This window comes from Xenorhabdus griffiniae, from assembly GCF_001028135.1.
In the GTDB taxonomy this organism is placed as follows: Bacteria; Pseudomonadota; Gammaproteobacteria; order Enterobacterales; family Enterobacteriaceae; genus Xenorhabdus; species Xenorhabdus bakwenae.
Map to the genome: position 1 here is coordinate 1 of NZ_LDNM01000053.1, position 93,302 is coordinate 93,302.

At 45.1% G+C, this 93,302-nt stretch carries 74 protein-coding genes, 2 tRNA genes, 1 pseudogene and 1 riboswitch; of the genes and pseudogenes, 28 read left to right on the forward strand and 49 right to left on the reverse strand.

Features of this window, described 5'->3' with window-relative positions; translation table 11 throughout:
- Nucleotides 1-537 precede the first annotated feature (537 nt).
- Both dusC and rhlE read right to left on the reverse strand, forming a co-directional pair.
- On the reverse strand, nucleotides 538-1,521 hold the full coding sequence (gene dusC, locus AAY47_RS12100; protein ID WP_047770222.1) for a tRNA dihydrouridine(16) synthase DusC: 984 nt from the start codon (nucleotides 1,519-1,521) through the stop codon (nucleotides 538-540).
- 3 nt (nucleotides 1,522-1,524) lie between these two features.
- Nucleotides 1,525-2,937 carry an ATP-dependent RNA helicase RhlE gene (gene rhlE, locus AAY47_RS12105; RefSeq protein ID WP_047770224.1) on the reverse strand — a complete coding sequence of 471 codons (1,413 nt, stop codon included), beginning with the start codon at nucleotides 2,935-2,937 and terminating at the stop codon, nucleotides 1,525-1,527.
- A 370-nt stretch (nucleotides 2,938-3,307) separates the two neighbouring features.
- On the opposite strand from rhlE, the gene cecR reads away from it, so the two are divergent.
- From cecR to AAY47_RS12140, 7 genes are all read left to right on the forward strand, one after another.
- Nucleotides 3,308-4,009: a transcriptional regulator CecR gene (cecR, locus tag AAY47_RS12110; RefSeq protein ID WP_047770226.1), complete on the forward strand. Its 702-nt coding sequence runs from the start codon at nucleotides 3,308-3,310 to the stop codon at nucleotides 4,007-4,009.
- Nucleotides 4,010-4,081: 72 nt separating this feature from the next.
- Entirely contained in the window at nucleotides 4,082-5,089 is a 1,008-nt protein-coding gene (gene hlyD / locus AAY47_RS12115; RefSeq protein WP_047770228.1) for a secretion protein HlyD, read from the forward strand.
- A gap of 9 nt (nucleotides 5,090-5,098) precedes the next feature.
- Nucleotides 5,099-6,835 carry an ATP-binding cassette domain-containing protein gene (locus tag AAY47_RS12120; RefSeq protein WP_047770230.1) on the forward strand — a complete coding sequence of 579 codons (1,737 nt, stop codon included), beginning with the start codon at nucleotides 5,099-5,101 and terminating at the stop codon, nucleotides 6,833-6,835.
- Complete coding sequence (locus AAY47_RS12125) at nucleotides 6,832-7,992, forward strand: ABC transporter permease (RefSeq protein ID WP_047770232.1); 1,161 nt, start codon at nucleotides 6,832-6,834, stop codon at nucleotides 7,990-7,992. The genes AAY47_RS12120 and AAY47_RS12125 overlap by 4 nt, the downstream gene beginning before the upstream one ends.
- 12 nt (nucleotides 7,993-8,004) lie before the next feature.
- Complete coding sequence (locus AAY47_RS12130; RefSeq protein ID WP_047770233.1) at nucleotides 8,005-9,111, forward strand: ABC transporter permease; 1,107 nt, start codon at nucleotides 8,005-8,007, stop codon at nucleotides 9,109-9,111.
- Between the two features lie 330 nt (nucleotides 9,112-9,441).
- Nucleotides 9,442-9,921 carry a 2OG-Fe(II) oxygenase gene (locus tag AAY47_RS12135; RefSeq protein WP_152669806.1) on the forward strand — a complete coding sequence of 160 codons (480 nt, stop codon included), beginning with the start codon at nucleotides 9,442-9,444 and terminating at the stop codon, nucleotides 9,919-9,921.
- A gap of 1 nt (nucleotide 9,922) precedes the next feature.
- Nucleotides 9,923-10,561: a LysE family translocator gene (locus AAY47_RS12140; protein WP_047770235.1), complete on the forward strand. Its 639-nt coding sequence runs from the start codon at nucleotides 9,923-9,925 to the stop codon at nucleotides 10,559-10,561.
- A 119-nt stretch (nucleotides 10,562-10,680) separates the two neighbouring features.
- On the opposite strand, the gene AAY47_RS12145 is transcribed toward AAY47_RS12140, so the two are convergent.
- From AAY47_RS12145 to moaA, 5 genes are all read right to left on the reverse strand, one after another.
- Nucleotides 10,681-11,391, reverse strand: a complete 711-nt coding sequence (locus AAY47_RS12145; protein WP_047770237.1) for a Bax inhibitor-1 family protein — start codon at nucleotides 11,389-11,391, stop codon at nucleotides 10,681-10,683.
- A 172-nt stretch (nucleotides 11,392-11,563) separates the two neighbouring features.
- Entirely contained in the window at nucleotides 11,564-12,031 is a 468-nt protein-coding gene (gene moaE / locus AAY47_RS12150) for a molybdopterin synthase catalytic subunit MoaE (protein ID WP_047770239.1), read from the reverse strand.
- Between the two features lies 1 nt (nucleotide 12,032).
- Nucleotides 12,033-12,278: a molybdopterin synthase sulfur carrier subunit gene (gene moaD, locus AAY47_RS12155; protein WP_047770240.1), complete on the reverse strand. Its 246-nt coding sequence runs from the start codon at nucleotides 12,276-12,278 to the stop codon at nucleotides 12,033-12,035.
- Nucleotides 12,275-12,754 (reverse strand): cyclic pyranopterin monophosphate synthase MoaC, encoded by a 480-nt coding sequence (moaC, locus tag AAY47_RS12160; protein ID WP_047770241.1) that lies wholly within the window; start codon nucleotides 12,752-12,754, stop codon nucleotides 12,275-12,277. Before moaC ends, moaD begins: the two co-directional genes overlap by 4 nt.
- Nucleotides 12,755-12,802: 48 nt before the next feature.
- Nucleotides 12,803-13,786, reverse strand: a complete 984-nt coding sequence (gene moaA, locus AAY47_RS12165; RefSeq protein WP_200897782.1) for a GTP 3',8-cyclase MoaA — start codon at nucleotides 13,784-13,786, stop codon at nucleotides 12,803-12,805.
- A riboswitch (molybdenum cofactor riboswitch) is annotated at nucleotides 13,773-13,929 on the reverse strand. Its footprint overlaps the gene before it by 14 nt.
- Nucleotides 13,930-14,153: 224 nt before the next feature.
- Between moaA and yvcK the strand changes: the two genes are divergently transcribed.
- Complete coding sequence (gene yvcK / locus AAY47_RS12170; RefSeq protein WP_047770243.1) at nucleotides 14,154-15,062, forward strand: uridine diphosphate-N-acetylglucosamine-binding protein YvcK; 909 nt, start codon at nucleotides 14,154-14,156, stop codon at nucleotides 15,060-15,062.
- A 113-nt stretch (nucleotides 15,063-15,175) separates the two neighbouring features.
- Here yvcK and uvrB read toward each other — a convergent pair whose 3' ends face one another.
- The 5 genes from uvrB to bioB all read right to left on the reverse strand — a co-directional run bounded on the left by uvrB (nucleotide 15,176) and on the right by bioB (nucleotide 21,424).
- Nucleotides 15,176-17,203, reverse strand: a complete 2,028-nt coding sequence (uvrB, locus tag AAY47_RS12175; RefSeq protein WP_047770244.1) for an excinuclease ABC subunit UvrB — start codon at nucleotides 17,201-17,203, stop codon at nucleotides 15,176-15,178.
- 599 nt (nucleotides 17,204-17,802) lie between these two features.
- Complete coding sequence (gene bioD, locus AAY47_RS12180) at nucleotides 17,803-18,486, reverse strand: dethiobiotin synthase (protein WP_047770246.1); 684 nt, start codon at nucleotides 18,484-18,486, stop codon at nucleotides 17,803-17,805.
- Complete coding sequence (gene bioC, locus AAY47_RS12185; protein WP_047770248.1) at nucleotides 18,476-19,249, reverse strand: malonyl-ACP O-methyltransferase BioC; 774 nt, start codon at nucleotides 19,247-19,249, stop codon at nucleotides 18,476-18,478. Before bioC ends, bioD begins: the two co-directional genes overlap by 11 nt.
- Nucleotides 19,233-20,384, reverse strand: coding sequence for an 8-amino-7-oxononanoate synthase (gene bioF, locus AAY47_RS12190; RefSeq protein ID WP_047770351.1), 1,152 nt, complete (start codon nucleotides 20,382-20,384; stop codon nucleotides 19,233-19,235). The genes bioC and bioF overlap by 17 nt, the downstream gene beginning before the upstream one ends.
- Nucleotides 20,384-21,424 (reverse strand): biotin synthase BioB, encoded by a 1,041-nt coding sequence (bioB, locus tag AAY47_RS12195; protein ID WP_047770250.1) that lies wholly within the window; start codon nucleotides 21,422-21,424, stop codon nucleotides 20,384-20,386. Before bioB ends, bioF begins: the two co-directional genes overlap by 1 nt.
- A 95-nt stretch (nucleotides 21,425-21,519) precedes the next feature.
- On the opposite strand from bioB, the gene bioA reads away from it, so the two are divergent.
- Both bioA and AAY47_RS12205 read left to right on the forward strand, forming a co-directional pair.
- Complete coding sequence (gene bioA / locus AAY47_RS12200) at nucleotides 21,520-22,788, forward strand: adenosylmethionine--8-amino-7-oxononanoate transaminase (RefSeq protein ID WP_047770252.1); 1,269 nt, start codon at nucleotides 21,520-21,522, stop codon at nucleotides 22,786-22,788.
- Between the two features lie 205 nt (nucleotides 22,789-22,993).
- Nucleotides 22,994-23,575, forward strand: coding sequence for a hypothetical protein (locus tag AAY47_RS12205; protein WP_047770254.1), 582 nt, complete (start codon nucleotides 22,994-22,996; stop codon nucleotides 23,573-23,575).
- 191 nt (nucleotides 23,576-23,766) lie between these two features.
- Here the strand turns inward: AAY47_RS12205 and pgl are convergent, their stop codons facing one another.
- On the reverse strand, nucleotides 23,767-24,753 hold the full coding sequence (gene pgl / locus AAY47_RS12210; protein ID WP_047770256.1) for a 6-phosphogluconolactonase: 987 nt from the start codon (nucleotides 24,751-24,753) through the stop codon (nucleotides 23,767-23,769).
- Nucleotides 24,754-24,903: 150 nt separating this feature from the next.
- Between pgl and AAY47_RS12215 the strand changes: the two genes are divergently transcribed.
- A complete protein-coding gene (locus AAY47_RS12215; protein ID WP_047770258.1) occupies nucleotides 24,904-25,719 on the forward strand; it encodes a pyridoxal phosphatase in 816 nt (271 codons plus the stop codon).
- Nucleotides 25,720-25,779: 60 nt separating this feature from the next.
- Here AAY47_RS12215 and modC read toward each other — a convergent pair whose 3' ends face one another.
- From modC to AAY47_RS20660, 4 genes are all read right to left on the reverse strand, one after another.
- A complete protein-coding gene (gene modC / locus AAY47_RS12220) occupies nucleotides 25,780-26,844 on the reverse strand; it encodes a molybdenum ABC transporter ATP-binding protein ModC (protein ID WP_047770259.1) in 1,065 nt (354 codons plus the stop codon).
- Nucleotides 26,838-27,530 carry a molybdate ABC transporter permease subunit gene (gene modB, locus AAY47_RS12225; RefSeq protein WP_047770261.1) on the reverse strand — a complete coding sequence of 231 codons (693 nt, stop codon included), beginning with the start codon at nucleotides 27,528-27,530 and terminating at the stop codon, nucleotides 26,838-26,840. Before modB ends, modC begins: the two co-directional genes overlap by 7 nt.
- A 17-nt stretch (nucleotides 27,531-27,547) precedes the next feature.
- Entirely contained in the window at nucleotides 27,548-28,318 is a 771-nt protein-coding gene (gene modA, locus AAY47_RS12230; protein ID WP_047770263.1) for a molybdate ABC transporter substrate-binding protein, read from the reverse strand.
- 220 nt (nucleotides 28,319-28,538) lie between these two features.
- The gene (locus AAY47_RS20660) at nucleotides 28,539-28,673 is read right to left on the reverse strand and encodes an AcrZ family multidrug efflux pump-associated protein (protein ID WP_047770265.1); all 135 of its coding nucleotides are present in this window, start codon (nucleotides 28,671-28,673) and stop codon (nucleotides 28,539-28,541) included.
- 279 nt (nucleotides 28,674-28,952) lie between these two features.
- Here AAY47_RS20660 and AAY47_RS23310 point away from each other — a divergent pair.
- From AAY47_RS23310 to gpmA, 5 genes and pseudogenes are all read left to right on the forward strand, one after another.
- Nucleotides 28,953-29,111 (forward strand): annotated as a pseudogene (locus AAY47_RS23310) (molybdenum-dependent transcriptional regulator); the annotation flags it as partial.
- Nucleotides 29,112-29,169: 58 nt separating this feature from the next.
- On the forward strand, nucleotides 29,170-29,337 hold the full coding sequence (locus AAY47_RS23315; RefSeq protein ID WP_419177443.1) for a TOBE domain-containing protein: 168 nt from the start codon (nucleotides 29,170-29,172) through the stop codon (nucleotides 29,335-29,337).
- Nucleotides 29,338-29,455: 118 nt separating this feature from the next.
- A complete protein-coding gene (gene modF / locus AAY47_RS12245) occupies nucleotides 29,456-30,940 on the forward strand; it encodes a molybdate ABC transporter ATP-binding protein ModF (protein ID WP_047770267.1) in 1,485 nt (494 codons plus the stop codon).
- Nucleotides 30,941-31,151: 211 nt separating this feature from the next.
- The gene (locus AAY47_RS12250) at nucleotides 31,152-31,991 is read left to right on the forward strand and encodes a CPBP family intramembrane glutamic endopeptidase (RefSeq protein WP_047770268.1); all 840 of its coding nucleotides are present in this window, start codon (nucleotides 31,152-31,154) and stop codon (nucleotides 31,989-31,991) included.
- A 229-nt stretch (nucleotides 31,992-32,220) separates the two neighbouring features.
- Nucleotides 32,221-32,973, forward strand: coding sequence for a 2,3-diphosphoglycerate-dependent phosphoglycerate mutase (gene gpmA / locus AAY47_RS12255; protein WP_047770273.1), 753 nt, complete (start codon nucleotides 32,221-32,223; stop codon nucleotides 32,971-32,973).
- A 74-nt stretch (nucleotides 32,974-33,047) separates the two neighbouring features.
- Here gpmA and aroG read toward each other — a convergent pair whose 3' ends face one another.
- The 23 genes from aroG to sdhC form a co-directional block, all read right to left on the reverse strand.
- A complete protein-coding gene (gene aroG / locus AAY47_RS12260; protein WP_047770275.1) occupies nucleotides 33,048-34,100 on the reverse strand; it encodes a 3-deoxy-7-phosphoheptulonate synthase AroG in 1,053 nt (350 codons plus the stop codon).
- 248 nt (nucleotides 34,101-34,348) lie between these two features.
- Nucleotides 34,349-35,068 (reverse strand): nicotinamide riboside transporter PnuC, encoded by a 720-nt coding sequence (gene pnuC / locus AAY47_RS12265; RefSeq protein WP_047770277.1) that lies wholly within the window; start codon nucleotides 35,066-35,068, stop codon nucleotides 34,349-34,351.
- Nucleotides 35,069-35,355: 287 nt separating this feature from the next.
- Nucleotides 35,356-35,431, reverse strand: a tRNA-Lys gene (locus AAY47_RS12270).
- 31 nt (nucleotides 35,432-35,462) lie between these two features.
- A tRNA-Lys gene (locus AAY47_RS12275) sits at nucleotides 35,463-35,538 on the reverse strand.
- 156 nt (nucleotides 35,539-35,694) lie between these two features.
- Nucleotides 35,695-36,471, reverse strand: coding sequence for a cell division protein CpoB (gene cpoB / locus AAY47_RS12280; protein ID WP_047770279.1), 777 nt, complete (start codon nucleotides 36,469-36,471; stop codon nucleotides 35,695-35,697).
- A gap of 9 nt (nucleotides 36,472-36,480) precedes the next feature.
- A complete protein-coding gene (gene pal / locus AAY47_RS12285; RefSeq protein ID WP_047770281.1) occupies nucleotides 36,481-36,981 on the reverse strand; it encodes a peptidoglycan-associated lipoprotein Pal in 501 nt (166 codons plus the stop codon).
- Between the two features lie 42 nt (nucleotides 36,982-37,023).
- Nucleotides 37,024-38,310 carry a Tol-Pal system beta propeller repeat protein TolB gene (gene tolB, locus AAY47_RS12290; protein WP_369813299.1) on the reverse strand — a complete coding sequence of 429 codons (1,287 nt, stop codon included), beginning with the start codon at nucleotides 38,308-38,310 and terminating at the stop codon, nucleotides 37,024-37,026.
- Between the two features lie 189 nt (nucleotides 38,311-38,499).
- Nucleotides 38,500-39,525 carry a cell envelope integrity protein TolA gene (tolA, locus tag AAY47_RS12295; protein WP_047770286.1) on the reverse strand — a complete coding sequence of 342 codons (1,026 nt, stop codon included), beginning with the start codon at nucleotides 39,523-39,525 and terminating at the stop codon, nucleotides 38,500-38,502.
- A gap of 35 nt (nucleotides 39,526-39,560) precedes the next feature.
- Nucleotides 39,561-39,992, reverse strand: coding sequence for a colicin uptake protein TolR (gene tolR, locus AAY47_RS12300; protein ID WP_047770288.1), 432 nt, complete (start codon nucleotides 39,990-39,992; stop codon nucleotides 39,561-39,563).
- Nucleotides 39,993-40,016: 24 nt separating this feature from the next.
- Nucleotides 40,017-40,706: a Tol-Pal system protein TolQ gene (gene tolQ, locus AAY47_RS12305; protein ID WP_047770290.1), complete on the reverse strand. Its 690-nt coding sequence runs from the start codon at nucleotides 40,704-40,706 to the stop codon at nucleotides 40,017-40,019.
- The gene (gene ybgC, locus AAY47_RS12310; RefSeq protein ID WP_047770292.1) at nucleotides 40,703-41,107 is read right to left on the reverse strand and encodes a tol-pal system-associated acyl-CoA thioesterase; all 405 of its coding nucleotides are present in this window, start codon (nucleotides 41,105-41,107) and stop codon (nucleotides 40,703-40,705) included. Before ybgC ends, tolQ begins: the two co-directional genes overlap by 4 nt.
- A 114-nt stretch (nucleotides 41,108-41,221) precedes the next feature.
- Nucleotides 41,222-41,509, reverse strand: coding sequence for a cyd operon protein YbgE (gene ybgE, locus AAY47_RS12315; RefSeq protein WP_047770294.1), 288 nt, complete (start codon nucleotides 41,507-41,509; stop codon nucleotides 41,222-41,224).
- Nucleotides 41,509-41,625: a cytochrome bd-I oxidase subunit CydX gene (cydX, locus tag AAY47_RS20665; protein WP_072059785.1), complete on the reverse strand. Its 117-nt coding sequence runs from the start codon at nucleotides 41,623-41,625 to the stop codon at nucleotides 41,509-41,511. The genes ybgE and cydX overlap by 1 nt, the downstream gene beginning before the upstream one ends.
- A gap of 11 nt (nucleotides 41,626-41,636) precedes the next feature.
- The gene (gene cydB / locus AAY47_RS12320) at nucleotides 41,637-42,776 is read right to left on the reverse strand and encodes a cytochrome d ubiquinol oxidase subunit II (protein WP_047770296.1); all 1,140 of its coding nucleotides are present in this window, start codon (nucleotides 42,774-42,776) and stop codon (nucleotides 41,637-41,639) included.
- 14 nt (nucleotides 42,777-42,790) lie between these two features.
- A complete protein-coding gene (gene cydA / locus AAY47_RS12325) occupies nucleotides 42,791-44,362 on the reverse strand; it encodes a cytochrome ubiquinol oxidase subunit I (protein WP_047770298.1) in 1,572 nt (523 codons plus the stop codon).
- 643 nt (nucleotides 44,363-45,005) lie between these two features.
- Nucleotides 45,006-45,875: a succinate--CoA ligase subunit alpha gene (sucD, locus tag AAY47_RS12330; protein ID WP_047770300.1), complete on the reverse strand. Its 870-nt coding sequence runs from the start codon at nucleotides 45,873-45,875 to the stop codon at nucleotides 45,006-45,008.
- Nucleotides 45,875-47,041, reverse strand: coding sequence for an ADP-forming succinate--CoA ligase subunit beta (gene sucC, locus AAY47_RS12335; RefSeq protein WP_047770301.1), 1,167 nt, complete (start codon nucleotides 47,039-47,041; stop codon nucleotides 45,875-45,877). The genes sucD and sucC overlap by 1 nt, the downstream gene beginning before the upstream one ends.
- A 159-nt stretch (nucleotides 47,042-47,200) precedes the next feature.
- Nucleotides 47,201-48,412 carry a 2-oxoglutarate dehydrogenase complex dihydrolipoyllysine-residue succinyltransferase gene (gene odhB, locus AAY47_RS12340; RefSeq protein ID WP_047770302.1) on the reverse strand — a complete coding sequence of 404 codons (1,212 nt, stop codon included), beginning with the start codon at nucleotides 48,410-48,412 and terminating at the stop codon, nucleotides 47,201-47,203.
- A gap of 14 nt (nucleotides 48,413-48,426) precedes the next feature.
- Nucleotides 48,427-51,234 (reverse strand): 2-oxoglutarate dehydrogenase E1 component, encoded by a 2,808-nt coding sequence (gene sucA, locus AAY47_RS12345; protein ID WP_047770303.1) that lies wholly within the window; start codon nucleotides 51,232-51,234, stop codon nucleotides 48,427-48,429.
- 335 nt (nucleotides 51,235-51,569) lie between these two features.
- Nucleotides 51,570-52,286, reverse strand: a complete 717-nt coding sequence (locus AAY47_RS12350; RefSeq protein ID WP_047770304.1) for a succinate dehydrogenase iron-sulfur subunit — start codon at nucleotides 52,284-52,286, stop codon at nucleotides 51,570-51,572.
- A gap of 37 nt (nucleotides 52,287-52,323) precedes the next feature.
- Nucleotides 52,324-54,090 carry a succinate dehydrogenase flavoprotein subunit gene (sdhA, locus tag AAY47_RS12355; RefSeq protein ID WP_047770306.1) on the reverse strand — a complete coding sequence of 589 codons (1,767 nt, stop codon included), beginning with the start codon at nucleotides 54,088-54,090 and terminating at the stop codon, nucleotides 52,324-52,326.
- Nucleotides 54,091-54,438, reverse strand: coding sequence for a succinate dehydrogenase membrane anchor subunit (gene sdhD / locus AAY47_RS12360; RefSeq protein ID WP_047770308.1), 348 nt, complete (start codon nucleotides 54,436-54,438; stop codon nucleotides 54,091-54,093).
- Nucleotides 54,432-54,821 carry a succinate dehydrogenase cytochrome b556 subunit gene (gene sdhC / locus AAY47_RS12365; RefSeq protein ID WP_047770311.1) on the reverse strand — a complete coding sequence of 130 codons (390 nt, stop codon included), beginning with the start codon at nucleotides 54,819-54,821 and terminating at the stop codon, nucleotides 54,432-54,434. The genes sdhD and sdhC overlap by 7 nt, the downstream gene beginning before the upstream one ends.
- Before the next feature lie 621 nt (nucleotides 54,822-55,442).
- Between sdhC and AAY47_RS12370 the strand changes: the two genes are divergently transcribed.
- Entirely contained in the window at nucleotides 55,443-56,729 is a 1,287-nt protein-coding gene (locus AAY47_RS12370; RefSeq protein WP_047770313.1) for a citrate synthase, read from the forward strand.
- Nucleotides 56,730-56,836: 107 nt separating this feature from the next.
- Here AAY47_RS12370 and AAY47_RS12375 read toward each other — a convergent pair whose 3' ends face one another.
- Nucleotides 56,837-57,610 (reverse strand): AraC family transcriptional regulator, encoded by a 774-nt coding sequence (locus AAY47_RS12375; RefSeq protein ID WP_047770315.1) that lies wholly within the window; start codon nucleotides 57,608-57,610, stop codon nucleotides 56,837-56,839.
- A gap of 119 nt (nucleotides 57,611-57,729) precedes the next feature.
- On the opposite strand from AAY47_RS12375, the gene AAY47_RS12380 reads away from it, so the two are divergent.
- A complete protein-coding gene (locus tag AAY47_RS12380) occupies nucleotides 57,730-58,878 on the forward strand; it encodes a multidrug effflux MFS transporter (protein ID WP_047770316.1) in 1,149 nt (382 codons plus the stop codon).
- A 131-nt stretch (nucleotides 58,879-59,009) separates the two neighbouring features.
- On the opposite strand, the gene AAY47_RS12385 is transcribed toward AAY47_RS12380, so the two are convergent.
- Together AAY47_RS12385 and AAY47_RS12390 are read right to left on the reverse strand one after the other, a co-directional pair.
- Nucleotides 59,010-59,753: a type 2 GTP cyclohydrolase I gene (locus tag AAY47_RS12385; RefSeq protein WP_047770318.1), complete on the reverse strand. Its 744-nt coding sequence runs from the start codon at nucleotides 59,751-59,753 to the stop codon at nucleotides 59,010-59,012.
- A 182-nt stretch (nucleotides 59,754-59,935) separates the two neighbouring features.
- Nucleotides 59,936-60,154 carry a YbfA family protein gene (locus tag AAY47_RS12390; protein ID WP_047770320.1) on the reverse strand — a complete coding sequence of 73 codons (219 nt, stop codon included), beginning with the start codon at nucleotides 60,152-60,154 and terminating at the stop codon, nucleotides 59,936-59,938.
- A gap of 340 nt (nucleotides 60,155-60,494) precedes the next feature.
- On the opposite strand from AAY47_RS12390, the gene kdpF reads away from it, so the two are divergent.
- The 5 genes from kdpF to kdpD are packed head-to-tail and all read left to right on the forward strand — an operon-like array spanning nucleotide 60,495 to nucleotide 67,728.
- Entirely contained in the window at nucleotides 60,495-60,584 is a 90-nt protein-coding gene (gene kdpF, locus AAY47_RS20670) for a K(+)-transporting ATPase subunit F (RefSeq protein ID WP_072059786.1), read from the forward strand.
- On the forward strand, nucleotides 60,585-62,282 hold the full coding sequence (gene kdpA, locus AAY47_RS12395; protein ID WP_047770322.1) for a potassium-transporting ATPase subunit KdpA: 1,698 nt from the start codon (nucleotides 60,585-60,587) through the stop codon (nucleotides 62,280-62,282).
- A 22-nt stretch (nucleotides 62,283-62,304) separates the two neighbouring features.
- Complete coding sequence (gene kdpB / locus AAY47_RS12400; protein ID WP_047770324.1) at nucleotides 62,305-64,371, forward strand: potassium-transporting ATPase subunit KdpB; 2,067 nt, start codon at nucleotides 62,305-62,307, stop codon at nucleotides 64,369-64,371.
- A 56-nt stretch (nucleotides 64,372-64,427) separates the two neighbouring features.
- On the forward strand, nucleotides 64,428-65,027 hold the full coding sequence (gene kdpC, locus AAY47_RS12405) for a potassium-transporting ATPase subunit KdpC (RefSeq protein WP_047770326.1): 600 nt from the start codon (nucleotides 64,428-64,430) through the stop codon (nucleotides 65,025-65,027).
- Entirely contained in the window at nucleotides 65,014-67,728 is a 2,715-nt protein-coding gene (gene kdpD, locus AAY47_RS12410) for a two-component system sensor histidine kinase KdpD (protein ID WP_047770328.1), read from the forward strand. The genes kdpC and kdpD overlap by 14 nt, the downstream gene beginning before the upstream one ends.
- 87 nt (nucleotides 67,729-67,815) lie before the next feature.
- Here kdpD and pulA read toward each other — a convergent pair whose 3' ends face one another.
- Nucleotides 67,816-70,617, reverse strand: a complete 2,802-nt coding sequence (gene pulA, locus AAY47_RS12415) for a pullulanase-type alpha-1,6-glucosidase (RefSeq protein WP_047770330.1) — start codon at nucleotides 70,615-70,617, stop codon at nucleotides 67,816-67,818.
- A gap of 452 nt (nucleotides 70,618-71,069) precedes the next feature.
- Here pulA and AAY47_RS12420 point away from each other — a divergent pair, with 452 nt between their 5' ends.
- Entirely contained in the window at nucleotides 71,070-71,498 is a 429-nt protein-coding gene (locus AAY47_RS12420) for an EamA family transporter (RefSeq protein WP_047770332.1), read from the forward strand.
- Nucleotides 71,499-71,570: 72 nt separating this feature from the next.
- On the opposite strand, the gene pgm is transcribed toward AAY47_RS12420, so the two are convergent.
- Nucleotides 71,571-73,211 carry a phosphoglucomutase (alpha-D-glucose-1,6-bisphosphate-dependent) gene (gene pgm, locus AAY47_RS12425; RefSeq protein WP_047770334.1) on the reverse strand — a complete coding sequence of 547 codons (1,641 nt, stop codon included), beginning with the start codon at nucleotides 73,209-73,211 and terminating at the stop codon, nucleotides 71,571-71,573.
- Nucleotides 73,212-73,304: 93 nt separating this feature from the next.
- Nucleotides 73,305-73,838, reverse strand: a complete 534-nt coding sequence (gene seqA / locus AAY47_RS12430) for a replication initiation negative regulator SeqA (RefSeq protein WP_047770336.1) — start codon at nucleotides 73,836-73,838, stop codon at nucleotides 73,305-73,307.
- Between the two features lie 259 nt (nucleotides 73,839-74,097).
- Here seqA and ybfF point away from each other — a divergent pair, with 259 nt between their 5' ends.
- From ybfF to AAY47_RS12450, 4 genes are all read left to right on the forward strand, one after another.
- The gene (gene ybfF / locus AAY47_RS12435) at nucleotides 74,098-74,877 is read left to right on the forward strand and encodes an esterase (RefSeq protein ID WP_047770338.1); all 780 of its coding nucleotides are present in this window, start codon (nucleotides 74,098-74,100) and stop codon (nucleotides 74,875-74,877) included.
- Nucleotides 74,878-75,167: 290 nt separating this feature from the next.
- On the forward strand, nucleotides 75,168-75,902 hold the full coding sequence (locus AAY47_RS12440) for a class I SAM-dependent DNA methyltransferase (RefSeq protein WP_047770340.1): 735 nt from the start codon (nucleotides 75,168-75,170) through the stop codon (nucleotides 75,900-75,902).
- A gap of 517 nt (nucleotides 75,903-76,419) precedes the next feature.
- Entirely contained in the window at nucleotides 76,420-77,451 is a 1,032-nt protein-coding gene (locus AAY47_RS12445; protein WP_047770342.1) for a methyltransferase, read from the forward strand.
- Between the two features lie 69 nt (nucleotides 77,452-77,520).
- Nucleotides 77,521-79,059 (forward strand): FAD/NAD(P)-binding protein, encoded by a 1,539-nt coding sequence (locus AAY47_RS12450; protein ID WP_072059787.1) that lies wholly within the window; start codon nucleotides 77,521-77,523, stop codon nucleotides 79,057-79,059.
- Nucleotides 79,060-79,162: 103 nt separating this feature from the next.
- Here AAY47_RS12450 and rtxA read toward each other — a convergent pair whose 3' ends face one another.
- The 3 genes from rtxA to AAY47_RS12465 are packed head-to-tail and all read right to left on the reverse strand — an operon-like array spanning nucleotide 79,163 to nucleotide 93,100.
- Nucleotides 79,163-92,215 carry an MARTX multifunctional-autoprocessing repeats-in-toxin holotoxin RtxA gene (gene rtxA, locus AAY47_RS22740; protein ID WP_047770344.1) on the reverse strand — a complete coding sequence of 4,351 codons (13,053 nt, stop codon included), beginning with the start codon at nucleotides 92,213-92,215 and terminating at the stop codon, nucleotides 79,163-79,165.
- Between the two features lie 26 nt (nucleotides 92,216-92,241).
- Nucleotides 92,242-92,703 (reverse strand): RTX toxin-activating lysine-acyltransferase RtxC, encoded by a 462-nt coding sequence (rtxC, locus tag AAY47_RS12460; protein WP_047770346.1) that lies wholly within the window; start codon nucleotides 92,701-92,703, stop codon nucleotides 92,242-92,244.
- A 31-nt stretch (nucleotides 92,704-92,734) separates the two neighbouring features.
- Nucleotides 92,735-93,100 carry a hypothetical protein gene (locus tag AAY47_RS12465; protein ID WP_047770348.1) on the reverse strand — a complete coding sequence of 122 codons (366 nt, stop codon included), beginning with the start codon at nucleotides 93,098-93,100 and terminating at the stop codon, nucleotides 92,735-92,737.
- Nucleotides 93,101-93,302: the final 202 nt, after the last annotated feature.

Genomic DNA, 93,302 nt, shown 5'->3' on the forward strand with positions numbered 1-93,302 from the left:
CAGATGAACCTCCCTTTCCCCACTAGATAATTCAAGATTAAATGTGGGTAAGCTCATAATTTTTTTTAAAAAAACATTGTGTTGTTGTGTGCTCATTATAATTCCTCTTTGAGAAATAATAATAAAAAATTCATTATCCTTTTAAGGAACTCTTGATTTTTTACATTATGATATTAAAAATAATGGCGACATTTCATTGTTGAAATTCGACATATATAATATTACATCCAACACTAAAATATTTCCAGAATAAATCACAAAAATAACATTACATCAATTAAGTTACTTAAATAGCCAAATGGAAATTTAAATAAAAATGGCAACAAATTATTATTTAATAATATATTTTCCCATAAAATTATTTAATTATAAAAATTCATTAATACACTCGATAAACTTCAAGTTGCCATCCGCAAGACGACGTGAGTCCTTATATTTCCCCTCTGCGCGGGGAAATATAACACGCATATTGAAGTTGGCTTGGTATATATACCATTATGCGATATAGCGATGTGCCACTGGGGAAAATAATTACCGTTAAGAAAGTTGAGGCTCTAAATTGACAGGATATCGCATTAAATCTTTATCTGTGGCGAAAGCGATAGTATTGGCGATCTCAGTAGATGTTTTTAATGCCCTGATTTGCATAAATAATTCATCCGCTTCATGGTACTCTTTGCGCAAATACCCTAACCATTGCTTGATACGGGCAACGTGATAAAGCCCCGTATCACCCTGCTTTTCCAGATAAGTATATTTTTGCAGTAGCTTGAGTACGTCACTCCACGGCATCTTCGGCTCGTTATATTTAATGACACGGCTCAAGTTTGGCACATGCAGGGCACCACGGCCTACCATCACGGCATCACATCCTGTCATCTTGATACACGCCTGAGCGCTTTGCCAGTCCCAAATCTCACCGTTGGCAATGACAGGAATAGCAAGGCGACGCCGAATCTCGCCTATCGCTTTCCAGTTGATGCGTTCTGATTTATAGCCATCTTCCTTCGTTCGTCCATGCACAACCAGTTCGGTTACACCCGCTTGTTGGACGGCATCCGCAATCTCAAACTGACGTGACGCAGAATCCCATCCCAACCGTGCTTTTACCGTTACCGGCAAATGTGCAGGCACGGCTTCACGCATGGCTTTAGCTCCCTGATAAATCAGTTCAGGATCTTTTAATAAGCTAGCACCGCCACCACTGCCATTTACCGCCTTCGACGGGCAGCCACAGTTTAAATCGATACCCCATGATCCTAACTCAACCGCCCTGAATGCGTTTTCTGCCAACCATTCTGGATATTGCCCAAGAAGCTGGATCCTGACTAGTGTGCCCGATGGTGTCCGGCTCTGATGATGCAGTTCAGGGCACAACCGGTAAAAAGACTTTACCGGTAGTAAGCTGTCAACCACACGCAGGAATTCAGTCATGCACAGGTCATAATCATTGATTTCACTCAACAATTCTCTAACCAAAGGATCCAGAACACCTTCCATCGGAGCCAGCAAAACGCGCATGGGTTATTTCCCCGAAGTTACGGCACGTGGTGTTTTGGTTGTGATTCGCTGACGACGCTGACCGCGAGGCTGTTCACTACGTGAATGGCCATCACGAGAGCCACTGCCCCAAGGACTATTTCCATGAGAGCCGTTACCATGAGAACCATGACTACTTCCATGAGAATTGCTACGAGAATCATTACCACGAGAACTGCTACTACGTGAACTGTTGTTACCACGAGAACTGTTACCACGATCATTGCGCCCATTTTGGATTGGTTCAGCCTTGATGGAAGGATCTGGCTCATAACCCGAAATAGCAATGCGTGGAATCTCTCGCTTCAACAGGCGCTCAATATCTTTCAGGAGCTTGTGTTCATCAACACACACCAGCGATATTGCCTGCCCGGTAGCATCTGCACGCCCGGTACGGCCAATTCGATGGACATAATCTTCGGCAACATTTGGCAACTCATAGTTGACGACATGTGGCAATTGGTCAATATCCAATCCACGGGCAGCAATATCCGTTGCGACCAACGCGCGGATTTCCCCGGTCTTAAAATCAGATAGCGCACGGGTTCTTGCTCCCTGACTTTTGTTACCGTGGATCGCGGCAGCCGTCACACCATCTTTATTCAATTGTTCCGCCAGCCGGTTTGCACCATGTTTGGTACGCGTAAATACCAACACCTGCTGCCAGTTCTGGCTGCCAATCATGTAAGCGAGCAATTCACCCTTGCGCTTTTTGTCTACGAAATGGATGGATTGTTCAATCTGTTCAGAGGCCGAATTACGCCGTGCAACTTCTACACTTACCGGCTCTTTCAGCAACTTATTGGCAAGGCTCTTAATTTCATCAGAGAATGTTGCAGAAAAGAGCAGGTTCTGGCGTTTTGCTGGCAGTTTATTCAACACACGACGAATATCGTGAATGAAGCCCATGTCCAACATGCGATCAGCTTCATCTAAAACCAGCATTTCAACGTGGGAAAGATCCACTGCATTTTGATGCTCCAAATCCAGCAAACGCCCAGGTGTTGCAACCAGAATATCCACACCACCGCGCAGTTTCATCATTTGTGGATTAATGCTGACACCACCAAACACAACAAATGAACGTAATTTAAGATATTTACTGTAATTACGTACATTCTCCCCCACCTGAGCCGTCAACTCTCGGGTAGGCGTTAAAATCAGCGCTCTGACCGGACGGCGACCTTTCGCCTGCACCGGAGCTTCACTTAAGAGTTGCAGGATAGGCAAAGTAAATCCTGCGGTTTTTCCCGTTCCTGTCTGGGCACTGGCCAGAAGATCTTTGCCGGATAACACAACAGGGATAGCCTGCTGCTGAATGGGGGTAGGTTCCACGTAGCCTTGTTCTTCAACGGCACGCAAAATGTCAGCCTTCAAGCCGAGTGACTCAAAATTCATAAATAAGAAATACTCCAGACTTCACCATACCTGATATCAATTCAGGGGCAGTTTTATGGGAAGAAAATAGACGCGATAAAACGCAAGGAAATGACACAAACTGCAATGCACCACAATAATTAGGACGGGATTATAACAGATATGTCTTTCCACGCAGACCTAAAGAGACCAATAAATCAAACTAAAATTGACTGAACCCCGTTAACCAAGGAAAGTTAGCAAAAATTGGAAGATTATTTTTTATCGGTGTCTATTAAAAAGACAATTTGTATCAACTTTACATCGATTTACTTTAGCTTTAAAGTTAATCATACGATTGATATATTCTTCGGTACTCCCGAAAACTCTTTGTCACAGGAAATATTTTGACATGGCAGCAAAGAAGGTCCAGACATTACGTGGTGAACAAGCTAAACAACAACTTCTGACAGCAGCAATAGAAATTTTTGGCAAATCAGGTCTGGATGGTGCGACTACCCGCAACATTGCCCAACACGCACAGCAAAATATCGCAGCTATCGCATACTATTTCGGTTCCAAAGAGGGGTTATACCTCGCCGTCGTGCAACATATTGCCGATAAGCTAAAATCAGAGTTTTCCCCTCTTATTGAAGCCATTGATCATTTTTTTGCTAAGACAACGAAACCCTACCAAAAAGACCAAATATTGGCATTTATTCATCAGGGAATGGTGAGCTATAACCGCCTGATTTTCGAGAAAAGCAGTATCAATATCAGCCGGATCATGTCCCATGAACAATTGACGCCAACAGAGGCTTACAGTGTCATGCATGAACAGGGATTGGCCCCAATTTATTCTCGCTTGAATAAACTGATCGCCAATTATATCGGTGCCGATGAACGCCAGATTTCAACCCAGATCCATACCCATGCCTTATTGGGTGAGATCCTCTCTTTCCGTCTGGCCAGGGAAGCCTTATTGCGCCAAACCGGGTGGGACAATATTGGCACCAAAGAATACGAATTAATCAATCAGGTTTTATCTCAGCACATCAATTTATTGCTTGATGGGTTAAGAAAAAATCAAGAATACATACCCCATAGTTCTTAAGCAATGGCGTAACACACGAAGCCACCACTTGAAAGATAGCGGGTATAAATTGAACAAGGCATAAGGGATGGTATGAACAGTAAAAAGTTTGCTCTTGCCCTATTGGCACTTATTGTTGTTATCAGTGCTATTGTCGGTATCTACTATTATCAGGAACAAAATAGCAGGGAGTTAACCCTGTATGGCAATGTTGATGTCAGGACGGTTAACCTCAGTTTTCGGGTTGCAGGTAAATTGGCTGATCTACAGGCGGATGAAGGTGATGCCATAACCGTGGGCCAAATGATTGGTCGCCTTGATGATGCCCCCTTTATTAATGCCTTGAATCAAGCCAAAGCGGCTCGTGATGTTGCTTTGGCAAATCTTGCCAAAGCTGAAGCGGGTTATCGCAGCGAAGAAATCGCCCAGGTACGGGCAGAAGTCAAGCAAAAAGAGTCTGCATTCCGTTTTGCCGATAGTTTCTTAAAACGCCAGCAAGGCTTGTGGCAAAGCAAAACCCTCTCAGCCAATGATCTGGAAAATGCCAGAACCGGACGCAATCAGGCACTGGCAGCTTATCAGGCAGCAAAAGATAAATTGCGTCAATTCGAAACAGGCTATCGCACAGAAGAAATTGCAGCAGCAAAAGCCCAACTGATTCAGGCAGAAGCGGCTGTAGCACAAGCTGAACTCAATCTAAAAGATACTCAACTCACTTCTCCCTCGGCAGGAATGATCCTGACCAGAGCCATTGAACCAGGCACCATGCTGGCGGCGGGCAACACGGTTTTTACCCTGTCATTGACTAATCCCGTTTGGATCAGGGCATATATTGATGAACCCAACCTCAATCAGGCTATCGCCGGGCGCGAAGTCCTGATTTATACCGATGGCCGGAAAAACCAGCCCTATCATGGCAAAATCGGTTTTGTTTCCCCAACCGCCGAGTTTACCCCCAAAAATGTCGAAACACCTGATTTAAGAACGGACTTAGTTTATCGCCTGCGCATTATTGTCCTTGATCCCGATGAGGGACTGAAACAAGGTATGCCTGTTACCTTACGTTTTGTCGATTCAAATTTAACTGAAACAAATAAGTAAGGCGATAACATGACCAGTTCAGCCTATACGATAAAACTGAACGGTGTGGAGAAAACTTTTCCCGGCCTGGGCGTTCCTGCTGTCTCGCACCTACAAGTAGAAATTCAGGGCGGATCAGTGACGGGTCTTGTCGGGCCAGATGGGGCTGGAAAAACCACGCTGATAAGAATGTTGGCCGGATTATTGACGCCTGATAGCGGCAATATTGAAATCATGGGGCTTGATCCCATCAAGGACAGTGTTCAAGTCCGTTCTGAACTCGGTTACATGCCGCAGAAATTTGGCTTATATGAAGATTTAACTGTAATGGAGAATCTCACTTTATATGCCGATCTGCGTGGTGTACTTGGCAAAGTGCGCACAACAACCTTTCAGAAATTACTCACCTTCACGGACTTAACCCGTTTTACCGGACGGTTAGCAGGGAAATTGTCCGGTGGCATGAAACAAAAACTGGGGCTGGCTTGTACCTTATTGGGCAGCCCGAAGGTTTTGCTGCTGGATGAGCCTGGTGTGGGCGTTGATCCCATCGCTCGCCGTGAGTTATGGCAAATGGTTCATGAACTCGCTTCCGACGGCATGTTGATCTTATGGAGCACCTCTTATCTGGATGAAGCCGAGTTATGTCGTGATGTTTTGCTGATGAACCGAGGTGAGCTGCTCTATCGCGGCCAGCCACAAGACTTAACCCGCAAGATTGCGGGTCGATCTTTTTTGCTTGATGTCAAACAAGATGCACGGCGTAAAATGTTGCAGCATGCCCTCACCTTGCCGCAAGTGACTGATGGAGTGATTCAGGGAAAATATGTTCGCTTGATCTTAAAAGAAGAAGCGGATAAAAATGCTTTACTCCAACAAATAGGGGGACATGAAGCCCATCTCTTCGAGGCCGAACCCCGTTTCGAAGATGCATTTATCGATTTATTGGGTGGTGGCCCGTCCCATCGTTCCGAATTAGCGGAAATAATGCCGCAAATTCCGCCAGACCCAACCGAAACCGTGATAGAGGCCCGTAACCTGACTAAAAAATTTGGCGATTTTGCGGCGACTGACCAGGTCGATTTTCAGGTGAAACGCGGGGAAATATTTGGTTTATTGGGACCCAATGGTGCCGGAAAATCGACTACCTTCAAAATGATGTGTGGTTTGATGATCCCCTCTTCAGGCAAAGCATTAGTTCTGGATATGGATTTAAAAACCGGCTCAGGCAAGGCTCGTGAGCGCCTTGGCTATATGGCGCAAAAATTCTCACTTTATGGCAACCTGACGGTTGAGCAAAATCTCAAGTTTTTCTCTGGTGTTTACGGCCTGAAAGGGCGCCATCAACAAGAAAAGATGTCCGGCATGATCCATGCTTTCAATCTTGAGCCAATCCTGCATCAAAAGACGGATAGCCTGCCGCTCGGATTTAAGCAACGGCTGGCCCTTTCCTGCGCATTGATGCACGAACCTGATATTCTGTTTTTGGATGAACCGACTTCAGGTGTTGACCCACTGACCCGCCGCGAATTTTGGCTACATATCAACGGCATGGTAGACAAAGGGGTAACCGTGATGGTGACCACTCACTTTATGGAAGAAGCAGAATATTGTGATCGTATCGGGCTGGTATTTCGAGGCAAATTGATCGCAGCCGGAACGCCCGATGAACTGAAACAACGGGTTGCCACGGATACGCTCCCTAACCCTTCTATGGAGGATGCTTTTATCTATCTCGTATTGAACTACGATAAGGAGCCGCAATGAGTCATCCTGAACATACCACACCCCGCAAGGCGGTCAGTTTCTCAGGGCGCCGATTGAAAGCGCTCTGTATCAAGGAGACTAAGCAGATTATCCGTGACCCTAGCAGTGCGTTGATTGCCGTAGTTATCCCTCTGATGTTACTCTTTATTTTTGGTTACGGCATTAACCTGGATTCCAGCAAACTTCGCCTCGGTATTCTCATGGAGCAACAGAGTGAAGACGCCAGAGAATTAGTGCATGTATTTACGGGATCGCCCTATATTGATGCCACCATCAGCGACAACCGCCCACTCTTAATCAAAAAAATGCAGGAAAACCAAATCCGCGGCATTATCGTCATCCCGGTCAACTTTGATACCCAGCTTGCCCGCACTGGCAGCCACGCTCCGATTCAGGTGATTACTGATGGCAGTGAACCCAATACCGCTAATTTTGTGCAGGGCTATACCAAAGGCATCTGGCAAACCTGGTTACAACAACGAGGACAAAATCGTGGGGTTTCAACGACCCCCTTGATAGATACACAAATCCGCTATTGGTTTAATCCCGCCGCCATTAGCCGGCATTTCCTTATTCCCGGGGCTGTTTCAATTATTATGACCGTTGTAGGCGCAATTCTTACTTCGCTCGTAGTTGCCCGTGAATGGGAGCGCGGAACCATGGAAGCCCTGCTTTCAACTCAGGTTACCCGCACCGAATTGCTGCTCGCCAAATTGTTGCCTTATCAAATGCTGGGTTCTTTTGTCATGGTACTCTGCATGCTATTTACGGTGTTTGTTCTGGGGGTTCCCTATCGCGGCTCACTCTGGATACTGGCATTAGTCTCCAGCCTGTATCTCGCTACCGCTTTGGGTATGGGATTACTGATTTCCACCCTGACACGTAATCAGTTCAATGCGGCGATGATTTCTCTCAATGTGGCTTTTTTGCCTGCCATTATGTTGTCTGGTTTCGTTTTCGAGATAGACAGTATGCCTGCGCTTATTCAGGCTTCGACTTATGTCATACCGGCACGTTACTTCGTCAGCAGCCTGCAAACGCTCTTTCTGGCTGGGAACATTGGCACTGTGTTGATGACAAACCTGCTCCTGTTGATTGCCAGTTCCATCGTCTTTATCGGCCTGACCGCGTGGAAAACGCGCCGGCATCTGGATTAAAAAGGAAAGAGCATGTTTTATCGTCTGTATACACTCATCATGAAAGAGTTGCAGTCTCTTCTGAGGGAGCCACAAACACGGAACATTTTGATTTTGACCGTGATTATACAAATGATCCTGTTTCCGTGGGCAGCAACGCTGGAAGTCAAAAATGCCACGATTGCCATTTATAATGAGGATAAAGGACAGGCATCGATTGAATTAACCCAACGGCTGGCAAAATCGAAAGCATTTCCTGATGTTCTTTTGCTAACCAGCTCACAACAGATCCGCCCGACGCTGGATAACCGCAAGGCACTATTGTTGGTGCGCTTTCCACAACATTTCAGTGCTGATCTCGCCAATCATAAACCGACATCAATTCAGGTTTTGTTGGATGGGCGTAATTCAAACAGCGCTCAAATTGCAGCCAACTATATCCAACAAATTGTGATGAATTACCAGAAACAACTGTTGGGAAATACCGCTAATTTTAATAACAGCGAGCTTATTGTGCGTAACTGGTATAACGCCAATTTGGATTATAAGTGGTTCGTCGTGCCATCGCTGGTTGCCATGATTACCACGATTGGTGTTCTCATTGTCACCGCGTTGTCAGTCGCCCGTGAGCGGGAACAAGGCACGCTGGATCAGTTGCTGGTTTCCCCACTGGCAACCTGGCAAATTTTCCTTGGCAAAGCAATTCCGGCATTGGTTGTGGCGACGATGCAAGCAAGCATTGTTTTGCTGATTGGCACGCTATTCTATCAAATTCCTTTCGCGGGTTCATTGCTGCTATTTTATGGCTGTATGCTGATTTATGGGTTGTCCCTGGTGGGTTTCGGTTTGCTGATTTCGGCTGTCTGTTCCACCCAGCAACAAGCGTTTATTGGTGTCTTTGTATTTATGATGCCCGCTATTTTGCTTTCCGGTTATATTTCTCCGGTCGAGAATATGCCCGTTTGGTTACAAAACATCACCTGGATTAACCCAATCCGCCATTTTACTGATATCACCAAGCAAATTTATTTGAAAGGGGCTGATTTATTCGTTATCTGGCCTAATTTATGGCCTTTATTGGTGATTACTGTAACAACTGGGGGGATCGCTTATCGGCTGTTTCGCAGTAAGATTGCCTGATAAATTTAAAGCTGTGAAAAACCACCTGATTGAATTGTCTGTCATTAAGCGTGGGATAATTTTCTCTTCTGCTTTTTAATGAAAATTAAAATAGTGTTTATTATATCCCTGCCAGTTATTACTTTACTTTTTTTTCTAATGAGTGTTAATTGTTTTTATAAAATCATAAGAAAACTGGCTTCTATACTCGATAAACTTCAAGTTGCAATCCGCAATACGATGCAAGGCCTTATATTTCCCCGCAACGCGGGGACATATAACACGCATCTTGAAGTTGGGTTGGTATATATTTTAGATAGTTCAAATTGTAATAATACCTGAGAATAAAATATGACGAAACGTAATTATTTGTCGAGTCAAACACTGACCGATAATGTTGAAGTAATTGGTTGTATTCCTCGTGATAATGAACGTTATTCCACTTGGTTGAAGTCTACAATATTTCATCCTCAAGGAAGGCATGACATTTTTGCTAAGGATGCTCCTGATAGCTTTAGGGCTAAGAGTCTTAAGGCGCAATTTGCAGCTAATGCTTATCTTTCTATGCCCAGTGAAGGTGGCGCTTTACAAATCTGGAAAGATGGACTCTCTCCAGAAGAATTTGATGCGATGCGTGGTGATAGTTATGGGATTGAGCCTTCTTGGCCTGGTGAACCAGCACGCGAGATACAACCAGTCGCAGGGGATCTTTTAATCTTTAATTCTCGTCGCATGCACTCTGTGACTGCGGGTATCGATGATCTGCGTTTGAGCCTGTCTTGTTTTATAGGCCATCGTGGAACAGAAAATTCATTGTCATTCTGGAGTTGATATGCTGTCTAACTATTGGGGAGAATTTCTGGGACTGGCAGTGATTCATTTCTTGGCCGTCGTTGCTCCAGGCCCAGATTTTGCGGTAACTATACGGCAGAGTGTAAGATTCGGACGTTGGGCAGGAATATGTACGGCAGTAGGTATTGGCGCGGGGATATCAATACATGTCATCTATACACTGGTGGGAATTAGTGCGTTAATGCATGCCACTCCGTGGTTGATGGAAATGGCAAAACTCGTTGGTGCAATTTATATCATGTGGCTTGGTATCAAATTTATCAGGAGTAAGCCTGCTAATTTGGATACCTTAGAGAGTGAAGAAAGTATTTTGGTCCCACAGAGCAGATGGAAAGCATTTCTGATGGGGTTTATGACAAATGCCCTTAATCCTAAAGCGACATTGTTCTTTTTGGCAGTTTTCACAACCGTGGTAAGCAGTAATACACCCACTCTGATACAAGTCTTCTATGGTGTTTGGATGTGTGTCGTCAATGCCGTATGGTTTATATTGGTTAGTATCATTTTCTCAAATGTATTGATTCGTAATAAATTCATACAGAAAGGCTATTGGTTTGAGCGAGTCATGGGAGTCGTGCTGATTGGGTTCGCTATCCGGTTGTTATTTATGTCTGTATGATTTTCCCAAGACCGATCACTACAAATTCATTTTCATTGTTTGATTTGATGTGAAATGATCATAAAAAAACCCTGACAACGCAGGGTTTTTTATCAGAAAATCATTTAATCGATCAGTGATTAGCGGCGATCACCCAAAATACGCAACAGCATTAAGAACAGGTTAATGAAGTCCAGATACAGAGTCAGTGCGCCCGTGATCGAATATCTGCGCAGGTTTTCTTTATCGTTAACATCCAGATGTTCACCCATTTCTTTCAGTTTTTGAGTATCGTATGCCGTCAAACCAGCAAAAATCACAACACCGATATAGGTGATTACCCACATCAATGCCGAGTTTTTCAGCCAGATGTTTAACAAAGAAGCCAGAACGATACCGATTAGCCCCATAAACAGGAAGCTACCCAGACCACTCAGACTACATTTGGTGGTATAACCATAAACGCTCAATGCACCGAACATACCCGCTGAAACGACAAATGTGCTGGCAATGGAGCTACTGGTATAAACCACAAAGATACTGGAAAGTGTCAAGCCCGTTAGCATGGAGTACAGCATAAACAGCCCTGTCGCCAATGCGCCACTCATTTTATGCACCAAACCAGACAGCACAAAGACTAATGCAAGCTGTGCGATGATTAAGCCATAAAAAACAATGGAGCTACTGAAAATGGCGAATAAAATTTCAGGGGTATTTGCCACATACCATGCAACAAATGCGGTTAACAGCAAGCCACAAGTCATCCAACCGTAGACTTGTGCCATATATGTTTGTATACCAGAACCAGTTTTCTGGACAATCGAATCATTAGAACGTTGATATCGATCCATGATGATTACCTTTTCATGACAGTGTTGAGAGATTAAGAATGTTTAAAAATAAACAATCTATTCAAAAGTTATACATTAGCATAGAACATTAATAAAACCATCCGCCAATTAATGGCAATTTCAGTGACATATTATTTAGTTGTCTAGTTTTCGAGATAGTCTGCAGAACGATCTACCAAACGCTGTTTTTCCAGCGACTTACCGCATCCTGGTCACTTTGTCTTGCCTCTACCCAGCGCTCGCCCTCTACAAGCGATTCTTTTTTCCAGAATGGGGCTTTAGTCTTTAGATAATCCATAATGAATTCAGCCGCCATAAAAGCCATATTGCGGTGAGAGCTGGTGACACCAACAAATACAATCTCATCCCCTGGGGATAATTCACCAATGCGATGAATAATGCTGACGCGTTGCAAAGTCCAACGTTGGCGGGCTTCGTCAACAATTTTTTGCAACATCTTTTCTGTCATACCAGCATAATGCTCTAATGTCAGCGCCTTAACACTATCTCCCAAATTATGGTTGCGAACTTTTCCGGTAAAAGTCACCACTGCGCCATCTTCATCACATTGTGAAAGCCATTGATATTCTTCCCCAACACTGAATGTCTCTTGTTGGACACTGATCCGCGTATTTTCCATTTTACCCCCCGGTAACCGGCGGGAAAAAAGCCACTTCATCACCATCCTTCAAAGCATGTTCAGCATGGACAAAAGATTGATTGACGGCAGACAACACCTTGCCTGCTTCCAGTGCCAGTGCCCATCGTTCTCCCTTTTCAGTCAGTGCATGACGAAGATGTGTTACAGTTGGATAATCATTAGGCAGTTCAAGTGAATCCGTTCCCACCAGCTCGCGGACTTGAGCAAAAAAAAGTACTTTTATCATACCTCCACCTTAAAATTTCCTGATTTGCCACCCCTTTTTTCTAACAAACGCACAGGCCCGATGGCCATATCTTTTTGTACCGCTTTGCACATGTCATAAATGGTCAAAGCAGCCACGGATACCGCTGTCAAAGCCTCCATTTCTACACCTGTTTTCCCCGTCAAACGGCAGCAGGATTCAATTCTGACCCGGTTGTGCTCTGTTTGTGCTTCCAGTTGAACTTCCACTTTACTCAGCAGCAGCGGATGGCAAAGCGGGATCAATTCCCACGTCCGTTTTGCCGCCTGAATACCGGCAATACGGGCGGTCGCAAACACATCCCCTTTGTGGTGATCACCCGCAATAATCATGGCTAAGGTTTCAGCCTGCATTTCAACAAAGGCTTCTGCCCGTGCTTCACGTACTGTTTCTGATTTGGCAGAAATATCCACCATATGAGCTTCACCCGACGTATTGAGATGGGTTAATTGAGACATTTAACGCTCCTGAAAAACGGCTTTCGAAAAATAAATCTGGCAGCCAAACTAACCGCCAATAAAAGAAAGATTCGGGGTGATCCCGCTATCCCCTTGATGTAAAAAGTGAGTTTCACGCTTATGACGTAATCCCCCTTGAATACGGAGTTTAAGAGCATCCAGTGATGCATCATCAGACAATAAATCACGTAATGGAATGCCCTGTTCACCAAACAAGCACAAGTGAAGATTGCCAATTGCAGATACTCTCAGGCGATTGCAGCTTTGGCAAAAATCTTTTTCATACGGCATGATGAGTCCAATTTCTCCCTGATAATCGGGATGACGAAAAACCTGAGCCGGCCCATCACTACGCGCACGTTGCTGTTGCTGCCACCCTTGTTGTAACAGTTGGAGGCGGATCACGTCTCCTGAAAGATGATGACGATGAAAAATGTCCCTGCCTTCTCCCGTATCCATCAGTTCAATAAAACGCAGCTGGATAGGACGATGTTTAATCCAATCAAGAAAGGCAGGCAGGTTGCTATCATTCACATTCTTCATCAGCACGACATTAACTTTCACTGTGTTGAACCCCGCCTCAAAAGCCGCGTCAATGCCACTCATGATCTGGAAAAACTTATCTTGCCCGGTAATGGCGTAAAATTGGCGGGGATCTAAACTATCAATACTCACGTTAATCGCTATCAGGCCAGCCGATTTCCATTGTGAGATATCCCTCTCCATACGGTAACCGTTAGTTGTGACTGCAATTTTTTTGATTTGTGGATTTTCATGAACCGCTGCAATAATGTCGCAGAAATCACGGCGCATGGTGGGTTCTCCCCCTGTCAGGCGGATTTTTTCTGTGCCGAGTTCAGCAAACGCCCGGCTAATGCGACGAATTTCTGGCAGGGAAAGGAATGATTTAGGGCCGTGAGGCCGATATCCATCAGGCAAACAATAGGTGCAACGGAAGTTACACACATCAGTAATAGACAATCTCAAATAATAGAACTTGCGCGAGAATGCATCTACAAGTTGTTCCACAATAACACCTTCCAGGTATGGGAGATGCCGGCATTTCTACCTGACATCCTGGTGATTCAGGAGTCACGGCCAGAGCATCATATCAATGTGATATCCATTTGATAGAACAGAGACTTAGACACAGAGGCCAGGAGTTAATATCAATTAAATTTTATATGAACCTAAAATAAAAAGCTAATTTCTGATTCGACATATATCTTATTATACAACGAGTTAACTAACCGCAATAACATCAGCTCCCTACGGTATTTCCAGTCTGTCATTCGCAATGATTGCATAAAATCACATCAATGTCTGAAAGCATTATATTTTGTGATAAATTACATGCGATTTATTAAAGCCCCTACGTTTAGCCAGTAACAGGAATCCTATGCGAAATCGCACATTAGCTGATTTGGATCGCGTTGTCGCCCTCGGCGGCGGTCATGGACTTGGACGCGTTATGTCTTCCCTTTCTTCCCTCGGAGCACGCCTGACAGGCATTGTCACGACAACGGACAATGGGGGGTCAACTGGCAGAATACGACGTTCGGAAGGCGGGATTGCGTGGGGAGATATGCGCAATTGCCTCAATCAGTTAATCACGGAACCGACTATTGCTTCTGCCATGTTTGAATATCGGTTCAGTGGCAATGGCGAATTATCCGGGCACAATTTAGGCAACCTGATGTTGAAAGCACTGGATCATTTAAGTGTCCGTCCTCTTGAGGCGATTAACCTGCTCCGCAATCTACTGAAAGTCAATGCACAGTTGATTCCGATGTCAGAGCAGTCGGTTGATTTAATGGCTGTCGATGATCAAGGCAATACTGTGTATGGTGAAGTAAATATCGATCAGCTCAATTGTGTACCACGAGAGTTATTGCTTTACCCTCACGTTAATGCCACTAAAGAAGCACTGGATGCCATTGAGCAGGCCGATTTGATTCTGATTGGCCCGGGCAGTTTTTTCACCAGCCTGATGCCATTGTTGCTATTGGAAGATTTGACACAATCCTTGCGGCGCAGTAATGCAAACCTGATTTATATCGGTAACTTAGGAAAAGAACTCAGCCATGCAGCTGCCAGTCTATCGTTAAAAGATAAACTGGCTATCATGGAAAATAAGATAGGCCGCAAAATGATCAGTGCGCTTATTGTCGGCCCGCGTACCGATATCAGCCCTTTCAGTGGCCGCATTGTGACACAACAGGTTTTGGAAGCACAGGATATCCCTTACCGCCACGACCGTGAACTATTGCGTCAGGCAATTGAGCATACCCTGCAAAAATTGGGGTAGTTATTTCTGGTTAAGTTTAAGTATCTATAAAATGGAGAGTGCGACATTCACTCTCCATCTAAAATTAATTCCGTATATCACCAGCCCATAGCGATTCCTTGCAAAAACAATTTTCAGGAATTGGTAATAAATTGCGCCCGCAATGCCTGAACCTGGTCACGAATATTGGCGGCTTGTTCAAATTCGAGATCCCGTGCATGTTGGTACATTTTCTCTTCCAGTTCACCGATTTTTCTTTCCAGTTCTTTCGCTGACAGGTTGCGGTAATCCTCTGAACCCAAGGTAACTTTACTTTTTCCTTTGGCCTTCCCTTTGCCATTAACCGGTTGACCAATTTTCAGGATGTCACCAATTTTTTTCTTTAAACCTTGCGGTACAATGCCATGTTCCTGGTTAAATGCCTGCTGTTTGGCCCGACGGCGTTCTGTTTCTCCAATCGCTCTTGCCATCGAATCTGTAATTTTGTCACCATATAAAATGGCCTTACCATGCAAGTTACGTGCTGCACGGCCGATGGTCTGGATCAGGGAGCGTTCTGAACGAAGGAAACCTTCTTTATCTGCATCCAAAATCGCCACCAGAGAAACTTCCGGCATATCCAAGCCTTCACGCAATAAGTTAATGCCGACCAAAACATCAAATTCACCGAGACGAAGATCACGGATAATTTCCACTCGCTCTACGGTATCAATGTCGGAATGGAGATAACGCACTCGCTCGCCATGTTCTTCCAAATACTCAGTTAAGTCCTCCGCCATCCGTTTGGTTAAAGTTGTGACCAGCACACGCTCATTTTTTACTGCACGGATACGGATTTCAGACAACAGATCATCCACTTGAGTTGCCACAGGACGGACTTCAACTTCTGGGTCAATCAGCCCCGTCGGACGCACAACTTGTTCAACAACTTCATGACCGGATTTTTCCAATTCATATTTACCGGGAGTAGCTGAAACGTAAATAGTCTGCGGTGCCAAGGCCTCGAATTCCTCAAACCGCAATGGACGGTTATCCAGCGCTGACGGCAAACGGAAGCCATATTCCACCAAGGTTTCCTTGCGGGAGCGATCCCCTCGGTACATCCCGCCAATCTGTGGGATAGTCACGTGGGATTCATCCACCACCAACAACCCCTCTGCCGGCAGGTAGTCAAACAGCGTTGGCGGGGGTTCACCGGCAGAACGTCCAGACAGATAACGGGAGTAGTTTTCAATACCAGAGCAGTAGCCCAGTTCATTCATCATTTCGAGATCGAATTGGGTTCGCTGGGTGACACGCTGTTCTTCCAATAACTTGTCTGACGCCAACAGGAGCTTGCGCCGTTGTTCCAACTCAATCTTGATCTCCTCCATCGCCTGGAGGATACGTTCACGCGGTGTAACATAGTGGGTCTTGGGATAGATGGTATAACGCGGCACATGGTATTCTACCTGTCCCGTCAGCGGATCAAACAGGGAAAGGCGTTCGACTTCATCATCAAACAATTCTACACGCAAAGCGCACTCATCCGATTCGGCGGGGAAAATATCAATGACTTCACCACGTACCCGAAATGTTCCGCGCTGAAATGCCTGATCATTGCGGGTATATTGCAGTTCCGCTAAACGACGCAAGATGCCACGCTGGTCAATTAACATACCCTCAGTTAAATGAAGCATCATTTTCAAATAACTATCAGGATCACCTAAACCGTAAATCGCGGAGACAGAAGCTACCACTACGACATCACGGCGTTCCAGCAAGGCTTTCGTTGCCGACAGGCGCATCTGCTCGATATGTTCATTCACTGAAGCGTCTTTTTCGATAAAGGTATCAGAACTGGGTACATAGGCTTCTGGTTGGTAATAATCATAATAGGAAACAAAATACTCCACGGCATTCTCAGGGAAAAATGCTTTCATTTCGCCATAAAGCTGTGCCGCCAATGTCTTATTCGGGGCGAGGATCATCGTGGGGCGATTTAAGTTTGCGATAACGTTAGCAATCGTAAAAGTTTTACCCGATCCCGTTACCCCCAGAAGCGTCTGGTGAGCCAGCCCATCTTCCAACCCTTCCTGTAATTGTCTGATGGCCGATGGCTGATCGCCTCCCGGCTTAAAATCAGAATATAACTTGAATACCTTGCTCGTTTCTTTGCTCATTTTCCCCACGCCATCCATACATCGACAAAATTCTTTTTATCATACTGGATAAAAAACCAGCTTCAAGTAGTTGGCAAAATAATGTTATTGCCCGGATGTTATTAATCTTATGGTATTAACCTTTATTTAACATCAAGGATGACTATTTTTATCCCCAGCTAATAATCTGGCTTGTTTCTATTTTTGTATTAACAACTGAAATGATAAAGCACTGAATAGCAAAGGGATGGAAAAAGGAATTGATTTTATTTAACGCATTGATTTTAATTATAAAAAAATCCAAGTAGAGAATAACAGCAAATCTGTCGCAAGCCGCGTATTGCCTTGCACGAGGATACTTTTCTAAAACTAATACACAAGGTTATCCACAGGAATAGTGGATAACTCAGCAAAACCTATTAAGTATGGGCAGTTGCAGAGTTATCCCCACTGATAAATTTTTTCAATAGTGGAATATTTTTATGCTGCTTTGAGATTGATTCACGCTATTTGTTGATCAAAAATGGCTCAATCGTTGTTGCAGTAAAACATCTTCTACGCAAGAACAGCGATTAAAGAACCGCAGTCAGCAGTAATTCTAGCTAACCCACAGTAAACAATTAGTTAACCAAATAATCAATAGTCATATATTTTCCTATGTGATTTTTATCACATGATTCACTCAGATGAGGAATAATCCCCAGTAAAGGTGCAGGGATCATGCGCTCCAGTGTCGCCAGATAAGCAGCCTGGCGTTTGCCGGCTGGCTCAATTTCATTGGCAACCCAGCCTACCAGTTTTAGCCCCGCATACTGAATAGCCTTTGCGGTTAATACCGCATGGTTGATACAACCCAATTTAACCCCGACGGTTAAAATTACCGGCAAATTCTCCTGAATCACCCAATCAGCAAAAGTCGTATCTTCCGATAAGGGCGTGTACCATCCTCCTGCACCCTCAATCAAAATCCAGTCAGATTTTTTTGCCAGTGCTGCCAAGCCCTTTGATAAAACAGAAAAATCGATTGGCTGATTAAGTGCCGCACTGACAATGTGCGGCGATGTCGGTTCTACAAATACCAGCGGATTCACTTCCTGATAAGTGAGTGGCACCGTGCTATTACGCTGCAAGGCCCGTGCATCACCATTACGTATTCCTTCAGTCGTCACTTCACTGCCAGATGCCACAGGTTTATAACCGGCAGTTAAATATCCCTTTTTATTAGCCGCTTGCAGCAAAGCACAACTCACCACCGTTTTACCTACTGCGGTATCGGTTCCTGTCAGAAAATATTTATTTGTCACAATAAATGACTCCAAAAGCAATCTGATAGCTTAATGGGTACTCCCCATTGTGCCGTGGATAGGCTTCTGCAAGGGTATTGAGACGTTTTCTCGTCATTAATCCCTGCCGGCGGCCGTGATGAAGATGTGTTGCACCGATCCCTTTTAGCGAATTCAGTAAGGGCAACAATTGTGGATAGCGTTGGTCATATTGCCGGTGAATCATTTTATGTCGATAGGGCTGGCAGGCCCGGGTCATTGTTTGCAGTGGCAGAAAGTGATTAATATGCCGATAATCATCCACCCGCGCCCACGCGGTTGCCAACTCATTCAGCGAACCCTGTGCCAGCGTGGAAAAGACGATAAGACCACCAGGACGGGTAACACGATAGAATTCGCGCAATGCACAGGGCAAATCATTACACCATTGTACCGCCAGATTACTGAAACAGAGGTCAACACTGTTATCCGCTAATCCCAAATGTTCGATATCCCCTTGCAAATAATAATCAGCAACTTGCTGCCCTTTTGCATGTCCCAACATACCGGAAGCCAGATCCAGTGCGATAACTTGTTTCCCCAGCTGTTTCCAGCGAGCACTAAAGAAACCGGTTCCGCACCCCGCATCCAATATCCGCATACCGATATCTTCCGCTTGTGCCAACTCCATCAAATACTCACCGGTTTGCTGTTGCAATTTAGCCACCGTGTCATATTTGGCAGCCGCACGGCCAAAAGCACCGGCAATCGCTTGCTTGTCAGCAGATTTAACAACCAGATCCATGCAGTGCCTCCAGTAATGCCTCAATGTCGTGCCGGGTATGGCTTGCGGTCAATGTAATACGCAATCGTGCACTGTCAGAGGGAACCGTGGGGGGAAGTATCGCTTTAACCCACACTTTTTTTTGCTTAAGCCCATGAGACAGTGCGGTACAACACGCATTATCACCAACAATTAACGGCTGGATGGCCGTTTCTGAATTCATCAAAGCAAAAGGCAGATGCTGTGCTTCGCGGCGAAAGTAACGGATGTTGTCTCGCAACCGCTGACGCAATTCATCCCCAGCCTTAACTTGCCGTACTGCTTCGGAAAGTGCCACTGCCTGTGCAGGGGGCATTGAGGTACTGTAAATCAGATGCCTTGCATATTGGAGCAGGTATTCTGCGGTTTGCTCATCACATAAAATTGCGGCACCACTCAATCCGAATGCTTTACCAAAGGTGACAATCAGAATCTCCGGTTTAACTTTTTGCAGCCAGCAACTGCCGCGCCCTTCATCACCGTGAATGCCGATGCCGTGAGCATCATCCACCATCAGCCAACTTGCCGTAGATTTCGCTTGCTGCGCTATAGCGTCAAGTGGGGCACAATCGCCATCCATGCTAAAAACACCTTCCGTTATCACCAGCGTTTTACCGGGACATGCTTTTGCCAAATGTTGCTGCAAAGATCCGATATCATTGTGCAGAAAACGTCGAAGTTGTGCGGGAGAGTGCATTGCTGCTTCGAGCAACGATGCATGGCTCAGGCGATCGGCAATAATGCGATCTTCCCTTGCCATCAACGCCGCGATCACGCCTTGATTAGCGGTATAGCCGGAAATGAAAAGCAAAGCACGAGAGTATCCCAACCACTCAGCCAATTGTTGTTCCAGAGTATGATGCGCGACAGTGTAACCGGTAACATGCCCTGAACCTCCACTGCCGACGCCATACTGTTGGGCACCTTGTTGCCAGGCCGCAATAATCTGCGGATGTTGGCTCAACCCAAGGTAGTCGTTACTGGAAAAATTAAGATAGTGGCCATCCGAAGTGGCTAATAACCGCCCATCAGAACCGTGATGGACTTGCCTGTTCCGCCATAGCGGGGTGCCCCGACGTTCGGCCAAACGTCGGGAGAAAAAGTCTGACCAGCTCATCATATTGCCGCATTATAGAATTGTTCGTTATCCACATTATGAATAATGGCTTCCGTCAAATTCTGCTGTTGTTGATTGTCACCAAATATCGTTTTTGTCTGTTGAGGATTGATGCCCAAACGGCGGAACAGTTGCAGATCTTTATCTTCATCCGGGTTTGGGGTCGTCAGCAATTTACAGCCATAGAAAATGGAGTTAGCTCCTGCCATAAAACACATGGCCTGGGTTTGTTCATTCATCTGTTCACGCCCTGCGGATAAGCGAACATGAGATTTTGGCATCATGATCCGCGCCACCGCAATAGTACGAATAAAGTCAAAAGGATCGACATCTTCATTATCTGCCAGTGGCGTTCCTTGTACTTTTACCAGCATATTGATAGGAACACTTTCCGGCGGCTTCGGTAAATTAGCCAATTGCACCAATAATGCTGCCCGATCACGAATTTGCTCGCCCAAACCAACGATACCGCCGGAACAAACTTTAATCCCCGCATTTCGGACATGACCCAAAGTCTCCAATCTGTCCTGATAACGGCGGGTGGTGATGATATTGCCGTAAAATTCTGGCGAGGTGTCTAAGTTATGGTTGTAATAATCCAGACCCGCCTCTGCCAGACGCTGTGCCTGAGAGGGGTTCAGCATGCCTAGCGTCATGCAGGTTTCCATCCCTAGCTCTTTGACTTCCCTGACCATTTTCTCCAAATACGGCATATCACGTTCATGCGGGTTTTTCCAGGCAGCCCCCATACAGAAACGGGTTGAACCGGCATTTTTCGCTTTGCGGGCTGATTCAATGACTTTTCCCACTTCTATCAACCGCTCTTTTTCCAGACCCGTTTTATAACGGGAACTTTGTGGGCAGTATTTACAGTCTTCTGGGCAAGCCCCCGTCTTTATCGAAAGCAGGGTACTGACCTGTACTTGTTGTGGATCAAAATGTTCACGGTGTATCTGTTGTGCCTGAAATAATAATTCAAAAAAAGGCTTATCAAACAGCTCTTGTGCTTGTTTAACTGTCCATTGTTGACGTTCGCTCACAATAACATCTCCGATGTAAAAAACGTTGTCAGTTTAAATAATGGCGCTATCATGTCAACCAAAATGAAACAAGAAAGGTTTACATCAAAGTGATTATGACCCCCTCCGATCTTGAATTTGATCAGCGCCATATTTGGCATCCGTATACCTCAATGACACATCCACTTCCCACTTATCCTGTCGTCTCCGCGACAGGTGTGGAGCTGGTTTTATCAGACGGTCGTACATTGATTGATGGTATGTCTTCATGGTGGGCCGCTATCCACGGTTATCACCATCCTGTTCTCAATGAGGCGGCAAAATTACAGATCGATAAGATGTCCCATGTTATGTTTGGCGGCATAACCCATCCTCCTGCGGTTGCACTGTGCAGACAATTGGTGGCGATGACACCGGATACTTTGGAGTGTGTTTTTCTGGCGGATTCAGGATCTGTCGCCGTCGAAGTCGCCCTGAAAATGGCATTGCAATATTGGCAGGCCAAAGGGAAAAAACGCCATCGTTTCCTGACTCTGCGTCAGGGTTATCATGGTGATACTTTTGGCGCCATGTCAGTTTGCGATCCAGACAACTCCATGCATAATCTGTACAAAGGCTATCTCCCCAATCATCTGTTTGCCGATGCTCCGCAATGCCAGTTTGGTGATGAATGGCAGTCGGAAGATATTGATTCTTTCAAACGATTATTACTGCAATATCATGATGAAATTGCTGCCGTGATTTTAGAACCTATTGTTCAGGGGGCTGGTGGGATGCGGATTTACCATCCTGAATACCTACGCCAGGTTCGTCAGCTTTGTGATGAATATCAGCTTTTATTAATTGCCGATGAAATTGCTACCGGATTCGGGCGAACCGGCAAGTTATTCGCCTGTGAACACGCACAGATCGAACCCGATATATTGTGCTTAGGCAAGGCATTGACGGGGGGATATATGACATTATCTGCAACCCTGACTACCCGTCATGTTGCTGAAACAATCAGCCAAAGTGAAGCGGGCTGTTTTATGCATGGCCCTACGTTTATGGGCAATCCTCTGGCTTGTGCCGTCGCCAGTGCCAGCCTGAAATTGCTTGCTGATAGCCCGTGGCAACAGCGTATTCAATCCATTGAAACTCAATTAAAAACGGAATTATTTCCCCTCAAATCACACCGATTAGTCAAAGATGTTCGGGTGTTAGGCGCGATAGGTGTGGTTGAAATGGAACAGCCCGTCAATGTCGCTTCATTGCAACGCCATTTTGTCCAACATGGGGTGTGGATCAGGCCATTTGGCCGGTTAATTTACCTGATGCCGCCTTATATTATTCAACCAGAACAACTGTCAAAACTGACAAATGCAATTACAGGTGCAATAAATTAAAGAAGAATATACTCGATAAGCTTCAAGTTGCAATCCGCAAAACAACGCGGGGAAATATAACACGCATCTTGAAGCAGGATTGATATAAACGACAATCACTGACAAATATTAATGACCAAAACAGAGGCTATTGCGTCACTTAAAAAGAAATTATTTGGTATATTCATGACGTAATCACACTCATTTAAACAAAGAGGAAAATATCATGAATAGAGAAAACTTGATCACATCTTCCAATGAAGAAATGCAAGATGTATTTGAACTGTCCAGAAATAAATATGAACAAGAAATTTTACATTACGAAACTCTGGCAAAAGAAAAGCCTGAATTAGCCCATTTGTTTGCAGAAAATGTCAAACCAGATTCATTAACCAGTCCTGCCCTGCAACAAACAGAATTTGTCAGTGGGTATTTTAACATTAACACCTATTATCAATATGGTAGCTATCCTTTTATCCAGCTATCATCTAACTCTGCCATCATTGGACATCAACCCAATACAGGGAAAAAAACCAATTTTAATGGCTATATTCAGGGAGGGTATAATACACCTCTGTTGAATTTTAATAATATTCATCTTGGCGGTGTCGTAAAATACCCTTATTCCATTATCAACGCCCCATTAAATATTCAACTTTATATTTACCCAAGGAATATTATATTACGTCTTTTAAAAGGAAATGTTTATTTGGGGGATTTATATTCCGTCCAACAAAATCACATATTAATCACATATCCTATTGTTTTATCTGGTGTCGGATCTTTTAATTTGATCCAACATCAATAAGTTATATACTCGATAAACTTCAAGTTGCAATCCGCCTGACAATGCGAGGCCTTATATTTCCACGCTGTGCGGGGAAATATAACACGCATCTTGAAGTTGGATTGGTATATTCCGTTATTAACTTAGCGTCAATTTTTTAGCACAAGGAATAGCTTCCAGTCACAGAGTCATGTGACTGGACGTTGAATAACTCACAATGCTAATACGGTCACCCACATCGGGCCTTTGCCAACCGGATAACGCGCCAGTTGCGTTAATTCCCCCGAATATTTATCAATACGTGATACGGAAATCTGATCTGATTTCTGGCCTGCTGCAATCAGGAAATGACCACTGTGATCGATGGCAAAACCACGAGGCTGAGTTTCTGTCGGATAATGTCCGGCTAATGTCAGGTGATAGCCATCTTCTGACACGCGGAAATGGCTGATCAGGCTCTCTGAACGTTCACTGGTATAAAGGTGCCGGCCATCCGGTGTAATGTGAATATCTGCCGACCAACGAACATTGGAAAAATCAGTCGGCAGCGAATCAACTGATTGCACGATACGATATTTTTCCCATTTACGCAGAACATCGACCGTTGAATCCAACTCATTAATGCCGTAGATAGCTTGTTTTTTCGGATGGAATGCCATATGGCGTGGCCCCGCACCCGCTGCTGTTGTCACTTCATCTGTCCGGCTCTCAGTCAGATAACCCTGCCCATCCAGATTGAAAATACGGATATGATCTTCTTTCAGGCATGGAACCAGCAATTGACGGTTTTCCCGATCAATATTGGCAGAATGCGGCGTTTGCAGCCCTTCGACAATTTGGTTTGGTGCTTTAACAGTTCCATTTTCATCAATAGGGTGGACGCTTAAGTTATTAAAGCTATAGGAAGCAGAAAATAAAAAACGCCCTGCTCTGTCAGTGGATATATGGGTCGGGCTACCCGGCAATGGTGCAATGGCCTGCTGTTCAAGACATCCATCTTCCCCAATTGCATAAGTGACAATACTAAATTGCGGACGAATTCCTGCATATAAGTGTTTACCGTCAGGGTTGACAGCCATTGGCTGTACTTCACCCGGCACAGTGACGGTCTGGAGAAGTGCAAGTTCCCCTGCCGCATTCAGCGACCATACGTGAATTTGTCGGCTACTTGGGCTAGCTGTATAAACCACTTGTTTCATGTTCTCTCCTTAATACTTCATTGCCATTTTATTGATCTGTAAAGACTCTTAAAAAATTATTAACTGCTACACTGCCCATATGACGGTTTAACTCTGTTCAACTGACGTATAATATTTCGTTTATATCATAGACAATTCAGAGGCCAACTCATGTCGTATAACGTTATCGCGCTGGATCTCGATGGAACACTGCTCGATCCACAAAAACGTATCCTGCCAGAATCACTGGCAGCCTTAAATGAAGCCCGCCAGTCAGGTATCAACGTTTTGATTGTCACTGGACGTCATCATGTCGCCATCCATCCTTTCTATCAGGCATTGCAACTCGATACGCCTGCTATCTGCTGCAATGGGACTTATTCCTATGATTATCATGCTAAGAAAGTATTGGACTCTAATCCGCTCTCCGTTCAAGAAGCCTCTCAAGCACTTTCCTATCTGCAAGACACGGAGATTCAGCATCTGATGTATGTTGATGATGCCATTTTATATCAATTTCCTCACACTGTAGTCCGAACTCTTGCATGGTCGGATTCTCTGCCTGAACACCAACGTCCGAATGTCCAGCAAACAGAGAGTTTTCACGATGCAATCCACAATGTGAATGCGATTTGGAAGTTTGCTACCAGCTCATCCAATTTAGTAAAACTGCGTGAGATTAGTGAACAAATTGAGGAAAATGTTGGCCTTGAGTGTGAATGGTCATGGTTTGATCAGGTAGATATCGCCAAGAAAGGCAATAGCAAAGGCATACGGTTACAGCAATGGGTGGAATCGCAAGGCATGAGCATGAACGATGTGATTGCTTTTGGTGATAATTATAATGATCTCAGTATGCTGGAGAACGTTGGTTTGGGTGTCGCTATGGGTAATGCCGTCGATGCCGTTAAAGAACGGGCAGATATTGTTACACGGGATAATACTCAACCCGGCATTGCGGAAGTTCTGAGAAAATACGTACTGTAATTCAATTCAACGGGAGCAAATCAGTCCACTGCTCTGCTCCCTATATAATGTCCTACCTCTTTATAGGTGACGATGTAACGAAACACTTTTTATCTGTGCATATAGCCATTGCCCTACCCGCAAATTAAGCTCTTCCCGCGCCCACGGCGTAATTCTTGCCCACAGGCTATGTTCACTCAGTGCTAATTTGACATCAACCTGACCATTATCTTCGGAAAGCTCAATAATTTTGACTTGCAAGGTGTTACGGATGCTGCTGGCTTTTGGTGGCGCCAAGACCAACGAAACATCAGATGCATCAATGCGGATACGCAGATCAGTTCCCGGAGAAACATTAACTTGTGGCAACCAAAGAAGTTTGTCAGCCACCGCGACGGCCGTCATTTGATAACGTTGATGATGTTCCATCACAGAAACTTTTAGTATGCTACCCAAACTCTCTTTTTGCAGCCACGGACGCAGTGCACTGCTCGACCAGACCTCTTCCAGAGTGCCTGTCGCCCTGATTTTTCCGTTGTCCATGACAATAATATTCTCTGCCAAACGTAAAATTTCGTCCAAACTGTGGCTAACATAGAGGATCGGGATTTTGACGTCTTCGGACAACTTTTCAAGATAAGGTAATAACTCGCGTTTACGTGGTAAATCTAATGATGCCAGCGGTTCATCCATAAGCAGGATTTCAGGGGCAGTCAATAATGCACGGCCAATTGCTATTCTCTGTCTTTCTCCACCAGATAATGTGCTGGGGAAACGTGATAGCAAATGTTCAATGCCCAACAGGTCAATGATGCTGTCAAACTGGGGTTTCATCTCTGGTGCCATGCCATATTGTAAGTTTCCCTTCACGCGATAATGCGGGAAAAGGCGCGCATCCTGAAAAACATAACCAATTCGGCGCTTCTCTGGTGGCACAAAGATATTTTGTTCTGTATCCACTAAGGTCACGCCGTTTAAAACAAGGCGGCCTTTTTGTGGACGGCTCAATCCCGCAATCACATTGATCAGTGAGGTTTTTCCTGCCCCCGAAAGACCAAATAGGGCAGTAATGTTTTCTGTTGGCAAAGTGGTATCCACCTGCATGTGCAGCGCCCCAAAACGCTGCTCAAAATCCAGTTCTAACATGCGGTCCCCAAACGTTTTCTGCCCCAACGTGTCAGCCATTCAGAAAGCATCAATGAAACCAAAGCCAGCACAATAGCAATGACGCACAAACGGGCGGCGGCGGTTTCAGCGCCTGGCGTTTCTATCAAGGTATACATAGCAAGGGGAATGGTTCGGGTTTCCCCCGGAATATTGGAAACAAAGGTAATGGTGGCACCAAACTCGCCTAGCGAACGGGCGAACGCCAATACTACGCCAACAATGATGCCGGGCAATGACAACGGCAGGGTAATGGTGAAAAAGACTTTAAGCGAACCTGCGCCCAAAGTACGGGCAGCCTGTTCCAGACGCCGATCAATGCTCTCCAATGACAACCGAATGGCCCTGACCATCAGCGGAAAAGCCACCACAGCCGAAGCTAATGCCGCACCGGTCCAATTAAACGCAAAACTGACACCCAACCAGTCATAAAGAAATTCACCAATAATTCCACGCCGCCCCATGCTGATAAGTAACAGATATCCCACCACCACTGGCGGTAATACCAGTGGCAGATGAATAATACTGTCAAGCAGGGATTTACCAACAAACTGGCAACGAGCCAGCATCCATGCCATTAAGATCCCAAATGGCAAACTGAATAGCACAGCAATCACTGAGATTTTTAAGCTCAGTAAAATTGCCTGCCATTCATATTCACTTAACATCTCCAAAAGATCCGTTCCTACAGTGGACTAAAGCCGTAACGTTTAAAAACAACAGCGGCTTCAGGGGTTTTAAGATAATCATAAAAATCTCGAATGGTCTGTTTTTCATGACCTTTGACTATTGCCATCGGATATTCCACCGGTTTATGGCTTTCAGGTGGGAAAACACCCACAATTTTCACCTTATTGCTGGCAACGGCATCAGAACCATAAACAATGCCCAGCGGGGCTTCGCCGCGTTCGACCAACGCCATACCACTACGTACATTGTTAGTACGCGCCATCAATGGATTAACCGTATCCCATGCATTTAAATATTGCAGCGATTCTTTGGCATAAATACCAACGGGTACATGATCAGGATCGCCAACCGCTAATCGCCCTCCCGCCAGCAAAGACTGCCATTTTGTTTCCCGGTTGATCTCAACTTGATTCAAATGACTCTCTTTAGGCGCAATCAGGACGAGCTGGTTACCCAACAAGGTATGACGGGTATTCTCAGCAATGGATTGTCTGTCAGTAGCATAATTCATCCACTGCTGATCGGCAGAAAGAAACATATCCGCCGTAGCTCCCTGCGCTATCTGGCGAGCCAGTGTTGATGATGAAGCATAAGAGGCAACAATATCGCCCCGTTGCTCTTTTTTATACTGTGCTGCAATCTCATCCAATGCATTGGTTAATGAAGCTGCTGCAAAAACCGTCACCTTATCAGCTGCCCAGACATTTCCAGCAAGCGCAAAAGAAACGACTGCCCCTGTCAGCAACGGATAAACTTTATTTTTCATTTTATACTCACCTAAGATCATCAATATGGTGCGTTGCATATAACAAGATATAACGTTAAATGAAAACGCTATTCTGAGATTAATCGGCAAGTTGTGAGCCAGTTTTAGCTTTTATGTTGATCTCAATGCAAAAGTTACAGATGAACAGTTGCATATAAAGAAAAGGCAGGAATTGATGATTACCCGGGTAACCGGGTAATAGAAATTACAAAGCTCAAGACTAACGACTGGTATTTTCCGTTTTGGAGATACAATTGAACAATTCTCCAAGCCCGTAAATCAACGCCAAAATAGCCGCCATCATCACGGGGACCATGATCAGCGCAAATCCCATACTTTTAAGCAATTCAAACATGCTAACCTCATATCCTGAGTGACTAACAAATTAACTGTGTCATATCTGAATCTGACATAACACAAACGTTAATTGGGTTATTCTATACCAATCCAACTTCAAGATGCGTGTTATATTTCCCTGCACAGCGGGGAAATATAAGGACTCGCGTCGTCTTGCGGATTGTAACTTGAAGTTTATCGAGTATAGACAATAAAACAGTAACAGTAACCGACGAAACGTGCGATTCTTAAGGTTCTGTTGTAAACACGCTCAAATAGTTACCCTAAATAAATCACTATGCAAGCCCAAATATTGTTAACACTAAAATTGCAACAACGCCTGTTCGCTGATCCCCGACGAATTGCGTTACTTAAGCAAATTAAAATCGCGGGTTCTATCAGCCAAGGCGCAAAACAGGCAGGGATCAGCGATAAAAGCGCCGTGGATAACCTTAACTAAAGATCATCTCTCTTCTGCTTCATTCGATAATACCCTCTCCGGCCAGATAAGCCATATTGAAACAGGAACAGAATACAGTGAAATTATTCTGACACTTGATGGCGGTGAATCCCTTTGCGCTACGCTACCTAATCAGGAAGTGGCACGTTTGCCGCTCCAGCCCTATGATGCTGTTATTGCACTTTTCGATGCTGATAAAGTGATTATTGCCACCTTATGCTAAATCAATTGCAAATGTGATTAACCCTCAATGAATAACAAACAGCTACACATTGACATTGAACATTATTCCGCTTATTTCTGGTGATCCTTTAATTAATGTTGCTTAAAAAGGAAGAAGAATGTCTGAATTGCAAATAACGCAAGGTCGTTTCCGTTTAAGTGACACTCGTACCCTACGGCTACCGTCACTGAAAATGATTTCTGGGGAAAGTTGGGCTTTTGTTGGCGCAAATGGCAGTGGAAAATCTTCATTGGCGCGTGCACTGTCGGGTGAATTAATCCAACTGGCAGGTGACCGTCATTGTTCGTTTCGCACACCAATACGTCTGTCTTTCGAACAATTACAAAAACTGATTGATAAAGAGTGGCAACGCAACAATACCGATTTGCTCAGTATAGGCGAAGAGGATACGGGACGCACTGCCGCAGACATCATTCAACTTCACCATAAAGACAATGAATTGTGTCTTGAATTAAGCGAATATTTTGGTATCAAGGATCTGCTCTCACGACGATTTAAATACCTTTCAACCGGGGAAGTTCGTAAAGTTTTGCTATGTCAGGCATTAATGGTAAACCCGGACCTGCTTATCCTTGATGAACCTTTTGATGGCTTAGACAGTTATGCTCGAGATCAACTTGCCCAATTATTAAATTCTCTGGCTGCGAAAGGCATTACTTTAGTTTTAATCTTAACCCGATTCCATGAAATTCCTGATTTTGTCGAACAAGTCGGTGTACTGGCGGATTGTCACCTGACGCTGGCCGGAAAGAAAGAACGCATTTTGGCAGAATCTCTCGTGGCACAGTTAGCACACAGTGAAGGGCTGAAAAATATTCGTCTTCCCGACAGCGATGAATACCGCACGGATGGACAACTTCCCGCTGATCAACCGTTAGTGTCAATGCGTGATGTTATAGTCCAATACAATGATAAACCCATTTTGCACGGCTTAAGCTGGCAAGTGAACCCTAATGAACACTGGCAAATCATCGGTGAAAATGGCGCCGGAAAATCGACACTTCTTAACCTGATTACGGGCGATCACCCGCAAGGTTACAGCAATGAGTTAATATTATTTGGCCGACAACGGGGAAGTGGTGAAACAATTTGGGACATCAAACGCCATATTGGTTATGTCAGTAACAGTATTCATCTGGAGTATCGTGTCAGTACCAGCGTTCGCAATGTTATTCTATCGGGTTTCTTCGATTCAATAGGACTTTATCAGGCCGTTTCAGACCGACAGCAACAGTTAGCCGATGAATGGCTGGATTTATTGGGGTTATCGGGAGCAACAGCAACCAGCCCGTTTCATAGTCTGTCATGGGGGCAACAGCGGCTGGTTTTGATTGCCCGCGCGCTGGTGAAGCATCCTGCTTTATTGATCCTGGATGAACCTTTGCAAGGGCTTGACCCTCTAAACCGCCAGTTAGTCCAGCGCTTCATTGATATCATGATTACTCATGGTGATACGCAGCTTCTGTTTGTCTCTCATCATCAAGAAGATGCGCCACAGTGCATTACCCATCGCCTGCGATTTATTCCTGACGGTGATATTTATCGGTATGAAACTGAAAATATTTCCTTAGGATCGCTGTAATCTTCATTCTTCGCTCAACATATTACTGTGATCCCTCTCTTGATGGAGAGGGGTTCCTATTACCGTTCGATTTAATCACTCTTTAATAAAATCAAGTCATATTTTTTTGATATTTTTTATGATTATTTTTGAATTTTTTAACTATTACTATAAAATCACCGTCCATTTTTAGACTATTTCATTGGTTTTTTTAAAGATAATAGGGAATTATATGGCTTGGGCATTACTTGCCATTGCATTGGCTCTTTTAGAAAGTCGCCAGAAAATTGCTTTTTTCGTCGCGCTCTTCGCAATCATTGCTGGGATCAGCACTAACGTGCTTACCTATCCTGCTATCATCACGCTGACAGTGATGGCTCTTTTAGGTATGGCATATATTTATTGCCAAAAAAACAGCAAAAAACATTTTGTCCCCAAAATAGTCATAGAGCTGTTGTTGCTCATCGGTGGTATTTTATTGTTTGTGCATTACATTCCAGGATTCCATAATCTCAAGTATCTGGATAAAGTGCAGGCAGGCCCGTTCAGCGCACCTTTTTCAATGTACTTCAACTTTGACAAGGCGCTGCTGCCATTTATTCTAATATGCTGTATGCCGACTTTGTTCATCCGAAAACCGTTGGTTGATGCACCTGCTCACGGATGGGCATTATTGATCGCCGCTATTCCAGCGTTATTATGGCTTGCAACCGTATCAGGCGGATTATCTGTTGAACTTCATTTACCGAATTGGTTCCCTGCCTTTGTGATTGCTAATCTTTTCTTTGTCTCTTTGGCTGAAGAAGCGCTGTTTCGTGGCTATATTCAGCAGAAGCTCAGTCAATGGATGAATCCTTACTTAGCCCTTGTCATGACCTCCCTGCTGTTTGGTGCTGCCCATTTTGCTGGTGGCGGTTTGCTGATGATTTTTGCTACGCTGGCAGGGTTAATTTATGGCCTGACCTGGCTGTGGAGTGGGCGTTTATGGGTGGCTGTTGCTTTCCATTTTTCACTCAATTTGATGCATCTGCTATTTTTTACCTACCCAATAAAATCCGTAATCATGCATTAAACTGAATTCCATTTGATCTGAATTGCCTCCCTCTATTCGGGGACAGTTCAGATCATAAACTGCCTGCTATCTCCTTCCTTCCAGATATATAATCGCCGTAATTATCATCAAACATGATTTTAAACAGGAGATACGAGACTATTGTTTGCCGTTTTAGCCTGTCGCGCCCTATAATGCCCGCAGCGATCTTTTCATTTTGTATTAAAAAGTACTGATAGGAGTTTAAGCTATGGCTGTAACTAAACTGGTTCTTGTAAGGCACGGAGAAAGCGAGTGGAACAAAGAGAACCGTTTTACTGGCTGGACTGACGTTGAATTGTCCGACAAAGGCCGCTCGGAAGCACAACAAGCAGGTCTTCTATTGAAAGAAGAAGGTTTCACTTTTGATGTCGCCTACACTTCTGTTCTAAAACGTGCTATTCACACTTTGTGGAACATTCTGGATCAGGTTGATCAGCAATGGCTGCCAGTTGAAAAAAGCTGGAAACTGAATGAACGTCACTACGGCGCATTACAAGGTCTGGATAAAGCAGAAACCGCCGCCAAATACGGCGATGATCAAGTTAAATTGTGGCGTCGTGGCTTCGCTATTACACCTCCTGATTTGACCAAAGATGATGAACGTTACCCAGGCCATGATCCTCGTTACGCCAGCCTGAACCCCGAAGAGCTGCCTGTTACTGAAAGCCTTGCTACTACGATTGAACGTGTTATTCCTTATTGGGAAGAAGTTATCAAGCCACGCGTAGAAAAAGGCGAAAAAGTCATTATCGCCGCTCACGGTAACTCCCTGCGTGCATTGGTGAAGTATCTGGATAATATGAGTGAAGAAGAAATTCTTGAACTGAATATTCCAACTGCTGTACCACTGGTTTATGAGTTTGATGAGAACATGAAGCCTATCAAACACTACTATCTGGGCAACGCTGATGAAATCGCCGCAAAAGCGGCGGCAGTTGCAAATCAGGGTAAAGCGAAGTAATCCTCAAAGGTTACATAAAAAGAATGTTAAAAGCCGGACTGATGTCCGGCTTTTTATGCCATTTTTGCGATAAATTAGCTTCTGCGACGCTGAACGGCCTGAGACAACTGACGCAGTAACATTTCGGTATCTTCCCAACCAATACAGCCGTCGGTCACACTTTGACCATAAACTAAAGGTTTACCATTCTCTAAGCTTTGGCTTCCTTCAACCAAGTGACTTTCAACCATAACACCCATGATCTCATTCTCACCCCCCGCAATCTGACCGCAGACATCAACACCGACATCCATTTGTCTTTTGAACTGCTTCGCGCTATTTGCATGACTGAAATCAATCATCACGCGGGGAGGCAAACCCGCTTTTTTCAGCCCTTCTTTAACGGCACTGACATGTTCGGCACTGTAATTAGGCTCTTTGCCACCACGCAGAATAATATGGCAATCTTGGTTGCCTATTGTATTCACAATTGCGGAGTGACCCCATTTCGTGACAGACAAGAAACAGTGCGATGAACTCGCTGAATTAATCGCATCGATAGCGACTTTAATTGTTCCATCTGTGCCATTTTTGAAACCAACTGGACAGGATAACCCCGATGCCAATTCGCGATGAATTTGAGACTCCGTTGTACGTGCCCCTATCGCGCCCCAGCTCATGAGATCGGCTAAATACTGAGGAGTAATCATATCCAGGAATTCACCTGCCGCAGGTAGTCCCATATTATTAATATCGAGCAATAATTTACGGGCAGTACGTAATCCGCCATTGATATTAAAACTGCAATCCATGCCTGGATCGTTAATCAACCCTTTCCAGCCGATAGTTGTACGGGGCTTTTCAAAGTAAACCCGCATGATAATTTCCAAATCGGCTTTCAATTTCTCACGTAATTTACTCAAACGCTCTGCATATTCTAATGCCGCTTGTGGATCATGAATTGAACATGGACCAATCACTACCAATAGACGATCATCTTCACCCATTAAAATATTATGAATAGATTCACGTGCATTACGAACAGTAATAGCACTTTCTTCTGTCGCCGGAAATTTTTCGAGTAATGCAACTGGTGGCAATAATTCCGTTATTTTTCTTATTTTTATATCGTCATTCTGGTAATTCATTATCCTTTCACCTAATACGTTTACAGTTATTTAAAATAATTTTGTGATCTCAATCTAACTGTTAGGCGTTGTTCTGTAAATAATCTTTGTGAGTAAAAATAGAATACTTTTTTATGGAAAATGCTATTGAAAGTAAAAGTGATGTTAATTCAAATAAATAGATAAATAAGAAGAGAATGTTTTGTAGAAAAATATCAAATAACAGGCCATAGAACATTCATTATCTATGGCCGATGATCGCGTTTAATTTACACTTTCTTTTGAATGTTATCCGCTTGTTTCGCTGCCTTGTTCCACAGATGAGCGCCATTCAATGCAATACCTGTCAAAATAATATATTGCAGCGACATCGCCAAAACGCCTTGATAGTAATAAATCACGACACTGATAACATCAATGATGACCCAAATCAGCCAATTCTCTACATGCTTACGCGTCATCAGTATCATTGCCACAATGGATAATACTGTCATCACTGAATCCCAGAATGGGAAAGCATCAGGCTGTAAATCAGGCATGATGATATTAAAGCCCATTCCCTGTAGGGCGAGCACTACCACTTTTGCCATATAACCAAATATTTGATCGATATTAACTGTCATGATTAATATGGCAAAGATGGAAACCGCAGCAAAAACAGCCATCTGTTTAGGGTTGAGCCACCGAATTTTAAGCTCTATTTGTTTTTGCTCATTGACTCGGCTCCATGCATACCAACCATAGATATTAGCCGCGAAGAAAAAGATTTGCAGAATGAGGCTAGCGTAGAGTTGAATTTGAAAGAAGATGACAGCGAATAGTGAGACATTAATTAATCCAAACAGGTAATTAATGATTTTTTCCTGACTAGCGAGCCAAATACATAACAGCCCTGCTATCGTACCAATTGCTTCAATATATGAAAGGTTATAGCCACCCGTTCCTAGAGGTATATGCACTAATATGTTATCAATGTTGAAAAAATCCATACTTTCTTATCCTTACCATAAATAATGTTTAGTATATCAATACAACAAACATGAAATTACGAGATAACCAGGCTATTTTGCGCTTTGTTGTTTTACATACTAAACAAGATAGCGAATTTAAGAAAAAAAGTCTTTAATTATTTTAACGATTTAAAAACCATAAGGAAAAAATGTGAAGTCAGTAATCAACTTATTAAGTTATCTGCTGCGATCAATTGATTAAAAGTCAATTGTTCTGCCGACTGAGCTAACAATTTATCTAAGGTGTGTTGAGATAATCATTTAGATGGTGGGTCGTGCAGGATTCGAACCTGCGACCAATTGATTAAAAGTCAACTGCTCTACCGACTGAGCTAACGACCCATCTAAGGAGTACTTGAGGTGAGAGTTTAGATGGTGGGTCGTGCAGGATTCGAACCTGCGACCAATTGATTAAAAGTCAACTGCTCTACCGACTGAGCTAACGACCCATCTAAATCTGCTTGGCAGTTATCCTTGCCAACGGCGGCATATATTACTGATTTATCAGCATGACGCAACGTTTATTTTAGAAAACTTGTTTAAATGCTTATTTAGCAGTCAATTATCCCCCAAAAGACCAATATCTGACCTTTCGGGGATAATTATTACATTCCGGAAAGCTTTTTCTCGGCCATTTTGGCTGCATTAGTACCAGGATATTGCTTAACCACCTGCTGATAAACCGCTTTCGCTTTATCCTTTTGCCCTTTTTCCTGCATGATTAAACCCACTTTATACAGGGAATCGCTGCCTTTTGGTGACTTGGGATAGTCTTTCACGACAGTGGCAAAATAGTAAGCGGCATCGTCTTTCTTGCCTTTATTGTAATTCAACTGCCCTAACCAATAATTGGCATTCGGCAAATACTTAGACTTAGGATAGGATTTGGCAAAATTTTGAAATGCTACAATCGCTTTATCATATTCTTTGGTGTTGATAGCCAAAGAAACGGCGGCATCGTAATCACTTTTTTCACTTCCTGTACTCGTCGACGCAGCAGATTGTTTATTCCCAGCAGATGCCGAAGACGCAGCATTACGATTTTCTGGCGCTGAACTCTCTGCACTGGATGGATCCGTGATTTTATCCAATTGCAGATAAAGATCTTTTTGCCGCTCAACGATCTGATTTAATTGATACTGGTTTTCCTGAATTTGACCACGGAGTGTATCAATATCACGTTGAGAATCAGAAAGCTGTTGCTGTAGCTGGGTTAATAATTGACTATGAGCGTCAGAAATACGCTCTAATTGGGAGAGGCGCTCATCTGTGGAACCTGAGCCGACATTACTGATTGGCGCTCGGGCGGTAGCGGCCCAAGGAGCCGCTACGCCAACCAATAACGACAGACCCAACATATAACGTCTGAAGTTACTGTTCATGCATTACTCTTAGTATACGATCACAGCGCGACGATTTTTCGCATATGCTGCTTCGTCATGGCCAAGTACAGCTGGTTTTTCTTTACCGTAAGAAACGATAGCAAGCTGATCAGCGGAAACACCTTTGCCTTGCAGATACATTTTCACTGCGTTCGCACGACGCTCACCCAAAGCAATATTGTACTCTGGAGTACCACGCTCGTCCGCGTGACCTTCGATAGTCACTTTAACAGATGGGTTAGTACGCAGGAAGGCCGCGTGTGCATCCAACATTTGAGCAAATTCGCTGTTGATGTCGTACTTATCGAAACCGAAGTATACGATGTTGTTGTTTTGCAGCTCTTGCATCTGCTGACGTGCTAATTCTTCCGCAGACAGAGTCTTAGAAGAATTATCAACAGTGCTTACACCAGACTGATCATTATTGCCAGTTTTGTTAGAACTGCACGCTGCTACGGCCATGATTGGTAAAGCTAACATCAGCCCTTTTAGCACTTTGTTCAGTTGCATCTCTTTGATCCTTTTATAGTTTGCTATACATATTATTATGCATCACAGATACGGCGACCAGGCAGGGGATTTTACCTGTCCATCGGTAGCCGGAAGACGCGCTTTGAAACGCCCATCAGTCGAAACTAGCTGCAATACAGTTCCCCACCCTTGAGTGGAGCTATAAATCACCATAGTGCCATTAGGTGCGATGCTCGGCGTTTCATCCAGAAACGTATCCGTCAAGACTTGGACAGATCCCGTTGCCAGATCCTGTTTGGCGATATGCTGACTGCCACTCGCTGAGCTAACCATCACAATAAAACTACCGTCAGGGCTAACATCTGCATCTTGGTTTTGTGGTCCTTCCCAAGTTAGGCGTTGTGGAGCACCGCCATTAATATCGATTTTATACAATTGTGGACGTCCACCCTGATCTGAGGTATAGACCAGCGTCTGGCTATCCGGCATCCAGCTTGGTTCAGTATTATTACTGCGGCCATCAGTGATCTGACGGATTTGACCAGACGCTAAATCCATCACATAAAGATTCAAACTACCGGTTTTAGATAATGCAAAGGCAAGCTTAGTCCCATCTGGAGAAAATGCGGGTGCTCCGTTATGACGCGGAAATGAAGCTACCTGACGTACTGCACCTGTTGCCAGGGTTTGAATAATCAGTGAGGAACGACCACCTTCAAATGTCACATAGGCAAGTTTGGCAGCATCTGGCGACCAGGCAGGTGACATCAATGGGTCCGGTGAGCTATGTACGGTAAATTGATTATAACCGTCATAATCAGAAACACGCAGCTCATTTCGATACTTACCCGCACTGTTATTTTTAACGACATAAGCTATACGGGTAGTAAATGCACCTCTAATACCTGTCAGTTTTTCAAATACCTGATTACTGGCTGTGTGTGCCGAGAAACGTAACCATTTCTTTTCAACTGTGAATTGTTCTTGTGACAATACCGTTCCTGGTGCACCAGCAACGTCAACAAGCTGATAAGAAACCAGAAATTTACCATCAGCACTGGGTTGAATATGTCCAACAACAACTGAATCGATCCCTAACGCAGCCCATGCGGCAGGCGTTACCTCTGATGCAGTCGTCGGTTGTTGCGGCATACGAGCAGAATCAATCGGATTAAATTTTCCACTGTTTCTCAAATCCGCAGCAATAATTGAACCAATATTTTCAGGTGATTCACCTGCCCCAGTCCATTTAAATGGGACAACCCCAATAGAACGGGCAGAATCAACACCCTGTGTAATTTCAATGCGAACCTCTGCATGAGCAAGTGCGGCCCACATTACCAGAAAGCCCAATATGACTTTAAACATCTGTTTAAAAGTTTGCTTCATCATCTCTCCCTTATCGCGATCTTTTATCTGCCGCAATAATCCGCCGGATTCTAACAAACGCCAACAAACAAAACTAGATACCTAAATAAAATCTAATAATTTTGTTTGTACATATAAATTATTCGAAAGTTTGCTTAGAGCATAACGATTATCTACCAAACATTTAACTTACTGCGGTTTAAATTCTAGTGTGAAACTCTTAAAATATTCATAAACCTCTCTGCTTGGTGGAGGTGGCATTTTTTTTGCCAAATTTGCGGCAGTAATTGCGGCTCGGCATAATGCCGGATCACCCGCCCCCGCTTTGATATCAATCAGTAATCCATCTGACGCCAGTTTTATGTTTAAATCACAAGTACGGCCGATATACAGGCTTGGATCACGAAAATTCTGCTGGATTGCAGCCTGAATCTGTCCCTTGTAATTGTTGATATCAGAATCCGAAGGACCGCTTTTCTTACCGCCACCTTTTCCTGCCGCAGTCGCTCCCCCCTGCTTAGGGGTATTAGACGTTAATCCACCTAACAGATCATTAACCGTTTGAGCTTGCTTTACGGCTTCTGCCTTGGCTTTTGCTTTAGCCTCTGCTTCTGCTTTAGCCACTGCTTCTGCCTTCGCCTTAGCTTCGGCTTCCGTTTTAGCTTTTGCCTCAGCCGCCGCTTTACGTTTTGCCGCCTCTTCCGCTTCTTTCTTCGCCTGAGCTTCCGCTTTCTGGCGGGCTTCCGCTTGCTCTTTTAGAATTCGTTCTTTTTCTGCCAGTGCTTTTGCCGCCGCTTCTTCTGCCTGCTTTTGGTCTTCGCGCGCTTTAGCGGCAGCAATCTCAGACTGTTTTTTCTGCGCTTCAGCTTCCTGCAATGCTTTAATTCGCTCTTCTTCAGCCGCTTTCAAGCGTTCCTGTTCTTCCGCCTGCTTTGCCCGCAATTCAGCCGCCTGTTGCTCAGCTTTTTTCTTCCGCTGTTGTTCAGCTAGCTGTGCATTGGCCTGTTGCTGTTGCTGCTGATTATATTGCTGAACGACCGCATTCGGATCAACCATAACAGCATCAATGACAGTACCGCTTTGTCCACCGCCTCCCATTTCTGTTTTTTGCACCCGAGAACCCCAAATCAGAAATCCGATCAGGATAATGTGCAATATTACCGAAATGATAATGGCCCGATTCAGCCTATTATTTTGCTCGCTTGTCTTTCCCACGCTCGACATCCAGAAACTTTAAGTAACAACCGCTGTCAGGCGCCGATAGGCTGGGTCATTAAGCCCACCGATTTTACACCTGCCTGACGAAGCATATTCAACGCCTTGATAATTTCATCATAAGGAACTTCCTTAGAACCACCAATCAGGAAAATTGTTTTCGGATTGGCTTTCATCACGGTTTGCGCTTCTGCAACGATTTGCTGTTCAGGTAACAATTCCAAACGCTCCTGATTAACAATCATGTTGTACTGCCCTACCCCAGAAACTTCCACAATGACCGGCGGATTATCAGTGCTGGAAACGGTCTTTGAATCCACCGAATCAGGTAAATCAACTTCCACACTTTGCGTGATAATCGGTGCTGTTGCCATGAAAATAAGCAGTAATACCAGCAACACGTCCAGCAAGGGGACGATATTGATCTCGGATTTTAGCTCACGTCTGCGACTACGAGTGTGCGCCATTCGCTGATTTCCCCTTACGATTTATTACGACTTATTAGTATTGGAAGCAAAAGCCTGACGATGCAGGATAGCCAGGAATTCTTCCATAAAGTTATCGTAAACTTGTTCTAGTTTGTTAACCCGCTGGTTCAGGCGGTTATAGGCCATCACCGCAGGAATGGCCGCAAACAGGCCGATAGCTGTTGCAATCAAAGCTTCAGCAATCCCCGGCGCAACCATTTGCAGGGTTGCCTGTTTAACCGCTCCCAACGCAATAAAGGCATGCATGATCCCCCAAACCGTACCAAACAACCCAATATAAGGGCTGATAGAACCTACCGTACCCAGAAATGGAATATGATTTTCCAATACTTCCAATTCACGATTTAGTGAAATCCGCATGGCACGGGAGGTTCCTGTGATAACAGCTTCCGGAACAGGGTTATTTGCCTGATGTAAACGAGCAAATTCTTTAAACCCGGAATGGAATATCTGCTCAGTGCCACTTAACGAATCACGGCGTGACTGACTTTCTTTGTAAAGGCGAGATAATTCAATACCAGACCAAAATTTATCTTCAAATGCTTCTGCCTCACGGCTTGCGGCATTCAGGATTTTTGTTCGTTGAATAATGATTGCCCAAGAGACGATAGAAAAGCCAATCAGAATCAGCATGATCAGCTGCACTAAGAAACCTGCCTTAAGAAATAAATCAAGGATGTTCATGTCAGTCACTGCTTAAACTCCGCGACAATAGACTTTGGAAGCGCAATCGGCTTCATTTGAGATGAATTCACGTAGACAACAAGGCATTCTGCACTGCTGACAACTACGCCATTACAATCAACAATTCGTTGAATAAATGTCAGAGAAGCACCACGGATATTCGTAACTTCGCTTTCAACAAACAGTTGGTCATCCAGTTTTGCTGGTTTCCGGTAGTCAATCGTCATACGACTAACAACAAAGCCAACTTGTTCATCTAGCATAGTCTGTTGCTGGAAACCTTTTTCCCGCAACATCTCTGTACGCGCTCTTTCGTAAAAACCCAAATACCGAGCGTGATAAACCACACCACTAGCATCTGTGTCTTCGTAGTAAACACGGATAGGCCAACGGAATAACATATTACTCATATAATCCTAATTAGGCGAATTGACGCTGTCACTATACTTAAGACAATAGCGCTTTGGAATGACCTGTCAGTAAAAAAAATTTATAGGCCGATGGCCTATAAAATTACAATTAGTTTACTTAAAGAAATGATATAAGCCAAAAAGAAGAATGAAAAATGCAGGTAACGGATGAAAAAATAATCGCCAAATAATACGGTTAGGATAAAAACCAACACCAAAAGTAACGCCAGAACAAACTGTCCAGATCAATAAAATACCTTGCCATATTTGTAGTGAACTGGTATTGGCGGCAAAACGTACAGGGTTCCAAAACACGCATGCAGCAAGTGTTAAGGCGATAATGAGGATAAGAGCCCTCACCAGGCTCTTATCCATAAGTTGGTAGCATTTATCAGCCAACATTATTTTTTGTCACTCTCAGAAGCGTTCTGTGATTCGCTATGCTCAAGTGCCAAAGCAGCAATGATAGCAAAGCTACAAGCTAAGAGCGTTCCGAGAATCCAAGCAAAATACCACATGCCTATGCTCCTTAGTACAGTGAGTGTTTGTTGTTATCAATGTAGTTCTTATCCAAACGCCCGAAGGTTTTGTAATAACACCAAATGGTGTAAGACAGAACAATAGGAACGAAGATAAGTGCAACAACGAACATAATTTGCAACGTCCACTGACTGGATGTCGCATCCCACATAGTCAGGCTGACATTCGGGTCAATGCTTGACGGCATCACGAACGGGAACATAGCAATCCCTGAAGTCAGGATAATGCAAGCCACTGTCAGTGATGAAAACAAGAATGCCCAGGCACCTTTATTCATCCAGGTAGCCAGCATAGTCAGCAAAGGAAGAAGCACACCCAGCACAGGTATTGCCCACAGAATCGGATAGTGATTGAAGTTGATCAGCCATGCACCAGCCTGCTGGATAACTTCTTTATGTAACGGATTCGATGCGCCATTCACATCCAGCCCACCCGTGACAACATAACCATCAATGCCATAAATCAGCCATATCCCAGCCAACAGGAATGCAATTGCCGTTATCGCTGCACAAACATGGGTTGCGGTACGGGAACGCAGATGCAGCTCGCCTGTTGTACGCATTTGCAGATACGTTGCGCCTTGCGTCACAATCATCATCAGGCTAATCACCCCAGCCAGCAAGCCGTAGGGATTCAGCAATCCAAAGAATGAACCTTCATAGGAGACACGCAGGTAAGAATCAACCGCCAGCGGTACGCCTTGCAGCAAGTTACCAAATGCCACCCCGATAACCAATGCAGGTACGAAGCTACCAATAGTCAGCCCCCAATCCCACATATTACGCCATTTTCTGTTTTCCAGTTTCGAACGGTAATCAAAGCCAACCGGACGGAAAAACAGGGCTGCCAAGACCAGAATCATTGCCACATAGAAACCAGAGAAAGCGGCGGCATATACCATCGGCCATGCGGCAAACAGGGCACCACCCGCAGTAATTAACCAAACCTGGTTACCATCCCAATGTGGGGCAACTGAGTTAATCATGATACGGCGTTCAGTATCATTTTTACCAATGATCCGCAGCAGGACACCTACTCCCATATCGAAACCATCAGTCACTGTGAAACCGATCAGTAACACACCAATCAGCAGCCACCATATAAATCGTAATACATCATAATCAAGCATAAGTGGACTCCTGCTTACTCAATATTATTCGCTGAAGACGCGGTTTTTTGTTCAAAATGGTAACGACCGGTCTTAAGGCTGCTTGGGCCAAGACGGGCAAATTTGAACATCAAGAACATCTCTGCGATCAAGAACAAAGTGTACAGACCACAAATCAGCACCATTGAGAAAATCAGATCGCCGACACTGCGTGTTGACGCCGCGACAGCCGTTGGCAACACTTCACCAATCGCCCACGGCTGACGGCCATATTCTGCGACAAACCAACCGGCCTCAACGGCAATCCAGGGCAATGGAATGCTGAACAGTGCAGCACGCAGCAGCCACTTATGTTGACCGATACGGTTACGGAGAACGCTCAGGAACGACAGACCGATAACCAGCAGCATAATAAAGCCCGCAGCAACCATAATACGGAATGCAAAGTAGAGCGGTGCTACGCGTGGGATAGAGTCTTTCGCCGCGGCTTTAATTTGCACTTCTGTTGCATCAGTTACGTTTTGGGTATAACGCTTTACGAGCATGCCATAGCCGAGATCTTTCTTACTTTCATTGAATGCACTGCGAACACTTGGATCAACATTACCTGCACGCAGTTCTTCCAGTAATTGATAGGCCTTAATACCGTTACGGATACGCTGCTCATGCTGGCTCATCAAATCACGCAGACCAACGACCGGTGTATCTGTAGAGCGGGTAGCAATCAGACCTAAAACGTAAGGAATTTGGATGGAATATTTATTTTCCATTTTGTCCTGATCAGGAAGGCCAATCAACGTGAATGAAGCCGGGGGTGGCTGGGTTTCCCACTCTGCTTCAATAGCTGCCAATTTGGTTTTCTGCACGTCCCCCATTTCATATCCAGATTCATCACCCAGAACAATGACGGACAGTACCGCAGCCATACCAAAACTTGCTGCAATAGCAAAAGAACGTTTGGCAAACCCTAAGTCGTGCCCTTTGAGCAGATAGTAAGAACTGATACCCAGTACAAAAACGGCACCTGTGACATAACCGGCTGCAACAGTGTGAACAAATTTCACCTGAGCAACTGGGTTAAGTACCAGTTCGCTGAAGCTCACCATTTCCATGCGCATGGTTTCGAAGTTAAAGTCAGACGCAATCGGGTTTTGCATCCAACCATTCGCAATCAGGATCCACAATGCAGAGAAGTTAGAACCTAATGCAACCAGCCAGGTAACCGCCAAGTGTTGTTTCTTACTCAATCGATCCCACCCGAAGAAAAACAGACCAACGAATGTGGATTCGAGGAAGAATGCCATCAGACCTTCGATGGCCAGAGGCGCACCGAAAATATCACCAACATAATGTGAGAAATATGACCAGTTGGTTCCGAACTGGAACTCCATGGTCAAGCCCGTTGCGACACCCAAGGCAAAGTTAATACCAAATAACTTACCCCAGAATTTTGTCATATCTTTATAGATTTGTTTGCCAGAAAGGACATATACCGTTTCCATGATCGCAAGCAAAAACGCCATACCAAGCGTTAATGGGACGAACAGAAAATGGTACATAGCAGTTAAGGCAAACTGTAATCGTGACAGTTCGACAATATCAAACATCTTGACTCCTTGCTCCTAGCAGGAAGACACCGACTTGCGGCAACCCGACTTCGTAAAACGAAAGTCTCGTAACTACCAGCAATAAATGCCTCAAACACAACAATGAATTATTACAAAATCAAAAAATCAATAGATACCACAATAATATTACGCCTATATTCACATACAATAAATATCTTTTACGTGACTCAGCTTAGAATTCTGAATATAGATCAACAATATCATACATTCTCAGATTAATACCTATATATACTAGATCAATTTAATCAAGTTTAGCGAATACAATCCAGAGTAATAAATTGATTTTAGTCAATTTTTTTCTTATTTTGTTAATCTTTACAGCTATTATTTCATTATGGTTTACTTGATGTTAATAAGTTGTTATTTGCAATGACTGTAATTTATTTTTTGCTGTAAAATGCATTAGAAAATTAACTTTTCCTTTTCATTCTTTAAAGAATATATTTTTTCGATATTTCCAATTTAATTAATAAAATAAATAGATTTTACTAAAATCCAGTTCAATTAAATTGAAAAACAACTGATCTTATAAATGAACTAACCCATTGTTAATATTATAAATAAAATAAAAGGCTACCCTAAAGTAGCCTTTTTCTATAAAAAAGAGTTTATTTTATGCTGCTTATGCCAATAACGCTTTTACAGCATCGCCAATGTCTGCCAGGCTACGCACCGTCTTCACGCCTGCAGCTTCCAGAGCAGCAAATTTCTCGTCTGCTGTCCCTTTACCCCCTGCGATAATCGCTCCGGCATGGCCCATCCGCTTACCTTTCGGTGCAGTTACACCCGCAATATAAGCAACAACCGGTTTAGTCACATGTTCTTTGATATAAGCCGCAGCTTCTTCTTCGGCTGTACCACCAATTTCACCAATCATGACAATCGCTTCTGTCTGTGGATCTTGCTGGAACAGTTGCAGAATATCAATGAAGTTCGAACCCGGGATCGGGTCACCACCGATACCAACACAGGTAGATTGCCCTAAACCAGCATCTGTGGTCTGTTTAACCGCTTCATAAGTCAGTGTGCCTGAACGGGAAACAATGCCCACTTTACCTGACTTATGAATATGACCAGGCATAATGCCAATCTTACACTCATCAGGTGTAATGACACCCGGACAGTTAGGACCAATCATACGAACACCGGCTTGATCCAGTTTTTCCTTAACGGTCAACATATCGAGTGTTGGGATGCCTTCTGTAATAGTGATGATCAGTTCAATCCCCGCATCAATCGCTTCCAAAATGGAGTCTTTACAGAATGGGGCCGGAACGTAAATTACAGAAGCGGTTGCCCCCGTGGCTTCAACGGCTTCACGTACGGTGTTGAATACAGGTAATCCTAAATGCTCAGTGCCACCTTTACCCGGTGTTACGCCACCCACCATTTGAGTACCGTAGGCTATCGCCTGTTCGGAGTGAAAAGTACCCTGGCTACCAGTAAAACCCTGACAAATCACTTTGGTGTTTTTATCGATTAAAATAGACATTATTTATTCTCCGCTGCTGCGACTGCCTGTTTAGCTGCGTCTGTCAAACTGGTCGCTGCAATGATGTTCAAACCACTATCCGCCAGTTTTTTAGCACCCAGTTCAGCATTGTTTCCTTCCAGACGAACGACTACTGGTACGTTAACACCCACTTCTTCCACCGCACCAATAATGCCGTCAGCGATCAAATCACAGCGGACGATACCACCAAAGATATTAACTAAAACAGCCTTAACATTTTCATCTGACAAGATGATCTTGAATGCTTCGGTAACACGCTCTTTTGTTGCACCACCACCTACATCAAGGAAATTTGCCGGCGCACCACCGTGCAGTTTGACAATGTCCATCGTTCCCATTGCCAGACCTGCACCATTCACCATACAACCAATATTGCCATCCAGTGCAACATAGTTCAGTTCCCACTGTGCAGCCTGAGCTTCACGTAGATCTTCCTGTGAAGGATCGTGCATTTCACGCAGTTCAGCCTGACGGAACATAGCATTACCATCAGCGCTCAATTTTCCATCCAAACAAACCAGATCACCTTGCGTTGTGATCACCAGAGGGTTGATTTCAACTAATGCCAAATCACGCTCTAAGAACAGGTTAGCCAATCCCAAGAAAATCTTGGTGAATTGACCAACTTGTTTACCCGTCAAACCAAGTTTGAATGCCAATTCACGGCCTTGATACGGCATAGGGCCAGAGAGTGGGTCGATAATGGCTTTATGAATGAGTTCGGGCGTTTCTTCCGCCACTTTTTCTATTTCGACGCCACCTTCAGTAGAAGCCATGAACACTACACGTCGTGTACCGCGGTCAACAACAGCCCCGAGATACAGCTCCTTGGCAATATCAGTTGCCCCTTCCACCAAGATCTGATGAACAGGTTGCCCCTGCGCATCTGTCTGGTAAGTTACCAGTCGTTTACCCAGCCATTGTTCAGCAAAAGTGCGGATATCTTCCTTACTGTTGACGACTTTCACGCCACCAGCCTTACCGCGGCCACCTGCATGAACCTGACATTTAACGACCCAAGGGCCTGAACCAATCTTGGATGCTGCTTCTTCTGCTTCGCGCGGTGTGGTACAAGCATAGCCAGCAGGTGCTGGTAAACCATACCGTGCAAAAAGTTGTTTTGCCTGATACTCGTGTAAATTCATGATGTTCTATCCATAATTTAATTTAAGAAAGGTAAATTACCTTCTATTTTGTTGCTCTGGATATGACCAGCCCCAAGGGGGCTGGCCTGCATATATTTTTACATCAGCGTCGTACTACTTCAGACTTGGCGGAGTTAACACTCTCCGCCGATAGTGATGCTATACATCCAGCAACAAACGTGTTGGATCTTCCAGCATTTCTTTGATGGTCACCAGGAAACCGACTGACTCACGACCGTCAATCAGACGGTGGTCATAGGACAGTGCCAGGTACATCATCGGAAGGATCTCAACCTGACCATTTACTGCCATTGGACGATCTTTAATGGCATGCATACCAAGGATCGCGCTTTGTGGTGGGTTAATGATCGGGGTGGACATCAGGGAACCGAAAACACCACCGTTGGTAATGGTGAAATTACCGCCTGTGAGTTCTTCAACCGTCAGTTTACCGTCGCGGCCTTTGATAGCCAGCTCTTTGATGCTTTTCTCAATGTCAGCCATGTTCAATGCATCTGCATCGCGCAATACGGGTGTAACCAGACCACGTGGTGTAGATACAGCAATACTGATATCAAAATAGTTATGGTAAACCACATCTGTGCCATCAATGGAAGCGTTCACTTCTGGATAGCGTTTCAACGCTTCAACAACCGCTTTCACATAGAAAGACATGAAGCCCAGACGTACACCATGGCGTTTTTCAAATGCATCGCCATATTGCTTGCGCAATTCCTGAATTGGCTTCATGTTGACTTCATTGAAAGTCGTCAGCATTGCCGTATTGTTCTTCGCTTCAAGCAAACGTTCTGCAACACGCTTACGCAAACGCGTCATTGGGACACGTTTTTCACTGCGGTGTGGCAATAAGGATGGCTGTTCAGCAGATGCAGCGGGCTTATCACTCTCTTTTTTATTCGCAGCGACATATTTTTCGATATCTTCACGGACAATGCGGCCACCAACGCCACTGCCTTTAATGGCAGCAGGATCTAAATCATGCTCTGCAATCAGACGACGAACAGCAGGGCTTAGTGCATCGTTGCTTTCTTCTTCCAAAGATGCAGTCTGACGCTGCGCTGGCGTTGCCTCTGTTTTGGCTTTAACTTCGGCAGGTATCCCCGTGCTGTCACCTAAACGGATACGACCTAACAGTTGTTTGGACAGAACAGTGGCGCCCTCTTCTTCCAAAATGGCTTCCAAAACACCTGCTTCACTTGCTGGCACTTCCAGAACAACTTTATCCGTTTCAATCTCAACCAGCACTTCATCACGCTCTATGGTGTCACCGGGTTTTTTATGCCACGTTGCCACAGTGGCATCTGCAACAGATTCAGGAAGGTCTGGAACCAGAATTTCTACGCTACTCATTTTCTATCCTTAATTTATTCAACGTTCAGTGCGTCATTAACCAGTGCTTGCTGTTGCTGCTGGTGAACAGACGGATATCCCACCGCCGGGGAAGCAGATGCCGGACGACCTGCATAACGTAAAGACGCCCCAAATGGGATCGCTTCACGGAAATTATGTTGACTGCAATACCAAGCCCCTTGGTTCAGCGGCTCTTCCTGACACCAGACGAAATCATGAACATGGGCATACTGCTCAAGTTGAGCTTGCAGCTGCTGACGAGGGAATGGATACAGCTGTTCAATACGCACAATAGCAACATCGGTCTGTTCATTCTTACGACGCTGTTCCAGCAGATCGTAATAAATTTTGCCGGAACAAAGCACAACGCGCTTGATACCTTTTGGATCCAAAGCGTCAATTTCACCAATGACTGGCTCAAATTTACCATTCGCTAATTCATCCAGAGTAGACACTGCCAGTGGATGACGCAGTAACGATTTCGGTGACATAACGATGAGCGGACGGCGCATACCACGCAGAGCCTGACGACGCAGCATGTGATAAACCTGAGCGGGAGTCGATGGTACGCAAACCTGCATGTTTTGTTCAGCACACAGTTGCAGATAACGTTCCAGACGTGCCGATGAGTGCTCTGGTCCCTGCCCTTCATAACCATGTGGCAGCAGCATAACCAAGCCACACATACGGCCCCATTTCTGTTCACCAGAGCTGATAAATTGGTCAATCACAACCTGAGCCACGTTGGCAAAGTCACCAAATTGGGCTTCCCAAATCGTCAGGACACGAGGTTCAGTGGTTGCATAACCGTATTCAAATGCCAGTACAGCTTCTTCTGAAAGGACAGAATCCCATACATTAAATACACCCTGTCCATTGTGGACATTCGCCAAAGGGACATAAACAGAAGCATTGTTTTGGTTATGAATAACAGCATGACGGTGGAAGAAAGTACCACGTCCCGCATCTTCACCAGAGATACGGACCGGAATACCTTCATCAACCAGAGTCGCGTAAGCCAGTGTTTCCGCAGCCCCCCAGTCAAACAACTTATTGCCATTCGCCATTTCTGCACGGTCGCCATAGATTTTCGCAACACGTGAGTGCATTACCACTTCGGCAGGAACAGTACTGATGCTTTTGCCAAGATCTTGCAGACGTTTCATATCCATCTTATGTGGATACTCTTCATCCCATTCGTGGTTCAGGTAGGGTTCCCATGTGAATGAGTGCAGCCCCATTGGACGCCATTCATCGACAACACATTCACCATGATCCAGTGCATCACGATACAGATTCACCATCTCAGTCACGTCATTGGCTTCCAGCAAACCTTCCGCGACCAGCTTATCTGCATAGATTTTACGTGCCGTTGGTTGTTTTTTGATTTGCTGGTACATCAGTGGCTGAGTTGCACTTGGCTCATCAGCTTCGTTATGACCGTGGCGACGGTAACAGACCAGATCGATCATAACATCACTTTTGAAGGTATTACGGAAGTCAAGCGCCAGGCGTGTGACGAATGCAACAGCTTCCGGATCATCTGCATTAACGTGGAAAATCGGGGCCTGAACCATTTTCACAATATCAGTACAATATTGTGTTGAACGGGCATCTTTCGGGTTAGAAGTGGTGAAGCCAATCTGGTTGTTCACTACGATACGAACCGTACCGCCAACTTCATAACCGCGCGCCTGAGACATGTTCAACGTTTCCTGCACAATCCCCTGCCCTATGACTGCGGCATCACCGTGGATAGTCACAGGCAGAACCATATTACTGCGACCTTCATCAAGACGATCACGGCGGGCACGTACAGAGCCGATAACAACAGGGCTGACAATCTCAAGGTGAGAGGGGTTAAAGGCCAGAGCCAAATGCACCAAACCACCTTCAGTTTCAAAATCAGACGAAAAACCTTGATGGTATTTTACGTCGCCAGTGCCCAGGTGCTCTTTGTGTTTACCCGCAAATTCGTCGAACAGATCTACCGGTTTTTTACCCAAGAGATTGACCAACACGTTGAGGCGACCGCGATGAGCCATTCCCAAGACCACTTCACGGGTACTTTGTTTACCTGCGTGACGGATCAGCTCTTTTAACATAGGGATAAGTGCGTCGCCACCTTCCAGAGAGAAACGTTTCGCCCCTGGGAATTTAGCACCTAAATAGCGTTCCAAACCTTCTGCGGATGTTAATTCTTTCAGGAAACGACGCTTTTCTTCTGCACTAAACTGTGAACTTACTGCCACTGACTCCAGACGTTGCTGGATCCAACGTTTTTCTTCCGTATTGGTGATATGCATATATTCCGCACCAATTGAACCGCAATAAATGCGTTTCAGTGCGTCATACAGATCAGCCAATTTCATGGTTTCTTTACCAATGGCAAAAGAACCAACATTAAACGTTTCTTCAAAATCCGCTTTTGTTAAATTATGGAAAGCAGGATCAATATCAGGTACAGGTTCCTGTTTCCATAATCCCAATGGATCAAGGTTTGCATGTTGGTGTCCGCGGAAGCGGAATGCATTGATGAGCTGCAAAACTTTGACTTGTTTTGCATCCATTGCTGGATCGCTGACTGAAGTGTGATAACGTGTGGCATCTTTTGCCAGACGACGGAAATAATCGCGTGTCTGTGAGTGAAGTTGCTCGCCGCTAAGTCCTGCTTCCGGTAATTGTTGGAAAATTTCTCTCCAACTTTCATCAACAGAATGAGGATCGGTTATATAGTCTTCATAGATTTGCTCTATATAAGACTGGTTTGCACCAGCCAGAAAGCTTGAGTCCAGCCAGTCCTTCATTGCGCCGTTCTGCATTGTGATCCCTTAAGCTTTAAAAGCTTTAGTTTTCGCCGTGGTTAACAAATACCGCTTAATTAGCGGTGTTGATAAAAGGTTCATTTGGACGTGCTTAATGCATGTTCTTCTATGGGTTTTCCTACCCTTCAAGGAACCTTTAAAAACCGAATATCAGTTTTTAAAGATCCCTTTATTTAGAAACATACTTCGTCTTTAGCAGCAGGCAATTTATCATTTTTCATTCTTTAATGCCCTCCACTGATTTGATATTTATTTCAAAATTGTGGAGGGCAACATTATATGCACTATTTACACACTATTTATGTGTTATTTATACACAAATTTTTATTTTGCTATGCGCTATGTTTCAGCAACATAGATTTAATATGACCAATCGCTTTTGTCGGATTCAATCCCTTAGGACATACGTTGACGCAATTCATAATGCCGTGGCAACGGAAAACACTGAATGCATCATTCAGGTTATCCAATCGTGAACTTGTTTCAGTATCACGGCTATCAATCAGGAAACGGTATGCCGCTAAAAGACCGGCTGGGCCGATAAATTTATCTGGATTCCACCAGAATGATGGGCAAGACGTTGAGCAACAGGCACATAAGATACATTCATACAAACCATCCAGCTTTTCACGCTGTACTGGTGATTGCAGGTGCTCACGCGCGGGTGGATTTTTGCCATCATTAATCAGATAAGGGCGGATTTTCTCATACTGCGCGTAGAACTGCCCCATATCAACAACCAAATCACGAACTACAGGCAAACCAGGCAATGGGCGAATAACAATTTTTTTATTGCCACGACGCAATGCTGAAATGGATGTAATACATGCCAAGCCGTTTTTACCGTTCATATTCACGCCATCAGAGCCACAAACCCCTTCACGGCAAGAACGGCGGAATGACAAGGTTGGATCTTGCTCTTTTAGCTGGATGAGCGCATCCAGCAGCATCATATCGCGCCCTTCCTCTGCTTCCAATGTGTAGTCCTGCATACGAGGCACATCATCGACATCTGGATTATAACGATAAATGGAAAATTCAAGTTTCATAATCTATTTCTCCGCAACTGGAACATCAGCAATGCAATTAGTAAGAACGCACTTTCGGCGGGAATGCTTCACGCAGCGTTGGCTGCATATTCACTTCACGACGAGTCATGCTCTCAGTTTGCGGTAAGTACAGGCTATGGCACAGCCAGTTAGCATCATCACGCTCTGGATAGTCAAAGCGGCTATGGGCACCACGACTTTCTGTACGGAAGTTCGCAGCAACCGCAGTTGAATAAGCTGTTTCCATCAGGTTATCCAATTCCAAACATTCAATACGTTGGGTATTGAATTCTGATGAAGTATCATCCAGACGCGCATTTTTCAGACGTTCGCGGATCACTTTCAGCTCTTCCAGACCTCTTGCCATCGCATCACCTTCACGGAATACCGAGAAATTATGCTGCATACAAGCTTGCAATGCTTTGCGGATTTCTACTGGATCTTCACCTGAGCGGGTATTATTCCAACGGTTCAGACGTTGAAGAGCTGCATCGACATCAGATTCGCTGGCATCACGGCTCGTACTCTGCTCCATCAGGCATTCTTTCAAATGTAAGCCTGCGGAACGACCAAATACCACCAGGTCAAGCAGTGAGTTCCCCCCCAGGCGGTTCGCGCCGTGAACAGATACGCAAGCAATTTCACCCACAGCAAACAGGCCAGGGATTACCACATCTTCGCCTTTTTCATTGACTGTCAGCGCCTGACCCGTAATCTTAGTGGGAATCCCCCCCATCATATAGTGACAGGTTGGGATAACAGGGATCGGCTCTTTTACTGGATCGACATGGGCGAAAGTACGGGATAATTCAAGGATACCTGGCAGGCGGGATTCCAACACGTCTTTACCCAGATGATCCAGTTTCAGTTTGACATGCGGACCCCATGGGCCTTCACAGCCGCGGCCTTCACGGATTTCGATCATCATAGAACGTGCGACTACATCACGACCAGCAAGGTCTTTAGCATTTGGCGCATAACGCTCCATAAAGCGTTCACCATCTTTATTTAGCAGGTAACCACCTTCACCACGACAACCTTCTGTAACCAGAACCCCCGCGCCAGCAATACCCGTTGGGTGGAATTGCCACATTTCCATATCCTGAACAGGCACACCTGCACGCAACGCCATCCCCACACCATCACCGGTGTTGATATGCGCATTAGTTGTGGATTGGAAAATACGACCGGCCCCCCCCGTTGCCAGAATAGTCGCCTTCGCTTTGAAATAGACCACTTCACCCGTTTCGATACAAATCGCGGTACAACCGACAACGGCACCATCCTGATTTTTAACCAAATCTAGCGAGTACCATTCAGAGAAAATAGTCGTGTGGTTTTTTAAATTCTGCTGATACAGAGTATGCAATAAGGCGTGACCGGTTCGGTCGGCAGCAGCGGCAGTACGAGCGGCCTGCTCACCACCAAAATTTCTGGATTGCCCACCAAATGGGCGTTGGTAAATACGGCCATCATCCAGACGGGAAAATGGCAACCCCATGTGCTCCAGTTCCAAAATAGCTTCTGGGCCAGTCTTACACATATACTCAATGGCATCCTGGTCACCAATATAATCGGAGCCTTTCACCGTATCATACATGTGCCATTCCCAGTTATCGTCATGGGTATTGCCCAAAGCAACTGTGATCCCACCCTGTGCTGAAACTGTGTGGGAACGGGTTGGGAATACCTTGGAAATCAACGCACAAGATAAACCCATTTGTGAAATTTGCAGTGCCGCACGCATACCTGCGCCACCAGCACCAATCACGACAGCGTCAAACTCTCTTACCGGTAGTTTCATTTATGCACCCCACACCACAATTGTTCCGTAAATCAAATAAGTTAACAGCGCTACGATAATCACCAGTTGCAAAACCAGACGCAGTGCGAGCGGTTTGACATAATCTGTCAGTACCTGCCACATTCCAATCCACGCATGAACCAGAATGGAAAGCAGAGTCAACACGGTGAATACTTTAGTGAGGGATGAAGAAAAGAAACCTCGCCAGACTTCATAGGTAATATCCGATGTTGTTGCGACAAAACCGACGAGATAGAGGACATACAAAACAATAATAATTGCGGATGCGCGCAATAGCAGCCAATCCTGAATACCTGTACGACCCAAAGCGGATGCGTTGCTTACCATAATAACACCCCAGCCAGAATAGACAGAATAACCGCGATTGCTATTGCTACTTTGGCAGATGCACTACCGGTAGCGAGATTTTCTTCCAGGAAACCAAAATCCATCAACACATGGCGAATACCTCCACTGATGTGGTAAGCCAGCGCCGTCAATATCCCCCACAGGATAAATTTGGCGAAGAAGCCAGTCATGATTTCAGATGCTTGCAGGAAGCCTTCTTGCGACGACAGAGACATCCCCAATAACCACAGTAGAATGCCAACTGCGATAAAGGTAATGACGCCTGAGATACGGTGCAAGATCGACGCTATCGCGGAGACGGGTTGGTTAATCGTCCGCAGATCAAGGTTGACAGGTCTTTGTTTTTTCACAATTTTGCCCACAAAGCTTTTTTTTATTTTCCATCCTCCGGTCCTGGGCGGGAATCAGACAGCGCGAAGAGGATACAAAGACACAACATAATTAACTTAAACAATCCCTACTGTTCATCAAAAGTTGTGATTTGGTTACGCTGGGTGCTCCTGCATCAGGATAATCCGGAGACCTCACGGAAGTATAAGTACTTCACATTGTTATTACAATTGCCACACAATATGATTATTAACATTTAGCTTGAACAGTGAGAAAGATCACGCTTCAAACATTTTTCATAAAACCAACAATCTTGTTTGACAAAGATTAAACATTTATCTTACATATATGTCGTTATATATTATTTGCCATCATTTTAGATGCAAAATTAATCTTAACGAAAAATAAAAGTTATGTAGAAGTATCATATAAGCACAAAATGATAACATTTTATGTCAATAATACTTTAAACATAACTTCCAAAAACTTTTTAACAACCTGAAAACCATTGTCGTCCGTAATGAGATTTCAGCGTTAAATGTGATACCAGCCTGATGTTAAATTCTCTCCGGTAGCACAATGCCTTCGGCACAGTATAAATTGCGCCTATCTGGTTGTTAGGGGTTATAAAAATAAGCGCTAAGGAGATATAAATGGCTGATAAAAAGGCTACGTTGAACATAAATGGTTCAGCTGCTATCGAACTAGACGTACTAACGCCGACCCTAGGTTCTGAAGTGATTGACGTTCGTACCCTCGGCTCAAAAGGCTTCTATACTTATGACCCAGGTTTTACTTCCACTGCCTCCTGTGAGTCGAAAATCACCTATATTGATGGCAATGAAGGCATTTTGCTACACCGTGGTTTTCCCATCGATCAGCTTGCAACGGAATCGACCTACCTGGAAGTCTGTTACATTCTGCTATATGGCGAACCCCCTACTCCCGAAGAATACGAAAAATTTAAAACTACGGTGACTCGCCATACTATGATCCATGAACAGATCACCCGTCTGTTCCATGGTTTCCGCCGTGATTCCCATCCGATGGCTGTACTTTGTGGTGTTACAGGCGCACTGGCGGCCTTCTATCATGATGCTCTGGATGTCCATAATCCTCGCCACCGTGAAATCACGGCTTACCGCCTGCTGTCCAAAATGCCAACTGTTGCGGCAATGTGTTACAAATATTCCCTTGGACAACCTTTCGTTTATCCACGCAACGATCTGTCTTATGCTGCTAACTTCCTGCACATGATGTTCTCAACACCGTGTGAGGAATATAAAGTTAATCCAGTATTAGAACGCGCTATGGATCGCATTTTCATTCTGCATGCAGATCATGAACAAAATGCGTCAACGTCAACGGTACGTACTGCGGGTTCTTCTGGTGCCAACCCATTTGCTTGTATCGCTGCGGGTATTGCATCCCTGTGGGGACCAGCACATGGTGGAGCAAATGAAGCCTGCTTACGGATGCTGGAAGAGATCCAAACAGTCGAGCACATTCCTGAATTCATTGCTCGCGCCAAAGACAAAAATGACTCTTTCCGCCTGATGGGCTTTGGTCACCGTGTTTACAAAAACTACGATCCTCGCGCGACAGTGATGCGTGAAACCTGCCATGAAGTGCTGAATGAGCTTGGTCTGAATGACAGTCTGCTGGAAGTGGCAATGGAATTAGAACGCATTGCCTTGCATGACCCCTACTTCATTGAGAAAAAACTGTATCCAAACGTTGATTTCTATTCAGGCATTATCCTGAAAGCGATGGGTATTCCGTCGACCATGTTCACCGTGATTTTTGCTATTGCCCGTACGATTGGCTGGATTGCCCACTGGAATGAAATGCACGATGAAGGTTTGAGGATCGCCCGTCCACGCCAGCTTTATACTGGTCACACGCAACGCGATTTCAAGAGTCAGCTGAAAATTAATTGAATCAATAACACTATTCATATCCGGTCAGATTCCGGCATATTTTGAATAGCGTATTTCTGCACCTCTTATGTCAGTTTTTACTCTGATATCAGGGGTGTAGTTTTGTTTTATCTCTTTGGACCCGCCATATATTCCCTTGGCGGTCTCCCCATGATTTTGCGAAAAAATGTCACAAATGCACTATCATTAGCAAAACCGAGTTCCTGTGCAACATAGGATAATGTTTTATTCTGTGCCAATAACTCTATCGCCTTTACCAATCGCCATTGCTGCCGCCACTGTTGATAATTCATTCCTGTCTCACGCTGAAATATTCGGGTAATGGTTTTCTCACTGGCGCCAATATAAGTAGCCAGTATGTGTAATGGTGATGGCAATTGATCAAATGACAAATGGGCTAAACGCCGATCAAAAGGTAGCGGCAATAAGGTGGGTTCCCTACGTGCCTCACGGATCTCATCAAAAAATAGTGCTAACAAATTTGCTCCTTTTCCCTGATACCAATCAGAATCTAAAGAAGATGTCGCTATACGCTCCAAAAGGGCCTGTAATAGTGGCGTGGCTTCTAATACTTCACTTTGCGTCGAAACAGAAAATGCCAAGTAACTAGAATTTAAATAAATAGAACGATAACCTACCGAGCCATGCATTTCTGCCCGATGTCGTATCCTGGGGGGTATCCATGCCACTCTGGTTGGAGGCAGAACAGACATTTGGTTTGCCAGTGTGATCTTGATACAGCCCCGCTGGGTAAACAGCAATTGCCCCATATCATGTTGATGAAAACCAGAATCGTGTTGCCCCATCTCTGCTGCGATCCCGATCACAGGCATATCCAAGCTATCAGGATCAAAATAATCACTTTGTTGCAACCACGCCATGTTGATTCCTTCTGATTTAATGTCCGATTACATAAACAAATAGTCTTTATTATCATAAAAAGACAGTAACCATACTGCTAACCTTTCACGCCATGACTTATCAGCAAAAGAAAAAAATCATGCAAACTAAACCATCACTTTGGCTCGCTATTGCCTTGATGATGTTCCCGCAGATCGTAGAAACCATCTATAGTCCCGCATTAACCAATATTGCTGCTGGGTTTTCCGTCAACTCAGAGCAAGCTGGCCAGACATTATCACTCTACTTTTTTGCTTTTGCCCTTGGTGTTGTCGTATGGGGACGTATGTGTGATGTCATTGGCAGACGCCCAACCATGATTGCTGGTCTATCACTCTATGGTCTCGCTTCCCTGCTGGCATTATTGACACAACAATTTTGGTTATTACTCGTTGCCCGAATGCTGTCTGCTTTCGGAGCCGCCGTTGGCTCTGTCGGCACACAAACCATTATGCGTGATACTTATCGTGGGGAAGAGTTAGCGCGGGTTCTTTCCATCATGGGAATTGCCTTAGCAATCAGTCCTGCTATTGGTATGTTCAGTGGTTCAACATTGAACTATTTTGCTGGCTATAAGGCCGTCTTTGCTGGGTTAATTATTCTGGCGGTTATCCTGATCTGTTGGTCTATTACCCGGTTACCAGAAACCCGGCCAACTGACGTAACAAAAGTGGCTTTATTCAGCACAGTCATTATGATGCTTAAAGATATTTCAATTTGGAGAAATGCGTTTTTGATCGCACTTTTTAATCTTTGTTTATTCAGCTATTACCAATTAGCGCCATTTCGTTTCCAACACTTTGGATTATCCCCGAAAATATTTGGTTATACTGGCTTGTTATTAACTTTCGGCGTTGCATTAGGCGCACTATTAAACAAATATCTATTAAAGCAACACTGGATATCAACCCAATTAGTTACCCTTGCCTCATTAATCAGTTTATTCAGTGGGATCGGGGTATACCTGCTCGAAAATAGCTGGCTCTTTATTTTTCCAATATTGGGAATAGTTATCGCTTATGGACTGGCGATCCCGAATATTTTAGCTACTGCATTAACTGACTATTCAGACAGGCTAGGTACAGCGGGTGCTTTACTTGGGCTGTTTTACTATTTGCTGCTGGGACTTGGTTTGGCATTGGCAGGCTGGGGGCAGGCATTAGGCCGCGTATTAATATGTTGTGGGATCGCAATGATGATTTTATCTCTCTTGCAAGACAAAAAGTCCCAATTGCCAAAATGGCAATAAAATCCTGGGGCTATACCAATCCAACTTCAGAATGCGCGTTATATTTCCCCGTGCTGCGGGGAAATATAAGGCCTCGCGTCGTCTTACGGATTGCAACTTGAGGTTTATCGAGTATATAAGTTACTAAAAAATCAAGCCGGATTAGGAATATCGATAAAAGTCACATCCAACCCATAATTATTCGCCAACCATTCACCGAGCGCTTTGATACCATAGCGCTCTGTCGCATGGTGCCCTGCCGCAAAAAAATGCAGCCCCATTTCACGGGCAACATGGATAGTTTTTTCCGAGACCTCTCCTGTCACAAAAGCATCAACGCCAAACTCAGCCGCCTGTTCAATAAAACCCTGGCCGCCGCCTGTGCACCATGCCAGTGTGCGGATCTCTTCCGGCGCATTATCCCCACAATGCAGAACCTTTCTCTCCAGGCTTTTTTCGAGACGTTCAGTCAATTCTGCCGGCGTAACAGGCTGCTCAAAAACACCATGAGGAAGAAGGGGATCAATCTCGCCGATAACCTTTACACCCATCTGACGTGCCAATTGGATATTGTTACCCAAAGCAGGATGGGCATCTAACGGAAGATGATAGCCATACAGGTTGATATCATTGCAAAGCAGTGTTTGCAAACGGCGACGCTTCATGCCACGGATAACCGGAGATTCATTCTTCCAAAAGTATCCATGATGAACGATGACAGCATCTGCCTCAAGACGAACAGCTTCATCCAATAGTGCCTGACAAGCTGTCACGCCTGTAATAACCCGTTGAACATGGGAGCGGCCTTCCACCTGTAATCCATTGGGAGCGTAATCTTGAAATTCACGGATCTTCAATTCCGTATTGAGCGCATGCTCCAATTCAACATTGTTCATCACATTCCCCCTGTCACTTAGCATTTTCTTCATCATAAAAGACATACCTGCCATGGATTAAGTCAAAATAGATTGGTTATAAATCCAATATAAAACAAAACACCTTGCCAGCATAAACCGACAAGGTGCCAAGATACTATAGTTCAAATGTTATATTCAAAATGCCCGGTTAGGCTACATCGTCATGCAATTTTAGTGATTTCGGTATCTGACGCCGTTTCCGAACTTTCCAGCCATACAGGCTTATCACTGGTTTTTAACCATACTTTATGCAGATAGCTATAAAAGCGGGCACGATCATGACGAAACAGCATAACAGGAAACGCAATGACCCCCAGTGATATAGCGCCAATACGTCGCAAGAGAATCTGATGCCAAGAGTATGCACGATAAATAGACATTGATACCCCTCATGGGCTTGACCTTGTAATATGCCTAAAATTTTATCCGATAAAATGAAAACTGACTACTCATCCGACCACTTTTTAGTGATATAAATTACCTTTTTTCTCTGATTTCGTAATTTAATTACAAAATTATACTTAAACAGAAACAAAACAAACAAATTGAAAACAAAAAATTAACTCAACATAGTTTGCTACACTTGCCTTATCGTTGAATTCCAAAGATCATTTATACTTTTTTTACGCTTTCAGAGACCCTTTTAATAACTTACTTGTATGGTATTTCTATGCTGTAACTGACTATTTCTTGAAGAAATAAGCAAGGAGATACACCACCATGAATATCTATCTGATTCTTGGCATTTTTCTGGTGACGCTATTACTGGGCTACCTAATTTATGCGTTATTGAATGCGGAGGATTTCTAAATGGCAGTATCCGCTTTTTTACTGATTGCCAGTTTCCTGCTCATACTATTTCTATTGGCCAAACCGCTTGGTATCCTGATTGCCAGACTCGTCGAAGGAGAGCTGCCTCCCTGGCTAACCAAAACAGAAACCTTCTTATGGCGTTGTTGTGGCCTGCAAAAACCGGGCAGCAATGTTAAAGAAATGAACTGGTGGCAATATGCTCTCACTATCCTCATATTCAATATAGCCGGGCTATTACTCCTGTTTACGCTGCTGATAAATCAAGGTCACCTGCCACTGAATCCACAACATTTTGTTGGCATGAGATGGGATCTGGCACTGAATACCGCGCTCAGTTTTATCACTAATACCAATTGGCAAGCTTATAGCGGAGAAAATACCCTCAGTTACCTGAGCCAAATGGCCGGATTAACTGTTCAGAATTTTCTGTCTGCGGCAACGGGCATTGCCGTGGCTTTTGCCTTAATGCGGGCGTTTTCCCGTCAAGGCACTAAAACAGTGGGAAATGCGTGGATAGACATTACACGCATCACGGTATATCTCTTACTTCCGCTTGCGATCATTGTGTCTTTATTCTTTGTCAGTCAAGGCGTTATTCAAAACTTTTCTCCCTATGTCCTCATCCATTCCCTTGAAGGACAACAACAATGGCTTCCTATGGGACCCGTTGCTTCCCAAGAGTCCATAAAACTTTTGGGAACCAATGGCGGCGGATTTTTTGGTGCCAACTCAGCTCATCCATTTGAAAACCCAACTGCACTCAGTAACTTTGTTCAGGTTCTGGCTATTTTTTTGATCCCCAGCGCCTTATGTTTCGCATTCGGTCTGGTTGTTGGCGACAACCGTCAGGGATATGCCCTGCTGTGGGTAATGAGTATTATTTTCATTATTGCCACCGGCGTGGTGATGTCTGCCGAAATCGCAGGCAATGCCCATCTCATCCATCCCAATATCGGTAACCACTTTAATATGGAAGGCAAAGAAGCCCGCTTTGGTATCCTTGCCTCTTCTCTCTATAGTGTTGTGACGACAGCCGCTTCCTGTGGGGCCGTAAATGCAATGCATGACTCCTTTACCGCACTGGGTGGCATGATACCGCTCTGGTTAATGCAAATTGGTGAAATTATATTCGGGGGCGCAGGTTCCGGGCTTTATGGCATATTGCTGTTCGTTCTGCTTGCCGTATTTATCGCAGGCTTAATGATTGGCCGGGCACCAGAATACTTAGGCAAAAAAATCGATGTCTATGACATGAAAATGGTCGCACTCTCGATTTTAATCACACCTTCGCTGGTTTTATTAGGTACTGCTTTAGCAATTTCAATCGATGCAGGTCGCAGCGCTATCGCCAATCCCGGCGCTCATGGTTTCACCGAAGTACTTTATGCTTTCTCATCCGCAGCCAACAACAACGGAAGTGCTTTTGCCGGACTCAACGCCAACAATGTTTTTTACAACCTGTTGTTGGGAATAGTCATGTTTCTTGGACGCTTTGGCATCATTCTGCCTGTTCTGGCAATCGCGGGTTCCATGGTTAACAAAAAACGCCAGCCGATTAGCAGTGGCACCTTACCGACCCACGGCTCGCTCTTCATCGGATTATTGATTCTGGTCATTTTACTGATTGGTGCTCTGACGTTTATTCCTGCTCTGGCTCTTGGTCCTATTGCAGAACATCTACAACTTTGGCCGTGAGGTTGAGAGAGTGAGGTAACGCATGAAAAACAAACAACAAGTACTATTTGAACCCACTTTAATTCGCCATGCCCTGATCGATTCGTTAAAAAAATGCCATCCGGCTCAACAATGGCACAATCCGGTCATGTTCGTTGTCTATGTGGGAAGTTGTCTGACCACCGCCTTATGGATAGGCCTATTAGTGGGACAATTGACAGGCAGCGCACTCTTTACCGGCACCATTTCCCTCTGGTTATGGTTTACTGTCCTGTTTGCCAACTTTGCGGAGGCACTGGCCGAAGGGCGTAGCAAAGCTCAAGCCGCCAGTCTGAAAGGCGTAAAAAGAACCAGTTTGGCAACCAAACTGGCCTCCCCCAGCCGTGAGGCAACAAAAGAAAAAGTCACTTCTGACACTTTACGTAAAGGCGATATTGTGCTGGTGGAAGCCGGAGAAATTGTTCCTTGTGATGGTGAAGTTCTTGAAGGAGGAGCTTCTGTTGATGAAAGTGCTATTACAGGAGAATCGGCCCCCGTTATCCGCGAATCCGGCGGCGATTTTTCCTCTGTCACCGGAGGGACGCGGGTTTTATCAGATTGGTTAATCGTCGAATGCACAGTCAACCCGGGAGAAACCTTTTTAGACAGAATGATCTCAATGGTTGAAAGCGCCAGGCGACGTAAAACACCCAATGAAATCGCTCTCACCATTCTGCTCACTGCACTAACCATTATTTTTCTGCTGGTTTGTGTAAGTTTGCTGCCTTTTTCCTTGTTCAGTGTTCAGGCTAACCAATCTGGCGCACCGATTACACTTACTGTTTTGATTGCCTTACTGGTTTGCCTGATCCCCACCACCATTGGCGGGTTACTGTCAGCTATTGGCGTTGCGGGTATGAGCCGGATGTTGGGAGCCAACGTTATTGCTACCAGTGGACGAGCCATTGAAGCCGCTGGGGATGTCGATGTTTTGCTACTCGATAAAACGGGCACTATCACGCTAGGAAATCGTCAAGCATCCCAATTTTTACCCGCAGCGGGCGTAACGGAACGGCAATTGTCTGATGCGGCTCAACTCTCTTCTCTCGCAGATGAAACACCGGAAGGGCGCAGTATCGTGATTTTAGCAAAACAACGTTTCAATATGCGTGAACGTGATCTGCGAGAATTAAACGCGACATTTGTCCCCTTTTCCGCAATGACGCGTATGAGTGGTGTCAATATTGGTAATCGTATGATCCGCAAAGGCGCTGTCGATGCGATTCGTCGCCATATTGAAGCTAATCATAGCCATTTCCCGGATGTGATTGACCAATTGGTACAACACGTTGCGCATAAGGGGGAAACCCCCTTGGTTGTTGCTGAGAACCAGCAGGTTTTGGGTGTTGTTGCCTTAAAAGATATTGTGAAAGGCGGGATTAAAGAGCGCTTTAGTGAAATGCGCAAAATGGGGATCAAGACGGTCATGATCACGGGTGATAATCATCTCACTGCCGCTGCAATTGCTGCCGAAGCAGGCGTTGATGACTTTCTGGCAGAAGCCACTCCCGAAGCGAAACTCGCCCTTATCCGCCAATATCAATCCGAAGGGCGTCTGGTTGCCATGACGGGTGATGGTACAAACGATGCGCCAGCGCTGGCACAAGCAGATGTTGCCGTTGCCATGAATTCAGGCACACAGGCGGCGAAAGAGGCAGGCAATATGGTCGACCTGGATTCCAATCCCACCAAGTTGATCGAAGTTGTCCATATTGGCAAGCAGATGCTAATGACCCGTGGTGCTTTAACCACATTCAGTATTGCCAATGATATTGCTAAATATTTTGCCATCATTCCCGCCGCCTTTTCAGTGACGTACCCACAACTTAATGTGTTAAACATCATGCACCTGCATTCTCCAGAATCTGCGGTACTGTCTGCGGTTATCTTCAATGCGATAATTATCATCTTTTTACTGCCATTGGCCCTAAAAGGCGTCAGTTACCGCCCAATGAATGCATTGTCACTCCTGCGCCGGAATCTATGGGTATATGGGCTTGGTGGCCTGCTTGTGCCTTTTGTAGGTATCAAGCTTATTGACATATTGCTCACTGCCTTAATGTTTAACTAACGATCTTTTAACGACAGCGTATTTAAAAACCGGTGCATCAAATAAGGTGATGAAAAATGATCTGGTTACGTTCTTCCATTGTTCTGCTGGTATTTCTTAGCTTAATCACGGGAATTGCCTATCCATTACTGGTGACGGGAATAGCAGAATTTTTATTCCCCTATCAAGCTAAAGGATCGCTAATAGCGCAGAATAGCAAACGGGTTGGCTCCGAATTAATTGGTCAAAATTTTACCCAATCCATCTATTTTCATGGGCGGCCTTCCATGACAGCCGAAAAACCGTACAACACCCTGTCATCCGGAGGCAGTAATCTCGCAATAACCAACCCTGTATTGAGCAGCAAAATACATCAAAACATTATCCGGGTACGCTTATTTAACCATCCCGGAAACTCTCCAATCCCTGTTGATTTAATCATGGCATCGGGTAGCGGACTCGATCCCCATATATCCCCAGAGGCGGCTGAATTCCAGGCTCAACGTGTGGCGATAGCCCGTCACATGCCACTTACCGTTATCCATAAGCTGATTGAGCAACACATTCAATATCCCCTGCTGGAATATATGGGGCAACCCATCGTCAATGTACTGGCACTGAATCTGGCGTTAGATAACCTGAACCCAAAAGGCAGATCAGAATATGGAACACAATGAACCGCCGCGTCCTGATCCTGATGAATTGCTGACACTGGCAAACGAAAAACCCCGCGGCAAACTAAAAATATTTTTCGGTGCTTGTGCGGGTGTCGGCAAAACATATGCCATGCTGCAAGAAGCTCAACGCCTGCTGGCGCAGGGTTTAGATATCATTGTCGGTGTTGTTGAAACTCATGATCGACAAGAAACCGCAGCCTTACTGAAAGGGTTGCCCCGATTACCTCCCAAATATTTCCACCATAATGCTCGCCGGATAGCCGCATTTGATATTGATGCCGCCCTTGCCCGCCATCCGGCCATTATTTTGATGGACGAACTGGCATTCAGTAACCCGAAAGGTTGTCGCCATCCGAAGCGCTGGCAAGATGTCGAAGAATTATTGGAAGCTGGCATTGATGTACTGACGACCGTCAATGTGCAACATTTGGAAAGTTTAAATGATGTTGTCGGCGGCATTACCGGTATTCGCGTTCGGGAAACCGTTCCTGATCATATCTTTGATCAGGCCGATGATGTTGTTCTGGTCGATCTGCCGCCAGATGATCTGCGCCAGCGGCTCAATGATGGCAAGGTTTATATTTCAGGTCAGGCTGAACGTGCCATTGAACATTTTTTCCGCAAAGGGAACCTGATTGCCCTGCGTGAATTGGCGTTGCGTCGCACGGCAGATCGCGTAGATGACCAAATGCGCGCTTTTCGTGATACCCGAGGAAAAGAACCCGTATGGCATACGCAAGAGAATTTACTGCTGTGTATTGGCTACAACGCCGGCAATGAAAAACTGGTTCGAAAAGCAGCCCGCCTGGCAGCAAAACTCAACTGTAGCTGGCATGCCGTTTACGTTGAAACCCCCAGGCTACATCGATTGCCCGAAAACAAACGACGTACCATTTTACAAGCCTTAAAACTGGCACAAGATCTGGGCGCTGAAACCGCAACACTCTCTGATTCCGATGAAGAAAAAGCCATCCTGCGCTACGCCAGAGAGCATAATCTGGGTAAAATCCTGATTGGTCGCTATTACAATTCACAGGTAAATTTCTTTGGCTTTAAATGGCATCGTGACTTTTCAGAGCGTCTGGGAAAACTCGGTCCTGATTTGGATTTGATTATTGTTGCGTTGGAAAATAAAAAAAACAGAGACAAAGAGCCAAAAGATAACCGAACATTTAATAATAAATGGCGAGTCCCGATTCAGGGTTTTTTGATGGCTACCGTACTCTGTGCCCTCATTACCCTCTTTTCCCGAACTTTCTTGCTGACCCTCGATAAAGCCAACCTGGTCGCACTCTATCTGCTCGGCGTTGTCATTATTGCGCTGTTTTATGGCCGCTGGCCATCTGTCTTTGCGGCTTTTGTCAATGTCATCAGTTTTGATCTTTTCTTTGTCCAGCCACGTTGGTCATTGGAAGTCAAAAACATACAATATCTGCTCACATTAGCTGTAATGCTGATTGTCGGAGCCGTTGTTGGCAACCTCACTTCAGGTATACGTTATCAAGCCAGAGTAGCCCGTTATCGCGAGCAACGCACACGACACCTGTATGAAATAACGCGTACACTGAGCAAAGCGCTGAACGAAGAAGACGTAGCCCGTATCAGCTATCACTTTCTATCCAACAGCTTTCAGGCAAAAACAGGTCTGCTGCTGCCAGATAGCAACCAGCATTTATATCAAGTGAAATCCACTAATGGTGGTCAGATGCAGGTCGATGAAGCGATCGCCAAATGGTGTTTTGAGAAAAAACAGCCTGCCGGCGCAGGGACGGATACATTACCGGGAGTCCCTTATCAATTACTGCCTATCGCTACGCCCTCGCAGGTTTTTGCCGTTCTGGCTATTGAATCGCCTAACCAGCGCCAGTTACTGGTGCCGGAACAACAACGGCTATTACAAATCTTCACGGGACTCATTGCCAATGCGCTGGAACGCTTGTACCTTACCCGCAGTGCAGAATCCGCCAGGTTAGAAACTGAGCGGGAACAACTGCGTAATTCATTACTGGCAGCACTATCTCACGACTTACTTACGCCATTAACCGTACTATTCGGGCAGGCTGAAATACTGATGTTGGATTTATCGACTGAAAGTTCGCCCCATACCCAACAAGTTAACCAAATTCGCCAGCAAATTCTCAGCCTTTCACGACTGGTCAATAACCTGCTTGATATGGCACGACTGCAATCAGGGGGCATTCAGCTTAATCTTGAATGGTATCCATTGGAAAAAATTGTCGGCAGTGCCTTGCGTGCTCTGGAACATACCCTCAATCGCTATACTGTAGCACTTGCTTTACCTGACGCTTTATTGCTGCATTGTGATGCCGTCTTACTGGAACGTGTTTTTATTAATTTGCTGGAAAATGCCATTAAATACACTAACGGACAAACCCTCTTAGGCATAAAAGCCACAATCGCGGAAAAACCTGATCAAAAACAGGTGCATATTGAAATCTGGAATGCAGGCTCAGGCAATCCATCAGGGCAAGAAAAACTGATTTTTAATAAATTCTCACGCACCAGCAAAGACACCGCCATATCCGGTGTCGGGTTAGGTTTGGCAATCTGCCGATCCATTATTGAAATCCACGGCGGAAAAATATGGGCGGCTAACAATAAAAAAGGGGGGGACAGTTTTCATTTTCTTCTACCGTTAGAAGACTCGGCAAAAATTGAAAATGCCCCCAGAGAAATATGAGTATGGTTAACGTGAATACAGCCAATGTCTGTACGGTTAAAACCATGTATTGCTCACATCAAAAATAACCCCATTTTTTGCCGGTTTTTACTCTTTCCTGCGCACAGGCAAACCTGTTCCACGCATTCCTGTCTGCGGCAGAACCAACACGGCTGCCGACCATGCAGGCATGGTTACCTCACCATTTTCTGTTATTTGTATTCCCGCCGCTAAAGATGTTTCACCTAATTCACGTTGAATAGCGTTTAATTTCAATCCGTTGATATTAAGATCTTTGACAGTCACAGACCAAGGTGCAGCGTTAATAACGATGACCACACCATCAAATCTTCGGTCATAATCACGTGCGGTCGTGTTACCATCATCAATCGTCATCACCAATAAACCCATTTTCTGATGAGGGCCAACATTGGCAAAATCGACCCGTTGCCTGACAGCCTCACCATCACCAAGTGCCATCAATGGTGAAAATTGACGTAACCGCAATAGCTCCTGATAAAAGGCCATCATTTGTAATAATTCAATTTGACCCGGTTTTTCTACCTGATTTTTTACCCGATTAATCAGTGGATAATTTTGGCCGTCGTTACCACGTTCAGGTAGCCCCACATCATAGTTATTGTCTTTATAATCATAACTAACTCGATTAAACCAATCGCCGGCGTCATAAGAATCACGGGTAAATGATTTTGAACGCAATAACTCTGAACCCTGTTGATCGAAAGCCAGGCCTTGCCCAAGAAATACCGTTGCAAGAGAGAGCGCCTGCATCCGAACCCTTGTCATCAAATCGGCTTCCTGGGCGGCTTTATAGCTAATAATATCCCACAATGTTTGATTGTCGTGCTTAGATACATAATTTAGTACTTCAGTAGGATCTGACGCATAACCCGCAGCAGTACCCTTATAATCAATTTCTATGCCGGTTTTCACATTTCCATCTTTATCGATCATGACGAAATCAGCCAAATTGCCAGCCATGCCAAGACGTACCAGATCCCATAAATGACGAGCCTTATCCGCATCTAAGCCAGAAATTTCGTTCGGCAATATTCCGGCACCATTTCCTACGCCCTGATGACGGCGAATACTGTCAGCAACATCAAAAGGCCCACCTCCACGTACCGCATCTCGCAATCGGTCAGAGAAGGTTCCAATGCCACTTCCCTTAAGATTAACTTGTGATGCGATTTCAAATCGATCATCCTGCCCAGAATGCCAGCCCTCGCCGAAAAAGTAGATCGATGGATTAATCGCCCGTACTTTTTCCAGTGCCGATATAATTTGCGCTTTAGGGTGATAACCCATTAAATCGAATCGAAATGCATCTACCTTATAATCTTTAACCCAGGTCACCAGCGAGTCTTCAATCAGTTTGGCAAACATACGACGTTCAGGCGCAGTATCAGCACAACAGGTATTATTTTCTACATTGCCGGTTATTTCATCTAAACGGTGGTAATACCCAGGCACGATCTTATCCAACACCGATGTCCGGGACGCAGGGCCTGCCGCATCGGTATGGTTGTAGACAACATCCATGATTACATTCATCCCTAATTGCTGTTTGATAGCCTGTATCATGGAGCGAAACTCTTTTATACGACCGGAACCTTCTGGATCAGTAGCATAAGAGCCTTCCGGTACTGAATAGTGAAACGGATCGTAGCCCCAATTATAGGAATCCGTCCTGGCCACCATCGTATTTAATTCTTGTACCTGCGGATTATTGATATTGTCATCACGCCGCAACTGCTGCAAAACTTCCCGTACGGTCAATGAGCTGTGGCAATAACCCGCAAAACGGCTATTTTTCACTATGGGATTGACCCGACATAGACGTTTAAAAGAGTGATCAAGATCAGCCACCTGATGACTAAATTCGTTAATGGAAGCGTTATCGAACACAGGCAATAACTCCATATGAGTCATTCCCGCCCGGCTCAACGCTTTAAGGTGTTTGAACATATCGCTGTTCTTGTCGGTCAGTGCCAAGTATTTACCGCGCCAATCTGCGGGTATCGTACTATCTGTAACGGAAAGATCACGGATATGCGCTTCATAGATGGTCATGCGGGTAATATCCGTTGGTGTATTTTGCGGGTGTGGCGTCAACAGGCTATCCCAATTTTGTGGTTTCAGTGACGCATCATCCAAATTGACGATCTGGCTATATTCTGAATTGGTAGACAGGCTATAAGAATAGGGATCGGTCACTTCATAACGTTCCACATGACGGGAAGAGGGATGGTAGACCTTTAAGGCATAACGATAGTAAGCGCCAATCAATTCCTTGTTACCCTGCCATGACCAGGAGCCACTCGCAACATCACGCGCCATCGAATGATTAGCGACAATTTGTTTATCTTGATTATAAATAATCAAGCCAACCGCTTGGGCCGTCGGTGCCCACAAACGGAAAATCACGCCTTTTTTGTTTATCTGCGCCCCATATTCCAGTTTATCCGCCGCATCGGCGAAACGCTCATCCAATACACCCGCCGTTTGTACCTGAGTTGCCGATATTAGCAAACCTTGCTCATCGGCGGCCAAAGCGACCAAATCTCCGGTCAAAAGGAGATCAATATCTGTTCCCTCTGGCAGACGGAATGCTGCCCATTTTGCCAGATGAGGAAACTTCCTTGCCATCTCTTGACTTAAGTTCGTCGGTGTTAACGTCAGATATTTATCGGTAAAATAACCTTGCTCACTGGACGCTACTTTATTGTTGTGACTGTAATATAAGCGAACAATAGGTTGACCAGCCCCACCTGGCCATAATAATGTTTGTCGATCAATCCAATGTGCAGAGGCCTGAGAAATTTCTGGTTCAGAATGACAACGATAGATTTGTTCACTGCCAGATATGTTCGTCAAACTATGTGCCATCATTTCCTCCTGGGTTTTGAACGAGTGATTTTTATTTTGTATACAGCTATCCTGTACGCAACTTGTCAGTGATAAAATAAATAGGCTGCTAAATACAATAAGATAAACCTTTCTCCAAAAGACAGATTTCATAGCCAAACCTTTTTAATAGAAAGATTACATTAACCATTTTATTTTTTAATAAGATGAAAATAATGATTAGACATTGTATTAGATAAACTCACCTCATCCTTTATTAATAAATATCAGGAGTAGATTAAAGGATGAGCTATCTTCTGTGATATTAATTAATTGTGCTTTCATATAATTAAAAGTCACGGCAATTTGAAAAATAAAGCGCATAAATATTTTTAGCATTTTAATCGAATTATGCATATTCAGATCAACAAATTTAGCCTATGATGCATTCCTCTGGTACCACTCGTTAATATCAAACACAGGGTTAATTGAATATGAGTACATGGCTGATTTATGCCTTACTCTCCGCGCTAACGGCAGCGCTGGTCGCTATCTTTGGCAAAATTGGGTTGCAAAATTTGGATGCCAATACGGCAACCGCCATTCGTGCCGTCATTATGGCACTGTTTTTGGTAGGCGTTGTCGTTGTACAGGGAAAATTGAATCTTATCAGCGAAATTGTCGCCAATCGCAAGGCATTTATGTTTATCCTGTTAAGTGGTATTGCCGGCGCCCTCTCCTGGTTATTCTATTTTCTGGCGATCAAACATGGCAATGTGTCCCAGGTTGCTCCTATCGATAAATTGAGCGTGGTATTTGCCGTCATTCTGGCCGTCATTCTATTTGGTGAGAACGTTTCGCTGGTGGCATCTGCGGGTATCGTGCTGATTACCCTCGGTGCTTTGATGGTCGCTTTGGGATAAAAACAAAGAAGCCGCAGCAACTGCTACGGCTTGTATTTTTGCCAGCCAGAACCTGCCAGAAATAGAAACCCGTTAACCCGCAGTAAATACCTGATTGACGATTTCCTGGGCTTCATGTTCAATTTTTTCACGATGCTCCGCACCAAGGAAACTTTCGCAATAGATTTTATAGGCCTCTTCCGTACCAGAAGGACGGGCGGCAAACCAACCATTATCACTCATTACTTTCAAGCCACCAATGGAAGCGCCATTCCCCGATGCAGTGGTCAAACGAGCGGTAATCGGATCACCTGCCAATCTATCGGCCTTAACCATTTCCGGTGATAACTTGGACAATAATGCTTTTTGCTGATGAGTCGCCGGAGCCTGAATACGGCTATAGCTCGGAGTGCCAAATTTGGCCGCCAGTTTGTTGTAACGTTGCTGCGGGTTCTCACCGGTCATTGCCGTCATTTCAGCCGCCAACAAACAAAGAATGATGCCATCTTTATCGGTTGACCACGGAGTGCCATCAAAGCGCAGGAAAGATGCTCCGGCACTTTCTTCTCCACCAAAGCCTAACTCGCCTTTATATAACCCATCCACAAACCATTTAAAACCGACGGGAACTTCTACTAATTCACGCCCCAGATCAGCGACAACACGATCAATCATGGCGCTGGAAACCAGTGTCTTGCCCACGGCAATATTTTTCGGCCATTGTGGACGATGACGGAATAAATAATCAACAGCCGTTGCTAAATAGTGGTTAGGGTTCATCAACCCCGCCGGCGTGATAATCCCATGACGGTCATAGTCAGGATCATTGGCAAAGGCTAAATCAAATTTACCACGCAGCTCCAGTAACCCCGCCATTGCCCAACGGGATGAGCAATCCATACGGATCACGCCGTCATGATCCAGTGTCATAAAGCGAAATGTCTGATCGACCTTATCATTAACCAGAGTCAGATCGAGATTGTAATATTCTCCAATCCGCTGCCAATAGGCAATCCCAGAACCGCCCAGTGGATCAATACCAATCTTTAAGCCTGCTTGCTGGATAGCCGCCATATCCACAACGTCACCGAGTGCAGTGACATAAGGTTCAATCAAATCACGGGGATGCAGATAGCCACTTTTTAAGGCCTGTTCATAAGAGATACGCTGGATGCCACTAAGTGCCGTTTCCAGTAATTCATTGGCGCGCCGTTCAATGATGGCCGTCAGATCGGTATCAGCTGGCCCGCCGTTAGGGGGATTATATTTAATACCCCCGTCTTCTGGCGGGTTATGGGATGGCGTGATCACGATACCATCAGCCAAATTTTTTCCCTGACGGTTATGGCATAAGATGGCATGGGAAATGGCAGGCGTCGGTGTAAATCCATTATTTTCCTGCACAATGACATCCACGCCATTCGCCGTTAACACCTCCAATACGGAGATAAATGCGGCTTCTGAAAGCGCGTGGGTATCTTTACCCACATAACATGGCCCTGTAATTCCATGTTGCGAACGCATTTCCACAATGGCCTGCGAAATAGCCAGAATATGCGCTTCGTTAAAACTATTGCGGCCAGCACTACCACGATGGCCGGAAGTACCAAACTTGACCTTATGGGCCGGATTTTCAGAATGGGGTTGTAAGGTGTAATACTGTGAAGTGAGTTGAGCGATATTGATTAAATCATGCTGCCGGGCGAGCTGCCCTGCTCTTGGATGAATGGCCACTTTATTATTTCTCCTGGGAGACCGCACTGACTTACCGCCAGCGCAGTACTAATAAACTAAGCGATTGTATTAGTAGTAGAGCAACTAACTGAATTAAATAGTGCCACACACTTTCTCAATCAAATTTGCCGGAAACTTCATATCCTGCATAATATGTTCGATCATGCTGCGTTTACGGTCAGTATTGGTATTGGTGATCACCCAAAAAGGCGTACCGGGAATATGGCGTGGCTTCGTTTGCTTACCGCTAGCCAACAAAGTGTGTTCATCACCGGCGAAATAGGTACGGGTACGGCCATGCATCGCTTCTGTTGCGTTGGAAAAGCTTTCGCTGTTCAAACTATACACTGTAGACAAGATCAGCATAAAGCGTTCAACCGATTTTTTCTTTTCAGCGTACTCATCCGAAAGTAATAATTCACGAATAACGCGAACAGCATCACGGGAACGGGCAACTGGGGTTTTAACAACAGGTGCAGGAACGTTGGCAGGCTCTGTCTTTTGTACTGGCTGCCCGGCGTCTAACTTCAGTATGCGCCGTAAAATATCAGATGCACTTTCACCGATATGCAGAGTTTGGCTTGCAATAAAGCGGTAAAGTTCTTCATCAACTTCTATCGTTTTCATTTCTATCCAGTACTGTTCTTAATGAAAAAATTATCTTGAGATTATAAGATATAATGCCACAAAACAAAACAATTAAACTTTCAATAACTTAAAGTGATTCTTTTTAAAATTGACAATCTTTAGGCAAGCGACTTTCCTTTAAAATAAATCAATTAGTTACAACTCATTCATCCTATTGAGTTTGTCACAGCTCACGTATCATGATATTAAGCATCTCAATATTAAACATTGGATAAATGGTATTAAATTCAGGCAAATCATGAAGTCAAATTGTCAATTAAATTATCATCTTCACACTGTAGAAAATCTGCAATCTTCAACTCCCGTTGTCTTGATTCATGGGCTTTTTGGAGATTTAAACAATTTGGGCGTATTGGGGCGTGATCTACAGCAACATTATCCGGTGATCCAAATTGATGTACGTAACCACGGTATTTCACCCCGTATGGAAAATATGGATTATCGTGATATGGCGCGGGACGTCCTGGCACTGCTTGATGAACTCACCGTGTCCAAAGCCATTATTATCGGGCATTCCATGGGGGGCAAAATCGCCATGACCATGACGGCCATTGCGCCGGAAAGGATTGAAAAAATCGTCGTGATTGATATGGCTCCCGTCGCTTACCCGGTTCGCCGCCATGACCGCATTTTTGCAGCATTGAACAAAGTCACGGCTGCCGGTGTACAAACCCGACAGGCCGCGGCAGATATTATGCGTCAGGATATTCGGGAAGAGGGCGTTATTCCGTTTTTATTGAAATCATTCCGTCAAGGGGAATGGCAATTCAACCCGCCTGTTTTGCAAAAAGAATATGAAAAGATTATCGGTTGGGAGACTATTCCGGCATGGCACGAACCCGCCCTGTTTATCCGTGGTGGAAATTCAGATTACATTACAGAAGAATATCGGGAAGATATTATCAGCCAATTCCCACAAGCAACAGCATGGGTTGTCGCAGGTTGCGGTCATTGGGTGCATGCAGAAAAACCAGAAGCTGTACTCCGGGCTATTCATCGTTTTTTAGGCACAAAATAATGACGAATATCAACCCATTGTAATATGGGTTGATAAAAAAATGATCAATATAAAAATAATTATATCCAATTTATTACTGGCACTTTAATATACAAAGAAGAAAAACCGTCAGCCATTATTACACCAATATTAAATAATATATACCAATCCAACTTCAATATGCATGTTATATTCTGCCGCACAGCGGGGAAATATAATACCTCGCGTCACTTTGCGGATTGCAACTTGCAGTTTATCGAGTATATCCTACAGATAAATAAAACATCTTAATTTTAATTAAGGACAAAATTATGAAAGATAACATCTTATATAACCCTATTGCTCATCTCTACGAAGATTTTTCAGACTCCAGTGCTCAAATAAAAATAGTCACTCGTACCCTCCTCAATCTGGCAGGAGATGTAAAAGGAAAATCGGTGTTAGATTTAGGATGTGGATATGGCTTATTTAGCCGGGAATTCAGAAATCGTGGCGCTGCAAAAGTGATTGGTGTTGATATATCAGATAAGATGATAGAAATTGCTAAACACAAATCGCAACAATATAACGATGGTATAGAATATCATATCAGGGATGTCAGCAAAATGGAGTCATTCGGCAAATTTGACCTGATAGTTGCCGCCTGGTTATTTTGTCACGCGGAATCACTTGAACAACTTGAAAATATGTTTCGTGTAATTGCAGATCATCTTAAACCTTCCGGTAAACTTATCGCTTATACATTTGAACCTGATTATCGTTTAGAAAAAGGAAACTATGAAAATTATTGCATAAAGGTTCTCAGTGAAGAACCTGTGAAAGATACAACTCTTGTGAGGGCTGAATTTCTGACTACTCCACCCAGCCCTTTTACTATGCATCGTTGGAGCCGTGAACAATATAAAAATGCCATCACTAAGGCGGGATTAAAATTCGAGTGGCATAAACCCATGCTATTGGAAAGTGATATTGAGCGTTATCCCCCCGGTTTTTGGGATGATTTCCAAAGAAATTGCATTGATGCAGCCTTTGTTTGCCAATTATAATAAAATAATCCCCCATGACTATTTTAGGGGGATTACTTTATGAAATAGTTTTTTTAGCTACCAAACTCACAAAAACTTCCATAACGCAAATGATATAACTTACTGATATTATTTATGATGACATTTTTATTATGCCCTACTTTATTTTTATATTCCGTTATTTAATAGTTATATATCCGATAAACTTCAAGTTTCAATCCGCAAGATGACGCGAGGCCTTATATTTCCCCGCTGCGCGGGGAAATATAATACGCATCCTGAAGTTGGATTGGTATATCCCCTGAAAACCCTCACGATAAAATCACTTAATTTTACCGCGTAACCTTCGCGTAAAAAACAACCCTATTTATTATCCTTATTAATAAAAATCATTATAATAATATACTTTCGTATAAGATTTTTTGTGATTGAAAAACGAATAATTTTCTGATTAATAATATTATTGAAATAATAAGGTAACTTATATTTCTTTTATTTTTATTCTAATTTAAATAATTATATAATAAATGAGATCTCTATGAACATTTTAAATAATAACACAGCAATTTCTAACGACACATCAGCAGCGTTACACTTACTTAATCAAACAATGGGGTATTCTTATCAAGCCGCGCTTCGTGCTGCCGCAGTTCTTGGGGTAGCCGATCATTTGAACAACGGGCCAAAAACAGTGCATGAACTCGCCAAAACTGTCGGAGCCCAAGAGCAACAACTACACCGAGTTCTGCGGTTGCTTGCCACACGGAATATCTTTCATGAAACCGAAGAAAATCAGTTTTCACTCACACCAGCCGCAGCGTTCCTGCGCAAAGACACACACCACTCCCTCCGAGCCGCAGTATTGATGCTGACTGACAGGACATTTTGGCAACCTCTTGGTGAGATTGTAGAAAGTGTCCGCGGCAATCCCGCCTTTAAACACCTCTACGGACTGCCTTTCTTTGATTATTGGGCGCAGACGGACACACCGGCTGATGATTTTCACGCCGGTATGTCGTCAATGTCTAAAGTGGAAAATTTGTTCCTGGTGAACAGTTATGACTTCCCGAAAAATGCGACAGTTGTCGATATCGCTGGCGGATTTGGTGGCCTGTTATTAAGCGTATTACAGGCCAATACAACTCTGCGAGGGATCCTTTTCGACCAATCACACGTACTGACCAGACATCAACTTGACGCACTGGGTGACGATACGCGTTGGGCGATTGCTTCTGGCGACTTTTTCGAGTCATGTCCTCAGGGCGATATCTATCTGCTCAAGTACATTATGCACGACTGGCCTGATGAACAATGTATACGCATCCTACGCAACTGCCGACAAGCGATGTCCCCTGACGGCCGGGTACTGATAATGGATCCCGTAATCCCTAATGGCAATGTTTCGCACGCAGGTAAGGAAATGGATCTCCTCTGCATGGGGATCTACGAAGGGGGGCGCGAGCGTACAGAGGATGAGCTACGACAATTGCTGGCTAACGCAGATTTAAAACTCAATCGCGTCATTGATACCGGCTGTTATATTTCGATTGTCGAAGCCATTGCAAAATGAATGCCTTCACTTAAGTCAGCCGGATAAAACGTCCTTAATTTCAATATAGTTAAAATATAGGAAATAATGATGTCTTTTCAAAAAAGAAGTCTTGCGATTGTCGGAGGCGGGGCTGCGGGTGTGGCAACATTCATCGCAGCAGTGCAACATCGTGTGGCACAAGCCATTTATATTATTGAACCCGGGCCTGTTGGTCCCGGTATGGCCTTTTTCAATTTGGATGACGATATACTCTGCAATACCTCGGTTGATACCATGTCCGTCGTGGCCGGTAACCCTCTGGATTTTCTGGATTATCTGCATAAACGTGGGCATATCGTTACACCGGAATCTTTTGTACCACGGCAATGGGTCGGAAATTATCTGAATGAAAGGTTCCTGGAATTTAACTCTGTCGCTCACAAGGCCGGTATTGGTGTTTTCCATATCCCTCATTTATTCAGGCAATTGAAGATAAATTCACACCGCTGTTATACGCTTTGGCACGGTGACGTTCTGACGCCTCAATCGCTGGAAGTGACCGATGTCATTTTCTGTACAGGCTTCGGCTCTTCTCGTATCCCTGAGGTATTGAAACCCCACCTGACTCATCCAACTTTTATTCACTGCCCCTACCCAGAGCAGGATATGTTAGCCAGAATTCCCTCGCAATCGCAGGTATTGGTTATCGGCAGTAAACTCTCAGCCATCGATGCTGCTATTCTTCTCTGCCGTGAAGGCCATCGCGTCACCATGACGTCGCCATCAGGAGATATACCCGCTGTGCGTTCGCGGTTTATGCGAAGTTCAGGAACCTTCTTTGAGCATGAAAACATAATGTCAATAATGACCCGTAAGGGGAATCTATCGAACCATTTTTTTCCTGATTCATTGAAACATGCCTACCTGAAATATTTCTACCGCGCACTCGACAAATACACAAAAATACCCTGGCGAGAGCAGTTTTCTAATGCCAATAGTTATCGGGAACGTCTGCGTGAAGAAATCGCTATTGCCGAGCAAGGAAAGAGTCAATGGCAAGATATGATAGTCAATTTCATGGATGTCATTAATGAAGTACATTTAAATGATAAAACCTATTTCGACGGTTCATTTCATCCCAACGTCGAAAAAATGCTTCATCGATATATCACCGCCATTGCTTTACCCAATGCACGAAAACTTCTGCACTATATGGACAGAGGTTCTCTGAACATTCAGCAGGGAGAAATTCTAAATGTTGTTATAGAGGAAGGAGAAGCCAATTCCTGGTTAGTCAACTTAGAGCAGGATTATCAAACGTTTGATGCTATTGTTGCGGCTGTTGGTTATCACCAACCTGACTTTGTCATTGACGAGGATGGGAAACTTGAGATCGACACGCACGGCCAGCGTTCAGAACGCGCCATATCGATATCATCAGAAATGATTGCCATCCACCCTGACCTTAAGGAAAAGGAAAGTATTTGGTTTGTCGGAACGCCTGCGCATAAGCGGTTATGGGTGCCCAATGCCCTCGTCGTGGTAGCGAATATTGCAACCAGGGTGATTAAGAATATGTTACAAACAGATGTTCAAGCCCTATCTGCTGTTGGTAACCACGAAAAAGAGCTAGAAATCAGCACATAATTTTAATCCGCAATTAAAGTCAATGCCAATAACACATTAATTGAATAATGGCCCACATTCATACATGGGCCATTTTGTTAACTAAGTTCAGTGAATAAAACTATCAGGCTAGTTTAGATTTCCCGTTGAGGGTATCAGACCAAGCCGTTATGACGGTTGATTTCGATTTACTATCAAGCGCATCAATAAAGCCGCTATCTCCCATAGTCGGCGCGAATCCACTCATGGCCTGCACCAGAGAATCGACTGCATTGGCAGAGAGTAACGTATATTCACGCTCGCCCTGTGCATCTTTATCCCCCATTTGGGTGATGATATCCGCACGGTTACCCTTGAAGTAATCATTAAAAGTCACAGAACCCAATGCCTCAAACTGCTCCTGTGCCGAGGTATCTTTGATATTACGCTGAGTCAACAGAACCAAATCGTAGCCGCTGCGCTGGAACCACAGGTTTTGCCAATTGATGTCGTTGAACATAATCTTGTCGCCTTGCTTGATATCTTCAACCACGTTATCAATCACATTACCGTTGACCACAAAGCTATTTACGCCCGTGCCGCCTTTGAAGCGGTTTTGATATCCGCCCAGTACCAACAGATCATCACCATCGCCGCCGTTAAGCTGGCTGAACTTAGATACCACATCGGCAATCAGGTGATCGTTACCTGTGCCCCCATTGATAACAGCGTGATAACCCATCAGTTTGATAGCATTGTCACCTTCTTTGCCATCGATCCGGTTACCGTTGCCGAAGACCGTCGCAAAGTCGTTCCCTTCGCCCAAATCAACCTGATTGTTATTGCCAATGGCGACAACATAATCCTGATCTTTCCCTGCATCAATGCGGTTAAAGTTGCCGGAAGCCACGATATAATCACGTCCCTTACCGCCATCAATCACGCCACCTTCACCGAAGACAAAGGTCTGATCATCGCCACTTCCCATATAGGCGTAGTTAATCCGTCCAGCCAATACAGCCACATCGTTACCTGCACCGCCAAACATCATGTTTTCACGCCCCATCAGAACACCCATATCATTACCTTCACCCCCCGTGAAGATATTCGAGGTGCCTACGGAATAGAAGACGTCATCACCACGGCCGCCCCAGAAGTTGTTGTTATCGCCCAGATAGGCACCGAGATCTTTGCCGTCACCCCCCCAGTTAAAGTTGTAGTTACCCAAAGAGGCGTGGATGTCACCATCGCCTTGCAAATGACCACTCTTACGCAGGAAATCGAAGGTTTTATCCTTCATGTTTAGCAAATCGGCTGTCAGGTTCTCTTTCAGGTTAGTGACCAGCGATTTCATCTCAGCCTGCTTATCCCGGTTAAACAGCGTGGCAAACAGGTTTGGCAGGTTCAGGTTTGGCAGGTTCAGGTTTGGCAGGTTCAGGTTTGGCAGGTTCAGGGATGGCAGGTTCAGGGATGGCAGGTTCAGGGATGTCAACCCAAAGGCGCGATCTGCTTGAGACTCTGCCATTTCTGGTGCTGATTTATCCCCTTCACTGATAGAGATATGCCCTTCCTGACTCTCATCAGGGGCTTTGGCTTTCAGACCGTGGCTTTCCGCAAAAGATTTCACGCCCTCAACCCCCAATTTCAGACTGGCTTTCAGGCTATCAAGGAGTTTTTCTGGATCAGTGAAGGTTTGCAGTTGATCGCCACTGAATTCACCGATGATTTCCAGCATTTCACGCAGAATGGCAACGCCATCAACAGGCTGGCCTGAGCGGGAGACAATAGCGCCTTTCGCGGTATAATCCACGCCAAAGATATCCGCCAGCGTGGTATCCGCGCTGACACCTGCCAGATTGCCCAGCAATTTATTTTTGAGCTGACGTGGCAAGTCCGTTGGGCTAAAGGTAAAGGTGGTTTTTGCCATACCCGTTGAGGTATATTCCTGCGTCATTAAGCCAAACAGCGATCCCAGGTTGGTATCCAGAATCGACTGGATATTGTCACCGAACATCAAGTTCCAGTTACCCGTCGTAACCTGAATATCAGCACCTTGTCCACCCACGGCAAAGTTGAAAGCCAGTTTTTCATTCGCTTGACGGAATTTATCTGCCCGACTGACTGTCCCCATTTCTGGGGTATTACCCTTTCCACCCAGCCATTGGTTGTATTTTTTGTTCAGTGTGCTTTCGAGATCATTTTTCAGGCCACGGCTGCTACGTTCATTTTGTGAGTCGAGATCCGTCAGGGTTTTATAATCCACACTGCTGGTCAAATCGAGACCAGACAGATCACTGACATATTTCTTCGCACTTTCCAGTGTCCATTGCTGGTTTTGGGTCGCTGGCCAATCTGGTGAGTTAAACTTTCCGGCAATGTTTTGCAGGACACCCGAAATACGGGCTGCACCATCAAATGGGTTAACCAACGGTGGGGTTGGAATGGATTTTTCCAGCATGACGATCAGATCGTTACTGCGTCCCATGTTGAAACTGATATTGCGGTTACCGACAAACAGTTGTGCCCCTTCCAGTGCCTGATAACCGGCAATATCAACACTGTGCTTGCTGTCACCATTGCCAATGTGAACCATCACATTGTTATCACCGAAGGCCAGAGACTTAAAGCCACCTGTACCAACCTTGATGCCTACGTTAGTCGTGCCCCAGTTAATCGCCGTAAACTCACCATCACCCGCCTGTACCTGAATATTGCCGGAATAGCTCAGTTGGTTATTGGATGATGCCGCCGCTGAAGGGTTATCCACCGCATCGCGTTGTTTTGGTGCATGGAATGCCTCTTTATTATCAGCAATCGCGCCTTGCGCTTTTGCATCCACATCTGCCTGACCGACGCGGGACAAGTTGATGTCACGTTCAGAGATACCACGACGAACGCGTTCGGAGTGGCTTTCCACTTCACCCTTGTCATTCCACCCCAACACGAGCTTATTATCCGTGAGCTTGTGAACCCACTGTTCTTGCGCATCTTTCGTGTATTTACGGCCAATACTGTCTACCGCAACTTCACTGCTGCGCGCCGATATGGTGGTTTGGATACCCTGCTCATCCAGTGCTGAAATAAAGCGACGGGCAAAACCATCCCGTTTGTCATCACTGATCAAGGAACAACTGACAAGGCTGATATGATCAGGCATGCCAACCTGTTTGAAATCAGTACTGAACTGTTTCAGTCTTAAGGCCAGTTCATCTGCACTGTAACCGCTGACACGCGTGTGGTTTTGTAGTGATTTTTCACGCCCATGCCCCACAATCTGCCAGCGTAATTTGCCGGACTGTAATTTATCGGCCAAGACAGCCGGATCACCATACACCACGCGGTATTGACCATTGGTGTCGAGCTGAACAATCACAGTGGAATCTGGGTGCTTACCGGCCAGATTCGCGGCGGCTTGCGCAACAATAGGATCATTTTCAGTCTGGATAATGATCTGCCCGGCAAAGCGGCTGTCGCTATTTTCAGGCTGTGGTTTGACCTCAATATTTCCCCAAGAATTGACGTCCTGGTTATTCACATGAATATGACTTTCCAGCGAGTCATCACCTAATGGTTTTTTCACGCCATGAGTTGCATCAGTCTCGGTCGGTTTCTTGATTGGGGTATCATCAAACACGGGCAGTGCTAAGATGTCCCGCATAGTGAATTTATCAGCCCATCTTGGACGATAAGTTGCCAAAACTTCACCATCGATCACCACCGTACGCTTGAAGATAGTTTCCCCTGCCGCATTTTTTGGCAATCCGTAACCTTGTGCCATATTCAGGCCGGACTCACCGAAGAAACGCGTCATGTAAGCGCCAAACTTCTCCGCCGATGAAAATTCAACAATCCCTACGTTTGGATCATAGAAACCATAAACACGATTTTCACCACTGCCTTTCGCCCACGCTGCCATTGCGTGATCCGGGCCATCCAGCTCAAGCAGCACGGATTTACCTTCTGTATTGCCAGCGGTAATTTTCTGGACGACGCCATCGACTGTCAGTGCTTTCGTGTCTTCCAGTTTCTCTTTCCATACCTTGATGGAAGTATCTGTCATTGGGTTCCTGGCATGGAGTGCCGCCAGCGATCCCAACAGCTTATTTGCGTTGGCTTGCTCAGTGGCAGAATACAGGTCTGGATTATTGAGTACCGCTGCCGCAGAATACATTTTTTCCAGCAATTGACGGGCAACACCTTCCTGACCCTCATTTTCAAGTTGTTTCGCCACCAGAACCAATTTCGACAGTGGGTCACAACGTCCGCCAAAACCATCATTTGACAGATTCAACAAGAACAATTGTGGTGCCTGTTGTTCACTTGCTTTCTTGTCAGCAATACCCGTTGACGTGATATCACGGAACAGACGATTGAACTTCTCAGCTTTTGGCTGGAAGCCGATTTTCAAAGCGCGGCTTTCAATTTCCCAAGCCAAAGCCCCTTTTTGTTCCGGACTCCAGTTACCTTTAACCAGCAAATTCACCAGTTGCTTGATATTCATGTCTGGACGGAAACCCTCCACCACCTGCTGTGCATGGCCTTGCTGGTAACCCGTCAGGAAATCTTTTGTTGCACGGATATCCTTTGTCGTTATGCCTGCATCATTCTGTGGTTTCAGTGATTCTTGGTAACGTTTCAGGTCATCCTTAACGCCTTTGAGAACCTCTGATTCGTCAGCTTGAGGTTTACTGAGCAGAGACGCACTCTGGAAGAAATGGAGTGAGTGTTCATCCAACTCTTTTCCACCTGATTTGCTATCAAACACGATACGAGATAATTTTTCCAGCAAGCCGGCCTTCACGCGACCCTGTTCACGCTGAGGTGCAGAAAGTGTCGAGACAATCAGATCAGCATATTGGCTCATCAGCCCACTGTCTTCATGACCATAGAAGGTTTGTTCACCCGATACCTGATAACCCGCCACAGCCAGTTTAGCCCGCAGTTTTTCCCCTTCCTTGCCCAATCCTTCATTATCGGTCAATAGCATGATTGGCGTCTGTTTCGAGATGCCTTGCAGATTTTTCTCCAACGAGAACTGACCATTAACAAATTTAGCCAGCCCCGCCGTGATCCCCGCAGGGTTCGGCACTTCATGGGCGGTAATCGCTTTGGTCATACTTGGCATTGGCCTGTCAAGCAGCAAACCAGAGACGGCTTGTCCATTGCGCTCGGCATAACGGGCAAGATCCGCCGCAACAGCGCCCCCCATAGAATAGCCATGAATAATGATATTTTCAGGCTTGATGCCACGGTCATTAACCAAATAGCTGAACATGGTACGGGCATCCTGATAAAGCCCTTTTTCACTTGGATGACCATCACTGGAGCCATAACCCCGCATGTTCACCGCCAGCATATCCACACCCTGTTTTTGGTATTGATTTTGGATAATGCTGGCTTGCTCTTCCGCAGATGAGCCGGAACCGTGGATGAAAAGCACGACTTTTTTCGCCGGACTCTGTTCTTCCTGATCTTTTTGAGTACCGTTGTGGTAATAACCCGTTAGACGCCCAGCGTCACCCTGGAGCGTGATCTTATCCGCTGTACCCTGAGTGACTGCCGCATCCAACATTATTTGGGTGTAATTATCAACGTTACGGCGATCTTCTCTGGAGCCATAAAGCGCATCATTCAGGAAGCGAGTCACTGGATTGAATGGTTCTCTGTCACGCGGTGGCGTACCGTCGTTATTAATGGCAACTTTTTCACCACTTCTGGGTGTAATATCTGCCAATACCAGCGATTCCTCCAGACGTACACTCACTTGTGATAACAAATTTTGGAGCGCAGGAACACGTTCTGAATCTGGATGCCCCTGCAAATAGCTTTCAATCTGATGAAGCAGGTCGGTTAATTTATCCACTGCCTCAAAATCATAATCTTTGCTGGTTTGCAAGGTATTTTGGTAATTGCTGAGGGCATCTAATACATTGCGATAACTATCACCCAGGATCTTGCCTTTAACATAAGCCGCTTCCTGTAACTCTGCCGCAGACATCAAATCGGTTTTTGGTTTATAGCTCCAGCTACCGTCTGCTTTTTCAGCGATAATGCGGGTACGCCCGTGATCAAAGGAAACAATGCGATCTTTCACCAGATGCAGCTCATCCGGCAGTTGGTCGTAATTGTCATAATTGGCAAGAATAAAACGCTCAATAGATTTAATTTGAGCGGAATCTTTTGGATTTTCCAGCATGATAGTTTTGACGCTATCACTGTTATTACCCGGCCACGGGCGGACTTCAAAGCCTTCTCCATCAGCTTCACTCACCAGCAAATTGCGTTCTGTACGCAAACCATAGAATGGCAGGGCCTGATTCAGCAGGTTATCGATGGCGCTGGTTTTGATATCCAGATTAACCAATGTATATGGTTCATACTTTTCAGGATTCAATGCAAGCAGCCTTTCCTGCTCTGCAAGGCTCAGGGAATCAAAACGTGCTCTTACAAAAACTCCCGCGTCAGTCAATCTGCGGCCAATGGATTCAGGGGACATCCCTTGATATTCTTTGGGCGCTTTATCCAGCAGGCGAATTTCCCCGACCAAACCTTCACGCTGCAATTGACGCAATACAGGTAATTCAACATTCCAGAAGTAGTTGCCAATAGGCAATCCGCCTTCCGAAATGACATAGACATCATCACGAGATCCGGTCGCATAGAGGGAACTCCAGAATCCGGTATTGCTGTATGCCGAAGCATTAATGGCCGATTGCAGGGCCTTCTGCTCACTAATGTCAGGATCGAGGCGTCTTGCGCCCCAGAGCATTAACTTCTTGTTCAGATCAATAGCAAAAGCGTTACCTTTTACATCAATATCGTAAACGACCTTCTTGCCATCAGTCTGTACTGCATCAAGAACTGAACGGTATTGTTTGAAATTTTCGCCAGACCAGAATGAAACGATGCTCTTGTCACCATGTACAGGTTCGAAGCTATAACCATAGCTTTCCAGCCTTGAGACGAATTCGACGCGCTTATCCCAATCGTAATCTATTGTTGCATCGATAAATAGTTTCGATAATGAAGTATACTGTTCTCTCGGTACGCTATTTTCATTATCAGTAAGATGCAGATAGTTTTCAATATGGGTGACCATTTCTTGTCTGCGGTCATCCGGGATCTCTGCATCCACGCGGGTAAACCCCGGCACAGGAATATATTTTTCAGTGGCAAGTTTGTTGTCACTATCCAACCAACGGTAAACATTAGCCACTTTCTGTGCCCGGCTTGCGACAGAACCACCAGAAGTATTGACTGAATCTGGCGGAATCAGGTTTTCACTCAACGCTTTCAGGCCACTGAGATCCAGCCCCGAAATTCTTGGTGTGTCCCTGCCCCATTCAGTCACTACAGCCGAAGGTTGGCTAACTTCCTGATTGTCCGACGTTTCGTTATGAGCAGACGTTAGGCGAGATCCGCCAGACACTTTTTTAGCACGTATTCCTGCATTGATCTGCAAGCGGTTTAAGGCCTCTTTGGCATCGTCAAGTTCGCTCAGATCTTTATCCAGCGCTTGCAATCGCTTGCTGAATCTGCCATCTGCCGGAACAGTCAAATCAGCATTGATATTACTCTTGGATTTTTCTGCTTGTTCAATGTCTTCAGAGTAATTCGCTTCATAAGCTTTGCCGGACAGACCGCTGCCTGTTGCACCTGTACGAACCGGTTTATGGTTGTCATCCAGTTTTGAACCCTTGGCATTATTTTGTACTTGCACGGTTTTACTGTCTGCCGCAGAGACTTCATGCTGACCATGCTGCTCTGCTTGTTGTACTGTCAGATTACCATCATGTTCTGCCTGTTTAGCTTTTAGCTCATGGGCAAGGGCTTCTTTCTTCCTGTTTTTGGCCTGGATAAATGCCGTTTCTATATCCTGCTCGGCATGTTGTTGGTTTTGCTCAGCCTTAAGTGCGCCCGCTTCTGATTTAGCGACAGCATCTTTAGTATCGCCCAAATGCGCTGCTATCGCTGCCTGGATATTATCCAATTGATTCTGCGCAGTTTCACCCGACTGATTCAATTCGGTTTGAATACGCTGCTGTAAACCAGCCGCGAACTGATCACGCCATGGTTGGCCTGATTCACCCTGATAGGTGGCATGGATATCCAGTGTTTCCAGCCCCTTAATCTGCGCCAGCATCTCATCTGTCACCGCCTGCGCTTCTTCCTTGATGGCATTACGTTGGCTCTGCCCGTTAGTGTTCAGGGCATCCAGATCGGTGGCTTCCAGTTGTGACTGGGTGCCGGCAATCGCCGCCAGTTGTTTATCTTTTTCCTGAGCCAGACGTTGGCTATCGGCTTCCGCTTTTTCCTTGTCCTGCAAGGCATTGTGTGCCGCTTTATCCTGTTGCACATGGTCAGCAACAGACAATTCAGAGGTGGCAACGACGTTATCCAGAACATAACCCAAGCCATCATCTAAGCCGGTTCCAGAAAACATCAGCAGGTTACTGCCTGCCATGGCGGTTAAAGTCAGGGTTTGGTTTTGCCACTCACTGTTACCATCGGCAGCCGAAAAAACAGCTTTGCCATTCCACGATACTTTCAAGCCATTATCCGCAGAAATGTCAGCACGTCTGGCAAAATCGAACTTAACGGTAATTTTTTCACCCGCCGTCAAATTCTTAATGAGCTGACAGAGAGATGTATTACCGTTGACATCAAGCTCACTGACCCGCTCACCATGCCCTTCATCACTCAGTCCATACGCCTTGGCCGAATAGCTGGCTTCTATGCCCTTGGTGGATATCCATCCCATCTCCCCTTGTTCAAAATCACCATTAACGATTAAATTGCGGGGCTGATTCGAGTTCAGGCGTTTTTTATCGCCAAGTCTCTTCTCGATTCCGATAATATCTGGGGTATCAACACCGGTCACAGAACCTTTCAAATCTTTTGCCAAATCAGACGAGATTTCATCAATTTTTGTCAGTTTGAAACCATTCAGGGAAGCAACTTCCGGCAGGTCAATGGCGCCGCGTCCTTTATGGGTTCCTGAGGTATTTGCTTCATCGCCATTTACCAGATAATTGATGCCCTGACTGCCCGCGCTGCCCAGAACGGTCTGTTTGATATTGTCAAACAGTGCATTCAATTTATTGCTCTGGGTATTGCTTTCCGCCACCGCAAGGCTATAAAAATCACCATTACCGACCTGAATTGCCACGTTGTTGCGGGCATAAGAGGCGTTAATGTTCAGGCCATCACCCACGCGGATATTGGCATTACCCGTGCCTTTCATGACGGAAACATTCAGGCCGTCACCCACACGGGTATTGACGTTGAGTTTACCCCAGGCCACATTGACGGCAACTCCATCACCGACTTTGGTATTGATATTCAGGTCGCCATGAACCGCTGTCACGCTAAGGCCATTCCCCACCGTGGTGGTGATATTGCCTTTCCCTTTGGCCGCCGTCACTTGCATACCATCACCCACTTTAGTGACGATATTGCCCTGGCTCCATAACGCATTGAAGCTATCCCCATTGCCGATTTGGGTCACGATGTTGGCCTCACCCTTAGCGAGTACAACGTTACGGCCATCACCGACTTTGGTGATCACGTTAGCCTTGCCCCAGGCACCGGTATAATCATCACCGTTGCCGACATGGGTTACAATATTGGCTTGCCCCTGGACAACAGTCACTTCCTGACCATCGCCGAATTTGGTCATGATATTGGCATCACCTTTGGCAAAGTTATAGCGATCACCGTCACCAACCTGGGTCAGGATATTGGCTTTACCCCAGGCAGCATTGATGCCCAATCCATCCCCCACTTTAGTGATGATGTTGCCTTCACCTTTGGCGAACCCGACCGTCGTGCCGTCACCAACATGGGTCATGATATTGCCGATTTCAGAAACCAGCAGGCCAACTGCGGTTCCATCACCGACTTTGGTCAGAATATTGCCTTTGCCCGCTAACACGGCCGCTGTTGTGCTATTACCTTCATGATTAACATGGGTCACCACATTGGCTTCGGCAGCGGCCACAACGCCCATAAAATCATTGCCGACTTTCGTCACGATGTTGGCTTTGCCTAATGCCAATACCCCCGTTAAACCATCACCGACATGGGTCATGATATTGGCTTCACCAAACATGGCCGACAGCGTGGTGCCATCACCCTCTTTCGTCATGATGTTGGCTTTACCCGCAAACAACCCCATGCTGGTGCCGTTGCCGACATGGGTATAAATGTTGGCTTCACCCACCATCAAAGCTGCCGTCAGCTCATCACCCACTTTGGTCAGCACGTTTGCCCCGCCAATCGTGGCCGCGAAAGTGGAACCATCACCAATCTGGGTAAAGATATTGCCTTTGCCAATCATGGCAGACAGGGCATCGCCATCGCCGACTTTGGTCGCAATATTGCCTTTGGCGATCATCAGGGCAACACTCTTGCCATCACCCAAATGCGTATATACGTTACCCAGTGCCAGCATCAAGGCCAGTGCATCGCCATTGCCCACTTTGGTGAAGATATTGCCTTTACCGCCCATCAGCGCCCAGGCATTGCCATCACCGACATGGGTGAAAATATTGCCTGCACCAATCATCGCCGCAATAGTAGTGCCATCACCCACTTTGGTGAAAATGTTACCCAGCGCGCCCATCACGCCCAGCGTTTGCCCGTCACCAACATGGGTCAGAACGTTACCCAGGCCTAACATAATGCCAGTCGTATCACCCTGGCCAACTTTGGTCAGGATGTTGACTCCCCCCAGCATAACGCCGGTGGTTTTACCATCCCCCATATGGGTCAGGACATTACCGCCACCGCCCATAACGGCCTGAACATCACCCTTACCCTTTTTCGTCAGGATGTTGGCACCACCCAGCGCAATGGCCGATGTATTTGCCGAACCGGGATCCGCCGTTTCGTTATTGCTGATATGGGTAATAATATTGGCGCCGCCAAACATGGCTGATGACAAATCGCCTTCACCCACTTTGGTCAGAATATTAGTGCCACCCGCCAGTATGGATGAGACATTACCGTTCCCCACCTGGGTCAGCACATTGGCACCGCCAATACCCGTCCAGAACGCATCACCATGACCGATTTGGGTATGGGTATTGAAACCACCGCCCATTGCGATACGGCTGTTGCCATTGCCTTTATGAATGGAGATATTGCCAACAGCCAGAAGGTGAGCAAGATAACGGCCATCGCCAACGCGAACCAATACGTTTGCTGCGCCACCCGCCTTGACATTCAGATCACCACTTTGGCTTTGGTGCAGTAAAACGTTGGCAATGCCGGCACCATCGAAGTTCAGGTCACCTTTCTTGCCTTTTTTGATGATGACGTTTGCCCCACCACCACCGTCGAATGTAGTGTTACCGAATTCAGAGCTATGCTTAATCACATTCGCAATGCCCGCCCCTTTAAAGCTGACATTGCCACGGGTCACGTTGGATTTGATGATATTACCACCACCGGCCCCGGCATAATGAATATCACCCGAACTGTCACCGCCGCCAGTGGCTGACCTGAACAGCTCAAGATCACGATATTCATGCAGATCAGGCACACGGCCGGAATTTGTGCGCACCGTATTCACACTGTAATGAAGATCACTGAGCGAATAACTGCCGGCTCCCATATCGTGGTAACCATTGGCATAAGAGATATCTGCGTTCGCCAGATTAGCTATATGGTTACCTTCTTTATACCAGGGGCGAGCGATATATTGCAGCATTCCTGTTTTGGGATCGTTCCGCAGCTCCACCACCACAAACTTGGTGTGTTCGCCAAGTTGCTTAGCATAAATATAGGTGTTTGGCCTCCGGTGGGATTTGACCGCTTTTACGTCAACCGTGGTTCCATCACGGTAAATGGCATAACCGCCCATTTTGGCATCAGATAAAGTGATATCTGCTGCGTCAATCTGGACACCATTGCCATAATTTACCCACTGGTTTTCCGTCAGCTTTTTCTCAACCGCATGAACTGTTACCGGTTTCCGCTGTTCAACGGTCAGGTTTGACAACGTATATGCGCCATCTTCACCGACTGAACTGAAGCCACTCTGAGTCGAGATATCTCGTTTTTCCAGCCCGTTAAGATGTTTCCCTGCTTTATACCACGCGGTCGAGATGTATCTCAGCTTACCCGTTGCGGGATCATTGCGCAGCTGAACCTTGTTGATTTTAGTGTGAGTCCCATCCTCAAACGCAAACAGGTAAGTGTTTGGTTCCCGTACTGATTTAACCCCTGTCACCTGATGGGAACTACCAATCCATGAGCCACTCAGGGTTGCTGTTGTCAGCACAACCTCTTCGGCGCTGGTATATTCCATTCCTTCGCTGCCGAAGTCATTGGCGGTTCCCTTACGGGTAATTTCGTTATAAGCACCGGCACCCGTGAAATAGATATCACCCTGTGCAATATCAGAGTAAAGGCTGTTATAACCGCCTGCGCCTTCAAACCGGATATCTCCTTTGGTTTCAGAATAGATATCATCGACCTGACGGGTACGTTCAATACGGTTAGATGCCCCTGCACCACGTAACGTTATGTCGCCACTTTTACCTTTACGGACAATAGTGTTGGCTGCTCCCGCGCCCTCAAAATCAATGTTGCCACTCTCAACTCTGGAGCTAATGATATTTGCCGCGCTAGCACCCTTGAATGTCAAATCACCAGTGGAACCTTGATAACGGTTAAACCAGGTACGATCGATCTTGTTTGCGCCACCCGCGCCGCCAAAATAGAAATTTCCCTGGTTAGTTTCATGCCATAATTCGTTGTATGCACCCGCCCCTTTAAAGCTAATATCACCCTCCAGGCCCTTACGGGTGATACTATTATATCCAGCGGCGCCAGAATAAGAGATGCCATGCTTGTCTCCGGTATGGTTGATTTTCACTCCACCGGAAACCCCCTCAAACGTTATCAACCCGCTCTGTGTCTTATTGATTGAGGTATAGCCAGTCCCGCCTTTAACCGTCAGGCTACCACTCGTATCATTGACATTCAGATATCCGGCAGCACCGACTACGGTGTCATGCCCCCATGTTGTATTAACGGTTGCACTAAAAGAGCCGACGACTATGTAGTCATTGCCACCATAGGCATTAATGACACCACCAACACCAATGGCGTGTATTGTGTTTCCGTCATTATCATCTTCATATTTACCGGTAAAGAAGTATTCTGTACTGCGGTTAGATGATTTTCCCATAAAATAATCCTGATATTGGGTAAAAATTAAACTATGAACCACTGTACCCGACGGATACAGCGGTTATTTGGCACATCCAGCGTTCCCCTGACGGTGCAGGCTTTTTGTCCTTTCCGGGCGGCAAAGACACGCCGGCGCAGATCGCAGGCAATGTCACGCGCATGTCCGAAAGGGGCAATCATCTCTGGAAAAAAGATATGCTGGCCGGAACGCCAATCTTCCGGTGAAATTTCCCGTTCACCGGCAAGAATGGCATCCCGACTGCTGTCAGACAAAAAAGCCCAATTACAAAAAGCAACTGGGCGTTGATGTTCATCTTCGTAATAGCAAAACTGATTAAGCCGGAATGACGGCAAGATACGTTGTTGCCATTCAGCAACGGAGTAACGTCGGTGCAAGGGGGAGTGCTGACAAAGCAACATCACCCCACCCATCATTGCCTGTATTTCATGCGCACTCAGTGTTGCCAAGTGATATGTGATCACCATAAGTTAGCAACTACCTGATAGGATGCTGATATTATTTCGATGTTCCGGCGTTACGTGCTGAACGTTTTTTAGGCTCAAAAGATTCTGGCGCTGTAGCCGTAACTTCCGCAGGTTGTTCACTTTCGCTGCTCTCAGGCACCGGTAAGAAACCAGCCGCAATCAGTTTATTGATTTCGGCTTCCATTCTTGGATCCTCAAGCATACTTTTGACCATGGAAACCATATACATAAAACCAGAGGCAGGCATATGGATCACTTGTTTTAATTGCAATTCCTGATCATTTTCCGCCAGCATGCCACTCGCCATTTGATTAGGCTCCTGACCGACAAAATAAAGAGAGAATACGCCTTTGTTATAATTAACACTTGAGATGGTTTGTACAAATTTTTCAGACATAGCATTATCCATTAAATAAATATTAATTTAATGTTAAGATTGCATTAAATTAAAATGATTAAATCATAAATAAAACCATAGTGTATATGGGTTCATTTATGATTAAACCTGATAACTCCAACTTATCGGAGTAAGCTAAAGTCATTTATATTTCCCTTATTGTTCAAGCGTTATTATCTTGAAAGAGCTATCATTTTTAAAT

Coding starts and splice junctions, on each gene's coding strand:
- dusC (WP_047770222.1), bottom strand. CDS start 1,521: ATGCGCGTTTTGCTGGCTCCGATGGAAGGTGTTCTGGATCCTTTGGTT.
- rhlE (WP_047770224.1), bottom strand. CDS start 2,937: ATGAATTTTGAGTCACTCGGCTTGAAGGCTGACATTTTGCGTGCCGTT.
- cecR (WP_047770226.1), top strand. CDS start 3,308: ATGGCAGCAAAGAAGGTCCAGACATTACGTGGTGAACAAGCTAAACAA.
- hlyD (WP_047770228.1), top strand. CDS start 4,082: ATGAACAGTAAAAAGTTTGCTCTTGCCCTATTGGCACTTATTGTTGTT.
- AAY47_RS12120 (WP_047770230.1), top strand. CDS start 5,099: ATGACCAGTTCAGCCTATACGATAAAACTGAACGGTGTGGAGAAAACT.
- AAY47_RS12125 (WP_047770232.1), top strand. CDS start 6,832: ATGAGTCATCCTGAACATACCACACCCCGCAAGGCGGTCAGTTTCTCA.
- AAY47_RS12130 (WP_047770233.1), top strand. CDS start 8,005: ATGTTTTATCGTCTGTATACACTCATCATGAAAGAGTTGCAGTCTCTT.
- AAY47_RS12135 (WP_152669806.1), top strand. CDS start 9,442: ATGACGAAACGTAATTATTTGTCGAGTCAAACACTGACCGATAATGTT.
- AAY47_RS12140 (WP_047770235.1), top strand. CDS start 9,923: ATGCTGTCTAACTATTGGGGAGAATTTCTGGGACTGGCAGTGATTCAT.
- AAY47_RS12145 (WP_047770237.1), bottom strand. CDS start 11,391: ATGGATCGATATCAACGTTCTAATGATTCGATTGTCCAGAAAACTGGT.
- moaE (WP_047770239.1), bottom strand. CDS start 12,031: ATGGAAAATACGCGGATCAGTGTCCAACAAGAGACATTCAGTGTTGGG.
- moaD (WP_047770240.1), bottom strand. CDS start 12,278: ATGATAAAAGTACTTTTTTTTGCTCAAGTCCGCGAGCTGGTGGGAACG.
- moaC (WP_047770241.1), bottom strand. CDS start 12,754: ATGTCTCAATTAACCCATCTCAATACGTCGGGTGAAGCTCATATGGTG.
- yvcK (WP_047770243.1), top strand. CDS start 14,154: ATGCGAAATCGCACATTAGCTGATTTGGATCGCGTTGTCGCCCTCGGC.
- uvrB (WP_047770244.1), bottom strand. CDS start 17,203: ATGAGCAAAGAAACGAGCAAGGTATTCAAGTTATATTCTGATTTTAAG.
- bioC (WP_047770248.1), bottom strand. CDS start 19,249: ATGGATCTGGTTGTTAAATCTGCTGACAAGCAAGCGATTGCCGGTGCT.
- bioF (WP_047770351.1), bottom strand. CDS start 20,384: ATGAGCTGGTCAGACTTTTTCTCCCGACGTTTGGCCGAACGTCGGGGC.
- bioA (WP_047770252.1), top strand. CDS start 21,520: ATGACCCCCTCCGATCTTGAATTTGATCAGCGCCATATTTGGCATCCG.
- AAY47_RS12205 (WP_047770254.1), top strand. CDS start 22,994: ATGAATAGAGAAAACTTGATCACATCTTCCAATGAAGAAATGCAAGAT.
- pgl (WP_047770256.1), bottom strand. CDS start 24,753: ATGAAACAAGTGGTTTATACAGCTAGCCCAAGTAGCCGACAAATTCAC.
- AAY47_RS12215 (WP_047770258.1), top strand. CDS start 24,904: ATGTCGTATAACGTTATCGCGCTGGATCTCGATGGAACACTGCTCGAT.
- modC (WP_047770259.1), bottom strand. CDS start 26,844: ATGTTAGAACTGGATTTTGAGCAGCGTTTTGGGGCGCTGCACATGCAG.
- modB (WP_047770261.1), bottom strand. CDS start 27,530: ATGTTAAGTGAATATGAATGGCAGGCAATTTTACTGAGCTTAAAAATC.
- modA (WP_047770263.1), bottom strand. CDS start 28,318: ATGAAAAATAAAGTTTATCCGTTGCTGACAGGGGCAGTCGTTTCTTTT.
- AAY47_RS20660 (WP_047770265.1), bottom strand. CDS start 28,673: ATGTTTGAATTGCTTAAAAGTATGGGATTTGCGCTGATCATGGTCCCC.
- modF (WP_047770267.1), top strand. CDS start 29,456: ATGTCTGAATTGCAAATAACGCAAGGTCGTTTCCGTTTAAGTGACACT.
- AAY47_RS12250 (WP_047770268.1), top strand. CDS start 31,152: ATGGCTTGGGCATTACTTGCCATTGCATTGGCTCTTTTAGAAAGTCGC.
- gpmA (WP_047770273.1), top strand. CDS start 32,221: ATGGCTGTAACTAAACTGGTTCTTGTAAGGCACGGAGAAAGCGAGTGG.
- aroG (WP_047770275.1), bottom strand. CDS start 34,100: ATGAATTACCAGAATGACGATATAAAAATAAGAAAAATAACGGAATTA.
- pnuC (WP_047770277.1), bottom strand. CDS start 35,068: ATGGATTTTTTCAACATTGATAACATATTAGTGCATATACCTCTAGGA.
- cpoB (WP_047770279.1), bottom strand. CDS start 36,471: ATGAACAGTAACTTCAGACGTTATATGTTGGGTCTGTCGTTATTGGTT.
- pal (WP_047770281.1), bottom strand. CDS start 36,981: ATGCAACTGAACAAAGTGCTAAAAGGGCTGATGTTAGCTTTACCAATC.
- tolB (WP_369813299.1), bottom strand. CDS start 38,310: ATGTTTAAAGTCATATTGGGCTTTCTGGTAATGTGGGCCGCACTTGCT.
- tolR (WP_047770288.1), bottom strand. CDS start 39,992: ATGGCGCACACTCGTAGTCGCAGACGTGAGCTAAAATCCGAGATCAAT.
- ybgC (WP_047770292.1), bottom strand. CDS start 41,107: ATGAGTAATATGTTATTCCGTTGGCCTATCCGTGTTTACTACGAAGAC.
- ybgE (WP_047770294.1), bottom strand. CDS start 41,509: ATGTTGGCTGATAAATGCTACCAACTTATGGATAAGAGCCTGGTGAGG.
- cydX (WP_072059785.1), bottom strand. CDS start 41,625: ATGTGGTATTTTGCTTGGATTCTCGGAACGCTCTTAGCTTGTAGCTTT.
- cydB (WP_047770296.1), bottom strand. CDS start 42,776: ATGCTTGATTATGATGTATTACGATTTATATGGTGGCTGCTGATTGGT.
- cydA (WP_047770298.1), bottom strand. CDS start 44,362: ATGTTTGATATTGTCGAACTGTCACGATTACAGTTTGCCTTAACTGCT.
- sucD (WP_047770300.1), bottom strand. CDS start 45,875: ATGTCTATTTTAATCGATAAAAACACCAAAGTGATTTGTCAGGGTTTT.
- sucC (WP_047770301.1), bottom strand. CDS start 47,041: ATGAATTTACACGAGTATCAGGCAAAACAACTTTTTGCACGGTATGGT.
- odhB (WP_047770302.1), bottom strand. CDS start 48,412: ATGAGTAGCGTAGAAATTCTGGTTCCAGACCTTCCTGAATCTGTTGCA.
- sucA (WP_047770303.1), bottom strand. CDS start 51,234: ATGCAGAACGGCGCAATGAAGGACTGGCTGGACTCAAGCTTTCTGGCT.
- AAY47_RS12350 (WP_047770304.1), bottom strand. CDS start 52,286: ATGAAACTTGAATTTTCCATTTATCGTTATAATCCAGATGTCGATGAT.
- sdhA (WP_047770306.1), bottom strand. CDS start 54,090: ATGAAACTACCGGTAAGAGAGTTTGACGCTGTCGTGATTGGTGCTGGT.
- sdhD (WP_047770308.1), bottom strand. CDS start 54,438: ATGGTAAGCAACGCATCCGCTTTGGGTCGTACAGGTATTCAGGATTGG.
- AAY47_RS12370 (WP_047770313.1), top strand. CDS start 55,443: ATGGCTGATAAAAAGGCTACGTTGAACATAAATGGTTCAGCTGCTATC.
- AAY47_RS12375 (WP_047770315.1), bottom strand. CDS start 57,610: ATGGCGTGGTTGCAACAAAGTGATTATTTTGATCCTGATAGCTTGGAT.
- AAY47_RS12380 (WP_047770316.1), top strand. CDS start 57,730: ATGCAAACTAAACCATCACTTTGGCTCGCTATTGCCTTGATGATGTTC.
- AAY47_RS12385 (WP_047770318.1), bottom strand. CDS start 59,753: ATGAACAATGTTGAATTGGAGCATGCGCTCAATACGGAATTGAAGATC.
- AAY47_RS12390 (WP_047770320.1), bottom strand. CDS start 60,154: ATGTCTATTTATCGTGCATACTCTTGGCATCAGATTCTCTTGCGACGT.
- kdpF (WP_072059786.1), top strand. CDS start 60,495: ATGAATATCTATCTGATTCTTGGCATTTTTCTGGTGACGCTATTACTG.
- kdpA (WP_047770322.1), top strand. CDS start 60,585: ATGGCAGTATCCGCTTTTTTACTGATTGCCAGTTTCCTGCTCATACTA.
- kdpB (WP_047770324.1), top strand. CDS start 62,305: ATGAAAAACAAACAACAAGTACTATTTGAACCCACTTTAATTCGCCAT.
- kdpC (WP_047770326.1), top strand. CDS start 64,428: ATGATCTGGTTACGTTCTTCCATTGTTCTGCTGGTATTTCTTAGCTTA.
- kdpD (WP_047770328.1), top strand. CDS start 65,014: ATGGAACACAATGAACCGCCGCGTCCTGATCCTGATGAATTGCTGACA.
- pulA (WP_047770330.1), bottom strand. CDS start 70,617: ATGGCACATAGTTTGACGAACATATCTGGCAGTGAACAAATCTATCGT.
- AAY47_RS12420 (WP_047770332.1), top strand. CDS start 71,070: ATGAGTACATGGCTGATTTATGCCTTACTCTCCGCGCTAACGGCAGCG.
- seqA (WP_047770336.1), bottom strand. CDS start 73,838: ATGAAAACGATAGAAGTTGATGAAGAACTTTACCGCTTTATTGCAAGC.
- ybfF (WP_047770338.1), top strand. CDS start 74,098: ATGAAGTCAAATTGTCAATTAAATTATCATCTTCACACTGTAGAAAAT.
- AAY47_RS12440 (WP_047770340.1), top strand. CDS start 75,168: ATGAAAGATAACATCTTATATAACCCTATTGCTCATCTCTACGAAGAT.
- AAY47_RS12445 (WP_047770342.1), top strand. CDS start 76,420: ATGAACATTTTAAATAATAACACAGCAATTTCTAACGACACATCAGCA.
- AAY47_RS12450 (WP_072059787.1), top strand. CDS start 77,521: ATGTCTTTTCAAAAAAGAAGTCTTGCGATTGTCGGAGGCGGGGCTGCG.
- rtxA (WP_047770344.1), bottom strand. CDS start 92,215: ATGGGAAAATCATCTAACCGCAGTACAGAATACTTCTTTACCGGTAAA.
- rtxC (WP_047770346.1), bottom strand. CDS start 92,703: ATGGTGATCACATATCACTTGGCAACACTGAGTGCGCATGAAATACAG.
- AAY47_RS12465 (WP_047770348.1), bottom strand. CDS start 93,100: ATGTCTGAAAAATTTGTACAAACCATCTCAAGTGTTAATTATAACAAA.